The following is a 115,343-nucleotide window of genomic DNA, read 5'->3' on the forward strand; positions in this document are numbered from 1 at the left end:
TAATCCACTTAATCAATTGAGTTTTTGGTTTTTCTGCAAAGAAAAACTACCTTATTTAATCTTTGTTCTTTAATCTTTGTTCTTTTGATGAAGTCCTATTCACATCAACATTATTATTTAAAAGAGCCATAGGTGTCTATAGAAAGTAAATATCTAAACACCACAATACATTGCATGTAAATTAATTAGTGCGACAGCCCCTTTCATTCTTCAGACCATAAATGGTACAAAAATTAATTGAGTAAGCAGGGAATCAATTAGCAAAGCAGATGCAAAGTCTATCATTGGCATATTATCAACATTTTTTTTATATCTCATAATTCCAAAACAGCAGCACAGCACACTTATTGTCATGCATATTAATGCACCTAATGTGAAACTTGACAGCCCATTTGGTAGCCATGAAGCATATCTTACATAACTCACCTTATGAATCACATATAATTTTATTAAGGATGATGCAAAATATGATAATAAGAATAATTTAATTTTATCAGGGCCTTTAACTGCATAATTAAAAAAGCAGATAAATCCTATTATTGCTATACCCGGTAAAATCCATTGCAAACCTACTACAAAGGTATATGTTATACTATTTAACAGGTCACTCATAGTATCCTGAAAAGCCATGCTCTTTTCTGAATTTCTTATACCATTATTAGCATTTTTAAATGCTGGTTCACTTGATGCCAGATATACTCCTAACTCATTATCCTTATAAAAGTCTGTAAATACAATATAGTTTTCAAAAACGCTTTTAAAAGTTGGATTGTGTTCTGTTCTTGACACTAAAGTCCAATTGCTGTTTTTGCCATCTTTAATATTAAATGTTATTATATCAACTTTGGATTTCCTTTTAAACTGCCTTGGTGCCGTAGCAAATATTTTTATACCATCATGTGATGATTCAGATACAATATCTGATAAAGTTCCAACACCTTCCTCCCTTAAAGCAGTGATACTTGGCTTTTCCTTTCCATTTAGGGAAAAGGTAATTAATTTTGGAGGCAGGTACTCATCCTTTCCTTTGTTTTCAACAATGATGTATCCATTTTTATCATCTATAGAAAGTGAGCTGTTATAATAGGATACAGTTGTTGATTTATCCAATCTGCCTGCCATCAGTAATTCAGGTGATATTGTTTTATTAATTTTATTATCATAATTAAAGTAATAATAATTACCGTCCTTATCCATAAAAGCAAACATCTGTTTTCCACCCAGCTTAGCTGATGCACCAAGAACAGGGTTGTCTGCTTTTGCCTCTACAGCTATAAATCCTTCTTTTTCATTGCTATAATCAATGACCTGAATCTTATTTTCAAAAAGCAGAAACAGGGTATTATCGCCATTTTGCTTTATTTCCTTTACGCCATCTGTAAAGGTTTTGTCCACTTCTTTAAGATTGCTGTCAAGCTTTAAATTTACCATTTTACTCATACCATTTTTTGAAGTAGACCAGCATAGATGTATATAATCTTTATATAATACAATATTTATATTATTTACATTATATCCCTCAGAATTAAATACAGCTTCTCTGATTTTTTCCCCAGTTAAATCTATATAAACAATTTTTATTTTATTATTTGTATCATGGGCAGCTAAAATACCATTTTTATATTTTATTATCTTATTGTATGTATTTATATCACCTGATGAAATCATTACCTCTTTTGACCAATCCTTTGAAGGTACTTTATTTCTCAGATTAAAGTTTCTAAAATAGTGCCAGCCTGTAATGAATATAGCAATAACAAGAAATATACTCAAAAATATTTTTGTTTGGTAATCCTTCTTCTTTGGCCCATTTTTCATGTGATAAATCCTCCCATTTATATAATATACCTACTAATTATAACATCTGAGGTAAAAAAACACTATATACAATAATTACTTATTTTTATTTTCTTTATTTTCAGCATCTTCCATTTTCTTTACCCTGGGTATCAGAAACAAAATAATTACTACTACAGCTATTGTTGTAATTGCTACTATAGAGCTAAGTATTATTAAAATAATTACTAATTGATTTGTATTCATAATAAATTCCTTTTCATAAAATGTATTTTATAGATATTATACTCTAATCACCGAAATTTAAGACAAAATTAAAAGGAACTATCCCAAATTACTATCCAGGACAGTTCCGTAAATTTACTTTATTTTGCCTATATCATTTCTATAATATATATTACTGAAATTAATTTGTTTTAAAGCTTTGTATGCATTTTGTCCTGCTGATTCAGCATTGTCCCCAAAGGCTTGAGTGCACAATACTCTTCCCCCATTTGTAAGAAGTTTTCCCTTGTCAAGTTTAATGCCTGCACCAAACACAGTTATATCTTCAGTAATGCCAGTAACTTCAAATCCCTTTTCAAAGCTTCCTGGATATCCTTTTGATGCTGCTACTACACAGATGGAAGTTTTATTTTTCCACTTTATTTTATAGTCCTTTAAATTCTTATCCATTGCACAATTTATTAAATCTATAAAATCACTTTCCATCAAAGGTAATACAGCCTGAGTCTCTGGATCTCCCAGTCTTATATTGTACTCAAGAAGATATACTCCCTTTGTTGTTATCATTAATCCAAAAAATATTATTCCGCAGAAGCCTAATTTTTCGGCTTTTAGTCCCTTTAATGTGGGCTCAAGAATATTTTGCTTAAAATCTTCCATTACACTTTCATTACAATATGGATTTGGTGCCAGCGCTCCCATTCCACCAGTATTAGGGCCCTTATTTCCATGAAAAATCTGCTTATGATCCTTAGCAGATATAAATGGTATTATTGTATTTCCATCTGTAATGGATAAAATAGATGCTTCCACTCCCTGAAGGAATTCCTCTATAATAACTTTTTTACCACTGCCTTTAAAAATATCATTTATCATAAAATCCTTCAATGCAGATGATGCCTGGCCTTCATTTTCGCAGATTACCACACCTTTTCCAGCTGCAAGGCCATCTGCTTTTATCACTAAGGGATATCTGCAATGCTTAATATATTCCGTTGCCTTAGAGAAATCATTAAATTCTTCATATTCAGCTGTTCTTACATTATGCTTTTTCATAAAAGCTTTTGCAAATGATTTACTTCCCTCCAGCATAGCAGCTTTTTTATCAGGTCCAAATATTTTAAGCCCATTTTCATGGAATTTATCCACAATCCCATCCATGAGAGGAACCTCTGGTCCAACAATGGTTAAATCAATTTTCTCACTTTGTGCAAAATCTAGTAAATCATCATTTGAGCATAAATTTATATTTTCACATTTTGATTCTATGGCTGTTAACCCATTACCAGGAGCTATATAAATTTTTGAAACCTGTGGATTTTGTGCAGCCTTCCATGCCATGGCATGTTCTCTTCCGCCGGATCCTATAATTAATATTTTCATAAACTACCTCACTTTTAGTGTTTGAAATGTCTTATTCCAGTAAACACCATTGAAATATTATTTTCATTACATTTTTCTATGGATTCATTGTCTCTTATAGATCCTCCTGGCTGTATAATAGCTTTGATTCCATATTTGGCAGCTTCTTCAACTACATCTCCAAATGGGAAGAATGCATCTGATGCCATAACCACTCCGTCACCAGCTCTGTCTAAAGCCTGTGTTGCAGCCCAGATTCTATTAACCTGTCCTGCTCCTATTCCCTTAGCCATTCCATCTTTAACAACCACAATAGCATTTGATTTGGTATATTTAACTATTTTCATTCCAAATAACAAATCTTTTAACTGTGCTGCACTTGGCGATTTATCTGTAACAACATTCATGGCTTCAATTAGTTTATCATCAGAACTTTGCATAAGTATTCCTCCATGAACCTTTGCCAGTTCCATTGAACTTTTTGGTTTTACTGAACATTTTATAACTCTTAAATTTTTCTTTGTTTTTAAAACTTTCAATGCTTCTTCTGTAAAATCAGGAGCTATTACAATTTCTAAGAATATCTTAACCATTTCTTCTGCTGTTTTTTCATCTACTGTTTTATTAAAGGCAACTATTCCTCCAAATATTGAAACAGGGTCACAGCTGTAAGTCTTTGTATATGCTTCAAAAACTGTGTCTGCTGCAGCTGCACCGCAGGGTGAATTATGCTTAAGTGCACAGCATACTGTTTCTTCAAATTCCCATACTACCTTCCATGCTATGTCCATATCCTTTATATTATTATAGGACAGCTCTTTTCCATTTAACTGCTGAAAATCTTTCATAGCACCTTCTTCAGTAGTTGATACATAGTAAGCTGCACTTTGATGAGGATTTTCACCATATCTTAAATTCATGGATTTCTTATATGAAAGGGCAAGGTACTCAGGATATTTATCCTCTAACATAAAATTACTTATAGCAGCATCATAAGCTGCCATTAGATTAAATACCTTACCTGCCAGCTTTCTTTTTGTTGCATATTGAACCTCACCATGCTGTTCAATTTCATTCATTACAGGTGTATAATCATTTACATCAGTAAGCACAACTACATCCTGAAAATTCTTTGCAGCTGCCCTTATCATGGTTGGCCCGCCAATATCAATAAATTCTACCTTTTCTTTAAATGTTAAATTTTCTTGTACCTTATCAAAGAATGGATATAAGTTAACAACTACCATATCTATAGGCTTTATTCCCTTTTTATTTAAGGTTTCCATATGATCTTTATTATCCCTGACAGCTAAAATCCCCGCATGTATTATTGGATGAAGTGTTTTCACTCTGCCGTCAAGTATTTCATCAAAGCCAGTTACTTCTGAAACTTCAGTTACTTTAATACCATTTTCTTTTAAATATTTATATGTACCACCTGTGGATATAATCTCTACATCTCTTTTTTGCAAATAACCTGCCAGCTCCAATACGCCGGTTTTATTAAAAACACTTATTAAAGCTCTCTTTATCATTTTTATTCCTCCAAAACATTTATTCCATGGATATTATTACTTTTCTGCCTTCAACAGTAACTCTGTTTTCTGAAATTAATTTTATTGCCTCAGGCAGAGCATGATGTTCTTCTAAAAGCACTCTTTTCTGCAATATTTTAGCAGTGTCATAATTTAATACTGGCACCACTTTTTGCAGTATTATGGGTCCTCTGTCCGTTTCCTCATTAACAAAATGTACTGTACAGCCAGAAAACTTAACTCCATATTCTATAGCTTTTTCATGGACCTTTATGCCATACATGCCTTCTCCGCAAAAGCTTGGGATTAAAGAAGGATGTATATTTATAATCTTGTTTTTAAATTTTTCTATTAAACTACCCTTTAGTATGGATAACCATCCTGCAAGCACAATTAAATCCACTTTATTATCCAACAAATTGCATATTTCCTGGGAAATATTGTCCTGGTAAATTTTTTTATCAAAAATATACACTGGAATGTTATTTTTTTTAGCTCTGTCTATGGCACAAATTCCATCCTTGTCACTTATAACAGCTTCTATTTTACAGTTTAAATAACCACTGTTTATGCTGTCTATTATGGCTTGAAGATTTGTACCTCCACCTGAAACAAGTACAGCTATCTTAAACATAATTTTCTCCTTATAATTAGTCCACTAATTTTACTTCTTTACTGCCTTTTTCAACAAAACCTATTTTAAATGCTTTTTCTCCCATTTTTTTAAGCTCTTCCATTACAGCTTCACATATTTCTTTGTCTACACACAATACCATTCCTATTCCCATATTGTATGTATTAAACATATGCTCCTCATCTACACCCAGGCTTTGTAAATATTTAAATATTTCAGGAACTTCAAAGCTGTTTTTATTTATAACTGCTGTAAATTCATCTTTAAACATTCTTGGAATATTTTCGTAAAATCCTCCTCCGGTGATATGAGCCATTCCCTTAATTTTAAACTTTTCTATAAGGCTTAAAATTGTCTTAACATATATTCTTGTAGGTGTAAGCAAAACTTCTCCTATTTTATTTCCTTTAAAATCTATATTTATATCTGGTATCAGCTTTCTTATTAAAGAATAGCCATTACTATGAGGTCCGCTGGATGAAATTCCTATTAACACATCTCCATGATTTATTTCTGATCCATCTATAATTTTATCCTTTTCCACTACTCCAACAGCAAAACCTGCAATGTCATATTCTCCTTCTGGATAGAAGCCAGGCATTTCTGCAGTTTCTCCTCCAATAAGAGCACATTCTGCCTGCATGCATCCTTCTGATACTCCCTTAACTAAATCAGAAGCTACAGCTGAATCCAGCCTGCCGCAAGCTAAGTAGTCTAAAAAAAGCAGAGGCTTTGCACCATGACATAAAATATCATTAACACACATAGCAACGCAGTCTATGCCAACTGTATCATATTTTTTCATTTTAAAAGCTATGTCAAGCTTAGTTCCAACTCCGTCAGTTCCCGTTACCAGTACAGGATTATTGTATTTTCCAAGTTCAAACATTCCTGCAAAACTGCCTATACTGTTCAAAACACCTTTTATATAAGTCCTTTCAGTATACTTTTTTATGGATTTTACTGTTTTATATCCTTCTTCAATATTTACTCCACTATCCTTATAAGTAGGCATATGTCTCCAACCTTTCTATTCATATAGATTTTAAATATTATTCTAAATGATCCTTAGCAGTTTCCATGGGTGCAGAAACAGGATAAACTCCTGTAAAGCATCCTAAACAAAATCCTTTATCTTTTCCTAAGGCTTCTAAAAGTCCTTCTATACTTATGTACCCCAGGCTGTCTGCACCAATATAATCCCTTATTTCTTCTACAGAGCTTTTAGCTCCAACCAGCTCGCTTCTGTATGGAGTATCTATACCAAAATAGCATGGATATTTAACCACAGGAGAGCTTACTCTGAAATGCACCTCTGTAGCACCGGCTTTTTTTAATATTTCAACAAGTCTTTTGCTTGTAGTTCCTCTTACAATAGAATCATCAACAATAACAACTCTTTTTCCTTCCACATTTACCTTTAATGGGTTAAGTTTTACAGATACTGCCCTTTCTCTCATCTCCTGAGATGGAGCTATAAAGGTTCTTCCAACATATTTATTTTTTATAAATCCAATGCCATAAGGTATTCCTGATGCCTCAGCATATCCAACTGCAGCAGGTATTCCTGAATCAGGCACTCCTATTACTACATCTGCATCAACAGGACATTCTTCAAATAATTTTCTTCCTGTTTTAACTCTTGAATTATATACATTGATATTGTCAATAGTACTGTCAGGCCTTGCAAAATATATATATTCGAATGAACAAGTTTCACATTTAGTCTTTTCAGAGAAATTAACAGATTCAATACCATCTTTGTTAATTATGACTATTTCTCCCGGCTGTACATCCCTTACAAATTCAGCACTTACAGCATCCAAAGCACAGCTTTCAGATGCAAGTATATAGCTATCATTAATTTTGCCTATACAAAGAGGTCTTATTCCATTTGGATCACGCACACCAATTAAACTGTGTTCTGTTAAAATTACAATTGCATATGAACCTTTAACTGCCTGAATTGCATCAACTACAGCATTTTTAATACCTTTTTTTGCACCTCTTGCAATAAGGTTTAATAACACTTCCGAATCTATAGACGTTTGGAATATTACTCCGCCGTCTTCTAAAAGCCCCCTGATTACTTCTGCATTGACTAAATTTCCATTATGAGCAATTGCAATGCTGCCAAGCTTATATTTCCCCAATATAGGCTGAGCATTTATCTGATTACTGGAACCAGTTGTAGAATACCTGACATGACCAATGGCTGAGTATCCTTTCAGATTGTTTATTATTTCTTCATTAAATACTTCCGAAACCAATCCCATGCTCTTATGAATTTTCAATTGCTCTCCATCTGATACAACAATACCTGCACTTTCCTGTCCTCTGTGCTGAATAGCATATAATCCATAGTAGGTTAATGGTGCTGCTTCTATGGAGCCATTTGAAAACACTCCAAAAACTCCACACTCATCCTTAAATTTATCTTCTTCTAAATCAAAAATTAATGAATTACTGTTATTGCAGGGCTTCATGTGCTTATCCCTCCTAATTCCCATTATTATTTTTCACTGCTTATCCTTTTGAAAATCTCCATATAAGCCTCTTTAACATTTCCTAAATCCCTTCTGAATCTATCCTTGTCAAGCTTTTCATTTGTGTTTGAATCCCAGAACCTGCATGTATCTGGTGATATCTCATCTGCTAATATTATTTCCCCATTATATCTTCCAAATTCCAATTTAAAATCTATTAATTTAATGTTCTGCTTTAAAAAGAACTCTTTCAAAATATTATTGATTTTAGCAGCCATTTGATTTATTTCTTTTAATTCATCAAAGGTAGCAAGTCCCATGGCTACAGCATGATAATCATTGATGAGAGGATCCCCAAGTTCATCATTTTTATAGCTGAATTCAAACACTGTAGTTTTTAATTCAGTTCCTTCTTTTATTCCATATCTTTTAGCCATACTTCCGGCAGCTACATTTCTTACTATTACTTCAAGTGGGACAATTGAAACCTTTTTGCATAGCTGTTCTCTTTCACTTAGCTTCTTTTCAAAGTGAGTTTTAATTCCGTCTTTTTCTAAAAGCTGAAATATCATAGATGTTATTGAATTATTAAGTACTCCCTTATCCTCTATCTGTCCTTTCTTTTCTCCATTAAATGCAGTTGCATCATCTTTGTAATAAATTATTACTTTACCCTTATCATCAGTTGCATATACCTTCTTGGCTTTTCCTTCGTATAACATTTCTCTCTTTTCCATTTATAATTCCACTCCTTCTTGGTTTTCCCTAATAAATTTCTCTTTCATTTCCACTCTGAACTTTATGAGTTTTTCTCTAATATCCGGATATTTTAAAGCCAGTATTTCTACTGCCAGCATTCCTGCATTATAACTATTGTTTATACCAACAGTGGCAACTGGAATAGATTTTGGCATTTGAACTATTGATAGAAGTGCATCCATTCCCTCTAGTGCACCATTAATTGGTACTCCAATCACTGGAATAGTTGTCTGGGATGCTATTACCCCTGGCAGGTGAGCGGCAAGTCCAGCACCAGCTATTATGCATTGATAATCCTCTTTCTCAAGTTCATGAACAACCTGAGTTAATTTTTCAGGAACTCTGTGGGCTGAAAGGATTAATGCCTTGTACTCAATTCCAAATTCTTTTAATGCCGCAGCTGCCCCTCTCATTTTTTCAGTGTCTGATTTACTGCCAAAAATTATTGCAACCTTCATTTTTTACCTCCCAAAATAAAAAATCATCAAATCCCGCTTGGAATCTGATGACAAAAGTTACCCTAAATTTAGGCATAAATGAATGCTATGTAAGCATACATAGACTTACTAAGCTTCAATTAAAGTATTTCTATATACGCGCTCTCTTTGCAGCTTCGCAGCATTCCGCGCGAAAGATATACTAAATAATTGAAGCATAGTCTTATTCCATAGGCAGAAAATTTAAGGTTTTCTTGTAGAGACTCCCAAACCATATTATCAGGATTATATGAATCTTTTATTCAATTGTTATTGATATCTTGTCTTTATATTAACATAAGATATTTAAAAGTACAATACATTTACCCATTATTTAAATATATTGTTCGTATTTTATTAATCTATAATTAATATTATCTTTATAATTTTCGTACCATGACGAACTTTATTGCATTTGTTATATAAACTGGAACTTCATATTAACATAATGTATAATAAAACTACAGTACTAATGGGGAGGGTAATATGGAGATTGTAATTGTTTTTATAGTAATTTTTGCCTTTGCTATATTCTTTTCCAGAAATAACTTGAAAAAGAGAACTGAAGAAATTCATTCAAATTTAGAAAACTTCAATATTGAAATTAAAGATTTCTTCTATAAAATGTCTGATGATGCTCAGAAAGAATTTTTAGATAAATTAAATGAAGACTGGAAAGGCAATTTTGAAAGTATACTAAATGACAGCTTTAATTATGGTTCAAATGTGTGGTCACTGCAGTCACAAATTTCGGCCCAGCAGGAATTGTTTAAGGCTTTACATGATTTTAATGAAAAACATAAATAAATTAAGGAGCATTATTAAATAACGCTCCTTAATTAAAATTACATTTGTTAAATAACCTTTCTTAATTTTTCTGCCTCATATTCTTTTATATAAGTATCTTTATTTTCATCCTTAATTAATAGTTTTACATTCCCAGACTTAATTTTCAAAACTTTCCCCTTAAGTTTTGTTCCAATAACATTAACAGGTACTCCAACATTTAGTTCCTTAATAGAACTGCTATTACAATATTCACACTGATCTGAATCCTTTAATATTCTTTTACAATCAGTACAAAAATACAATTTATCCACTTTAACCCCTCCAAATATATTATAGTTATATCTATATATTCTATATATTCTGAACTTTTCCTCTTATTATTTTACAAGTGAATAAACTTTTACAATATAATATTTCATAAGTGCAGGTATTTCCCTTATAAATCCATAATATTCATGGTTTTTATATGGTGTAACAAATACTCCTGAATAGGATGCATTAATACCTAAGGACTTTGCTATAAGTGATGCCCTTTTTAAATGATATTTGTTTGAAACAATAACAGCTGTTTTCAAATTATATTGTTTCATAATTTTATTGGAATTAATCAAATTAGCTGCAGTAGATGCTGATTTATCTTCTATTATAATATCTGACTCATCCATACCTTTGCTTACGAGATATACCTTCATAGCCTGGGCTTCAGATATATTTTCTCCCTGCCCTTTTCCTCCTGAAACAATTATTTTACTGACAATACCATCTTTATAAAGTCTTAATCCCTCATCACACCTCCACTTCAAAAATGGACTTGGCTCACTTCCATATACCTGGCACCCTAATATTATAGCTGTATCTGATTTTACAGGTTTTGCATTCCATCCAAAATTATAAATACTTATTGAAGTAATAATAATTATAAATATTATTATTAAAATTATTCCCAAAGCAATTTTAAATAACTTTTTCATTGCTGCATTTCCTTTCACAAAATAATATATGGTATAAATATATTATATACGAAATAAGAATGAAATAGTTCATAAAAGATTACAAAAATACCCTGAAGAATTAATCCCCAGGGTATTTTAACTATCTTTGGTTTCAGTTATGGTAATATAGCAAATCTTAATATGAACAATGCCGCTAATACATATACTATTGGGTGAACTTCCTTTGATTTGCCTGTTACAATCTTCATTATTGGATAAAATATTATTCCAGCAGCTATTCCGTTTGCGATACTGTAGCTGAAAGGCATAATTGCTATTGTAAAGAATGCTGGTAAAGCTTCAGTAAAATCTTCAAAGTCAATTTTGGTTACTGCACCCATCATTAGTACGCCAACAATTATTAATGCTGGAGCTGTTGCTTCTGCAGGAACTATACCTACAAGTCCTACAAAGAATAGTGATAATATGAACATTATTCCTGTAGTTAATGATGTTAGTCCTGTTCTTCCACCTTGAGAAATACCTGATGTTGATTCAACATATGTTACAACTGTACTTGTTCCTAATAATGATCCTACTGTTGTTGCCAAAGCATCACTTAGTAATGCTTTATGCATATTTTTAACTCTTCCGTCTTTATCAACCATGTTTGCTTTTTGAGCTGTTCCAACCAATGTTCCAATGGTATCGAACAAATCAACTAAGCTGAATGTTATTATAACCATTATTATTGAGGTAAAAGCACCTAATGCTCCACCTTTTCCAGTTCCTAATAATCCTTTAAAGTCTAATGCCAAAATGTTGGTGCTAAAGAAGGAGGTGGACTTATTATTTTTACCCCAGCTAAATGAGTTAAGCCTAAAGGAATACCAATTATGGTGGTTGCAATAATTCCCAGTAAAATAGAAGCTTTCACTCCTCTTGCCATTAGCACTGCAGTGATTACAATACCTATTAATGTCAATATAGCATGAAGGTTTGTCAATTTTCCAAATGTAACTAATGTTTCTGAACTTGATACTATTATTCCGCCGCTCTTTAATCCTATTAAAGCTATAAACAAACCAATACCGCCTGAGATTGCTAATTTCAAATTATGCGGAAGTGCATCAACGATTTTTTCTCTAATTGATGTTACAGTAATTATTATAAATAATACACCTGATACGAATACTGCTGCTAAGGCCTGCTGCCAAGTGTATCCCAGTGTTAAACATACACTATAAGTGAAAAATGCATTTAATCCCATTCCAGGTGCCTGTGCAAATGGAAGGTTAGCATATAGTGCCATAACCAATGTTCCAATTGCTGCTGCTATACATGTTGCTGCAAATACAGATGCTACTACAGGATCGTTTATTGAAGACAGACCTGCTTTAACTGCAGCATCTCCCAATAAATGCTTTGAGTTCATACCAGCCTGCATTAGTATTGTAGGATTTACAAAAATTATATATGCCATAGTAATAAATGTAGTTATTCCTGCAAGTACTTCAGTCTTTACATTTGTATTATTTTCTGTGAGCTTAAAAAATGAGTCTAAAAATGATTCCTGATTTTGTTCTTCCATTTGTTACCCTCCTTGTATAAAAAAGCAAAAATTATTTTCTGGGATTATTATAAATCTTATGGAAATAAGTTCACTTATTACGTTAATTATGTTATCAAATATTGTGGAGTTAGTCAATAATAATTACAAATTTTTTTAAACTTTTAGTGCTTTATGTTCGTACCATTGCGAATATTATATCAGGAACCTACTTTTTAGTATAAGATTTATTCCGCATTAATGTGTTTTTAAATTTGACCCATTTTTTATTGAATTGTAACCGAATTTATCTCTGATGCCCTTTACACACTTATCAATCTGCCTTCTTTTTTTATCTGATTCGTCAAATAAACTTATTTGTTTAAATGTTCCTATTGGTTTAATGCCAGTAACCCTTACCCCCAAAAGTCTTATTGGAGTTTTTTCATCCCAATGACTTTTAAAAAGCTTTGAAGCCTGATCATAAATTTCTTCTGATTTATTAGTATAAAAATTCATTTTTTTCTGCCTTGATATACACCCAAAATCATTGAACTTTATGGAAATTTCAATTGTGTCTCCCTCACAGCTTTCCTCATGCAGCCTGTGGCTTACAGTTTCACTTAATTCCTTTATTATCAGGAGTCCCTGTTCTTTTGTTTTAATATCTTTGGAAAGAGTTACTGAATTTCCGATACCTTTAGAAATACTGTTTCTTATTTGAACTTTGGAATTATCAATGCCGTTTGCATACTGCCATAACTGTCTTCCCCACTTACCAAAAGCTGCCTCAATATATGATAAAGGAGCACATGCTAAATCACCTATAGTAAATATTCCAATGTTGTTCAATTTCTTTTCCATTTGTTTCCCTACGCCAAATAATTCTCTTATTTTCATAGGCCATATAATTGATTTAATATCATCTTCCATAATAATAGATGTAGCATTGGGCTTTTTTAAATCTGATGCCATCTTTGCCATAACCTTGCAGTAAGAAACTCCTACACTTGCTGTAATATTTAATGAATTTTCAATTGTACTTCTTATGCCGTCAGCAATTTTAACAGCATCTGAATTATTTTTAACATAGTTAGTTATATCCATCCATGCTTCATCTATACTAAATATTTCAATTTCAGGTGTTACTTTTCTTAATATCTTCATTACCTTATTTGAATATTCCTCATACTTGTTAAAATGGGGCTTAATAAAAATCAGATTTGGGCACAATCTTTCTGCTTCCATTACAGTCATAGTAGTCTTTACCCCAAATGCCCTTGCCTCATAAGATGCAGTAAGTACAATTCCTCTTCTGCTTTCCTTATCCCCTGCTACAGCAATAGGTTTTCCTTTAAGTTTTGTGTTTTCTGCGGCTTCAACAGATGCAAAGAAACAATTTAAATCCATATGCAATATGCTTCTCATAAAACCACCGTTTCTATTTATTTTTCAAAGTATATATTATAAATAAAATTATAATCAGAATCAGCATTGGTTTTGAAAATACAATTTTAAATACCAATCCCAATATTGATAGTATAAGTGCCAGTATTAATGCAACCCCGGCTAAAGGTAAAACTGCCAGGCCTATTATGGAAAACACAGCATATAATATAAGTCCAACTAGTAAAATTACAAATAAAGTAGCCAAAACTCTCCCCCTTTCTACAGTTGAAAGTTAACAGTTTTGAGTTTTAAGTCTTCTACAGTTGAAAGTTTAGAGTTTTGAGTTTTGAGTAATTGTTGATTTTTGCTTTGGCAAAAATCTTTAATTTAAGTTTTGCTGTAAGCAAAACATCCTTAACTTTTAACTCATAACTCATAACTCATAACTCTTAACTGTAGAAGCTTTTAACTCATAACTCATAACTCTTAACTGTATAAGCTTTTCTTAATTATATACTATGTTGATGATAATCTTCAATATGCTTTTATAACTCCACAGGCAAGTCTTCTCCCTGAATTTCCAGCAGGCTGGGTGGTATAGTCATCTGGGCTTTCGTGAATTATTACGGATTTTCCAATAACGTCAGAGCTTTTAAATTTATCTGTAAAAAAGCTCATCATTGCTATACCATTGTTTGAAAACAGCACAGGGAAATCTCCTGCATGATTGCCATGGGGCTGATTTGTGGGATTCCAGTGTGCGCCTGATGCTTTAAATGGTTCATTAGGATCTCCTACACTGCAGTTACCTGATTGATGAATATGAAAGCCAAATGGCCCCACCTGTTTATTGTTTCCCTCAGCTGCTTTAAATGGCGGAAGGCCTGTGACATTTACCGAAACCATTACTCCTCCAGGAACATCATTAAAATATACGGTTCCTTTTATATTAGGTGCTAAAGGTCCACCGTTTATGTCTGCATATGCAGAACTTGGCATAACTCTGGTCTGAAACATTTCACATCTATAACATGGGCAGTAATTAGAAAAATTAAAACTATACACTTTTTTCCTCTTTAAAAATTATTATAAAATATACTATGCTTATTAAAATAATTTTGTTATTCCATTATACTATTTCATGAAAAAGTCAATAAATGCATATATATAATAAAATTAATTTCTTTATTGAAAGGTAAATATGTGTTAAAATTATAAATAAAATTATGTTTGGGGGTGTGAGTTTATGGCTGATTTAAGTGTAAATTTGAAGGGTTTAAAATTAAAAAATCCAATAATGCCTGCCTCTGGTCCAATAGTAAGAAATGCTGACTGCATTTTGGAATGTGCTAGAAATGGTGTAGGTGCCTTAGTTACTAAAACAGTGTCTATTGATGCATCAAGTACTCCAAGACCTTATATTCAGGAAATAGAAGGAGGTCTTCTTAATACAGCTCTATGGTCAGAACATTCAGTACAATACTGGGTTGAAAGTGAATATTCACGCTGTAAAGCCTCTGGACTGCCACTGATAATAAGCATAGGCTACACAGTTGAAGAAATTGAAAAAATAGTACCTTTAATATCGCCTTTTGCTGATGCAGTGGAACTTGTTACAAATTATACAGGAGAAGATATAAATCATGTTCTTCAAGCTTTAAATGCTGCAAATAAAATCAATAAACCCGTATTTATGAAGCTTTCCCCGGGTATACCAAATACAGGCTGGTATGCAAAAAAACTTGTGGAGGAAGGTGCTGCCGGTTTTTCTGTAATTAACTCTCTGGGTCCCTGCCTCAATATAGATATTGAAACAGGTATGCCTTTCTTAGGAAACTCTTCCGGGTATACCTGGCTTACAGGAAAGGCAATTAAACCTCTTGCAATGAGATATGTGTATGAAATTGCAAATTCAGTTAAAGTTCCCATTATAGGTGCAGGAGGTATAAGCTGCGGTGCTGATGTTATAGAAATGTTCATGGCTGGTGCATCTGCTGTTCAAATATGTACTGCTGCTATGTCCAGAAGGTCCATCCATATTTCAGAGAATAATAAATGAGGTTAATGACTGGCTGGATGCCCACAACTATTCAAGCATTAACGATATTAAGGGGCTTGCAATAGATAAAATAAAGACCAGAAAATACATTAACTCTACTATAGTTCCAACTATTAATAAAGATTTATGTACATCATGTGAAATTTGCTCTAAAACATGTCCATATAAAGCAATTCATATGAAAGACAGTAAAGCCGAAATTTCAAGTGAAGACTGTTATGGCTGCGGGCTTTGCGTTACAAAGTGCCCAGTTAAAGCAATACACTTAAACCTGGGATAATCCAAAATAACAAAGAATAAAGATTAAAGATCAAATATTGTTGATTTTCTGCTAAGGCAGAAAATCAATTTTTTAGTTTTGCCCAAAGGCAAAACAACATTATTTATTCTTTGTTCTTTATTCTTTAATCTTTAGTTTCTATAGTTTCCTCTTCATTTAAATATTTATTTATAGCCCTTTTGAAAGATGAATAATTAAGCTTCTTTTTATCAGGTATAACTGATTTAAATATAAAATCATTTAATATATCTGCATTCTGCCTCTTATCCATTAAAAATACCCAGCTCCCATTATAAATTCTTCCATCACTTAGCTCAGTTAATGGAATTTGTAATTGTTTAACATCTAATGGCTTAAATTTGGATACTGTATACGCATAACTTAAAAAAAATGCAGGCTCAATATTAGTCTTAATACACGGCATCAGTTTGGACATTAATGCAGGATAATTAAACACACTGGTAGTTTTAAGCTTATCCAGGAGCTGTGTGGCAACTATTCTCTGTCTTTCATCCCTTTCGTAAACCCCATTTCCAACATGTCTTATTCTTGCATAGGATAATGATTGCTGTCCATCCAAATGCTGATATCCAGCCTTGGTAATCATAGGAGACTTAACAGCATCTGTTTCTCCAATATACTTATTCATTTCATTAACTTCGTAATCCTTTACATCTATATTCAAACCTCCAACAGCATCAACCACTCCTTCAAATCCGCCAAAGTTAATAATTACATACTTATCCAGATTTATATTAAATGTGTTTTTCAATGTATTCATCAGCAGTTCAGCACCGCCATAAGCAAAAGCAGCATTGATTTTCTGTTTTCCATGACCTTTAATATCTACATAGGTATCTCTCAATATGGATGTCAACTTTACTTGTTTTTTATTTGAATCAATGGTAGCTATCATTATAGAATCCGACCTTGCATTTTCATTAAGCTGCCTTGCATCTGTACCAATTAATAAAATGTTCGTTATGCCCTTTACCTCTTCGTATACTGGTTCCTTTTCAATTTCAGAATTTAAATTAGATTGATTGATTTCGGCATTAGGTTTTGTTTTAGCGGGCCTGTAAATATTTGACCTTAAATATAGATAAAGTCCGCCAGTACCTGCTATTATTATTAAAATTATCACTAATAGTATTTTTTTAATCTTCCCATTTGTATAATTTTTCAATGGCTCACCTTCTTTGGAAGAGTTTTAAAAACTTATTATTTAAATAATATTATTCTCCATTAAAAAAGCCTTATCAGCCAAAACCTTTGAATAAGCATCATCCCTTATAATTTTATGATCTTCGGAAAACACCACTGCCCTTTTAAACATTCCTTCCACATATTGAAAATCATGAGTTGAACATATAATAGTTTTCCCGCTTAAATTTAATTTTATTATTAACTCTTTCAAAAATTTTTTTCCTTTGGGATCAATGCCGTTCATTGGCTCATCTAAAACTAATACTTCCGGATTAAGTGCAAGTACTGAAGCTATGGCAGCCTTTCTTTTTTCTCCTCCGCTTAGATGATATGGCTCCCTGTGTTTTATATGTTCAATATTTAAGAGTTCTAAACAATCTTTCACTCTTTCATTTACTTCATTTTCACTCATACCCATCTGCCTTGGTCCAAAGGCAATTTCCTCATACACATTTGAACAAAATAACTGTGCATCTGAATTTTGAAAAACAAATCCTATTTTTTTATGAAAAAGTTTTGAATTTACACTATTTGAAAAATAATGTTCATTAATAAGTTCGCCTTGGAATAAGAATTCCCCCTTATCTGGAAATAAAATTCCATTAATCAGTTTTAATAAGGTAGACTTACCGCTTCCGTTTGGTCCAATTAAAGCTACAGACTCTCCTTCATTTATTGTAAGATTAATATCCTTTAGTGCTAAACAGCCCTTATAGCTAAATGTTGCATTCCTAATTTCTATCATAGTTATCACATCCTGCCAATTAAAAAATATAATAAAATCAATAAAACACTAACAACTGAATAAAGCAAATCATAAAATGAAAATTTAAATTTATTAATGGACTTATATTCTCCTGTAAATCCTCTGCATTCCATTGCTGAGTACATTTCTTCTCCCATATCCTTTGATTTAATAAATAGATTTCCCATAATTTTAGATATAGACATATATTTGTGATTATTTTTTCCTACAGATCTCAGCTTTAATGCATAAAACATGTCCAAGGATAGTTCACCTAATATGTATATATATTTAATAGTTATATCAAAGATCAATAAAAAAATATCAGGTATATAAAATAATTTAAGTGTTTTAGTTATCTGGCTCCACTTTGTTGTAATGGACAATATGTTTACAATGAGCAATGTGGTGAAAATTTTAATCACAATAAGTAAGCTGTTACTAAAATTTCCTGAAATAATTGATGGTATAAGCATTATTAATGTAAAGATTGGTATTATCACTGCCATTTTTAATATTTTTATAATATTATCTGTATCCATTGAACTGAGCAAAACAAGTGCAAAAGTCATTATAGAAATAGTATATAAATATCCTTTGCTTATGGATATGCAAATAATCATAAGCAGTGAAAAAATTACTTTTAACAATGGATTTAATTTATACACAAATCTTTTGCTGTAGTTAGATTCTCTTTTAATTTTCGACAAAATTTTAAGTATAGTATTTATGGTTTTGTCCATAAAATTATCACTATCTTTTTTTGGTTTATAATTATCTTTAGAAAACAACCATTCCCCCATATTTAATCACCTGCCAAAAAAATATAACTGACATATAAAAACTGACAGTTACATTTTATCATTTTTAAGTTTTATTTTCCGTTTCTTTTTTATGTTTTTGAATTAGTTTAAAAAATATAATTATGATAGCAGCACCAAGTGCAGCAGAAATTATATATGCTGCAAATTCATGGATTCCATTAATTGAGTAACCTTTAATAAGTGATTTAAAGTGTATTCCATTTTTCATACCCTTAGGTACAAATCCTATTAGATTACTGACTTCCTTAGTATCCCATTCACCCCAGGCAGTTCCTCCTGCAATGAGCCCTAATGGGCTTAAAATTACCAGGGAAGCAATCAAAATAGCCAAGGACTTATTATTAGTTTTCTCATTTTTGTATATGCTTCCTGGAGACATTTTTTTCACATAAGCATAAACTCCTGCAGTTATTAATCCTTCTAAAATCCCAACTAACAAATGCGGCACTACCATAGCTGGCATGGATACCGAAATGGGGTATGGGCAATACAATGGAGCACCTGAAGCATCTTTAAATAACAATGGCTGAATGCCTAACTCTATGGCTGCAAAAGCTGCTGAAGCAATAATGCCAATATAACCTCCAATAAAGGCAGCAATATATTCACCTTTTTCGGAACTAATTAATTTTTTTATATGAGTATACACAAAGTAGCCAGTATAAGGCATTATAAAAGCCATGTTAAATGCATTAGCTCCAAAAGCTAATATACCGCCATCTCCAAAAAATAGTGCCTGAACAAGAAGTGCTATGGTAATAGAAATTACTGCAGCATTGGGTCCCAGTAAAATTGCCAGCAGTACAGCTCCTACTGCATGAGCAGTTGTCCCTCCTGGCAAAGGCACATTAAACATCATTATTAAAAATGAGAATGCTGAACAAATTCCAAGTAAAGGCAACTTCTTTTTGCTTATTTCATTTTTTACCCTGGATGAGGCTCTTTTCCATACAGGAATCATTACCGCCCCTAAAACGGCACAGGTGGACGGACTTAAATAATTGTCTGGTATATGAATTTTAATCACTTCCATTTAAGGATTATTCTAAAAAACAAAAAAAGGCAGAACAATAAATATTCTACCTTCGTGGTATAAACAAAGAATTATATACTAAAAATACTAAAATAAAGTTTTCGTAACTCCATTATGTAAAAATAATATCATAATTACAAATAAATTTCAATAATTACAGAAATGATGTTTATATCAATACATAAATTATAGCATATTTTATAATTTAATCATCAAAATCTTCATGTGCTTTAGGCTCTCCAAATACAGCTCTGGAGCTCTCTGCGGCGGGATTATGCTTAATATTTTTCTTTCTAAACTTACCATCTTCCTTTTTATTGTTTTGTTTATTTTTAAGTTTATTCTGCATAATGTATCCTCCTTCTTTTTTTAAAAAGCTATATTTAATATTTTTACTAAAATTTATAACTTTATTCAGAAATCATATATATATAAGATATTTTCATATATTTGTTCCCTAGTTGCTGTTAATTACATAACATATTAACAAAAGTATTATAATTATGAAAGGAATGTTTACTTTGTATTATATGAATTTATCACCATATAGAAATTTAATTGTAGGTGTTGATGAAAAAGTTCCCATTTGCAATGGTAGTTATATTACATCAATAAATTTTGATAATGCTGCTACAACACCTCCTTTTATAACTGTAATGGATGAAATAAATAATTTCTCTCCATGGTATTCATCTATCCATAGAGGTACAGGCTATAAATCAGAGTTTTCATCTAACACTTATGAAAACTGCAGGAAAATAGTGCTGCAGTTCGTCAATGCAGATTTGGAAGAAGATACAGCAATATTTGTTAAAAACACTACGGAAGCTATTAATCTGCTTTGCTGTTCTCTTTGGGATAATGATAAAGATTTAACTATACTTACAACTAAAATGGAGCATCATTCTAATGATCTTCCCTGGAGAAACAGATTTAAAGTAATATATGCAGAAGTCGACAGATTTGGCAGATTAAAATTAGAAGATTTAGAGGATAAGCTTAAAAAAAATAAAAATATTAAGCTTGTATCAATTACTGGAGCATCCAATGTAACAGGCTGCATAAATCCGATTCACAAAATTGCTAAACTTGCACACAGTTATGGTGCAAAGATATTAGTGGATGGCGCACAATTAATACCTCATAAGCCATTTTCCATGAAAGGTGATAATGAAGATGAGAAAATTGATTTTTCAGCATTTTCTGCTCATAAAATGTATGCACCCTTTGGTACAGGAGTTCTTATAGGCCCTAAAGAAGTCTTTCAGTATAATGAACCTCATTACAGAGGAGGGGGAACTGTTAAAATAGTAACAGATGATTATGTTATGTGGGATAATGCACCAAATAGATTTGAAGCTGGGACACCAAATATTATAGGTGCTGTAGCTCTGGCTGCATCAATTAAAACATTAAATTCACTTGGAATGAACAATATAAGTAATTATGAAGACTATCTCTTAAATTATGCCAGTAATAAATTAAAATCAATAAATGGAATTGAACTTATAGATGTTTCACACAATAGTGACAAAGTTAGTATAATTCCTTTTAATGTTAAAGATATTCATCATTCTGTAATTGCTGGTATACTTTCAGATAAGGCTGGTATTGCTGTGCGAAGCGGATGCTTTTGTGCTCAGCCATATGTTCAGAGGCTGTTGACCATTCCAAAGGAAAAAATAGAACAGTACAAGAAAAATCCAGATGATAAAAAACCAGGCTTCGTCAGATTAAGCTTTGGTCTATATAATGATATAAATGAAATTGATAGACTGGTTAAAGTGCTGCAGTATATTATTTCCCATAAAAGGCTCTATGATGATATATAATAAAAATATAATTCTGTCTCAAAAGTATAAATTTAATTTTATGCAGAGACAGTTTTTTTATTATACAAAAAGTAAATATCTATATATCAGCATTGCCATATTTATATCTTAATATTATAATTATATTATCATATATGATAGTTTAGCTTTCATATATGGCAGTAAATTTATGGCGGTGATATTTTGAATAATGCTAATTCTCCTGCACCTGCTCTTTCAAGGGGCTTAGATATACTTGATATAATTTCAAAGAATGGATCAATTGGCTTTAATGATATAGTTGAAAAAGTAAATTTAAATTCCAGCAGTGTAAACAGGCTATTAAAAGTTTTGCTGCAATACGGCTATATAGCTAAAAACTCGGGAAATAAATACGAACCAGGCTTAAAAGCCTATGCTCTGGCACAAAAGGAATCCTCATGGAGAACATTAATTAACCAGTGTAATCCAATATTACGGGAATTAAATGAATCCTTTGGTGTTACTTCAATTCTTGTAGGCTATGGTGAAAAAGAAATGATTTGCCTGGATAAATCAGCAAATGTAGATAACATATCACTAATGGATCAGGGTAAAACTTTGCGGAACTACCTTTCAAGGCCATGGGGAATAATATTTCTTTCAGAGTTAAAAGAACCTGAGCTTTCAAAATTTATAGAATACAGCATACCATTTACAAAAGAAAAAACCATTGTTCCTGAAAGAAGCACCATTGATAGTTTCTTAGATTTCTTTAAAAAAAATGGATACGCCGATGATATGGGCATAATTACAAAAAAAACCAGGCGGATTTCTGTACCTGTTTATAATCATAATAATAAACTAATGGCATCAATTTCTATTGGAACCTTTAGTGATTATTTAACGGATAAACTCCGTTTAAATGTAATTAATTATCTAAAAGAAAGTTCCAAGAACATTTTACCTGCCCCATAATAATGTATATTTACTAAATATTACTTCTCACGTAAGGATGTGAAAAACATGAAGAATCCACCAGCATTTTTACTTAAACTAAAAAGTACATTCCCAGCTTTATGTCATAAGGATTTTAGATATTTTTTTATTGGTTCCTGTATTTCTTTAATTGGAACATGGATTCAAAATACTGGACAGTCTTGGCTTGTATTAACTTTAACTAATTCAGCTTTTAAATTAGGTCTTGTTACAGCATTACAGTTTACGCCCATCCTCCTCTTCTCTTTATTTGCTGGTGCAGCCGTAGATAGATATCCAAAGAAAACCATACTCATGATTACTCAGACTACCATGATGATTCTGGCATTAATACTGGCAATTTTAGTTTATACCAATAAAATTCAGTACTGGCACATTTTGATTTTAGCCACATGTCTGGGTATTGCCAACACTGTGGATATGCCTACAAGACAGTCATTTATTATAGAAATGGTAGGGAAAAGTGATTTAATGAATGCCATAGCATTAAACTCATCTATGTTTAATGGTGCCAGGCTTATAGGTCCAGGTGTTGCAGGCCTTATGATAAATTACTTAGGTTTCCCTTTGTGTTTTTTTATTAATGCTTTGAGTTTTTTACCATTATTATATGGAATAACTAAAATATCAGTAAATGGTTTATCAAAAAAGCCAGCTAAGAACAGAGCTATTCTTTCCGAAATAAAAGAAGGCTTAATTTATATTTCTAAAACCCCTGATATATATAAAACTGTAGTTTTAGTGGGAATAGTTGGAACCTTTGCAATGAATTACAGCGTTTTAATCCCTCTTCAGGCAAAGATGGTATTACATAAAGGTTCTCAGGGATTTGGGTATTTAATGTCATCCATGGGTGCAGGATCTTTAATTGCTGCACTTATAGTAGCTGCTAAAAGTAAAAAGCCTAAAAAAGCATTACTGTATACCAGTTCACTGTTAATTTCAATAATGCTTTTTTCAATAGGTGAAATAAAAATTTACTCTTTATGTATGCTGTTTCTATTTATTATAGGTGTATTTAATGTTTTATTTTCAACAACTGCTAATTCGAAGATCCAGCTTGCTGCTACTGATGAATACAGGGGCCGTGTAATGAGCGTCTATGCATTAGTATTTTCAGGCGTAACACCTATAGGAAGTTTATTTGCAGGAAGTTTAAGTACAAAATTTGGCGTATCAGCTACATTCATCATTTCTGCTTTAGTAACAGCGTCCCTTTCATTAATTGTAATGCTTGGAGACTTGAAGGATAAATAACAAAGATTAAAGATTAAAGAACAAATAATGTAGTTTTTCTTACAGAAAAACTTAAAATTCAATTGTCTGAGTGAATCATTAGGTATAAATAACCAAAGATGATTTCAATTATAGTTAATTGGATTGGGCTTAAAAGGATTTAGGAAATCCTAAGCCGGCAGGCTGCCCTTTGAAACAACAATATTTGTTATGTGTTCTTTAATCTTTCCTGCTTTAGTTATAAGGCTCTTTTATTCAATAGTGTTGATAAAGTAACAAATCCCCGTTAGGGACAGGTTAATTAAAACATATTTCAGCATTTCTCATATTTGTATATGTATTTCGAATATTGCCAGTAAGGGATTGTCCTATTCATATCAACATTATTATTTAAAAGAGCTATAGATTACTTGGTAACAAATTTGATGTGCAATGCAATTTTGAATATTTACTTTTGAAAGGCAATCTTCAATGCCTTTATTTCATCCATATATAAAAAGAACGTAAATAGATTTAATTTTACATGATCTATTTACGTTCTTTAATCTTTAATCTTTGTTTTAAATCTGAAGCAGCTTGTTAAATGGTCATTGACAATTCCTACAGCCTGCATATGTGAATATACTATATAGTTACACCTTAAAAATTATATTAATTTTAATAAACTTTCTGAAGCCTCTTTAATATTCTGCTTTCCCAAAATGGCAGATATCACTGCAACTCCGTCAATATCTGCATCTCTAAGTGACTGTACATTATTTTCACTTATGCCGCCAATGGCAACTACAGGAATTTTTATATTTTTCTTTATGCTTTTAAGCATTTCAACTGTAACAGCTCTGGCATCAAGCTTTGTGGATGTTGGAAACACAGCTCCTGCTCCAATGTAATCTGCTCCATTTTTTTCTGCTTCTATAGACTCCTCTACTGTAGCAGTGGAAACACCTAATATTTTATCGGGTCCTATTAATTTTCTTGCAATTGCTGCAGGAATATCGCTTTGTCCTACATGAACCCCTGCTGCATCCACTGCCAGTGCAATATCTAATCTGTCATTAATTATAAGTGGAATATTATATTTATCAGTAACTTTTTTTACTTTTAAGGCAGTATTATAAAATTCCAGTGAGCTTAATTCTTTTTCCCTAAGCTGAACCAGTGTTACTCCGCCCTGTATAGCTTGCTCTACTGCAGTACAGATATCAATATTTTTTAAAAGATCTCTGTCAGTGACTAAATATAATTTGTAATTTACTTTATTCTTCATATATCTTACCTCTTTTCAAAATGGTTTCTGATGATAGATTGTATATAGCATCAAGCATTTTTACTTTAAGAGAACCTGTACCCTCAATTTCTTTATTTAACTGTTCATTGGCCGTTTCTCCTGCAATTCCCATAGAAACAACCCCAGCCAGGGCAGCTGTTAAATAATCTTTGGAAGCTCCAAGGTAACTCCCTATGAGGGATGTGCACATACATCCTGTTCCAGTTACCTTTGACATGATTTTATGTCCATTTTCAACTGAATAAACAGTTTTTCCATCAGTGACGATATCAATAGCTCCAGTAATTGCAATAACAGTATTTAATTTAACTGCAAAATTCTTTGCCATTTCTTTTTCTTCGCTTAAGCCTTCTCTTTTTGATGAAGCATCTTCTAAGGAATCAACACCTTTAATTTTAACATTTAATCCATATAAGGTTTCAATTTCAGATAAGTTTCCTTTTATAACTGCTAATTTAATTTCACTGATAATTTTTCGTGCGACTTCTGTCCTGTATGGTGTAGCACCTGCACCTACTGGGTCAAAAACCACTGGAATATTAAGCTCATTTGCTCTTCTACCTGCAGCCAGCATTGATTCCACACTTCTGCTGTTTAAAGTTCCAATATTTATAACCAGTGAAGAAGCTATGGAAACCATATCCTTTACTTCACTAATGTCATCTGCCATTACCGGTGAAGCACCTATTGCTAAGGTTACATTTGCACAGTCATTTACCGTAACATAATTTGTTATATGATGCACTAATGGATTTTTTATCTTTAATCTGCTTAATAATTCTGAGATTTTTTTACAAGCTTCCATTTATTTATCCCCTTCCAGCATAAAGTGTAGATTAATCCTGTTATTATCATAACTGGCACTGTAGCTCCTAATACCAAATCAAATTTAATAAATACATAATATAAAATTACGCCTATGATCCATACTACTAAAGCGCCCCAGTTTAAAAGAACATTCTCCTGAAGTTTAGTGTTTTTCTTTATAACAAAATAATCTGTTATTAGTATTGCAAACAATGGTGCAAATACTGATCCTATGGCATATAAAAATCCTTCGTAGTTCTCAATTGGGAAAATAACAGCTAACACAGTACCTATAAAAGCCATTACAACTCCTATATTTCTTTCACTAAACTTTGGCACAATATTTAAAAATGACACTCCTGCAGAATATACATCCATAAATGTAGTTGTAATTGTTGACAGTACAACGATTCCCAGTGTAGCCACTCCTAAATTAGCTGCCAGCATCATGGCTGATGGGTCAGCATTGTTTGAAACAATGGCTGCTCCCAGTCCAATTATAAACATCCAGCTGCTGCCAAGCATATATCCTAAAAAGCTTCCAAAAGCACCTTGTTTTTCAGTTTTAGCAAACCTGGTGTAGTCAGCTATTAAAGGCAGCCATGATAAAGGCATAACTATGTTTAATTCCAGTGCACCTCCAATTGATATGGTGCCGCTGCCTTTCTTTGTAAAAAGAGATGCATCCTTAAATATTACAGCTCCCATTACCAATGTTAATATAAATAAAAGAATTACTGCTGTATTATTTAATTTTTTCATGCCTGATTTTCCAAACCATATCCAAATTGCTGTGAGTAAGCCGATAACTATGCAGCATATAATAAAATTATCAAAATTCCATAGTGATTTAGTTATAAGATTAACTGAATTTGCTGCTGACTTTATCATAACTGCTGTCCAGCCTATTAACTGAAGCACATTTAAAATAGAAAATAAATATGAACCGTACACTCCAAAGGAAATGCTGGTAGAAGTTATGGCAGGTATCTTTTCTCTTGTTCCAATTATACCTCCCATAACAAAAATACTTACACCAATTAAATGTCCAATTAAAATCACAACTAATCCAGCTTTAAAGCCTAAGGGTGCAATTAACCCTCCAGTAAGTATCTCTGCAATTGATACTGCTGCTCCAAACCATAAAAACAAAAATGTAAAAAAGCCTATTCTTTCTTCTGTATTACTCATTCAGCATACCTGCCCTTTTATATAGTGTATAAAAATGATTTGTTGGCCCAACACCGTGGCCAATGTCTAAAGAATGCTCAATAGCCACTGTTATATATTCCTTAGCTTTTTTTACAGCATCAATAATATTAAGACCCAGTGCCAATTGTGATGCTATGGCTGAAGATAAAGTGCAGCCAGTTCCATGGGTATTTTTTGTATTAATCCTATTTGACCTGAAATAGGTTATATTTTCACCGTCATAAAGCACATCGGTAGCATCATTTTCTAAATGTCCTCCCTTAAGCAGCACATTACTGCAGCCTAATTTATATATTTCCTTTGCTGCTAATTCCATTTGTTCTATTGTGTCTATATTTTTTATGTCCCATGAAATTTCCTTTAATATTTCCTCTGCTTCAGGAATATTGGGAGTTATGATAGTAGCCAAGGGAATTAAATCCTTTATCAAAGCTGTTTTAGATTCAGGCTTTAAAAGTGAAAAGCCGCTTTTAGAAATCATTACTGGATCCAAAACTACTGGACTGGGCTTGTACTGTTTTAATTTTTCACTTATAGCCTCAATAGTTGATATTTTAGAAACCATTCCTATCTTAACTGCACTTACCTTAATATCAGTAAAGATTGCATCTATTTGAGCTTTTATAATACTTTCATCCATATCCTGAACAGCAAATACTCCTTTTGTATTTTGTGCTGTAACTGCTGTAATAACACTCATGCCATATACTCCATTTGCGCTAAAAGTCTTTAGATCAGCCTGAATACCTGCGCCTCCGCAGCTATCAGAGCCAGCTATAGTTAATACATTTTTCATAATCTTATCCTCCCCTTTTTATTGGAAATACTAAAGGCGCAAATCTGCAGGATTTGCGCCTAATAATACAATACATTAGTTAACAACTTCCTACGCTGGTATTATCCAGATCAGGTATAGGGTCTAAGAAATTAGGTTCTCACTCTCAGCTGGCACCTCCAGCTCCCCTGTGCTTGACTTTATTCTTTTCATAATAATATCACAAACAACACTTACTTATCAAGATTTTAAACCAATTAATAAATAATCACAATAGTGATTAAAGCCTAATGCTTTATATGCGTTAACAGCAGGAGTGTTATTTTTTCTTACCATAAGGGTGGGTACTTTACCTCTGTTTAATATTCTTCTGCAAATCTCTGAAACTGCAGCTTTACAGTATCCATTTCCTCTATAATCCTTTGAAGTATAGACACCTCCAATCTGATTGATTTTATCAGTAAAAGTTTGTATATTAGCATGGGCAACAGCTTTACCATTTACTAAAACCACCACTGAATCCTCTTCTTCTGATCTTTCATTCATGGTTTTTATGATTTCATCTTTGCTGGTTATTCTATTAAAACCCTGCTCATTTACTTCCTTTAAAAATGCAACAGCAGTATCCAGTGGTAAGTCCTTATCATTAACAATATCTATATTCTGCATAACAAAAGGTTTGAAGTTGTCATTTACAAAATAACTGTCATCAGAATATTCCAGAATAGTTTTATAATCCTTTATTTTTTCATACAAAGGATTTATTAAATCAGCCATTCCTAGTAAAAATGAAAAATTTCTTTCCTTCATTTTTTCACTGAAATATTCAATAGCATCTTTATCATTATAATGAGGAATACAGCTTCCAAGATTATAAAATGGAAGTATTCCTTTAAGTTCTCCATTCTTAAAATATCCATAATAATCCGCTGATCTTCTTATGTCCTTATTATTCTCCAGCCCAAACTGAACCACATTTCCGTAAAGAAAGGTTGTTCCAATAGCATTCATTCTTAAATAATCCATAACCCGATTTTTATCATTATTTGTAAGCAGCCTGAATTCATCTTTCATAAGCATCCCCCTTAAAAATCTTAATGTTAAATTGCAAATTATAATATCATCTTTTAACATAAATGTAAATACTTATTTGAAATTACTTTTAAAATTTGTTAACAATTGTTTAATTTTTGTATAATAATTAAAATTAAACTTATAAAATTTAATAAATGTCTGCTTATTTATATCAAAAATGCTAAATTACTCAGTTTTATCAGCTTGCTTTGCTAAAAATTAAGAATAATGAATATGACATTTTAATTGCAATATGCAATAATTATAAAGAATACATTAACATTATTGTATGTATTCAAAAAGTAATTATATATTTTTTAAGGAGGTTTGTATATGATAGAAAAGAAAGGACTTTCTCACGCAGCTTACGGTGGTACTAAGGGAGAAGATTATGTACCATACGTGCCCGTAACTGAGGCCATGCCAGAGATGACAGCGGTATCAATATTTATGGGATGTTTATTTGCAGTTATTTTTGGTGCAGCCAATACCTATTTAGGTCTTAAAGTTGGTATGACCATAGCTGCTGGTATTCCTGCAGCAATTCTAGCAACTGGAATACTAAAAGGAATCTTTAAAAGAAATAACATTCTTGAATCAAATGTGATACAAGCAATGGCATCAATGGGTGAATCATTGGCAGGCGGTCTTATCTTTATAGTTCCTGCAGTTATTTTACTTGGAACTAAATTAACCATTACTACAATAATAATACTTTCAATATTAGGCGGCTTACTTGGTATATTATTCGTAGTACCATTAAGAAAATATTTAATTGTAGAAGAACACGGGAGACTAGTATACCCTGAAGGTATGGCAGCTTCTGAAGTACTGGTAAGCGGCAGCGCAGGCGGTCATGGATTAAAGACTATGCTTACAGGGCTTTCAGTTGGCGGAGGGTATAAATTACTTTCCGGAGGCTTTGCATTATGGACAGAAGAGCCATCCTGGACAATAAAACCATTCCAGGGAACAGTTTTTGGTGCCGATATTTTAGCATCATTAATTGGTGTTGGTTATATAGTTGGTATTGAAATAGGTATGTATATGTTTGCTGGAGCACTTGTTGCTTTCTTTGGACTTATACCATTAATTAAATATGTTGGTGCCGGACTTGCAGCTCCATTGTTCCCTTCAGCAAAATTAATTAAGGATATGGATGCTATGACAATATGGAGCACCTACATCAGATACGTTGGCGCTGGTGCTGTTGCAGCTGGTGGATTTATAAGCATAATTAAGACATTACCTACTATTGTTAAGTCATTTAAATCTGCTATGGGCGGATTTGGAGCTAAAATGAGCAGTCAAAAGAGAACTGATATTGATGTTCCAATGATTTGGGTTATAGGAGCAGCAATATTTGTATTTATTTTAACATGGCTGGTTCCATTTGTGCCAAATGTTAAAATTGGAGCTGTTGGTGCAATATTTGCAGTAATATTTGCATTTTTCTTTGCAGTTGTATCTGCAAGACTTGTTGGAATAATAGGTACATCAAATAACCCAATTTCTGGTATGACAATTGCTACATTGCTTTTCATAACTGCAATATTAAAAGCTACAGGAAAAGTAGGCAATGCAGGAATGATAGCTGCTATTTTAGCTGGTTCAATAGTTTGTGTTGCTACTGCAATTGCAGGTGGTGCTGCTCAAAGTTTAAAGACTACATTTATAATTGGTGGAACACCTAAACATCTTGAAGTTGCAATGCTTGCTGCAGTTGCTGTTTCTGCCGGAGCTGTTGGATATATCATAATCCTTTTAGACAAAGCTTATTCCATAGGATCAAAGGCTGTTCCTGCTCCTCAGGCAACATTAATGTCATTGGTTGTTAAAGGAATAATGAGTTCACAGCTTCCTTGGGCTTTAGTTATAATTGGTATTACTTTTGGAGTAATGTGTGAACTTATGAAAATTCCTGTACTGCCATTTGCACTTGGATTATATCTTCCAATTTACTTAAGTGCTGGAGTATTAATTGGTGGTATAGTAAGAGTATTAGTAGATAGAAAATTCAGAAATGACGATGCTCAGCTAAAGGAACAAACAGAAAAAGGCGTTCTGCTTGCATCTGGTCTTGTTGCAGGAGATGCACTGGTTGGTATTCTAATTGCTGTATTTGCTATTTTTGGAGTTGACAAGACAGTAGCATTTGGTCCAAGATTACTTGGAGATGCTGCATCAAATCCTTGGATTGCAGCAGTTATAGTTACCTTGCTATGTACTTGGATTTACAAATATACAGTTAAGATTGACAACAAAGTAAGCTAAAAAACTTAAATAAACTTAAAGGGAAAATGTACACGATGATACATTTTCCCTTTCTTATTTAACTTTATACCATAGTAATTTTATTTAAATACCCAAAGACTAGTTTTCACCCATAAACATTTTTACATCATCCTCAGCATTTGTTATTCCGGCAATTCCAAAGTTATCTATTAAAACTTTAGCCACATTAGGGGATAGGAATGCAGGAAGTGTTGGTCCCAAGTGTATATCTTTAACTCCTAATGAAAGCAGTGCAAGCAGTACTATAACGGCCTTTTGCTCATACCATGCAATGTTATATGATATTGGCAGCTCATTTACATCTTTAAGTCCAAATATTTCTTTAAGCTTTAAGGCTATAAGTACCAATGAATATGAATCGTTACACTGGCCAGCATCAAGTACTCTAGGAATTCCGTTAATATCTCCTAAGTTTAATTTATTATATCTGTATTTTGCACATCCTGCTGTCAATATAACTGCATCCTTTGGCAGCTTTTCAGCAAACTCAGTATAGTAATTTCTGCTCTTCATTCTGCCATCACATCCGGCCATAACAAAGAATCTCTTAATTGCTCCAGATTTTACAGCATCAACTATTTTATCTGCTAAAGCAAAAACCTGATTATGTGCAAATCCGCCAACGATTTCTCCTTTTTCAATTTCCTTAGGAGCAGCGCATTTTTTAGCATGTTCAATTATCTCTGAAAAGTCCTTTGGTTGTCCATCTTTTCTGTCAGGAATGTGTTTTAATCCATCAAATCCAGTTGAGCCAGTTGTGTATACTCTTGATTTATATGAATCCTTTGGAGGCACCAGGCAGTTTGTAGTCATTAAAATTGGACCATTAAAGCTTTCAAATTCTTCATTCTGTTTCCACCATGCATTTCCATAGTTACCTACAAAATTGCTGTACTTCTTAAATGCAGGGTAGTAATTAGCAGGCAGCATTTCACCATGTGTATATACATCTACTCCTGTGCCCTGTGTCTGCTTTAATAATTCTTCCATATCCTTTAAATCATGTCCGCTTATTAATATTCCTGGATTATTTCTTACACCAATATTAACCTTTGTTATTTCAGGATTGCCATAAGTTGTTGTATTTGCTTTGTCCAATAAGGCCATAGCATTAACACCATATTTACCACACTCTAATACAAGTGAAACCAGCTGGTCTACTCCTAAATCATCTCTAAGTGTATCTACAAGAGCTTTCTGAAGGAATCCATTAGTCTCATCATCAGCATAACCAAGATTATCTGCATGCTCTAAATATGCAGCCATTCCCTTTAGTCCATAGGTTAATAATTCTTTTAAAGATCTTATATCTTCATTTTCAGTTGAAAGAACACCTGTTTTATTTTCCTGGTCTGCAAGTTTGTCTAATTCTGAAACATCACAGCCCTTTGCTATTACTGCATCTCTAACTTCTTTTTTTAGTTGTTTGGATTTTTCTATTTTATCTAATATTTTATTATTATCAAAGTTTGCATTTGTTATTGTTATAAATAAACTTTCTATAATAAATCTATCTGCTTTTTTATCTAATACTCCCAGCTCTCTTGCCTTTACTGTATATACAGAAAGAGATTTGGTTGCAAAAATCAACTTATCCTGAAGATTTGCAGTTTCAGGTTTTTTACCACATACTCCTCCTAAAGTACATCCTTTTCCTCCTGATGTCTCTTGACATTGGTAACAAAACATCATGTGACGATTCCACCTTTCAATTTAAATTTATTTCTGTAATTTATTTTTTATTTACTATGCTTATATACTACTAGATAACTCTAATATAATCCGTAACGCTAGTTACAAATTATAAAAAAAAGCGGTTATTAAACCGCTTTTTTTTATATATTATTTACCAGTGAATCAGGAACATTTTCTTTTCCCTGTCCATAATAATCAAACACTCTCACTGCCTGCTCAATCTGAGTATCAGTCATCATTGCAACATCATTGCTCATAGATCTTGCTACACAGTAAGTTTTAGCAGCTTCTTCTAAATAAATGCAGGAATATAAAGCTTGTTTCAATGAGTCACCTACTGCAATTACACCATGATGCTTTAAAATTACAGCTAGTTTCCCTTTTAAATTTTCAACTGCTTCTATTCCCATCTGCTGGCTTGCAGCTGATGAGAAAGCACATACATTAACTGATCCTTTTGCTGCATTGGCAAGAGTAGTTAAATTACATTTAAACTCATCCTGAACTAAACCTATTGCAGTTGCATAAGGTTGATGTGTATGAATAACCGCATTAACCTGTGGCATATTATTATAGATATATAGAAGTGCCTTTGTATCCACTGATGCCTTTCTATTTCCCTCAATAACCTGTCCAGATAAGTCCATTAAAATTATGTCATCTGCCGCTAAGTCTTCATATATCATTCCTGAAGGAGTTACTAATATTCTGTTTTCATCAACCTTACAGCTTACATTTCCTCCTGAAAGTGCAATTAGTCCATATCTATCAAGCTTAATACCAGCCTTAATGACTTCCTCTTTTTCTTTACTATACATTTTTCCTTTTCCTTTCCTTATACATTGCATTGTTTCTTTTTATATTTGCCTTTAGAGAATCAGGATGTATAATTTCCTCAATTTCTAAAAGACATTTTTCTAAATCTTTGTTGTTATTGTATGCTTTTAAATCTATCCAGTACCTTCCCTTAAATAATGAAGGTTTATTTACTCTTATATACATTTTTTTTGCTAGCTGCTGTTCTTTAATTTTAAAACCAATTAATTCTTTTCTGGAGTAAACATGAGATTGGTTAAAAGCTGAAAAACTTATTGCATTATTGCCTATAACTATTTTTTCAGGATAGCTTATGGCTATAAAATTAGTAATTAATGTGTATATACATATAAAACATATGAACATCCAAAGATATTTCATAGTTGAGCCACCGATTATACTATAAATTCCAAATGTAAAAACAATGGCTGCTAAAATTCCTGCATAAATTACTCTGATTATAAACATTTTTTTATCAAATACATATTCCTTAATCATATTACTCCTTTATTTTTTATATATTAAAGTATTTCTATAGTTAGGCCTGCTTTAATTCTGCAGCTTCTTTTATTATTCTTTTTCTATTGAGTAATGCTAATCCTATAGCTACAACTGCCACTATACCCATACCAATCCATCCAAGATCATTTAAGCGAACAATTGCCCAAGTTAATGGATTTGCACCATCACATATACTTGAAATCTGTGTAGCACCTGAAGGCAATGCATATTTAGCGCTTCTGGCTGCTGTAGTTATTAATGGTGCCAGGTCAGTAGAAATCAATAAGCCCAATGCTAATATAACTATACCATTTATTAAAGCTCTGAATCCGTTACCATTAACTACAGGAGTAATTAAAACGAACATCCATGGAATAACTGCTAAATCTGCAAATGGAAGAACCTTGTTTCCAGGAAGGATAACAGCCATGAATACTGTTAGGGGTACTAGTATAAGTGATACAGAAAGTGTTAATGGATGCCCTACACCAACTGCTGAATCAAGACCTATATACATCTTTCCTCTGTTGGAAAATCTCTTACTAATAAATTCAGAAGCTGCATCAGAAATTGGAAGTAAACCTTCCATTAATAGAGAAGCCATCTTAGGAATAAGAACTAACACAGCTCCCATAGTGATTCCAAGTTGAAGCACTTTAGTGATGTCATAGCCTGCTATAGCACCAATTGCAAGTCCTAACACTGATCCAACCATTATTGGTTCTCCAAATACTCCAAATTTCTCCTGAACCTTATCCACATTAATATCTATATTCCTGACTCCAGGAATCAAATCGATAATTTTATTGATTACTACAGCTATTGGTGCATATGCTGCGGTAAATCCATGAGGAAGTGAAACACCTGGTAATCCCAAAGTTTTCTCAACTCCTGGAGCTGTATAATCTCCAATTACCATGATTATTATCATATTTAAAACAGCTGCTATTAAACCAATGGTCTGACTTCCAGTAACTACTGCAACCAGTGCTCCTGTAAATGCGAAGTGCCAGTAATCCCAAATATCAACGTCTATTGTCTGAGTTGTATTTGTTAATATCATTATAATATTTACAAGAAGGCACACTGGTATTATTATCATGCCCACTGTTGATGCAAAGGCAATAGCTGCTGCTGCTGGCCAGCCAATATCAATGACAGATAATGATAATCCAAAACGTTTAATCATCTGCTCTACTGCCGGTCCTAAATTAGTAGACAGTGCCCCAATTACCAAATTTAAGCCTATAAATCCTACACCTACTGTTAATCCAGCCCTTAATGCTTTACCTTTTTCTGTACCTAAAATTATTCCAAAAATGCATATTATAATTGGCATCATTACTGTTGGCCCTAAGCCTTGTATAAAGTTAAAGAACGACAATATATATGACATAACTTACACCCCTTTAATTATTTTGATTAATAAGATCTTATTTTTTCATGAGTTCTAATATTTCCTTAGTTGTCTTATCAACTCCAACTCCCGTTAAAAAGCATATACCGCTTACAAATGGGCACTTTACACCATTTGGTTTCATAGTTGTTGCAACAACAAAATCAAAATTGGCAGATTTTGATGGTACCTCAGCTATCTTACACTGATCTACCTTATACTGTCCTTTATAACCATTGCTATCCAATATCTTTTCAACCTTAACTCTTGCTGCTGTAGATGTGCAGACACCTGCACCGCATGCTAATAATATTCTTTTCATTTATTGTCACTTTCCCTTCTATTTTTAAAATTTTATATATTATTATAGAAATAAATTTGATTATACCGTTTACAATTAACAGTAATATATCTGTGCTTTATTATTCACCTAATACAATAACTCTGCATTTACGACTACGAGATCTTGTACGATCAAAATCTACAAAATAAATATAACCTGTTGTTCCAACTCCCAATTCTCCATTATCAACCTCAAATGTCTGGCTGGAGCCAAGTAGTGTTGCTTTTAAGTGTGCATCACAGTTTAAGAGAGCAGAACGATTACCATTTGGAAGATAAGCTTCTGCATCCGGCCATGATGCAACAGCTTCGTAATGTTTTTCGCCAGGATAGTTATATTGCCCCTCTGCAATATTGTCAGGAATAATTTTTTTAAGTACATTATTTAAATCAGCCTGAAGAAATTCATCACCATTTTCAGTATAATCATGAACAAATTCTTCAAAGAATACAGAACAGGTTGTATGTGGAGAAATTACAACACAGATGCCATTTTGCACTTTGCTATTTTTTATTATTTCTTTTACAGATGGAGTTATATCAAAAAAGCTTGGTGTTTCTCCATGAGAGGTTAAATTAATTTGTTCTTTATAAATATTCATGCTATGACCTCCAATCTTATTTATGTTATTTTTCATTTTTAGCTTTAATAATTGCCTGTATCATTTCTTCTATTCTTTTTACTCTGTCTGGAGCATTGAGTATCCCGCTTGTTGCACCAGTTCCATCAGCGCCATGAACTATGGTCTGATAAACATCTTCACCAGTAGTTATTCCTGATGCCTGCATAACCAAAATGTTTTCATCAATATCTTTTATGGTTTTTGTGGTTTTAACGATGTAATCAAAGCCGCTTGTCTTTCCAGTACCAATTAAATCGGTTGGTTCACATAATAATATATCAGGACCTAACTTAGCTATAGCCTTAGCTTCATCTAAGCAGTCTGCACAAACTATAGTTATAATTCCAAGTTCTTTTGCTCTTTTAATGGTCTTTACTAAAGCAGTTAATGTAAGAGAGTGCTCTGCATGATTTAAAAATACTGCTTCAGCACCAGCTGCCTTTAATGACTCAGGTAATACATGCCCCATTCCACGGCCTGGAACCAGTGGATCCATATGCTGAGCTGTTACTATAAGATTTTTTGTATGAGCCTTAATATTTGATAAATCTGCGAAAGGTGCAGTAAAGAATACTTCTACGCCGTATTTTTCAGCAAGCTTATCAGCAGCCATGGCAAGTTTTAAGCTTTCTTCCCCATATAAATATGATTTTGGATTTACTATTAAAAATGGTGTCCTTACTTTTCTCATTTTCTCACCTTCTTATTTAAATTTTTTTGTATGAAATACATGGTAATAGTGTTCTAAGCATTCTTTCATGCCTTGAGCTTGTGCATTTCGTAATTCATAATAATCATTAAATTTAGTTCCTTTTGCTTTAGTAAATGCAGCCGTAACTAAATCAGTATAGATATTTATCTTGCTTATTCCTTCGGCAGCACACCTTCCAAGATTATCATCTCCTGTTGATGAGCCTCCGTGAAGTACCAAAGGTGTATCTATGGCATTTCTAATTTCTTTTAATCTGTTAAAATCTATAACAGGCTTTCCTTTGTAAGCTCCATGGGCTGTTCCTATGGATATCGCCAGAGAATCAACCTCTGTAAGCTCTACAAATTTTTCTGCTTCTTCAACAGTGGTATAGATACCGCCGCTGTTATGGCTGCTATTATAGTCTTCTCCTCCACCAACATGTCCTATTTCTGCTTCTACAACTACTCCCCTAAGATGGGCATATTCAACAATTTCTCTTGTTCTCTTAACATTATCTTCAAAGGAATCCATAGAAGCATCTATCATTACTGATTTAAATCCTTCATCTATAGCTCTGATTATTAACTCCTTAGTTGTACCATGATCAAGATGTAAAACTGCTGGTACCCTTGCCTTTTCTGCATAATATTTACCTAAATACACTGCCTCATCAAAGGATAGGAATTCCTTATGTGCTTCTGCATAGGCTAAAATAACTGGTAAATCCAACTTTTCTGCAACTTCAATATAAGCTTTAATTGAGCCTTGATCTACAAAATTTGGTGCTGGTATGGCATAATTATCTTTTCTTGCTGCCTTAAATAATTCTTTGGATGAAACTAACAAAATACCATCTCCTTAAAAATTTATTATTAATCTATATTAGCTTTTTTTATTATGTCTCTGAACTCATGAATATTTTTACAAGCTATAATCTTTTTCAATAACACTTCATCTTGAAATAATGCAGTAAGTTTCTGAAGCATCTTAATCTGCTGCTCAGATTTTAACAGTCCCAGCATAAAAATTGCACTTACTTCTATTTCATGCTTATCATCTACCATGTCTTTAAAAATTACTGGTTCCTTTAATGACATGAATCCAATCTGAGGCTTTATTATATGAATGCCATCAGTATGAGGAATGGCCACACCTATCCCATTTATATTTAAACCGGTTGGATAGCTCTTTTCTCTATCCATAACAGCTTTGAAAAATGTGTCCTTAACAAGACCTTTTGATAAAAATTCATCTGCCAGCTTTTTCAAACAATCTTCCTTGCTATTGAAGGATTGATTAAAAAAAGCAATTTCTTCACTAAAATACATGTTTAAAAACCCCCATTTTTTTATTGTATTCTTCTTTCAAATAGTTCTATAACCTTTGCTATATCTTTACTTGTCTCTGCCTTATTTAAAGCTTCTTTAAATTCACTGATCTGAAGTAAATTAATAAGGTGGAATAAAGCATTTAAATGCTTTTCATTATCCACTGCATTTATAACACATAAGTATTTTATTGGATCAAGAATTCCAGCATTAAACACCACAGGATTTTTCAATCTAATTAAATTAAAACCTAGTCCCACGCTGCCCTCATCAATAGATGAATGAGGTATGGCAAACCCTTCTGAAATTACGATATAAGGACCATTTTCTTCAACATTTCTAATCATGGATTGTATATAGTTATTATTTATATATCCTTTATTTAGTAAATTCATTGAAGCCTTCTCTATTGCCTGCTGCCATGTATCTGCCTCTACATCAACCTGAATAAACTCTTCAGTTAATAAATTTGAAAGACTCAAAGGCACATTTTTTATTTTTGTAAAGTAATCATTCAGGCTTTCATTAATTACATTAAGTAATTCATCATTATTTATTATTGGCTTTATTTTATTGATAATATCTGAACTATCATTCTTGGCAAACTGCACAAGGTTAATGTGTCCATAGTCATCAATCATCCTTCTCATCCTAAGAAAATCACTATCAGTTAATTGAGGAGAAATCTTGATATAAGGAACATCAACGTTGTCTAATTCTACAGTAGAAATAACAAAGTCCACATCACAGCTTAAAGAATCTCTTAATCTATGCTTAGGAATAACATTTATTATGTTTAAGTCGAACCTTTCAAGCAGTTTTGACTTTAACAGCTGACTTGTTCCAATACCGCTATTGCATATTAAAATCACATTACAGCTGGTTGTCTGAGTCTTCATCTTTTCAATTGAAGCACATATATACACAACGATATATGAAATTTCTTCATTAGTAATAGTCCTGTTTATATATTGTTTTAAGATATCAATATTTTCAGTTACTATTTTTTTAATATCATCATATTTCTCTATAATAACGTTAATCTCGCCATTTTCAGTATAATTTTTAAAACCACTGGCAGATACCCTTTCTAAATGATTAGATAAGCTTTTAAAAAGTTCATAATCCCTATACAAAGGAAGATTTAAAGCCTGAGATACATTCATAATAAACAATCTGGTTATAGTTTGTATCTTTACTATCTCCCTGCTTTCATCAACACTGCTGCTTTTTTTCAAATATTTTAGATTTGAAGAAAAGTCTTTTAGATATGCCAGTTCATCTTCATTGTATTCAATGTTAAAATGCTGGCATATAAGTTTATATAACCTGTGAACTAATTTGTTGTTGGCATCTGTATTTTTTTGATCATAATCTTTAAGATGTTTACCAGATTTTATCCTAAAAATGGCCATGCTCAAATAATTTATCAACATATTAAAGGAATATTCCATTAGCTGTAGATCTGAATAACCTTCAGCTTCAGATGTTAAATTTTGAAGAATTATATTTTTTTCTGTGGCAATGACTTTTGCATCTCCACTTTTTATATTTTTTGTTCCTTCCTGACGAGAAAATAAGCTGTATAAATATTCATATTTCACCAGGATACTTATAAACAAACCTCTCACATCAATTTCAGACCCATTAAGACAAATACCCGTATTTGTCTGCGTATTTATTGAAAGATCATAACCATTTAAAAAATCATTCAGATATTTTAAATCACCTATTACTGTTGAACGAGACACATACATAAATTCAGCAATATTAAGCAAAATTATGTGCTTAGGTGTAAATATTAGTAAAAGAGCTTCTATTATCAAGCGTTCATCTCTTGATAGTCTATAGTCATAAAAGCTGATTGTATTAAGTGTCTCATATATGGATTTATTTGTTTTTGCTATAGAAAACCTGTTATCTGCCATTTCTAATGAAGCTAAATCTTTAGAATTAAAATATTCATTGATTTCCTGGATATCTGCCTGAACTGTCCTTATGCTTACACCTAAGGTTTGTGCTAGTCCCTTAATATCAAACTCATTGGGTCTCTCATATATGATTTTTATAATTTCACAAGTTCTTTTATACATTCCTAACACCCACCTTGTTATTTACTTTTGTTTCTTGAGAATAATTTATCATAGTTTGTCAAAATATAAAAGATGAAAACGCTTCCACTGATGAGAAGCAATTTATACTAATTATTATCTTAATTTTCTGCTATTTATAAACAGTATTTTTTAATAAATCTTAATAAAAATAAAAAAGTCGAGTAGGAGGTAGATAATTATTTTATCTACCGACCTCTCACACCACTTATTCCGACTTCAAGATTATCCTGACTTTTTATAAACTTTATGTTGGCTTATCAAACATCAATGGTCTTTAGTTTGTTTCTCAAAGAAAGTCGGAATAATTATTCCAGTAGTGATTTAAATTGTTCATTGTTCCCATAATAATAAATGTGGCATGTTGCCAAATATTTCATGGAGGTTATGACAATGAATGAAATCACAATTCAAGAACTAATCAATTGTGCAATCCAGCAATTACATGGATTCTATCTATGTGGCAGCACGATTGATTCCTATCAGAATCGTGCCTTTAAGCCTATTTCTGATTTTTATCAAAGGAAAGGTGAGCATTACTATCGTTCTAATTTAACGGAAGAACTGAAAAAACTGTATCAGGAACAATATACTTCAGGAGACATTTCACGCAAAACATTAAATTGGTGTATGCGTGGAATAGAAATACTTCAGGAAATCCACAGATGTGGCTACTTTGAATGGAAAGTATTCACTAAGAAAAAAGAAAATCTGCTTTCCTCTTATTATGATTGTATACTTTCTGATTTTATTGCCAGTATAGGGGACGTTAAGCGTATCAACATATACCGGTCGATTTCCCAAAGGTATTTCCTGTACCTATTCACACATGGACATGATAAATTCATCAACGTATCATGTATGGATATAAAGAACTTCATGGTTGAGATTTCCGAGTCGCGCCCTAAGAGCATGGATGATGTAGTAGTCGTGCTAAAGAGGCTTCATTACTATCTTCGAAACAAAGGATATACCTGCATCCATTTTGAAACAGTACTTTTTGCACCAAGAGTCCGAGATAAAAAAATCTTTCCATGTATTGCGGTTGGCGAAATCCAGCATATAGCTGAGCAGGTTAATCAGGAAACACCTTCCGGTAAACGGGACAGCGCTATTTTGCAACTCGGGATCCACACAGGACTACGTGCAGGGGATATAGCCAACCTACGATTGAATGATATAGACTGGAAAAACAGTGAGATACGCATTATACAGGGTAAAACACAAGAACAGCTTACGATTCCACTTGATGAGCGTGCATGTGCTGCACTGATAGAATATATTCTGAACGGAAGACCGAAATCAAATTCACCATATTTATTTCTTAGAAGCATTGCACCATACAACAAGTTTAAAGATGGGGTATCTATTGCATGCGTTTTTAGGAAGTATCTGAAAAAGGCGGGATTACCTCATTTTAAAGGAGATGGGCGGACATTCCACGGAATACGCAGAACTTTGGGCACTGAAATGGTACTCCAAGGCGTGCCGCTAACAACTGTTTCACAGGTACTTGGGCATCGTACCAGTAATGCGGCAAGACAGTATATTTCACTAAATATGGATAGTCTACGGCAGTGTGCGCTAGGGTTCGATTCCATTGGTGGAGGTGTAAGATGAAAAAGGATTGCACGAGTCTTTTTACAACCTATATCAATGAAATGCTAAATTTCAAGGTTCATCTCGGATACGAAAGAAAAACATACGAAGGGTTCTTGAATGATTTTAGCAGGTATTGTGTACAGCACTACCCGACGCAGGATCGACTAACAAAAGAACTTGTTCTTGGGTGGTGTGTGCAGCGCCAATCTGAAAGTCCGTCAGGATTCCGCAGGAGAATAATCGCAGTCAGGGAATTCGGAAAGTATATGGAAGCCATAGGTGAAAAGAGCTATATTCTCCCTTCATGTTTTGTAGGAGGACGATCGACCTTTACACCATACATCTTTTCAGATGAAGATTTGACAGAAATTTTTTTAGAAGCAGATAACATGGAACCCAGCCTAAATTCGCCAAACAGTCATATGATTGTGCCGGTACTGCTACGCATGATTTATTTCTGTGGACTTCGCCCTAACGAAGGGCGAGAATTACTCAAGAAGGACGTTGACCTAAATAAAGGAGTCCTTTTTATCCGAAAAAATAAATCTCACAGGGAGCGATACGTTCCAATGTCCAAAGATATGCATAACCTGTGCATTTCCTATAATGAAAAACTACGATTCTTCGCACCTGAGAGTGAGTTCTTCTTTCCCAATACAGAAGGCATAGCCTATTCGGCCAAATGGTTGACAAGACAGTTCCTTGGAATATGGAAAAAAGTCAGAGGCACTAAATGTACACTGAGGGTACGTGTTTATGACCTTCGCCATCGTTTTGCCACAACAGTCATGATGCAGTGGCTTGATAGTGGTGCGGATTTATATGCTAAGCTCCCTTATCTCAGTACATATATGGGGCATGCTCAGTTTTCTGACACTGCCTACTATATACATCTACTTCCTGAAAAACTTTTACGCTCTCACACCATGGATTGGGAGTCTTTTGCAGAATTGATACCGGAGGTGGAATCGTAGTGAAAAAGGAAAGCAGACATTTCTTCCAGCTAATAAAGGATTTTCTTACGGTTTACGTTCCAAGACAGAAGGCATGTAGCTACAATACGGTATACGCATACCGTGATGTCTTAAATCTTCTACTTGGGTATCTGAAGGAGACCAAAAATCTTCGGTTATCTGAAATCAGTTTTGACACAATAACGCGTCAGACAGTAGAAGGGTACCTTGATTGGTTGGAAGCTAAAAGGAACAATAGCGTAGCAACAAGAAATCATCGTCTTTCCTGTATCCGTGCATTTTATAAATATGCTGCTGGTATGGATATGACTGTAGCAGCATGTTCATTTGAGCTTGAAAAGATTCCTATCAAGAAAATGGCAAAAGGTCAGATAGTGAAATATTTTGAGGAGGAGGCACTAAAGACTATTCTCTGTCAGCCTAATACTGCAACAAAAAAAGGAATTAGGGACTTGTTCTACATGATATTATTGTATGATACGGCGGCAAGGAACCAGGAGATACTTGACTTAAAGGTAAGCGATATACATATATCGGCAAAAGAATCGCATGTAGTGATTACCGGAAAAGGCAGCAAAACAAGGATTGTACCTCTGATGGACAAAACGGTGAAACATTTTAACAATTATCTGCGAATTTTTCATGATAGTCAAATCAGTAATGATCTCCTGTTTTATATCATACAAAAAGGAGATCGACAGACAATGTCTCCTGATGCTGTTGCAAAATTTATGAAAAAATATGGGAAAGCAGCTAGGGAGCAAAACAGCAACGTGCCTAAAGATTTGCATCCTCATATGTTTAGACATTCGCGGGCCATGCATCTTTACCGCGGCGGGATGCCATTGCCGCTTCTTTCAGAATGGCTCGGTCATGCACAACTAGAGACTACGATGATTTACGCCTATGCAGACACAAGAATGAAACGAGAAGCAATTGAAAAGGCAACCAGTGCCATCAGCCCATTAAGACAAGTCCATGACATTAGGCCATGGCAAGATGATGATGAACTAATCAAGCGCCTTTATGGATTGCAGTAAGTAAAAAGATTATCCCGACTTTTTACACATAATAATTCATTTTAATTGTAGGTTTGTAAAGAAGTCGGGATAATAGTAAAGTCGGAATAAGTGGTGTTATTTCGACTTCGTAATAACACCACCGTGCGTACCGTTCGGTACACGGTGGTTCAATAAGAATTAATGTTTTGTTGAATATATTTCAGATATAGAAACTAAGCCTATACTTTTAAGATATTTATTAGTTAAGGTTTTAGATAGGATGGGACTATTGGATATTCTCCAATAGCTTTTCCTTGTATTTGCATATTCCCATGCCTTATAACTACTCATTCCTAACCTTATAAGGTTATCATGCTTTGTTTTAATCTTCTTCCATTGTTTCCAAAAACACATTCTAACCCTTCGCCTTAACCATTCATCAATGATTTTTATTATACTTTTCATGTCCGCAATAGCAAAATAATTTACCCACCCTACTATTGCCCGTTTGAGTTTTAGAAACCTATATTCCATATTCATTGCATTACTCCTTGAAGTCAATTCTTTTAGCTTTGCTTTGAATTTCTTTATAGGCTTTTCATGAACCCTTATTCTGTACTCACATTTGGCTTTATAAAACGAAAATCCTAAAAATTTAAGTTTCCAAGGTCTATCCACTGTACTTTTGTCTCTATTCACTTTAAGCTTTAACTTTTCCTCAATAAATCTCGTAATGCTCCCCATTACTCTATTTGCAGCCTTCTTACTTTTAACATATATATTACAATCATCTACATATCTACAAAAACAAAGCTTTCGCTTTGTTAGTTCCACATCAAGTTCATGTAACATTATATTACTGAGTAAAGGTGATAAAGGACCACCTTGCGGTGCACCTTCTTCTGTGTCAATAACTACACCGTTTACCATTACCCCACTTTGCAAATACTTTCGTATTAGAGAAATTACCCTACCATCTTTAATATCGTTAGATAGTATTCTTATTAATTTATCATGATTTATTGTGTCAAAGTATTTTGCAAGGTCTATATCTACAGTCCATGTATGCCCTGCATTAATGTATCGCCTGCATTTTTCTATAGCTTGTTTTGCACTTCGCAAAGGTCTAAATCCATAACTATTATCAGAAGATTTCTTTTCATATATAGGTATTAGAACTTGAGCGATAGCTTGCTGAACAACTCTATCTACTACAGTAGGTATTCCAAGTAATCTTTTTCCACCGTCAGGTTTTGGTATTTCTACCCTTCTAACGGGTTGAGGTCTATATCTGCCTTGCAGTAATGATTGCCTCAATTCCTGTCCATGTTGTTTTAGGTGTTGTAGAAGTTCATCTACTGTCATTCCATCAACGCCATGACTTCCCTTATTGGCTTTTACTCTTTTGTAAGCATTGTTCATATTATCTTTTGATAATATTTGCTCGAGTAAATCATTACTGTATTCATTAACATCGTTTCTTTCTTCTTTGGACATGGAAGAAATACTATGCACTTCTACACTACTTTCGAGTTCTACTCTATTCTCCTGTAGATAGCCTCCTTTATGAAGTTGTCTGCTTTTACCGTATTTCTTCGTATCTTTCAAAATTCTGAAACCTCCTATTGTTCAGTCCTTCCCACGCTAACGCGTTTCGCGTGGTAATATGACTTCTGCTGACTTCTGATAGTTCAACCATGCATCACTGCATGGATTGTTATTTCTAAATTCATATCCATAACCTATCTATCAGACCTCCCCAGGTAAGAACGACTGCTTTCACTCCATATATCTGCCACATTTACTCCTTAAACCTCGGATAGCATTGGGTTTCGTTTTGTTTAGCAAACTCACCCGATTTAAGTAAGCCTTATATGTGATTTCTGTTCGTCAGACCAGAGTTTTGCCGCAGGCTTCTTTCAGATTCCATCTCACGATGGACACCCATGGTTGGTGCTATCAACCCCCATAGTGGACTTTCACCACCAGGCTATCGCCCATGCTGGGCACACTAAAAAAAGTAATCTGTATTTTACATTACAGATTACTTTTATATATCTATACATGAGAAAATTTGATATAAGAAAATAACATTGATAAAAATTGTATAACAGAAAATCCATCAATTTATCAATACTTATTTGCATTAAAGTTTTCATTATTCTTTACTAAACCTGTTTTAAAACATATTGTGGAATTTATTACTGCTGCTGTCCAAAAGGGTTACAGCGGCACTGTCACAGATATTGTTCTCTTAAGTTTTGCAAACTGCCATAGAACTACCTTTGGTAAATTCTTAAGCCAAGGTGTTTGGAATATAGAATATGCATGGAAAGCCATAAGAAGAGAAGCTATCCGTATTATGTATAGGTACTCCATGTCTTCTGATTCTCCTATATTTGTGATTTTTGATGATACTATCGCTGAAAAGACTATGCCTTCGTCACAGGCAAAGAATCCAATTCAGGGAGCAGGTTTTCATCAATCACATTTGAAAGGGAAACAGGTCTGGGGATACCAGCTCCTTACTATTATGCTTTCCTGCGAAAATAAAGTAATCCCATATTATATTGAGCGTTATGTTAAGGGAGGAAAAAGTAAAATCCAAAGAATCTGTGAAATGGTAGATACTCTCCCGGCTCCTAAAGGATCAGCATATGGACTTTGTGACTCATGGTTTACCAATGAAAAAGTAATTAACGCTCATTTTCAAAAGGGCTACCATCTTATTGGTGCACTTAAAACCAACCGTATTATCTATCCAAAAGGCATCCATATCCAGGTTAAGGACTTCGCACAGTATATCGGAAAGGATGATGTTCACCCCGCTACAGTGAATGGCTCAAAATATTTAGTATACCGTTATGAAGGAGCCTTGAATGGCGTAGATAATGCAGTAGTTTTACAGACAGACAAAGAACAATCTTGGACTTAATACATATCAGGTTCGCTCAACTAAATCAATTAATAGGGTGCTGCTTCTAATAGCTCTGACATATTTGTACTGCACTACTGGAAATCTATTTCTTCTAATTTCTTTGGAGATAGTAGTTGGATCTTTCTTAACTCTTTCAGCAAGTTCTTTCAATGTATAATTTTGATCTAACCCATATTCAATTATAAGGCGATCTTCTATTATAATGTGTTTTCCTTTGCATAACTCTTTATTTGACATAATTAATCCTGCTAATATGCTTAGGGCAAATATCAAATTAATTATATCAAACACTTTGCAATACTAACTTCTGTTTAGAAATAAAAATGGAACTTAACTTTTCAATTTACGTTTGTTATATTACCAATTTCCATTTAATATATAAATCATGTAAAAAGTACTTTGTTTTCCAATAAAATACATGATATACTATAGCCAGATGAAAACATGTTTTTATTTGTTAATTATAATTTTGAAAAAGTAGGGGGAAATATTTATGTTTAATAAAAAATTAATTGCGTGTGTTTTAGGTATTTCGATTACAGTTACGCCTATGTTATCAATGAATCAACCAGTATTTGCTGCGGATTCAAGTCAATTAAATACAAACAATAGTTATGAGCTTAAACCATCGGAGAGTATTCCAACAGAAACAAAGGAATATATAGATAGTTTATCATCTATTGATCAATTAAATAACTACATTAACAATATAGCAAAAAATTATTCACTAGATAACGTTGATCTTAAAAATAATAAGACTACTTTAAATAATGGAAAAAATATTGCAGGAGCTGGGGACATTGCGCTTAAGGCGGCATGGTATGCAGCTGCAAAGGCAGCTAGGTTAGCGGGTTATAGTTGTTCTGCAACATTAGTTGAACATTACGTTCTAGGACAAGATTATAAAGAAAATTCAGGCCAATTTTCAACAAAAATACTGCAATCGTCAGAATTTAGGGGGTGGAATGGTAGAGTTCCTAGTATCGCTTTCACTTCTGGAGACTTATTCTATTCATTGCATCTTGTAGATATTTGTTATTCTGCGATGAGTAGCCAAGGAGCAATGGTTCATATACATGATAAGTTTGATTTTAAACTTGATATGCAGTATGCAAGTCCTTTTGCATCCATTGTGAATAACTGGGCTTGGCTATGTCAACATGCGGATGTTTTAGTTCCTATTGCTGTAGACATATATTTTGTTGCTCCTTAGATACAAGCATATATATTATAATATGTAGAAAAGTAATAGCGTGAAAATATGCTATTACCTTTCTACATTAAACTTGATAGTCTATGCTAATGAATGTGCAATGTGATAAAATATATAGAAAGAGAGAACACTATGGTGAAAAGTAAAATTAAATACATTGTCATTGGTTTGGTAATTGTTATTATTATTATTATAGCTACACAAACTAGGTCCATACTTCAAAAATATCAGGATGTGGCTAATGGCAACGAGTGTGGTATTTCTTTAACGAATAAAAATAGAATTTTTGAAGCTGAAACATCTAATAGATTTCATGGTGACGGAGTTAGATATAAAGTTTACCGCTTTGAAAAAGTAGATATAGAACTAATTATAAGTAAAATTAAAAAGAATAATAAATGGAAATCTTGTCCGTTTGATAATGCTTTTGCTGATATCGTTGAAAGATATATAAATAACAACCCAGAGTACACTAATTTACTGAAAAATTCTAAATATAAAGTTCCAATTCCAAATATACAAAATGGTTATTATTTATTTGTCAATGAGAATACTTCTAATGATGGTTATTATTCTAATTTTAGTTTATATATTTTAGACTTAGATACTGGTTTACTGTATTTTATAACTTACGATTCGTGATAGAGGTATGGCTCGCAATTTGTACAAAATTATCATTAAGAAAAATTGCCTAACATTTAAGTAAATATACTATACATGAGAAAATTTGATGTAAGAAAATAACATTGATAAAAATTATATAAAAATAGAGACAAACTTCACTTTCTGTGGTATGAATTAAGTTACCGCACAAAATCCAAAAACAGGAGTGAAGTAAATGTCTCATAAAAATAGCATAACAGAAAATCCATTAATTTATCAATACTTATTTGCATTAAAGTTTTCATTATTCTTTACTAAACCTGTTTTAAAACATATTGTGGAATTTATTACTGCTGCTGTCCAAAAGGGTTACAGCGGCACTGTCACAGATATTATTCTCTTAAGTTTTGCAAACTGCCATAGAACTACCTTTGGTAAATTCTTAAGCCAAGGTGTTTGGAATATAGAATATGCATGGAAAACCATAAAAAGAGAAGCTATCCGTATTATGTATAGGTACTCTATGACTTCTGATTCTCCTATATTTGTGATTTTTGATGATACTATCGCTGAAAAGACTATGCCTTCGTCACAGGCAAAGTAGTGCTAGACTAAAAATAGTACAAGAGAAATTGAGAAAGTTCCCAACAATGACTAAAATAAATATAAGAGTGGGGAAACTCAATCATGATGAAACAACATAACAAACAGTTTAAAGAAGATGCTGTAAAATATTATATAGATCATAAGGAGCTTTGGATAAGAGGTTGTGCCCAAAACCTTGATATAGGTACTAGCACCTTATCAAAGTGGATCAGGGAATCAAAAAGCGAAAATGGTCTTCAGGTTCGTGGTTCTGGGAATTATTCCAGTGATGAACAAAAGGAGATCTCGCGATTAAAGCGCGAGCTTCGTGATACAAAGGATCCTGACTTCAGCAGTAAACTCGAAAACATCTTGGATGAGCAATTTAATCCTGATACACCAAATGCAGTATGGTGTACAGATATTACGTATATATGGACTAATGCAGGTTTTGTATACCTTACAAGTGTTATGGATTTATTCTCTAGAAAAGTCATAGCCTGGACACTTTCAGAAACTTTGGAGGTTTCTTGTGTTATTAATACAATTAATAAAGCTAAAAGGAATAGAAAGCTTGTTAATCCAGTTATCATACATAGCGACAGAGGCAGCCAGTATGTATCAAAAGAATATAAGAAGGCTACTTCAAAGATGATACTTAGTTATTCAAAAAAAGCCTATCCATGGGATAATGCCTGCATTGAATCATTCCATGCAATTATTAAACGTGAATGGATAAATCGCTTTAGAATTAAGAATTATCGCCATGCGTATATTCTTGTGTTTGAATACATTGAAACATTTTATAATACCACAAGGATCCATAGCCATTGCAACTATATGTCACCAAATGAGTTTGAGAAAGCGTATGAAGAAGTCAAAAAATCAAATGTGACAATGGCAAGTTAAGATATGGAAGTTGCTTAGAATTTTCTCATTTTAATTTGTACTTTTTATTGACATAGTACCAGACAAAGAACAATCTTGGACTTAATACATATCAGGTTCGCTCAACTAAATCAATTAATAGGGTGCTGCTTCTAGTAACTCTGACATATTTGTACTGCACTACTGGAACAGGTTCATATTATCAATTTGGTAATGGATTAAAGTCTGCCCGTAAGGGAACTCAAAGAGAACACGTTCTATGGATTTATCAAAGTGCTCAGGATAATATGCCTATAGATATGATTTTTCAGCAAATGAATATCTCATAGGCAAAGTGTAACTTATCAAGTTGTTAATTTATGTTATCAAGTTTTCTCATTCATAGTTATATATAATATTTATATAACCTTTTATCATTTTTAAGGCTTATATGTAAACCATATTCTTTGGTCCATTGTGCAAGAAAAACATTTTTAATTTCATCTATTCCCCTTATTTTCAATTCATTATTAATCCATGACATGTCATAACCAATAATATTTAAATTCTCAAAGATAACCTCACCATCCATAATTAAGTTAACTGGTAAAGTGATTTTAATATTATGGCTGTCCTCTGTTTTCAGTATGCTTAAGGATCCATTAGTTTCAAGAATGGCAAACTTAACCTGATTAATTAAAAAAACATCCTTTTGTCTAAGCAATCCTTGCAATTCATCTAAATCCAGCTTACTTTTTTTCAGTTCTATAAAATCAATTTGCCCATTTACAATTATAACAGATGGCTTATCTTCAAAAAAAGCTCTAAGTTTTCTTTTTTTCTGAGTGGCTATTTCAATGAAATATACTAGAAATGTCCATAATCCCAGAGAGTATAGTATATAGAGCAGATTTACATCTAAAGAGTAAATAGCATTCCCAACTAGTTCTCCAAGTACTAATGCTGATATGAAATTAAAAGGGGTTATCTGACTTATTTGAGTTTTTCCCATGAATTTTGTCAATATCAACAGGGCAAAAAAACCTAGCAGAAGTTCAATAGTTAAACTGGCCATTAGTTTGTATTCCATATACTATCATTCCTTATGTTGTAAAATAATCTGATATATTATATTTTGCCCTAAGTTAATACTTTTATTTATTTTTACGCAGGTTATTTAATATTTATAAATTTACCCATTATGGAACTATTATTCTCTTTATCTCATCTAAGGTCATAATACATTTTCCATTAATTATTCCGCCATCCTCAACTATTAAATTTATTGTCTCTATATCTCCCATTACCTTACCAGCTGCTGTAATGTGCAGCAGTCCATTGCTTTTCACATTGCCCCTTTGCATTCCACCTACAGTAATGTTATCACAGATGATATTGCCTTTGATACTTCCTGTTTGAGAAATAATTATATCTCCTTTTGTTTCTATATCACCAGTAAATTCTCCTGCGATTTTTATTGAACCTGAAGATATAATATTGCCAGTTACATGTGTTGATTCACCAATTAAAGTTTCTATGTTTGAATTTTGATCTGAATTCTTTTTAAAATTTGAAAACATTATTTTTTCTCCTTCACTTAAATATTAACATTTTGCATTTGAGTTAAATCAATTTGTATATTTGAATTTATCCTAAGCCTTAACAATTTCATATCACTGGCTTTTTTATTTTTATATTCATTATTATTTAAAGAAACACTGCTGTAAAAATCAGCTTTTTCCAAATTACACTTTATTTCTGGATTATATTCACATACATGAGAACTTCTCTTTGAAGTTTCCGGTAATTTAAAATAATCTATATCAATAACTTTATTAAATGGAATATTTAAAGTTAAATATTTGCCGCTGCATAAATGTCCATTTTCATTTGAGCTGTTAACCATAACATATTCTATTTTTGTTTTAATTTCACCGCTTATAAATAAGGTCCCATGGTTTCCCATATTAATAAGTTTTTTATCAGTTAATAAAATATCATTTTTGACTTCTTTAACTTCAAGTTTCCCATGGCTGAAACCAATACATCTTTCAGCAGAAACATCAAACTGTTTTTTAGCAATTATAATAGGCATTAAAAAATTATTTTTTTTATGCTCATTAAGTATTATATTACTTTTATTATGGTGACTGTGTTTTTTATTGTTATTATTAATATTATCTTTACAATTTGCTTTAACTCTATTTAAATTTATATCCCTTTTCAGTAACAAAATCAAGAGTACGGCCATTAATAAAAATTGTAACTTTTTAATAGAGCTTAATTTACAATTTTCTTTTCTCATTTTTCCTCCATTTTAAGTCAAATATATATTATTAATATTCACCTGCTGCACCTGCAGAACTTTTATTCTTAGAAATAAAACTAATTTCTCAGCTATTCTTTTAAAAGTTATTACTCCATCAGATTTAATAGGTTTCTTGTTAAGATCAGACTCAAAAATTCTTGCCTGCTCAAGTTCACAGTAAGGCTTTTCTGTATAATAAACAAGTTCTTCAAAAGCTTGTTCGCAATCTGATTTACCCATTAAGTGCTCTTGGCATTTATTATTATTAATAGATGTATCATCAAAATACTCTATTTTTTTAACTCCACTTCTATATTTAATAATGGGCGGTGTTTGGTAAAACACCTCTGTTACACATTGAAATGGAATTTTCACAGTGGTATGCTTTATCCTGCCGCTGACAACATCCTTTTCAGTACATTTAGCCGCTGCATATTCAATATTTTCATGTATATATCCTTCTAGAAATAACTTGCCGGATACCATATTTCCGCACTTATCTCTTCTTCCTACAGTTGGCATTAATCTGCAGCTGGTTAAAAATACATCCTTTTTTACCCTTTTCATTTCATAAAAATCTGCTTTTAGCTTAATATCTGCTTCTAAATCTATTTGAATATGGGTTTCTGCAAGGACTACCGGTATCCTGGAAATAATTTGTGCCAATTTGTATCCCCCTCTTTCATATAGGGTACAAAGCAGATAATCTGCTCTATACCCATAAAAATACTACTGTGGTATAGAAATTTGCTTTCTATCTAATATTAACCTGCTGCAGCTGTAAAATCTTTATTCTTAAGAGAATAACCATCTTTTCCTCAATTTTTTCAAATTCCTGTGTTTCCTCATAGCATGAATGCTCTTTGTTAATATCAGCTTCAAATATTCTTGCACTTACCAGTTCACAGAATGGTTTTTCTGTATAGTTTATTTCATCTTCAAAATCCCTCTGACAAGGTGTTACTCCCATTATATCTTCTTCACATTTTCCCTTTTTTTCATAATTACCTAAAAACTCTATTTCTTTCTGTGTTGTTCTAAATCTTATTACTGGCTGTCTTTCAAATTCTACTTCTGTAACACAGTGGAATGGGACTTTAACTGTAGTGTGTTGTATATTTCCGCTTACAGCTTCATCTGAAACACATTTTGCTGTAGCATATTCAATATTCTTCTGTACATATCCGCTTATAAATAATTTTCCGGAAATTAATTCTCCAGTTGTTGGATTTCTTCTGCCTGCTGTAGGAATTAATTCACATTGAGTTAAAAAAACATCCTTTTTTATTCTCTTAACTTCAAAAAAGTCTTCCTTTAATTCAATTTTAGCATCTATATCTATTTGTATATCTCTTTCAGCTAATACTACTGGGATTTTAGCAACTAATGGTCCACATACACCATTTGGTGTTACTCTTGAGCTGTCACACATTGATAAAGTCTGTGATTTTACTTTTCCGCAATATACTTCTGGTTTTGAGCAGTTACTATCAGGTCTTCTCTCCAATTTTTATTCCCCCTTTTTATATAAGGTATAATTTAACTATTACACCTAATACATTGTATGATAGGCTTGTACAATTGACACAAAATTAAAAAAAAAAGAAGCATTATGCTCCTTCTTATTATTTACTTACAGCAGCTAGATTTTTATAACAGTAATTAATAATGTCACTTCTTTTTATTATGCCAATAAACACATTATTGTCATCTACAACTGGAACAAAGTTCTGGTTAATTGAAAGTGATATTAAGTCTTCTATATCAGCATTTATAAAAACCGCCTTATTATGCATCCGTCTTGGGATGTCATTTATAATAATTTTATTTGTGTTATTAAAGTTTAAATTTGGTGTATTTTTCAGTTTTCTTAATAAATCTCCTTCGGTTAAAGTGCCAACATATTTACCTTCATCATCGATTATTGGAATAGCCGTATATTTGTGAAAATCCATTTTCTCAAGAGCCTGCCGCATTGTTGAATTTACATTTTCAAAAGCAACGTCATTCTTTGGTGTAAGGAAAAATGCTATATTCATATTGTATCCCCTTAATAATGTTTTTTATTTTATTTCTCTAATTCAATTATAAATCCACCATATTTTATAGTCAAAGTTATAATAATTTATTTTCACAATGTTAATATTTTTATTTTAACTTTTCCCATTCCTCCCTTAAGATTCCATACAAATACATATCATATCTTCTGCCATCCCTATGAATAAATTCACGATATATTCCTTCCCTTTTATATCCAAGGCTTTCATATAAATTAACAGCACTTTCATTGTACTGAATTACAGTAAGCTGTATCCTGTGAAAGTTAAGTTCCTGAAAGCCAAATTCCATTGCTAAATTCAGTGCTTCTTTTCCATAACCTTTCCCTCTGGACTCACTGCTGCCTATTCCCACAAATATAGTGGCAGCACCATTATTCCATAGTATTTCCTCAAAGCCTGTTACACCAATTAATGTATTGTCCTCCAAAGTTCTTACAGCAAAAATATAACTATTACTTGAACTTCTTTTATTATTCAGCATTTGAAGTAACTGCATTTCTGATTTAGGAAATGCACTTATCACATCATATAATCTTAAAAAATTAACATCATTATACCAGTTTTCTAAAATTGCTAAGTCCTCCTCATTAAGAGAGGTTAGCTTTACTCTTTCGCCAACTAACAAATTATTTATAAACATTTTTTCTCCTAGGTTAAAAATTATTTTTTTAAATATAAATCTTATTAAATATAAACAAAGATGCATTTAAGCTGTTTATTAAACATTCCTCCTCATTGTTATAATCGCAGCCAAGCTCTTCAAAATAACTTTCTGAATTATGCTTTTCATATACAGCACCTAAATCAATTAAAGAATTGTTTCTTATTTCGTAAGCCATAGAATTATCAGGCTGGATTTTTATTGCTTTTTCACTAAATAAAACAGCATTTTCATAATCTTCTTTATCATACATTATCTTTGCCATAAGTATATATGCTCTGTAGTAATTGCTATTTATCTTCACACATTTTTTCAGCATATTTACAGCATATTCATTTTTGTTTGTTTTATATAATAAAAATGCAATATTATAATATGATCTATAATCATTGCTGTTAATCAATATTATTTTAACATAACAATTTAATGCATCATTGTATCTGTTAAGTTTAATAAGCTGTTCTCCTTTTAGTTTCAACAGCCTTATAGTATGAAAGTCGAACTGCATGGCTTTATCATAACAGTTTAATGCCTTTTCCCTATTTGCAAATAAATCTAATATTCTGCCTCCTGCCATATAAGCATAGGTATTAATTGCATTGTTTAAGCAGCCTAATCTTAGCACTTTCATACTTTCACCGCACTTTCCATAATATTATATTATATTTATTAAGTATTCTACAAATTTATTCTATAACCTTTTAATTATAAAATAAATTTGCCAATAAAAAAAACTGCCTTATATAAAAGCAGTTTTTTAAAATAATTATAAAATACTTCCATCAGTTCCTATAGTAACTTCCCTATATGGGACAATTGTTTTAGCCTCTAGCATGGCAGTTTTAACTGCATTCACAATGCCTCCGCAGCATGGTACTTCCATTCTCACTACTGTAATGCTCTTTAAATCATTATTCTCAATAATTTCCTTCAATTTTTCTTTATAATATTCAATATCATCCAGCTTAGGGCATCCAATAACAGTTATATGGTTCTTAATAAATTCATTGTGGAAATCTCCATAGGCATATGCAGTGCAGTCAGCAGCTACAAGCAGATCAGCATTTTTTAAATAAGAAGCCTTTGGATTTACCAGTGCCAATTGAACAGGCCACTGCTTAAGTTCAGATAGATTTTCACCTTCTGATTCACTTTTCTTTTCCATATTAATGTTTTTAACAGATTCAGCTTTTTTTAACGATGTCCTTACAATAGATCTTGCAGCAGTACCTGGACATCCACACGGCATTGCATGTTCAGTTTTAGCTTTTGATTCCTTTCTTTCCTTTACTGCCTTTTCATCATAATCCGTGGCATCCCTTTCTATGATTTCTATTGCTCCTTGAGGGCACCCTGGAAGACAATCCCCCAGTCCATCACAATATTCATCGCTGATAAGCTTTGCCTTACCATTAATGATTTCTATAGCACCTTCATGACAAGCTGTAGCACAAATACCGCAGCCATTGCATTTTTTTTCATCTATTGAAACTATTTTTCTATTCATAATGTACTCCTCCAAATCACTTATATTGACTTTATGTTTATAATATAGTATTATAATCAAAAATAATCTGTAACACAAGTTACGCAATATAATTTTTAGGAGGTGTGATTATGAATGATATATGGGATAGTTTAATAAACTGTTCTCTATTTAAAGGAGTATCTAAAGAACAAATTACCACACATATGGGCTCAATAGAATATCAGACAGTTATGTATAAGAAAAATGATGTCATTGCCATTGAAGGAGATGATGCTCCTTCACTTGGAATTATTATTAGCGGAAGCGTTGAAATACAAAAGTTGTATGCCAGCGGCAAAATAATAACAATCGAAAGGCTCGGCCAGGGTGATATATTCGGAGAAGTAATTATTTTTTCTCAAATGGGCAGATATCCTTCAACTATTGTTTCCAGTGGAAATTCGCAAATTTTATTTATTCCAAAATCTGAAATGTTAAAATTATGCAGCATTAATATTCATGTTTTAAATAACTTCATGGCATTATTGTCAGATAAAATTCTTATGCTTAATAAAAAGTTAAGGAATTTATCCTTCGAAACTATCAGGCAGAAGGTTTCAAGTTTTATTATTGATGAATATAAAAGGCAGAAAAGCAATCCAATAAAATTCAATATTTCAAGAAAAGAAATGGCAGACTATCTTGGGATTCAAAGGCCATCTCTTTCAAGAGAGTTAATACATATGAAAGAGGAAAACTTAATTGATTTTGATAAGCACTATATTAAGATTAAAGATATGGAAACTCTTGAGGGTTATTTATATTCTTAATGATAAATATAAAATAAAAAAACACCAAGTTCAAACCTAGTGTTTTCAATATGTGAGTAAGTCTGTAAGCCGAGTTCTGTTTTTGACAATCATCTATCTAGACCTACTGTTGCCAGTAAGTTCAAGCGATTCTACCCGGAAGCGGGGCGGGCAGCCCCTGGAAAACACATAAGTGATTTCCTACTTCCCTATTCGATCTTGCTCCAAGTGGGGTTTACATAGCCGCAAAGTCGCCAATGCGCTGGTGAGCTCTTACCTCGCCTTTCCATCCTTGCCGCATACAAATACTAGTAATTAAACTAATATTTAAATCTGCGGCGGTATATCTCTGTTGCACTTTCCTTCAAGTCACCCTGACTGGGAGTTACCCAGCACCCTGCCCTACGGAGCTCGGACTTTCCTCTCCTGTGTGAAACACAGCAGCGATTGTCTGGCTTACTCGCAAGTATTATAATATCACAGCATTAATTAAAAAGCAAATAGAATGTTTTTACATACAATTTTAATTTCAATAATCCTCTTAGATTGTTACTTATCAAAATTATAATATAATATTCTCCCGCAATTATCACATAATACCTTTTCTTTATTTTTACTAATCTGATCCATAGTCATAGCTGATACCTTCATTTTGCATCCAGAGCATATGCCGTTTTTAATTAAAGCTATTGCTGTGCCTTTAGAGTATTTTATTTGTGTATATTCTTTTAGTATTTTTTCAGGTATGGTTTTTTTTATATTTTCTATATTTGCATTATATTTTTTCAATTCATTATGGGCATTTAATATTTTTTTATTGCTGGCTTCCTTATAATCATAAAAATTATTTTTAAGTTCAACTAGTTTCTTTCTTAAAATTTCTTTTTCCTCTTCCAGTTTTTCTTCACTCTCAAGAAGAATTATATTTTTATCGTCCATTTCACTTAATCTTTTATTATTATCAGAAACTCTCTTCTGCAGTTTCTCTACTGTTTTACTGGTAATGTTACTGCTGTACATCATTTTCTCATCAGCTTCTATTTTTTCTTTTAAATCCCTGGTTTTACTGCTGGCAGACTTAAATCTGTCTTTTATTTTCTCAATTTCATTTCCCTTCAAAAGAAATTCTTCTTTACATTTTTCAAATTCAATTTTCATTTTCTTTAATAGATATACATATGAACCATCCTTTATTATTTTATTATTTTCTGCTGCCTTAATTTCATTTTCCTGAAGCTGAAATAACATATCCATATTATTCATGTGATGTCCTCCTTAAAATTTATTATGTTATACAAAAAGGGGCTGTCGCATTAGCATAAAAAAATATGCTAACGCGGCAGCATTTTTTTTGTGTTTTATAGAAAATTTAATGATATTTTAGTCCCCAATGAGCTTGATAATTAAAAAAAGACGCACTTTAATAAGCCTTTCATATTAAGGCTTTTTTTGATTTGCAGAGTTTTTAAAATTTTAAAGTTTGATAATTATGCACCTTTTTTAAGTGGAAAAAGATGCGTTTCAGTTCTATCTAACTGAATTTTATTATGTAGCTTATTTATATTATGTGCCATTGCTAACAAAATACTTTCTGCCAAAACATTCTTTTTACCTTTGCATAGATATCTACGAAATCCCATATCCTGTTTTATCTCTCCAAAAGAGCCTTCGGCTTGAATACTTCGATTCATTCTCAACTCGCAACCATCATCACTTATAATTCTTTCAAGATCCTCTTTGCGAAGCATGTTGAATAGTTTTGAAGTCTCAAGATTTTTAACCCTTTCTTCTAATGGCGTTTTACAGTTATGTCCTCTTATGCATTTACTCTTGTAAACACAGTTACTGCAGTCCTCACAAGTATAGATTGTTTTTTCACTTATATAGCCAGTCTTACTTTTCCTTTTTACTATTTTATTTACTGTTAGTTTCTTATTATTTTTGCAAGTATAATAATCGCCCAATTCAGTATAATCCATGTTTTCTATTCTGCTTATATCATGTTTATATTTTCTTGTTTTTGATATTTCATAATTTGCTGGTTTAATATATGATAGCTGTCCATTTTCTTTGATATAAAGATAATTTTCTTCACTCTCGTAACCTGAATCCGCATCAATTTTAAAATACTTAAAGTACAAGGAATTCTCCATGCTTTTTATAAATGGAATCAATGTTGTTGTGTCCCCAGGCTTATCGCAAACAGTAACCCATACTATATATTGGGAATCTACTCCATTCTGAACATTGTAACCTGGTTTTAACTGACCATTTTTCATAGCATCCTCTTTCATCCTCATAAAGGTTGCATCTTTATCTGTCTTGGAATAGCTATTACGTTTACCGCAGGTATGGATTTTCTGTGTATATTCTTTTAACTTTCTAAGGTATTCCTCAAGTTTTTCAATAGAACGTTGAATAGGAGTTTTCCTTTTACCACATCCATGTACAAATTCAATATTTTCTTCCTTTTTCAAGGCGTAAAGCTTTTTGCGTAGCTTTTTTACATGTTTCATTTTTACTTTGTTTTCGTATACAAGCTTTATTCCATACAATTCCTCACATTCGGCTACAAAATCAGCTAATTTAGAAAGTAATCTCTCCAGGTTTTTTGAAACTGCTTTTTTCCAGACGAAAGTATACTTGTTAGCACATGCCTCTATCTTTGTACCATCAATAAATATAGTATCTCCTGATATTTCTCCAATCTCATAAAGAAAATTTGACATTTCAGCCATTATTGTTTCTGAGCACGGGGCAAAATGAATACTACGAAATCTTGCAAAAGTAGAATGATCTGGTGCTGGTGAACCTTCTAAAAGGTACATGAAATTTACATCTCTTTTGCAGGATAGCTCCATTGCTCTTGATGAATAATTATGATTCATATAGGAGTAAAGTACAATCTTCAGCATCTGACGTGGCGTAGCCTGATTTTCCCTTATTCGGGAATAAGTCGAATATAAATCTGTTAAATCCATCTCCTCTACAAATTGACTTAGCAAACGCACTGAATCATTATTGGGAATCATGTACTCAATATTTAATGGAAGTTTTAATTGATAATTTCCACGATATAAAGTATAATTTTTGTGTGAATTAATGTATTTTCTCATATGTTAATTTTACTATAAATCTTTCACTCTTTCGAGTGGAAGATTTATTTTTATGTAAAAAAGCTGCCGCACCAATTATTTTAGTGCAACAGCCCCTTTATATTCGTATGGACTTTTATTAGATTCAGATAAAATTACTGAATTTGAATATCCATTGTTATTTAAAATTGTCTGCAGTCTTTTTCCAACGATTTTCATAGCGCACCATTCTAATTGGAAATGTCCTGCGTCAATAACTGAAACGCCTTGCTCAAGGCAGTCGCTTAAATGGTGGTGAGTGGTGTCTCCAGTTATAATGCAGTCTGCATGAAGATCAATGGCATTTTGAAAGAAATCCTCACCACTGCCATTAATAACTGCTATTCTATTTACATTGTTATCTAAATTTCCGGAATACTTTATTATTTCAATATCAAGTGCCTTTTTAACTCTATCACATAAGCTTCCTAGCGTAACAGGATTTTGTAATTCAGCAATTCTGCCTATACCGCCTTTTGCCTTATCTGAAGATGAAGGCTTAATTATAGTGTAATTGTCAAAGCCTAAAATCTCCATGGAAATGTCATTTAAGCCGCCATTAACACTGTCTAAGTTAGTGTGGCATGCAAATATATTTATGCAGTTACTTAATGCTTTCATTACTTTCTTACCAACCAGGCTGCTGTTTGTAATAGATTTTGGCTTATTAAACAATAGGGGATGATGGTTTATTATAAGATTACATTTTTTATTAACAGCCTCATCAATTACATCTAATGTGCAGTCCAATGACACTAAAATAGAAGTAACTTCACTGCTGCTGTCTCCAACCATTAATCCCACATTATCATAACTTTCCTTTAAAGCTTCAGGAGCAATAGATTCAAATAAATTTTCAATATCCTTAACTTTTAAAGACATACCTTCATCTCCTTTAGCCTTCTTATTTTGTCAGAAACCTGACTTTTCCTTTTTACAGCCCAGTCTGACTCCTCTTTTATATGATTAAATATCTGCTTATATTTATTTATTTTATAATCAATATACTGTGCCATTAAAGGATGCTTTTTATCAATTAAGGTTTTACTGATTTCATAATAAATAGGATCTATTTTTTCTTTTTTAAAAGTTTTATCCCACTTTATTTTTATTATCTCATAAAATATATTTTCGTCAATACATAATTCTTCATCTAATATGGTATATCCTTTTTTATATATAAATTCTCTAAGCACCTCAGGGTTTTGCACTGGCTGAAGTATTATAAAATCCGCAGCTGAAACTATATTTTCTCCTTCAGCTATTATGTCTCTGATTAAATTGCCTCCCATACCTGCAATTATAATGCCATCACATTCAAATGGTTTTATGGTTGAAAGTCCGCTTCCAAGTCTGCAGTCTATTATGTTATCCATTTTATTAATGCTTATATTAAGCCTGGCCTTATTAATTGGTCCCTTGTTTATATCTGATGCTATTGCTTTGTCACATACTTTATTTTTAACTAGATATATGGGTAGATAGCCATGATCAGTTCCTATATCAGCTATGCAGCAGCATTTTTCAGTCATTGAAGCAATTTTTTTTAGTCTGTTACTTATTTCCATGAAAATATTTCTCCTTAATTTTATCTTTATCTAAAAGCAGCCAATGTTTTAAATTGCATAAATAAAAATATTGAGGAAATAAAAAGAACTATATAAATAAATTTATATGATGATTTTTTATCATACTTTGCATAAAAATATGAAGCATAATACATAAAGAACAGCAAAGCCATATTTAATACTCCATACATCATCTGCTTAAATGCAAATTGTTTTCCATTTCCATTTTTTAAGGGCATAAAATTAGCATCAAAATTCAGCGGCATTATTGAGGGAAGTTTATTTGTTAAATATAATATGAATGGATTTATAGTTAGAACTACAATTACTATAGTAGCCAGAATAAATGGAATTATAAACTTTTTATCCTTATGCAGATTGTAATTTTTATTTCTTGAATATTTCCAGTTAGTAAATGATATATTTAAGCTACTTAATTTTCTTTCAAATTCATCATAATTTTCTGGAGAAATTCCATAGCTTATATCATCAGTTTTCAAATAAAATATATTTTTATTTGAAGTTGCATACATAGATGATAAGCCTATTTTATCAACAATTGATTTACACAATGCAAAGGTATTTTTTCCATATCCATATATTTTTACCCCTCTTATACTTCCGCTGCTTTTGTTGTATCCCTGTATGCTTTCAGTTGGAATTACTATTTTCTTTAAACCCCACACTGCAGTAATTTTGATATTTTTATCATCAATTGTGTAATTTAGTGTCTGAGATAAAAAAATATAATATAATTGATATATGTTAATTATTACAAATGCAGCTTTCAGAAATGTATCCAATTCATATGAATTTGTAATTTTAATAATTACTATAAAAAGAGCATTATATAGCAAAGTAACCATAATTAAATACAATAAACTATTTCCTTTTAATGCTTTATATCTTTCCACATCATCACCACCCTTTTTATAATATTATAACATATGAAAATGTATTAAAGCACCCATTTCTTGGGTGCTCATTTTTAATCCAGGTAATCCTTCAGCTTTTTGCTCCTAGATGGGTGTCTAAGCTTTCTCAGTGCTTTGGCCTCAATCTGTCTGATTCTTTCTCTTGTAACGTTAAATTCCTTACCTACTTCTTCAAGGGTTCTTGCCCTTCCATCATCCAATCCAAATCTTAATCTTAAAACTTTTTCTTCTCTTGGTGTCAATGTATCCAGTACATTTATAAGCTGTTCTTTCAGCATTGTAAATGCAGCTGCCTCTGCTGGTGCAGGTGCTTCATCATCTGGTATGAAATCTCCAAGATGGCTATCTTCTTCTTCACCAATAGGTGTTTCTAATGATACTGGCTCCTGAGCAATTTTAGTTATCTCTCTAACCTTATCCACCGGCATATCCATTTGCTTTGCTATTTCTTCAGGCAGAGGTTCTCTGCCAAGTTCCTGAAGAAGCTGCCTTGAAACTCTTATTAATTTGTTAATGGTTTCAACCATATGAACAGGTATCCTGATAGTTCTTGCCTGGTCTGCTATAGCTCTTGTAATTGCCTGCCTTATCCACCATGTTGCATAAGTGCTGAACTTAAAGCCTTTTCTATAGTCAAATTTTTCAACTGCTTTAATTAATCCAAGATTTCCTTCCTGTATTAAATCCAGGAACAGCATTCCTCTTCCAACATATCTTTTTGCTATACTCACAACTAATCTTAAGTTAGCCTCAGCAAGTTTTTTCTTTGCTGACTGATCTCCATTTTCTATCCTATGTGCTAAATCTATTTCCTCGTCAGGTGTAAGCAGAGGCACTTTACCAATTTCTTTCAGGTACATTCTTACGGGGTCATCTATTGAGATACCCTCAGGTACTGACAAATCCAGTTCTTCCTCATGTACTTCAATATCATGCATATCTCCTACAATTTCAATTCCCATGGATTCAAGAACTTCATAAATTTTTTCTATTTGTTCAGGGCTTAAATCTATTTCATCAAGTTCATCCATTATCTCTTTATATGTGAGGGAATTGTTTTTCTTTCCCTTTTCAATTAGTTTTTTAACTATCTGCATTTTTGCATTCTTATCCTTCATGTCTATGCCTCCTTTCATTTTATACGATCCCACCTAATTTCTTTTGTATTTCTTGAAGCTGTTCAGAAAATTTAATGCATTCTTCAAATCTTCCTTCATTTTCATATAACTTAATTTTGTTCATAATTTCTTTTTTCGACTCCTCTAACTTGAATTTTCTGATTTCTCTTATAAAGTCATCTGAAAGTCTTTGCCAGTCACTTTCATCATATATTAACTGAGTTTCACAAATTATAACCCATTCCTTTGAACTTTCAACATCATCACAATTTATTTCTATGAATTTAATTAATTCCTCATGTGATCTTTCAATATTATTTTTCATTAATATATAAATTTTTTTGTGACTTTCAATAATCAATTCACTTTCATCAAAATTATTTACTATATATTCAAATGCTTCTGCATTATTTAACATTATATTTAATAAACCTCTTTCAGCCTTTAAATATGGAGGCTCTAAATATAATTTTGAACCAAAATCATTTTCAATATTCAATTGTTCATCATTTTTAGGTTTTTTTTGCAATTTTTCATTCATAATGTCGTATAAAGCCTGAGTTTTAATGTTGGTTTCCTCTGACAGCTTCTTTATGTAAAAGTCTTTTTCTATGCTGTCTAATTCAGCAATGATTTCAACTGCATTTTCTGCATATTTTACGATCCCGTGTCCTTTCTCAATATTAATGCCCTGTTTAGCATTTTTTAATCTGTAATCTATTAAAGGAAGGGCTTCGTCTATTAATTTTAAAAATGCTTCTCTGCCATTGTTACGTATAAACTCATCTGGATCTTTTCCTTTTGGAACAGTTAATACAAATATCTCAAAACCAACCTTTTTTAATATATTAAGCCCTCTGAGAGTTGCACTTTGCCCTGCTGTATCAGCATCGTAAGAAATAATAACTTTATCTGCAAATCTCTTTAGTAATTTAGCCTGATTTAAGGTTAGTGCCGTACCCAAAGATGCCACTGTATTAGTAATTCCAAACTGATGAAGAGAAATACAGTCCATATAACCTTCCACCATGATAAAAGATCTGCTGTTATTGTTTTTTATTGCAAAATTTAAGCCATATAGATTAGTTCCTTTTATAAAAAGAGGAGTTTCTGGGGAATTTAAATATTTTGGCTTTGAGTCATCAAGTACTCTTCCACCAAAACCAATTACCTTCCCTCTATAATCAAATACTGGAAACATTACTCTGTTCCTAAATCTATCGTAATATCCTCCCCGCTGATTTTTAATAATCAAACCCGCATTTAGCAGATCAAGTTCAGAATATCCTTTTGTTTTCATATAATTTAATAGGGCATTCCATGAATCTAATGAATATCCAAGGCCAAAGCTCCTCATGGTTTTTAAGGTTATTCCTCTTTTGCTGAAGTAATCACTTGCCTTATTATTATTTTGTAGATTTTTCAGAAAATACCTGGCTGCCTCCACATTTATTGCATAAAGTTTTTCTTTAATGCCGGCTTTTTTGCTATTTTTGTTATTATCATTTTCTTCAAAATCAATGTTTGCTTTATCTGCTAGAGTTTTTACAGCCTCAGGAAAAGTAATGTTATTTATTTTCATAATAAAAGTTATTACATTTCCTGCTTCACCACATCCAAAGCATTTATATATCTGCTTATCCTGAGAAACACTAAAGGAAGGTGTTTTCTCGTGATGAAAAGGACATAGGCCCATATAATTCCTACCTGTCCTTTTTAATTTTACTTTTTCTGATATTATATCCACAATATCATTTTCTTCTTTTACTTTTTGAATAAATTCTTCTGACAGCAATAAAATACTACCACCCTGTATAAAAATTTTTATTATGATAAAAAACATTATTTAGTTTGTGACAAGTTATATAATATTCGACAAAAATATTTAAAATTCCTCTAAATTATTTATTTTTTTGTATTGTTTATACTTATAATATTATATTCTTTATTAATGTCAAATTTCCTGCAAAATATAAATATTTATTTATATAACCATGCAAAAGTTATTTTACCCAATTTATAACATTATTTATACTCATATTTAATAAATTACAAGCTTTGGAACATATATATCATTAAAAATCATTAAACAATAGTCATCACTCATGCCTGAAATGTAATCCGCAACCCCTTGATAGAGGCCTTCAGTTTCTGCTATTTTTATATAAGTCTCTGGCATACTTTTAGGATTTTTATAAAAATATTCAAACACTTTTTTTAGTACAAATTTGGCTTTATCCCTTTCAGCTTTTAAGAAATCTCCCCTATATATATTTTCAAACATAAATAATCTTAATTTTGAAAGTGCTGTTTCCTTTTCTTCAGTCATGGAAACTTTAATCACATTTTTGTTAATATTGGAAATAGTATTATATATGCATGACTTAACAAGAGTGTCAATTCTATCTCCATGATTATCTCCCAGTACTTTTATGATGTCTTTTGGAAGGTCATTTTGAGTAAGGATTCCGGCTCTTATGGAATCATCGATATCATGATTCACATATGCAATCTTATCACTATATCTTACCACCTGGCCTTCAAGTGTATAAGCCGATTTTGTGCTATTTGTAAAGCCGCTGTGATGTAATATTCCATCTAATACTTCATCACATAGATTTAATCCATTTCCCTGTTTCTCTATTCTCTTTAATACTCTCACACTATTTTCATTATGCCTGAATCCATTTGGCAGAAGTTCATTTAATACCTCTTCACCGCTGTGGGCAAATGCTACATGTCCAATATCATGCCCAAGGGCTATAGCTTCAATTAAATCCTCGTTAAGACCTATACCCTTTCCTATGGTTTTTGCTATTTGGGCCACCTCTAAAGTATGAGTTAATCTTGTTCTATAATGGTCTCCCCAGGTTTTAATAAATACCTGAGTTTTATGCTTTAGTCTTCTAAATGACTTGCTATGTATAATTCTATCCCTGTCAACCATATAGCATGTTCTAACTTCGTCTTTCTTTTCAGCTCTTTCTCTTCCTCTGGACTTACTGGAAAGTGATGCCTGATCAATAAGAATCATCTCTTCTGACTTTTCAATTTTTTCCCTTATATTCATAGAAATCATCCTTTTCCTATTAGGTTTCTCTCATACATTAAATAATTCTATATTGTTTTTTAAACTCCTTTTTTTTAAATAAAAATGTATAATATAAGAATATTTTTAATAATATTATAAAGAAGTAGCTTTATAAGGAGTGTTTTTATGCCATATGCAGCTAAGTCCTTTCCTGTTGAATTGTTGTCCGAAGAAAATGTAAAAAAAAATGTTCTCCCATATTACGGCCTTGAAAATGGGACCATAGAACAGGTAAAAATAAAGGATACAGACAAACAGAGGGCTGTATATAAAATTGTTTATTTTAATAAAAGTTATTGTTTAAAAAAAATATATTACCCCTTAGAAGAATTATTATTTGTATATTCTTCCATCGAATGGTATTATCGTAATGAAATACGGGTTCCAAGAATACTGCCAACTATTGACAGGAGCAGATTCGTAAATTATAACAATATGCTTTTTATATTAACCCCCTGGATTGAAGGTGAGAAGTGTAACTATGATAACATTGAGCATGTATTTAATGCCATTACTAATTTAGCCGTAATGCACAAGTGCTCACATAATTTCAAACCTATAAAAGGAAGTACAATTAGAGAAAACTATGATAACCCTCACATATCTGATTTTAAACATTTAAAACAGATTTTAGACTGTTCAAATCTGGCATTTAGATATAAAGACAAGTTTTCAAAGCTCTATCTGCAGAACTTTGATTGTAATCTGCTGCTTGCTAAAACATCCACAGCAATTTCAAGCAGTATAAATGTTGACAATTTAACAAAAGCACTATGTCACCTGGATTACGTTAATAAAAACATTATTTTCGATAATGATAAAAACATCTGGGTTATAGATTTTGATAAATGCAGAATGGATTTTTGTGCTCATGATATTTCCTATTTTTTAAGAAGGCTTTTGAAAAGGGATTCAACTTTATGGGATTTCGAGATTACAATAAATTGCTTTAATTTATATGAAGAAATTAACCCATTAACACTGGATGATTACAAATATATTTTATCTTATCTTGCTTTTCCACAAAAATACTGGAAAATTTCAAGAGATTACTATAATAATATAAAAAAGTGCAATCAAAACTCTTTTGTCATGCTTTTAAAAAAAGCCGTTGAACGGGATAATGAACAGCTGGAATTTATATTGAAGCTTGGCAGATATGTTGAAAAAAAATTTGGAATAAAAATATATTAAAAAACTGCTTACAGAATTTCTGTAAGCAGTTTAACTTTTTACATATAAAAATTACTTTCTAGGATTTTTCACCTGAGCCTGTGCAGCTGCAAGTCTTGCAAGTGGCACTCTAAATGGTGAGCATGAAACATAGTTTAATCCAACATTATGACAGAATTCAACTGATGAAGGATCACCGCCATGTTCTCCGCAGATTCCTAATTTAATGTCTGGTCTGGTTGATTTTCCTAATTTGGAAGCCATTTTAATAAGCTTTCCAACTCCATTTTGATCTAACTTTTGGAATGGATCAAATTCATATATTTTCTTATCATAATAATCATTTAAGAATTTACCTGCATCATCCCTTGAGAATCCAAATGTCATCTGAGTTAAATCATTTGTACCAAATGAGAAGAATTCAGCTTCTTTTGCAATTTCATCTGCAGTTATTGCAGCTCTTGGTATCTCAATCATTGTACCTATATGATATTTAAGATCAACACCTTCTCTTGCAATAATCTCATCAGCTACTTTTACAACAACATCCTTTACATATTTAAGTTCCTTTACTTCTCCTACAAGAGGAATCATGATTTCTGGAACTATATTGTAGCCTTTTCTCTTCTTTACATCAATTGCAGCCTCTATAATAGCAGTTGTCTGCATTTCAGCTATTTCAGGATATGAAACAGTTAAACGGCATCCTCTGTGTCCCATCATAGGATTAAATTCATGTAATGATTCAACTGTAAATTTAAGATGTTCAAATGTTATTCCCATTTCTTTTGCCAAATCTCTTATATCTTCATCCTCAGTAGGTAAGAATTCATGTAGTGGTGGATCTAAGAACCTTATTGTAACTGGTCTTTCCTTCATTTCTTCATATATTCCTATAAAGTCCTCTTTCTGCATTGGAAGAAGTTTATCCAGTGATTTTCTTCTTTGTGCTTCATTATCGGAAACTATCATTTCTCTAACTGCAGGAATTCTGTCCTCATCAAAGAACATATGCTCAGTTCTGCATAATCCAATACCTTCTGCACCGAATTTTACTGCTTGTGCAGCATCTCTTGGAGTATCAGCATTAGTTCTCACCTTTAATACTCTGATAGCATCTGCCCAGCCCATAAATGTTCCAAAGTAACCGCTTATTTCAGGCTCAACAGTTTTTATAGCCTTACCATACACATTACCTGTGCTGCCATTTAGGGAGATATAATCTCCTTCATGATAAACTGTACCATTAACTTCAAATATCTTCTGATCTTCATTTACTTTAATATCACCACAGCCAGCCACACAGCATGTTCCCATTCCTCTTGCAACAACTGCAGCATGAGATGTCATTCCACCTCTAACTGTCAATATACCCTCAGAAGCAATCATTCCTTCAATATCTTCTGGTGATGTTTCCAGTCTTACTAAGATTACCTGTTCTCCCATTTCATGATGAGCTTTTGCATCTTCAGCTGTAAAATAAACTTTACCGCAGGCAGCTCCTGGTGAAGCAGGAAGTCCTTTTGCAATAACTTTAGCGTTATTTAACTCATCGTTATCGAAGTTTGGGTGCAGAAGACTGTCTAACTGCTTTGGTTCAACCTTTAATATTGCCTCATCTTTTGTAAGTACTCCTTCACTAACTAAATCAACTGCTATCTTTAATGCAGCCTGAGCAGTTCTTTTACCATTTCTTGTTTGTAAGAAGTACAATTTACCCTGCTCAATTGTAAACTCCATATCCTGCATATCCTTATAGTGTGCTTCTAATTTATTTGCAATTTCCATAAACTGCTTATAGCATTGTGGTAAATCCTGTTCCAGCTTGCTTATTGGCTGAGGTGTTCTTATTCCTGCTACAACATCTTCGCCTTGAGCATTTATTAAATATTCACCAAATATTAATTTTTCTCCTGTTGCTGGGTTTCTGGTAAATGCAACACCAGTTCCTGAAGTTTCTCCCATGTTACCAAATACCATGCTTTGAACGTTTACAGCAGTTCCCCAGTTACCTGGAATATCATTCAATCTTCTGTAAACAATAGCTCTTGGATTGTCCCATGATCTAAATACTGCAGTTATAGCTTCTATTAACTGCTCCTTAGGATCTTGTGGAAATTCCCTTCCCATTTCTTTTGCATAAAGTACCTTAAACTGTTTAACAACATTTTTTAAATCTGATGCATCTAATTCTGTATCAAATTTAACTCCTTTTTCTTCTTTAACTTTGTCTAATATATTTTCGAATTTTCTTTTTTCTATTCCCATTACAACATCAGAAAACATTTGGACAAATCTTCTATATGAGTCATAAGCAAATCTTTCATTTTGTGTAAGCTTTGCTACTGTTTCAACAGTGGAATCGTTTAATCCCAAATTTAGAATAGTATCCATCATTCCTGGCATTGATACTCTGGCACCAGATCTAACTGATACTAATAATGGATTTTCTACGCTTCCAAATTTCTTTCCTGTGTTGTTTTCAATGATTTCCATGTCTGCGTAAATTTCATTTATAATGTCCTGATTTACCTTTTTTCCATCTTCATAATACTTTGTACAAGCTTCTGTTGTTACAGTAAATCCCTGTGGCACTGGGATGCCCAAGTTTGTCATTTCTGCTAAATTTGCACCTTTACCACCAAGTAAATTTCTCATACCTGCATTACCTTCACTAAAAAGGTAAACATATTTTTTCTTTTCCATAATAAACACAACCCCTTCGTGTAATTTTTATGAAGCTATATGTAAACGGAAAAAACTCCGTTATACCCTGATTATGAGTTTTCACCCATTCTGACTAAAAGCCTTGTTATATTAGTTTTAGAAACCTTCCCAATTATTTTAAAAACTTCCTTGCCATCTACCATAGATTTTTCAACTACTGGAAGGCTGTCAACCTCATGCTCTATAATCTTCTGAGCTGAATAATATGCACTGTCCTCTTTTTCAACATATATTATGTTTGGCATCCTGGTCATAATAATTCCTACAGGTACCTTATGAATATCTGTTCCACCCATGGCAATTTTAAGAAAATCCTTTCTTGAAACTGCTCCTATAAGAACACCATTATTTTCTATAAATAATGTACCTACATCATTAAGGAACAAATTTACAATTGCATCATAAACTGTAGTATTTTCATCAACAACAACAGGTTTTGACATTATATCCTTTACTTTTATATTTCTGATATAGTCATAAACTATACTGTAAGAGGGTTTTTGAGAGTACACATAGCCTACCTTTGGTTTTGCATCTAATATTCCAGTCATAGTAAGTATGGCTAAATCCGGTCTTAATGCTGCTCTAGTGACTCCTAATTCAGTTGCTAGATTCTGGCTGGTTATTGGCTGTCTTTCTTTAACTAATCTTATTATCTCTTCCTGCCTTAATGTTAGTTTAATAACCGTCACCCTCTTTCTATATTTTACAATGGTAATTATATCACTTTTTAAATATAAATAGTATAGCAGACTTATTTATGTTACTTAAAAATCCCTAAATATTACGTTATTATTATAGTATACTTCAAATTACGCTAATTTTCTTAAAACTCTGCTTTTTGTAATATTGCACAATTTAATAAAATAATTTTAAATGTTTACATAATCTATAAAAATTTATATATAAAATTGTACACTTTTGTATTATTATTTACCTATGATGAAAATATTAACAACAAGATTATACCACAAAAACAGCAGTTTTAAACTGCTGTTTTAAAATTATTTTTTATCTTCATCATCCATTTCATCAAACTTAACTGTGTATTTATATGCTGTATCCTCGTCTTCATTTCCCTGTTTTTTAAATTTATCTTTTACTGTTGAAGCTGCATCATATACCTTATCTTTTACATCATCTACAGTTGTCTTTATTATTTTGTTTACTACTTCAACAGAGCCATCTGTTTTGCTTATTTCTACAGTTACTTTTGTAAAAACAGCAGTTAATAATCCTATTGCTATAAGAGGCGGCCATATAAGCGCAGTTAAAGTTGCAGCAATACCGGCATTAACAGGTATATCAACAATTACTTTATCGTCTTTTTTTATTCTTATTCTGTTTACATTCCCTTTTTTCACCAAATCCTTTAGCCAGGTATTGAATTCTTCTTTAGTCGTATAAAGATTATCCATAGTAGACTTTTTGTTATTTTCAATGTATATCAAAGCATCTACTACGTTCCCTTCTGACATTTCTAATGCTTCCTTGGCTTCTGAATATGATACTTTTGTCCTTTCACGTATAATGTCAATTTTCTCTAAGGTAATTTCACTCATTACATTCACTCCCTTTTAAAAATTTTAAGGCTTCCAGACTTTTAGGCTTTCTATAATAATTTTGAGAAATAATAATTGTTATTAAATCAAAAATTTCTTTTTTAATCTTTTTATCAAGGCTTATCCTTGCCAGCTTCTCTAATGGAAACTTATTTAAAATCTTAATTGAGTTATAGGAAGCTCTGCTAATAGCCATACCATTAATTTTCTCGCAGTTTTCGCATACTCCTCCTAAATATTGAAGATTTACATAATCTGATGATGATATTTTTGCTTTACAAATACAGCATTCTTCTAAATCTAATCCATATCCTGTAGCCCTTAACACATTAAGTTCCAAAGCTCTGGTTAAAACTTCAATATCAACAGCTTTACTTTTAAGGAGATAGAAAGCGGATATTACTTCCCTAAACAGATCCCTGTTGCTTTCTTCATCCATAAGACATATATCAAGTAGTTCACAAAAATAAGATGCATAAGTTATGGTTTCCAAATCCATTAATAAACCCTGAAATGAATCTATTACTTCTATCTCACTGATATTGTAAAAGCTTTTACCTTTAAATAGAACAAAATCTCCAAAACAAAACGGCAGCGTAGTTGATAAAAACTTGCTTTTGCCTCTTTTAGCTCCCCTTGCAATACAAGAAACCTTCCCTAATTTTTCTGTAAAGATCCATACAATTTTATCAGCTTCCTTATAATCCTGGGTTTTAATAATAATTCCCCTAGTCTTAAATAACGCCAGAAAACCATCTCCTACTTTTTATTATATCCAAGTTCTCTTAATATATTTGAACTATCTCTCCAATCCTTCTTAACTTTTACCCATATCTTAAGGGAAACTTTACTATTAAACATCTTCTCCATATCCTGCCTGGCATAAGTAGATATTTTCTTAAGCATACTCCCATTTTTTCCAATGATAATTGCCTTATGAGAATCCTTTTCACATAATAAATCAGCATCTATATTATATTTTCCGTTTTCGTCCTTTTTAAAGTTCAAAATATCTACTGCAATACCGTGTGGTACTTCCTCACTAAGGAGTCTTAGTGCCTTTTCTCTTATAACTTCTGAAACTATAAATCTTTCCTGTACATCAGTTATCATATCATCAGGGTAATATTTAGGACCCTCTTTTAAATATTTTACCATTAATTCAATTAAAATGTCTACATTTTTACCTTTTAGTGCAGAAATAGGTATAATCTCCTTAAAATCAAATTCTTTCCCAAAATTCTGCAATGATTTTGCAACTCTTTCTGCAGTATTTTCATCTATCTTATTTAGTACCAGAAATACAGGCACTCCTGAACCTCTAAGCTGATCTAATATAAGTCTGTCTCCCTTTCCAAGTTCTTCATCAGGAGTAGTTAAAAAAAGCACAAGATCTACTTCTTTAATTGAGTCTTCTGCAATCTTAACCATATATTCGCCTAATTTATGCCTTGGCTTATGAATACCAGGAGTATCTACAAATACAATTTGATAATCCTTTCCAGTTAAAATTGTTTGTATGTTATTTCTTGTAGTTTGAGGTTTACTTGAGACAATTGAAAGTTTTTCTCCCATTATACTGTTTATTAAAGTGGATTTTCCAACGTTTGGTCTTCCTATAATAGTTACAAAACCAGATTTAAACATAAATTTTCTCCTTACAGTTATACACTTTGAATTCTATATATTAGTTTTTTATAAAGTATATATTCATTATTTAATCAAATTTTTCTGAGTAAAAGTTCCAGGTAAAATTTCATCCATTTTTTTTACAACATAATCATTTTCATTAACTGCTAATATTATGTCAATTCCATCTACTGCAAATTCACTTAAAACCTGTCTGCAAATACCGCAGGGATATGTCTTTTCAGATTTACTTCCTACTATTGCTATAGCTTTAATAGCTCTGTGTCCTTCAGAAACAGCTTTAAAAATAGCTGTCCTTTCTGCGCAGTTTGTTGCTCCAAATGAAGCATTTTCTATATTGCAACCCGTATATACTTTATTTTCCTCAGTTAAAACAGCTGCACCTACCTTAAATTTAGAATAAGGTACATAGGCATATTTTCTTGCTTCCATAGCCTTTAATATTAGCTCTTTATAATTCATAGAATATGGTACCTCCAATTTTAATTTATATACAAAAGTAAAGTTGTATATAAATTATATCACTATAAGCAGTTATTTCAACATAATAAGCTAGCTGAATAACCTAAATAAGAGTATAGTTAAAAGACTTCCAAGTACTCCACCCACAAAAACTTCCAGTACAGAGTGGACCTCAGAATCAACCCTGCTTTGAGCTACAATAAATGCAAGAAGATAACTCAGTATTATTGTTAAGGGCTCTTCTGTTATCAGGGCAATTGTTGTGGCAATTGAAAATGCTATTGCACTGTGTCCGCTTGGCATTCCACCTTTTAATGGAGTACCTTCTCCAAAAATAGCTTTTATAATTAAAGTGATTATGGATACTAAGGCAAGAATGATAAAAATCATATATGGATTTGATCCCTTGATTTTTTTCATTACAATAAAGTTTATATCTTTTAATTTATCCCAAAATATAATATATCCAACTATTACAGCATTAATAGCTGTAACGAGCACAGCACCTGCAGCTGTATTTTTCGCAAGTTTTGCAAGTGGATGGTAGTAATTTGTAGTAGCATCTATTGCAAGTTCCACTGCTGTATTAATAAGCTCAGCAGCAATCACCATGGTTATTGTTATTGTTATAATTAGAATTTCCATTTTATTTAAATCATAAAAGAAACAAGCAGTCAACACTAGTATTGCTGCTATCATGTGTATTCTCATATTTCTTTGTGTTCTTACAGCATAAACTATACCCTCAATTGCATAATTAAAACTATCTAATAATTTGTGAACTTTCATTTTTACCTGCTCCTAAGAGTTATAGATAAAGTTTATCTTTATCTGTTTATATTAAACTTGTTTAAAATATACTCTTCATTTTTCCTCATTACCACTTTATCCTCTTCATCAATATGATCATAACCCAATAGATGAAGCACTGAATGAATCAGAAGGTAACATACCTCTCTTTGAAAGCTGTGGCCAAATTCTTTACTTTGTTCATCTGCTTTTTCCAGTGATAAGGCAATATCACCTAACACAAGCTTTCCATCATCAAAATCATAATCACTGAAATCATAATCTGTATATAATTGTTTATATACCTTTCCTTTTTCATATTCAAGCATTGGAAATGATAAAACATCCGTTTCCCTGTCAATGCCCCTGAACTCATTGTTAAGTTTTTTTATCTGATTATTGTCTACGAATATTACACTTACTTCATAATCTATTATTAATTTTTCCTCTTTTAGAGTAAAATCAATCATTTTTTTAATATTATTTTCAAGTTCCTCTGATATTTCTATTTTATCTTGTCTATTATCAAGTAAAATCATGTACTTCACTCCTATTTTTGTTTAGCCCATTTATCCTCAGGATACTCTATTCTTTTATGATAAATTCCTGTAAATACCTTTAAAAAAGACTTTTTAATTTTATTTATATCCATTAAGGTTAAATCACTATTATCTAATTGTCCCTCATCTAACCTGCTTTTAACTATATTATTTACCATCTTCTGTATCTTATCCTGATTTGGTTCATTTATTGATCTTACTGCAGCTTCTACACTATCAGCAAGCATAATTATTGCTGCTTCCTTAGATGTAGGTATTGGTCCAGGATATTTAAAATCCTCTTCGTTTATTTCATCCGGATTTTCAGAGGAATTTTTTAATGTTAAATAAAAATACTTAACCAGGGTGGTTCCATGGTGCTGCTCAATCACATCTGTTATAACCTTTGGCAGCTTGTATTGTTTTGCTAATTCAACCCCATCTTTTACATGAGAGGTTATTATTAAAGTACTTAAATTAGGTGTTATCTTATTATGAGGATTATCATTTCCCAGTTGATTTTCTTTAAAAAAATATGGTCTTTTAATTTTACCAATATCATGATACTGGGATGCAACTCTTGCTAAAATAGGATTAGCACCAACTTCTTCAGCAGCTACTTCAGCTAAATTTCCCACTAAAATGCTGTGATGATAAGTTCCAGGAGCTTCAAGAAGCAGCTTTTTTAAAAGAGGCTGATTAGGATTAGAAAGCTCCAATAACTTTATAGTTGTAATAATGCCAAAACTGCTTTCAAAGAAAGGAAGAAGCCCAATGGTCAATACACCTGAGATAATACCTGATGCAAATGAAAATGAACTTCTTAATATAATGTCTTTAACATTATTGCTTAACATAAATCCCGCTGAAAATGTTAAAAAGAAATTTATAATGGAAATATATATTGAAGAATACAATATATCATTTCTTTGCTGCATCTTTTTTAATATTGTGGCACCTATAACAGCATTAAGTATAGCTAAAATAATTATTTCAGGGTTAAACCCTACGGCTCCGCTGATTAAAATACAATTTAATGTATTAATGCTCAAAGATACTTTATAGTTTGTTAATAATGTCATTAACATGGGAACACAAGCTAAAGGAATTAGGAAAGGCGACATAACACTTAATCCCCTGGCTAGGAGTAAACTTATACAGGTTAGTATATTGATTAAAGTTATTTTACTTAAATCATAGTATATATCCTTATAATAACGGTGTAAATATATCCATTCAATGCCTAAAATAAGCAGTATTAATAAAGCTAAGCTTGCATATGCATACCATTGGAAATAAGTATTATTGTTTATCAGCCCTAAACTTTTTAAAATTTCAATCTGATATGCTCCAACAGGTTCTCCTTCTTTTACAATTATCTGATCCTTTTTAACCATTACAGGAGGAACCTTTTTCATTTCTTCCTTCTTTAATTCGTCAGTTGCTTCCTTGTCAAAGAAGAAATTAGGTTTAACCTCTAAATATCCAATAGTTAATGCTAATTCCTTTGAAGTCTTGGATAAGTTAGAACTATTTACCTTAAGCGATATACTTTCCTGAGCCTTTTTTATGTCATCTGAATTATCCTTTTGTCCATTGGCATTTATCTGCATATTATCATATAAATCTGACATGGTTTTTACTAAAAAATCCTGCAGTGATTTTTGTTCATCCTTAGATAAACTCAGCAGTGCAGTAAAGTTTTCATCTGCCATATTTAAATCCGTAGAATCCTTTATTCTCTGAAGCTTGGTTTTATCATCCACAGCAGAATCCTTTATGGTGGCTAATTTACTAAATAAAGATGTAATTTCACTTATAGTTTGAGTTTTTACCTCAGGTTTTTTATAATACTGCTGTTTAACTTCATTTACAGCTTGTTGTATTCTTGCATCTGTAGTAATTTCATCTTTTACTTCCTTTGGTGCTTTAATATCTACTTTAGCAATATCTCCCTCTTTTAAATTATACTTTTTTGTTATTAATGAGGTTACCAGCACAGAAAAAATAAATACAAAAGTTAAAATAAATATTCCTGCTCTATTTAATCTATCATTTTTGAAGTATTTCATTATGTAGGCTGATTTCATTTGTAATAACCCCCCATTTGTTAACCACTGATCTTTTAGTTATTATTAACTTCCTGTGGAACTGCAATATTTTCTTCTCCAATTAATATCAGTCTTATTACAAGATTATTGTTTTCCACACTGGAATTTACTATTTTATCAACTACTTTTGTAGATTTATCCAAAGTTAATGTGATTTTATCTTCTAATTCTTTCTTAGCATTTTCAATTGTATCCTGCTTATTTAACTCAAAAGGGACTTCCTTTGTTTCATAAATATTTTCAAAGCAGATTAAACCTTTTTTATCTATAATTGTATCATACTTATTAAATTTATTTACACTCTTTTTTAAATATAAACGGTTATTTTTTATATTTATATAAATATTACTGGTCATTTTACCTGTTCTTAATGTTTTGATCCCTTTAAACTCTACAGTTTTATCCTGTTCATAAAAAGTCCTTGCTATAACACTTCCATCTGCATGAACTTCATAAGGATTATTTTTATCTCCCTGCATGCCCTTAACCAATAGCTGCCCCTTTTTCACTATGTCATCTTTTTTTACTACAGCAGTGCCGGCTTTTGTATAAACTCTAATGATTTGTCCATCTTTTTTAGCAACCAAATCACAAATAGAATCATCTGTAATAACACTTGGTGGTGATTGTCTTTCAGTGGCAGTAACTTCTAATTTCGGGCCTGCTATTCTTACTTTTGTCCACATAATATTGGGGTTCAATTCATAAAGCTTTTCTTCTATTTTATTAACATTGATATTTTTTTTAGATATACCTGGTTTTATTCCCATGGTTGAAAGCTGCTGCCTTATTTCAAATGGAGCTAGTGCTCTTTCACCTGTTATGTCAATACTCCATATGAAGGTAGACAAATAATAAATTATTCCAGCAAAAATAAATACCCCTATAAACAGCGCAGTTCTTTTTTTTGCCTTTATTATTAAAAAAGCTGTCCCTTTTCTATTAATTATCTTAATTTTAGTCTTTGTTTTTTTACTAATGCTGCTTATTTTGTGATAATCCTTAAGCCTTATATCCATTATTAAGGTAGTGATATTTATTCTTTTTATATTCATAATGTCAATATTATTTTTCCATAACAAATTTATAAATTTTTCTATATTCAGGGATTGTGCTTCTATGGTAATAATTCCACTTTTAAATTTTGAAAGATCAATACTTGCCATTGTCTTCATACTCTATAGATCTGAATTTCCCGCTTATATTTACCGTACTGCCTGTCATAAACAATATCTCAAATTTCTTACCATAAATACACATAATTCCTGAATTTGTATTCACTTTAATCATATCATCATTAAAAGCCACCACGCCCTTATGATTTTCAATTACTATTTCATTATCCCCAGTTACTGTTATTTTAGGTAAATCCAAAACAATATCTCTTGGTAAATCAAGCTTTTCAGCCAAGTCATTTTTGGTTTTATTAACTCTTTTCTCCAATTTTTCACCTCAAAAATATTCTATATATTAATTTATGTTTTTGAAATGAAATTAATAACAAAAATAAAAAGGCTGAGTTTTGCTCAACCTTTTACTATTTATTTAAATGTTGTTTTACAATTTGACTAACAAGCTTTCCGTCTGCTCTACCCTTAGTTTTCTGGGATAAAACAGCCATAACTTTTCCCATGTCCTTCATGCTATTTGCACCCACTTCATCAATTGTCTGACGAACAATTTCGGAAATTTCACTTTCACTTAACTGCTGAGGAAGGTATTGTAACAAAATTTCAATTTCTGCATTTGTTTCATCAATTAAATCCTGCCTGTTCCCTTTTTGGAAATCTATTAAGGCTTCTCGTCTTGATTTGACTTCCTTAGCAAGTACCTCTATGACTTCTTCATCATCAAGCTTAGTCCCATTAGTCTTTTCAACCAATAGTACAGCTGCTCTTGCCATACTAATTGTATTAGCTTTAAACTTATCCTTAGCTTTAAGAGCCTGCTTCCAGTCTTCTTGTAGTCTTTCTTTAAGAGACATTCAATAGTACCTTCTTTCAAAGAAACCTTATTTAAACTTCCTCTTTCTTGCAGCTTCAGATTTTTTCTTTCTTTTAACACTTGGTTTATCATAATGCTCTCTCTTTCTAACTTCTGAAAGAACACCAGCTCTTGCGCATTTTCTCTTAAATCTTCTTAATGCACTTTCCAATGTTTCGTTTTCTCCAACTTTTATTTCTGACATATTTTATCCCTCCCTCCGCTAGCTCAATCTAATTTCAAAAATTAAACATAGCCAATGTGGGTTATAATTAGCACATTGTTTATTATACAACACCAAATCCTTCACTGTCAACTGTTTCATTAAGCAGATAGGAAATATTTAGAGACTTTTATTAACCTGGAGGCCAATTAAGGCTTCTTCCCCCAAGCAGATGAAAATGCATATGAGGAACAGACTGACCTCCATGCTCCCCGCAATTATTTACTATTCTGTATCCATTTTCATCAATTTTAAAATCTTTAACAAGTTTTTGTATAACCATGAAAATATGGGATATAATCTCACTATCTTCAGGCTTAAGTTCATTTAAACTAGTTATATGTTTTTTAGGAATAATAATTAAATGAACAGGGGCCTCTGGATTTATGTCTTTAAAAGCAAGAACTTCTTTGTCTTCATAAACCTTAGTGCTTGGTATTTCACCCTTGACAATTTTACAAAATAAACAGTCTTCCATGTTTTCACCTCCTTAAACCACAAACTCTTAACTCTTAACTTTTAACTCAAAACTGTAAAAGCTTTTCCTTTCATATGCTCTTCTTCTACAGATATTAATTTTGTTTCTAATATACTACCGCGAATGTCCTTATCACTCTTAACAATTACCTTTATATAATTAGGAGTATATCCTTCATAATAGTCATGATCTCCCTGAACATTCTGCTCAAACAAAACCTTCTGAGTTGTATTTATAAACTTATTCATAAATTCTTTTTCTAGTGAAATATTTAATTTCATTAGTGCACTGCTTCTATATTCTTTAATATTACCATCTATCTGATTTTCCATTGAAGCAGCCTTTGTTCCCTTTCTGGGACTAAATTTAAATATATGCATCTTACTTAGTTTTATGCTTTTAAGGAATTCATAAGTTTCATTAAATTCCTCTTCCGTTTCCCCAGGGAAACCCACTATTATATCAGTTGTGATGGACACTCCTGGTATGTGAGTTCTTAAATCATCCAGTATTTTTTTATACTGCTCTGTGGTATATCTTCTATTCATTCTTTTTAAAGTTTCATTGCATCCGCTTTGCAGTGATAAATGAAAATGAGGACAGAGTTTATTAAGTTTACCCAATCTCTCAGCTATTCCTTTTGTAAAATATGCAGGATCCATTGATCCTATTCTTATTCTGTCAATGCCATCAATTTCTTCAATTGCCTCTAACAATTTAGCCAAATCCCAATTTTCATTTAAGTCGCTTCCATAGGATGCCATGTCGATACCTGATAAAATTACTTCTTTAAAATTATGTTTTGCAAGTTCTCTTACTTCACTTATAACTACTGATGGATCCTTTGAGCACACAGCTCCCCTTGCAAAAGGAATGAGGCAATAGGAGCAGAATCTGTTACATCCATCCTGGATTTTTAAAAAAGCTCTTGTTTTATCCTGATATTCCTCAATTACTAAATTCTCAAACACCTTATTTTTAAGTACATCATTGACCTGCATAATTTTTTTATTTTCTTCTCTGGCTCTGTTGACCCAGTACACAATGTCTCCTTTATTTCTAGTTCCAAGCACCACATCTACCCCAGAAATCTTAGATACTTCATTTGGAGCAATTTGTGAGTAGCACCCAACAACTGCAATAATAGCATTTTCGTTCTGTCTTCTGGCCCTGCCTATCATTTGTCTGGATTTTTTATCACCCATGTTAGTAACTGTGCAGGTATTTATAACATAAACATCTGAAAAGCTATCAAATGGTACAATTTCATAGCCCTGTTTGATAAACTTTTCACACATTGCTTCTGTTTCATATATATTAACTCTACAGCCTAATGTAGAAAAAGCAACCTTCATTAAATTTCCTCCCTTTTTATATGCTGCCCCCTAAATCACCTAATTCATATCCAAGTAATGAAATGCAGACAAATCCAGCTGTTTCAGTCCTTAATATTCTCGGCCCTAAGGTAACTATGTAAGCTCCTGCATCCTTTAGCTGTTTTATCTCTTCTTCTTCAAAGCCTCCCTCAGGTCCTATAATTACAGCAGCTTTTTTTATCTTTTCAATTTCACTTTTACTAAAAGATTGAATTAATTTCTTTATACCATATCCATTTTCATTTTCATATGGGACTACAATAATATCAAAATCATTTTTTTTACTTATAAAAGTACTGAACTCAATGGGAGTATTTGTTACAGGTATTAAAGATCTTTTACATTGCTTGCAGGCCTCTAATGCAATTTTATTCCATCTGTCAGCTTTTTTAAATTCTGATGTTCCGCCTTTAACCACAACTCTTTCAGTTAATAGTGGCGTTATTTCTTTAACACCTAGTTCCGTAGCTTTTTGAACAATTAAATCCATTTTGCCTGACTTTGGCATACCCTGATATAGATAAAATTCCACAGGGCTTTCATTATATGTATTTATGGTTTCCTTTATTTTAACAATGACTTGTTTTTTGTTTATTTCAGATATTTCACCAATAAATTCTTTTCCCTCACAATTGTTTAAGAATATTTCATCACCTTCATGGAGCCTTAAAACCTTATAAATATGTTTTACATCCTCTCCATCAATTGTAGCCATATCTCCATGAAAATTAATTTTAGGAACAAAAAACTTATTCATAGTCTCTCCTCTATTTACAATTTAGCTGTAATACAAACCCATTCGCCTTCTTCGTTTACTTCCTCTATTTGAAGGTCGGCACTATTGAACTTATCAATTACGTCCTGTTTTCTTGAATTTATTATGCCGGATGCAATAAATCTTCCTCCTGGAAGTATGAAATCTTTAACGCAGTCTGTTAAGAATATAATAACATCTGCAATTATATTTGCAACTACAATATTGGCTTTTCCCTGCACAACATCCATAAGATTTCCATGAATTATTTCAATATTGTTTAATTTATTGTATTTTACATTTTCTGATGCAGATTTAACTGCCACAGGATCTAAATCTACCCCAATTACCCTTTTTGCATTAAGTTTTGCCGCAGATATAGCAAGTATTCCAGATCCGGTTCCAATGTCAAACACAACAGAATCACTGTGTACATGCTTCTCCAGAGCCTTTATGCACATTCTTGTAGTTTCATGGGTTCCAGTGCCAAATGCCATTCCAGGGTCTAATTCTACCACAATTTCATCATCCTTAGCAGCATAGTTCTCCCAAATTGGCTTTACCACAATTTTTTCTCCTACCTTGGCAGGTTTGTAATATTTTTTCCAGTTATTTTCCCAATCTTCTTCATTAACTTTTGTAACTGTTACAAGTCCTTTACCTTTATCTATACCAAATTCCTTTAAATTCTCAATACTGCTTTTTATGTAATTTAAATGATTTTCAAAATCTTCATCTTCTTTATAGTATCCTTTAATTACTGCTCCTTCTTTTACTTTCAGAAGAGATTCATCAAAATAATCCCAGTCACCAGGATGTTTCTTCTTAAACTCTATGTCCTCTGGATCTTCTATAGAAATTCCGTTAACTGGTGTATTATATAATATTCCAGTTACTGCTTCTACTGCCTGGCTGCTGGTTATTATTGAAACCTCTAACCAATCCTTATCCATTTTTCTTCCTCCTAAAAACTATAATTAGATTTAAATGCAAGAAACTTCGTTTGTCAACATGGCAAACGAAGTTTTAATTTATTTAAAACTATCTTTAAATTTGTCCATAAAAGATTTTTTTTGTTCCCCTTCTGGCATGTCTCCACTTGCTACCATATACATCATTAAAGCTTCCTTCTGTTTTTGAGTAAGACTCTTAGGAATATCTACTACAATAGATACATATTCGTCTCCTCTGCCTTTGCTGTTAACCTTTGGAACACCTTTGTTTCTCAATCTGAAAATTGTTCCAGGCTGAGTGCCGGAAGGTACTGTATATTTCACATCACCATCTACGGTAGGTACACTGAGTTCCATACCTAGTGCAGCCTGTGCAAAACCAATATGTCTGTCAATATAAATATCAGATCCTTTTCTCTTAAATTCAGCATGAGGCAAAACTCTGATATTTATATATAAATCTCCTGCAGGTCCTCCATTATTTCCATGTTCTCCCTGACCTCTTAAAGGCATAACATTACCTGTATCTACACCTGCTGGTATATTAACTTTTATTTTTCTTTGTCTTCTTACTTTACCTGTTCCACCACAGCTATGACAAGGTTCTGATATTATTGTACCTTTTCCTCCGCATTTATCACAGGTTGTCATATTAACAAAGTTTCCAAATGGTGTACTTCTTTGAGTTCTTACCTGACCTGTTCCTCCGCATTTATCGCAGGTCTTTGGATGTGTTCCATTTTTAGCTCCTGTTCCATGACACTTTTCACAAGTTTCACTTCTATTAATTGATATTTCCTTTTCGGTGCCAAAAACAGCTTCTTCAAACTTTAAAGTTATAGTATATTCAAGATCTGCGCCTCTTTCAGGGCCATTCTTTCTTCTTCGTCCGCCGCCTGAGAAACCGCCTCCAAAAAAGCTGTCAAATATATCACCAAATCCACCAAAATCTGAAAAATCAAAGCTGGAGGCATCGAATCCACCACCGCCGGAAAAATCTGCTGTTCCAAACTGATCATATTGTGCCTTTTTTTGAGGATCAGATAAAACCTGATAAGCCTCATTTATCTCTTTGAATTTTTCTTCAGCCTCTTTATTTCCTCGATTTTTGTCTGGATGGTATTTTAATGCTAATTTTCTAAATGCTTTTTTAATTTCATCATCACTGGCACCCTTTTGAAGTCCCAATACTTCATAATAGTCCTTGTTTGCCACCCTTTATTCACCACCCTTTAATTCAGTTAAGAGTTAACAGTTAAGAGTTAACAGTTAACAGTTTTTACTTCTTAGTTCTTAGTTCTTACTTCCTAGTTATAGTGCTGTTATCTACTCAAATTAAGGGAGGAGTAGATATACCCTTCCCTTAATCTCATAATATATATTATATACTAAACATTGAATTTGTCATTATTATTTATTGTCTTTTTTGTCATCATCTACTTTAAAGTCGGCATCCACTACATTACCATCTTTTTTATCATTGTTTGCTCCTGCATTTGTTCCACCCATGTTATTTGGATCGAAACCTGCACCAGCTCCAGCACCTGCACCTGCTCCAGCACCATTTGCGCCATTTGCTCCGGCAGCCTGGTACATCTTTGATGATACTGCATAAAATGCCTGTGTTAATTCTTCAGTAGCCTTCTTTATTGCTTCAAGATCCTGTCCGTCTTTTACAGCATTAACGGCTTTAATCTTATCTTCAATATTTGTTTTATCCTGTGGAGAAACTTTATCTCCTAAATCCTTTAATGTTTTTTCACACTGATAAACCATTTGATCAGCATTATTTTTAACTTCTATACCTTCTTTTCTCTTTTTATCTTCTTCTGCAAATTTTTCAGCTTCTTTAACAGCCTTATCTATTTCATCATCACTTAAATTAGTTGATGCTGTAATAGTAATATTAGCTTCTTTTCCTGTTCCCTTATCTTTAGCAGAAACATTTACTATACCATTTGCATCTATATCGAATGTAACTTCAATCTGTGGAATTCCTCTTGGTGCAGGAGCTATTCCTGAAAGAGTAAATCTTCCTAATGTCTTGTTATCTGCAGCCATTTGTCTTTCACCCTGAACTACATGTATTTCAACGGAAGTCTGACCATCTGCAGCTGTTGAGAATACCTGGCTCTTTCTTGTTGGTATAGTTGTATTTCTTTCTATTAATGGAGTAGCTATTCCACCATAAGTTTCAATTCCCAGTGTTAAAGGTGTTACATCAAGAAGTAAAACATCTTTTACATCACCAGTTAATACACCAGCCTGTATTGCAGCACCTACAGCAACACATTCATCAGGGTTAACACCCTTTGATGGCTCTTTACCTGTAAAGCTCTTTACAGCATCCTGTACAGCAGGAATTCTTGTAGAACCTCCAACTAAAATTACCTTATCTACTTCATTCATTGATAATCCGGCATCCGAAAGTGCCTTTCTCATTGGTTCAGTAGTTGCATCAACCAGATCATGTGTTAATTCATTAAATTTAGCCCTGGTTAAATTCATATCAATGTGTTTTGGACCAGTTGCATCTGCAGTAATAAATGGTAAGTTAATATTTGTCTGCATTGATGAAGAAAGCTCTATTTTAGCTTTTTCTGCAGCTTCTTTTAATCTTTGAAGAGCCATTTTATCATTTCTTAAATCAATTCCATTTTCAGATTTAAATGTTTCAGCTATATAATCCATTACTTTCTGATCAAAATCGTCTCCGCCTAATTTTGTATTACCATTTGTTGATTTAACCTCAAATACACCATCACCTAATTCAAGTATAGAAACATCAAATGTACCACCGCCTAAATCATAAACTAAAATCCTCTGGCTTTTATTCATTTTATCCAGTCCATAAGCAAGTGATGCTGCTGTTGGTTCATTTATAATTCTCAGCACTTCAAGTCCGGCTATTTTACCGGCATCCTTTGTTGCCTGTCTTTGACTGTCATTAAAATATGCAGGTACTGTAATTACTGCCTGAGTTACTTTTTCTCCTAAATAAGCCTCAGCATCTGTTTTAAGTTTTTGTAATACCATTGCTGATATTTCCTGAGGTGTGTATTTTTTATTATCAATTGTTACATTGTAATCTGTTCCCATATGTCTCTTTATAGACATTATTGTCTTGTCAGGATTTGTTATTGACTGTCTTTTTGCAACCTGACCTACTAATCTTTCCCCATTTGCCTGAAATGATACAACTGATGGGGTTGTTCTGGCTCCTTCAGAGTTAGGGATTACAACTGGATCCCCGCCTTCCATTACTGCTACACATGAATTTGTTGTTCCTAAATCGATACCTATTACCTTTGACATTTTATTATTTCCCTCCTAATATTAAAGAAATATTTCGTTATTATTCAAATTTATAAAATATAAAATTATATATTAATTTGCAACCTTAACCATACTAAATCTTAATACCTTATCTCCTCTTTTATATCCCTTTTGAAATACTTCAACTATTTTATTTTTACCCTGATTCTCATCTTCAACATGCATTACTGCATTGTGAAAATTTGGATCAAATTCGCCTTCTGAAGGTATTTCAACTACATCTAATTTATCAAGTGCTGAATTAAATTGTTTCAAAGTCATATCAACACCCTTTTTCAATGATTCTAAATCTCCCTCTGCAGAAACGGCTCTTTCCAAATTATCAAGCACTGGTAAAAATGATTTAAGTATATCTTCGCAGGCATCCGTATAGATTCCTTCTTTTTCCTTAGCTGTTCTTTTTCTATAGTTTTCGTATTCTGCTGAATTTCTTACCAGTCTTTCCTTTAAAGCTTCTAATTCATTATTAATTTTCTCATTATCATCTTTAAGCTTTAAATTCTCTTTTGTAAGGTCAGTTATAATATTATCCCTGTGTTTTAATTCCTCTTCATTTTCTGAGTCTTTATCTTCTAATACTTCATTTGTTTTCTGATGATTATCTGTATCATTTACCTCATGTTCTGCTTCATTATTTTCTGGCATATCTTCTTCATCCTTTGGTATATCTGTTTCTTCATCCTTTGGAATATTTGCTTCTTCGTCCTTTGGGACATTTACTTTTTTTTTGTTTTCCATTCAACCTTCCTCCATTCAAGCTATGCGCATTTTAAATTTTGTGTTTTACAAAGTCATCTATCATCAAAGTAAACATTTGATAATCCATCGTTAATTTCTTTAACTATTTTAGCTATTATAGTTATTATCTTAGAATAGGGTATCCTGGTTGGTCCAATAACGCCAATTGAGCCTAATGGTCTATCCCCTAAACTGTATATTGCAGATATTACACTGCATTCCTTTGCATCCTCTACAGGATTTTCCTCTCCAATCTTAACTGAAATTTTAGAGTTTGAACTAAGCAAACCGCTTACCTTTACTTTATCTTCAAGCATGGAAAGAAAATCCTTAGCTTTTGTAATATTATTATACTCCGGGTAATTGAATATATTTGTTGTTCCCTCCATATATATATTGGAATTATCCGAAATGTTTAGACTTTCATATAATGCAGGTATTATAGAATTAAAAATATCCTCATACCCAGCAAAATCATTTTTTAGATTGTTAATTACCTCTAAGTTTATCTCTTCAATTGATAATCCTTTTAATCTGTCATTCAAAATGTTATTGAATTTAAGCAGCTTATCTGCATTTGTTTTCTTTGAAATCTTTATTATATTGTTTTTTATAATACCGCTGTCTGTAACTATTAACAGCAGCATATTATAGTTGTCCAAACTTACCAGCTGCATAGACTTTATACAGCTTTTTCCTACAGAAGGAGCTTTAACTATACAGGTTAGTTTTGTTAATTCAGATAATAACAACGTAGCCTGTTTTATCATTTTATCGGCTTCATAAAGTGCAGCATCTAAAACATGGCTCTTTATTAAAAGCTCTTCCTGAGGTGACAATTCCTGAATGCGCATCAATTTGTCAACATAAAGTCTATACCCCTTATCTGAAGGCTTTCTTCCAGAAGAGCTGTGCAGCTGTTCCAAATATCCCATATCCTCCAAATCTGCCATTTCATTTCTTATAGTTGCAGAACTGATTCCCAAGTTATACTTTTTTGCTATGGTTCTGGATCCAACTGGTTCGGCTGTCTTGATGTAATCATTAATAATTGCCTCAAGTATTCTAATTTTTCTTTCATCCATTTCCATACCATCACCTCTTTATTAGCACTCATCGTTGTTGAGTGCTAACTACTATGATTAAAAAATATCACTACCCTTTTTATTTGTCAATACCCTTTGCATTTAATTTATTACATTTTTATTTATTTACAGTAATTAATATTTGTTTATATCTTATTAAGCAACTATTCTTCCTTATTTCTTCATAGTGCAGGTACTATAAAATAAATTCGCACATAACACTATTTGATACTTCTATACCTTCTGGTGATAAAAATATCCTTCCATTCTTCATTATTAATAAGGAGTTATTTATAAATTTATTAATAATATGTCCATATATTGAAAAGATATCTATATTAAATCTTTTATGAAACTCTTCAATTGATATTCCATCAGTCATTCTTAATCCCATAAACATAAATTCTTCCATATTGTCTTTCTCTAAATTTTTATATATTTCATCCACTGCATTATTATTTTCTCTCATAGAATTAATATAATCCTCAATTTTGACTTTATTGCTAAACCTTTCTCCATTATAAAAAGAATGTGCTCCGCTTCCACAGCCCATATATTCTTTTGCTTCCCAGTAAATTATATTATGTCTGCATTCCATATTTTCTTTTGCAAAATTTGAAATCTCATATTGATTATAACCATTTTCTCTTAAAAAATTTACTGCATAATGGTACATTTCTCTCTCTGTTTCTTCAGATGGTAAATTTAACTTCCCGGACTGCTGCATATTATAAAATGGAGTCCCCTCTTCTACAATTAAACTATAGCACGATATATGCTTTGGCGCTAATTTCACTATACTGTTTAAAGTCATCTTCCATTGCTTCATGGTCTGATTGGGCAGTCCAAACATTAAATCTACATTAATATTATTAAATCCCATCTTTTCTGCCATTTCGTATGCTGTTATGAAATCACTGTAATTATGGATCCTTCCAATTGTTTTTAAAATATTATTATCACAGGACTGCAATCCAATACTGAGCCTGTTTACTCCCATGTCTTTAAATAGTAAAAGTATATCTTTATTCAGAGTTCCTGGATTAGCTTCTATTGTAAATTCCAGATCATCTGTTTTATGTAATTTATCTATACTGCTTTTAATGATTTCCCATGAATTTAAAGATAAATAGGTGGGTGTTCCCCCACCTATAAAAATGCTTTTATATAATAAAGAAGAGTTTTTATCTATTTCCCTGCTTAAAGCTATTGAATATTCCTTCATAAGATCATCCTTACCGCTAAAGGATGGAAAATCACAATATAAACATTTTTGTTTACAAAATGGTATATGAATATATAAACCTATTGCTTTATTCATAAAAACTCCCTTCTTTTAGTTGTCGTCAGTTTTAAGAACTGCCATAAATGCTTCCTGAGGTACTTCAACATTTCCTACCTGCCGCATTCTCTTTTTGCCTTCTTTTTGCTTCTCAAGAAGCTTTTTCTTTCTGGAAATATCTCCTCCGTAACACTTTGCTAAAACATCTTTTCTCATAGCCTTAACAGTTTCTCTGGCAATTATTTTTCCTCCTATTGATGCCTGTATTGGGACTTCAAATAACTGTCTTGGAATTATTTCTTTCAGCTTTTCAGCTATCTTTCTTCCCTTAGCATATGCCCTCTCTTCAGGAACAATCATGGAAAGTGCATCTACCATTTCACTATTTAACAGGATATCCAGTTTAACCAGCTTAGCCTCTTTATATCCTTTAAGTTCATAATCTAATGATGCATAACCCTTGGTCCTCGATTTCAAAGCATCAAAGAAGTCATAAATAATTTCATTGAGAGGTATTTCATAATTTAATACAACTCTTGTGGTTTCAATATACTGCATATCCATAAATGTACCACGTCTGCTTTGTGATAGCTCCATTACTGCTCCTACATATTCAGATGGAGTAATTATTGAAGCTTTAACAATAGGCTCTTCCATATATTTTATCTCAGAAATATCAGGCAGATTTGTTGGATTTGTAAGCTCAATTATAGTATTATCAGACTTACAGATTTTATATATTACTGATGGTGCAGTTGTAATGATCTCTAAATTAAATTCCCTTTCAATTCTTTCCTGAATAACATCCATATGAAGAAGTCCAAGAAAGCCGCATCTAAATCCAAATCCCAATGCAATTGATGTTTCCGGCTCAAAAGAGAGAGCTGCATCATTTACCTGTAATTTTTCAAGTGCATCTTTTAATTCATTATATTTTGCACCATCTACAGGATATATTCCACTGAATACCATAGGAACTGCTGGCCTGTATCCAACTAGCGGCTCCTTGGCTGGTCTTTTACTTTCCGTAACAGTATCACCAACTCTGGCATCCCTGACATTTTTAATTGAAGCAGTAAAATATCCAACATCACCGGCTTGCAGCTGTTCTACAGGCAAATAGTTTGGTACAAAAACTCCCACTTCTGTAACTTCATATACCTTTCCTGTAGCCATAAGCTTAATGGAAACTCCAGGCTTAATAGTACCTTCCTTTATTCTAATATGTGAAACTACACCCCTGTAGCTGTCATAGTAGGAATCAAATATTAATGCTCTTAAAGGTGCCTGCTCATCCCCTTCAGGTGCAGGTACATTTTCAACTATTGCCTCCAGAACATCCTCAATATTCAGTCCTGTCTTAGCAGATATCAGTGGTGCATTCTGTGCCTCTATTCCTATAACATCTTCAATTTCCTGCTTAACCTCATCAGGTCTTGCACTTGGCAGATCTATCTTATTTATTACAGGTACAATTTCAAGGTTATGATCTAATGCCAAATAACAATTGGCCAAAGTCTGAGCCTGAATTCCCTGGGTAGCATCTACTACTAAAACAGCTCCCTCACAGGCAGCCAGGCTTCTGGAAACCTCGTAATTAAAATCCACATGTCCTGGAGTATCTATAAGATTCAATGTATATTCCTCACCATTAGGTCTCTTATAGACTAACCTTGCTGCCTGAGATTTAATAGTGATTCCTCTTTCTCTCTCCAATTCCATATTGTCCAGAACCTGTTCTTCCATTTCTCTTTTTGTTAATGTTCCTGTAAGTTCAATTAATCTATCAGCTAAAGTTGACTTACCATGATCTATATGTGCAACAATTGAAAAATTTCTAATGTGTTTTTGTCTTTCGCTTTGCATGCTTATACCTCCATTGTTATATTATTAATGCAGTTTATGCAATGTACTCCAACATAATCAATGTCAATTATAGCATAACTCATTATTTGTGGAAAGATGTCAGAACTTAATTTTAACTACTTTACACTTCCGTTAAATGTGTCATATATAACTTCTGAAATTTTATTAACTTCCTTTGCTGCACCATTAAATATACTGTTTTTAGAAGTATTAAGTTTATTTATATTTTCTCTTAATTGTTCCCATTTAATATTGACAAATTCATCAAATGACTTTCTACTTATATCCATAATATATTTATTTGTATCAATTTCAAGCTCAAGAGGTGAAATTTTATATGTTACGGAAAAGCTGGATTTATCTTTGATAAATTGATCCATCCTGCTGCTTATTATTAAAAATCCCTGCAGTACAATAAAAAAGGAAATTATAGTAATAAGTATAATTCTTTTTCTCATAAAAAAAGTACTCCTTTCACTAAATAAAGTATAATAAACACATACTTTCTCTAATAATAAGGATGTACCATTTCCACATTTTTATTCAATTACTACCACTTATATACTCAGCAATTATTCTTGCCAAATATTTAGCACATGCCTGGGCTTCTGATAATTGGTTTGTATCTGATCCAACTTCTATAAGCATGGCATTATTGCTCTTATCCTGATTAAAGTATCTTGTTCCATAATTATATTCACCATATAATCCTTTGCAAAGGCCTGGAAATAATTTATTTGATATACTCATTAACTTATTAACATCACTTATATTCTTATCATAATGTGGATTTTTCTTTGCCATAACAAACATAAACTTAGCTACATTTTCTCCATTGAGCTTTATTGTAGCAGCTTCTTTTGGAACTGAATCTCTATGCATATCAATAACTAATTTGAAATCCTTATATTGTTTTAAATATTTGTCCACAGTCACTGCTGATTTATTATATGACTGATAATAGTCCTCAACATTATGAATGGTGGTGTCATGAATAACAGCAATTCCATAGTTTTCTTCCAATTCCTTCTTTACTAATTCTCCTACAGAGCAGATATTTTGTGCTGGATCAAGCTTATCATAATCTCCTGGCAGAAAGCTTTCAGTGGTATGAGTATGATAAATAAATACCTCTGGTTTGGCTGCATTTAGTGTCTTCTTTAATTTTGGGTTATAAACATTTACAGCAGCATTATTCTGATTCGATTCTCCTGCGCTGTTTTTTGATATTTCACTTTCATTTAATTTAAATGGATTGAATAACACCTTACTAAAATTATTATCCTGAGATAATTTTATACTTCCATTCCCAATGCCCAAAAAAGCCATTTCTCTTTCAATAATAGAGCCTGGATCAGCAATATTTAGTCCAATAATGTCCAGAACCTTTTCCTTAAAAGAAAAATTATTTTCTACCATAACCTCATCATTAAATGATGTTACCTTAAGCAGCGGCATTGTATAATTGACAACTTGTACATATAACATATTTCCCCTTTTCACTGCATCTTTACTTTCAGCAAAAGCACTTCCGGAAATAAGTATTATAAATACTGCTGATGCCATTATAATTATAATAAACATGTTCTTTCCCATTTTTGCTCTTAAGTTCATTCCCCCACCGCCCCACAAGTAAAATAATAAATATCCTATAAGAAAATTATATTTATATATATTTAAAAATATAACTATTTTTAAATATATATAAATAAAGAACAAAGATTAAAGAACAGAGAACAAAGAAGGTTGATTTTCTGCAAAGCAGAAAATCATTAATTTAAGTTTTGCCCAAAGGCAAAACTATCCTTATTTGATCTTTAATCTTTAATCTTTAATCTTTGCATTTAGTTGATGTATTTATTAATATCATCTAAATCTAAGGCAGGCTGAAGTGATATATTTATTCCATTTGCTATAACTTTTGATACAGAATCAATTACCGTGTCTACTTCCTTTGGTGTAACCATTAAATCTCCCAGATATGGCTGTAAAATTTCTGAAATCATCTTTTGTTTTTCATCTTTATCAATGGATTTCAAAAGAGAATAAAAGCTGCTGTCTTTTTTTGATTGGGATATCATTGTATCCAGTACCATATCTATAGTATCATTTGCCATGGTGGCAGCATCTACAACGGTGGGAATACCGATAGAAATAACTGGAACTCCCATAGTAGCTGGACTTATCTCCATCCTTCTGTTACCTACTCCAGATCCTGGTGAAATTCCAGTATCTCCTATTTGTATTGTTCTGTTTACTCTGTCCATTCTTCTTGATGCAAGTGCATCTATACATATAATCAGATTAGGCTTAATTCTATCGGCTACTGCCTTTATTACTTCACCCGTTTCAATACCTGTAAGCCCCAGAACACCTGGTGATAAAGCGCAGACTGGTCTGATTCCTTCGTCAATACTATCTGGCATTAACTGTTTTAAATGTCTTGTTATCATAAGTCTTGATATAACCTTTGGTCCAAGAGCATCTGGAGTTACATTCCAGTTTCCAAGGCCAACTACCATTGTTGTCATGCTTTCTTCAATTTTCACCATACTGCTTAATGTTTTTGCAAGTATCCTGCTTACTTCGTCCATCATGTCACTATCATATTGAGTTAACTTGGGCATATCAATGGTAATATATGTTCCCATAGGTTTTCCTAATTTTTTTTCACCTTGTTCATCAAGAATTTTAACATTAGTTATTTTAATTTCTCCTTCAGTGTGTTCATCTACGCTTACACCCTGTATCTTCTTTTTACTCTGCTTTTCATATATTTCCTTTGCCTCAACGGCTAAATCTGTTCTCACGCTATTCATTCTACCACTCCCATGTTTATTTATAATAATATTTTTACCCTAAAGCAATACTATAATACATAAATATTAATATAAGGATTTTTACAATATTTCTCTTGAAGTGTTTTCTTAATAATGTTATAATAGCATTTGTTAAATAAACTAGAAACGTACGCAGATTTTCCCCAAAACTGCAGGGACCCTATAAAAATACAAGGGGGTGAAAGAATGGCAAACATTAAATCAGCTAAAAAGAGAATAAAAACTACAGAAAAAAGAACTCATGAAAACAGAATGATAAAATCAGCATTAAAAACTACAATTAAAAAGTTTGAAACTGCTTTAATCAGTGGCAATACTGAAGAAGCTAAGGCTGAATATGTTAAAACTGCAAAGGCATTAGATATGGCAGCAACAAAATCTGTAATTCATAATAACAAAGCTGCTAGAACAAAATCAAGATTGGCTGCAAAGTTAAACAAAGCTCTTGCATAATAAATAAACCGGTTTTATACCGGTTATTTATTTTTTTGTTTTTATGCAGCCACTATATTTATTATTAACATTTCCATTAATATTTTACTATCGATTGTGGAGCTCTTTAATTTTATTTCACAGTCCAGACAATAATCCACTGCATTTTCTATCTGTTTTATAGTGAACCTTTTGCTCTGGGCTATTAATTTTTCACAAATATATGGATTTAACCTAAGTTCTTTAGTAAGTATATCTTTATTTTTCTTTGCTTCCAATCCAAGGATTATGTTTAAAAGCAGTTTAAACTGTCTTTCAACCATATAAAGTATATAAGGAATCTTTTCCCCCTTATAAATAAGTTCATTCATTATATTTATTGCCTTATCAGCTTTTTTTTGTCCCAGGAAATCTACCATATCAAAGATATCCTCATCACTTTTCTTTGGAAACATGTCCTCTATGTCCTGTTTTGTAATTTCTCTTCCCATTGTGTAACAACAAAGCTTTTCAACTTCATTTTCAATTATTCCCATGTTATTGTCCAGCTTATTGCAGAATAATCTTAATTCTACCTTTCCAATTTCCTTATTATTACCATGCATAAGATTCCTTACCTTTTGTTCCAGGTTTGCACCCCTTATTTTATCTGCCTTTACAACATATGATTTTTTATCAAGTTTAAATAATTTTTTAGAGGGCTTTTCCCTTTTATTATCAAAAACATAGTACATTATTAAAATTGTATAAGGAGAAATTTTGTCTATATAGGAATTTATATCTTCAAAAAGTTTATTGTTTTTACTATCTGCATTGTCACATAAAAAATTAGCTCTGTATAACACCACTATTTTTTTATCACTCATAAATGGAAGTGTTTCACATGCATTTATAATGCTGCTGAATTCAAAATTTGTACCATCAATTTTAATATAATTCAACTGTTTAAAATCATCCGAAACAGTCTTCTTTACAATTTCATTTATATAATCTTTAATTAATGTTTCATCCTGACCGCAAAACACAATACAATTTTTATTCAATCCATTTTTTAATTCTGATTCAAACTGCAATAAGTTCAGCATATTACCACATCCTATTAATAAATTCTGTATGCTTTAGTAAATAATAATTTATAGTGTTTAGATTTGCTTTTTACACTATTGTCATATACTAGAGGCAATTTTATTATATCATAATGTCTGTTATTTTTAATCATTACATAGGTATCAGATATAACAACCTGCAGCATAGGATTTAAATATAAACTCCTTTTCCCCCTGGGATTAGTAATAATTTTATTAGGTTTTATATCATCTTTTATCTTAATCATCTCTTTGCCTAATGTTTCATCATAATTGCAAATCAAAATTCTTTCTTTTCTATATATAATTGAAACCAGGCTGTAACCATTTCCAGAGTAAAAATCTATAGATGGTATTATGGGGAATTTATAAATACTTACGGTAAATAATATTATTAGCGGTAAGTATTTTATTTTATGATAATTATGTTTATAAAGCAGATAAGATAGATAAATACCAATAAGTCCTATACCATCAATAAAATCCAAATTAATTAATGGCGCTCCTGTTTTCATTAAGAAATACATTGCTCCATCAATAGATATAAATGTAAGTTTTATAGCAAATACTAAAAGATTAAACATAAAGTTTATATTATAAAATAATAGGCTTATATTTCCTAGTATAACTACCGCAGAATATAAAGGCAGTAAAAAGATATTGCCTAATATAAATATTATACCAAAGTTTTTTATGGTAAAAGATATGCATGGATATGAAAATAATTGGGCACTAAGTGTTAAACTCAAAGATTCAGCCAGCTTTTCCGGCAGTAAATACAAAAGTCTTTTTATCTTTTTATAGTAAAGTAAAATTCCTAGTGTTGATAAATAAGATAGTATAAATCCAATATCAAAAATATAGTACGGCTTTATAAGTAAAATAAGCACGGCAGACATGCTTAAAGAAGATAGTGAATCGTAATTTTTATAAACCTTTTTTGAAAATTTTAAAATTAATATCATAATAAAAGATCTAATGGCTGAAGCTTTACAGCCTGTAAATACAACATATACTAAAGATAATAAAGTGGAAATATAAATTCCGCTGACTTTTTCAAGAGCTAAATATATTAATGATAAGTGCATTCCAGAGACACTTACTGCATGTATAACTCCAAGCCGCTTAAAGTCCTGCTTTTCACTTTGTGATAAATACTTAGTCTCACCAAAACATAGTGACATTGTAAGTGATGCATATTTTTCTCCAATAAGGTTATTATAATGACTGTATAATTTTTCTTTAAATTTATCTATGGAAAACAAATATGTATTTTTTGTGATTTTATAATCATGGATATTGTATTCACCAATTTCTCCATAGGAGTAATTGTTTTTATGATTAAATTCTCCATTTAATATAGCTTTGTTACCAATAGAAAGTTCCTTTGTATTTCCTGTTAAAATTATTTTTCTTCCACGAAATTCGCCTATTGTTTTTCCATAGGATTTATCTATAACAGTTATTTCTGCACTACTACCAATATTAATATTAAAATAGTTGTAAAAGCTTATAAAACCTATAATAAAGAAAATAAATATAAAAATAAAATCTTTTCTTTCTTCGCAGAAAAAAATAACGGCTAAAAAAGATGCAGCTAATGCTGCACCCAAAAAAACGTTATTTATAAAAATTGAGGAGGACAGGCACCCTAACAAGATTGCAATACAATAATAAATAAGCGGTCTTTTCACTGTCTTAATTTACTCTCCATTTTATCCTGCTGCTGAACTTTAACATTAATCTTTATATTATGAATTGATTCATCATAATCAATGTCTTCAACAGAAGGTATTACATTTCTTCCCTTAGAATAAAAGTAATTATTTGCAATCTCCAAAGCTGCAGTATTATTAATTTCGTCATAGTTAATAAAGTATTCATCCTCAGGTATGTTCAAATACACTGTGTTACTGCCCTTAATAACTGTTTCAAACACATCCTCAAACATTATTTTACCCACCTCCATAATTATAGTTTATCCATAATATATTGCTTTAATCACTGGTTTTTATGGAGATTTCTATATAAACATTATTTTATTCTTACATACTTCAAAAACATTATACAACATAATAAGTTTATCCCAATGAAATCATAGTAGTTCAATATATTTGAGCTTATTCCAAAGAAATGTATAATTACATAAATGGCTAAAAATATTGCCATACATATTATGGATGATGCTATGCCTGTAAAAAATGATTTCCAAAAACCTTCTTTTAAAAAACTTTTATTAAATTCCTGCTGAAAATAATAGTTATCCACCTTTTCAAAATTGAAAATGATTAAAAATGAAAAAATAGAAACTGTAACTAAATTTACAAATAATGCTTCATAAAAGTTTAAATAAATATCAAAATTGAATAGTTTCTTAATTACAAAATAACTTGTCTGAAAAACAACACAGCTAAATAGGTAAGTTAAAATATTTTTTATATTGATAATTATCTTTTTTGAACTTTCTATTATTGATATTATTTTCCCTAAGCTGGTTTCCTCTAAATATACATCAGAATAATTTTTAACAATACTGCTTTTACCATAGCCTATTCCAACATCTGCCATCATCAGTGAAGTAAAATCAATAAGCTTTCCTATTGCCATGGCGAACACTCTTCCTTGGTTTCTGTAAAATTCACAAAGTTTTTCCTTATTAAAAGGACTGATTCTGGAGAAAATGTTAATCTTATCAGCTACCCTGTTAAATTCTTCTTCTGAAGTGTTATCAATTTCAATTCCAGATAGAATTTGATTAGGAGATTTTATTAAATTAAGCTTCTTACATGAATAAAATGCAGTAACTCTATTTTCTTCTGTAATAATTACTGGTTTTATATTATTCATTTTAAGTAATTTAATATTTTCTTCTGTATCATCGCAAATTGGATTGCTAAAGGCTATAAGTCCTGAAAACACCAGATTGCTTTCTATATTTTCCTTTTCGCTGGGTTCATAACTAAAATTCCTGTAAGCCAGTGCAATAACATTTAAGCTTTTCCCCGAAAAAGTTATATCCGTATCCTTAATCAGCTTTTTATCTTCTTCCGTAATTTCTCTTTCTATTCCATTTTTATTGATTTGAGTACATTTATCTATTAAAAAATCAACAGCTCCTTTAACATTTGCCCTATAATTATTTTCAAATTTATTCACCGTTGTCATTATCCTTCTGTGAGAATCAAAAGGGATCTGAAAAATTCTCCTCTGTTCCCTTTCCAGCTGTTTCTTTCTAATATTTATCTTATCTCCATATTTAACTAATGAAATTTCTATTGGGTCATCTTTATAATTTGTAATTCCATTAGAAGTGAAAACGGAATCATTACATAATACTCCTATGCTGATCAGCCTGTTTATGGCCACTACGTCAACCTCATTTAAGTCCATATTATAAGGTTCCACTATTTCATTTGGTATATACATTTTTTCAATGAGCATTTCATTATCGGAAAAGAAACCATATTTATCTATACACAGCAAATCAATTTTAGATAGATTTTCTACTGTGGAAAGATTTTTTAATATTACTCCCTTTTTTTTAAGTTTTGACAATACATATGCTGATACCACATTAAGCATAAAACTGCTTGAGAAAGGTGTGCATAAAATAATAATCAGTGTTAAAGTTTTTAATGATGATTCTAAATTATTTGCATGTATCAAGGAAGGAATTATAAAAATCAGCGCCAAAATTGTTATTATTAATGTAAATTGATTAACCGTTTTTTTAAAATATTTATTTATAAAATTAGGGCTTTTATTTTCTTTATATATATATGATATTATTCTTGCAATCTGAGTTTCCATTCCAGCAGCTATGACTACACCTGTAGCATCTCCTTCTATAATGGCAGATGCTCTGAATAAAATATTTTTCATTTCAGAAATTGGAATTTCCTCTTCTTCAATTCTTGCAGAAAATTTATCAACTATTGCCTTTTCACCAGTTATGGAAGACTCTTTTACTTTTAAATTATTACATTCAAGAATTCTTATATCTGCAGGTACCATTTCGTTACTTTGCAGCAGAACAATATCACCCTTCACCAATTCTTCGCAGGGAATTCTTGTTATATGTCCATCCCTTACAACAGCTGTTGTTATCTTATTTAAATTATTCAGTTCCTGTAATTTTTTATTTTCCCTGGCTGCATTAGATAATGTTACAGCTATGTGAAAAATATAATAAAAAATTAAGATCACTGCAGGTATAAATGTTTTTATAACAAAAAGCAGTGCAATTGTAATAAGAATTAAAATGCTCCAAACCTGTTTAACCTCATCTAAAATAACCCACATGAGCTTTTCTGCCTTAGGGCTGTTCAAGCTGTTATTTCCATGCTTTTTTCTGCACTCTTCTACTTGTGCTGTACTTAATCCTTTATTTATGTCAGTATTTAATTCCTTTAGTACCTCAACCCATGTAATATTATGCCATGCTGTCATTTTACTACCTCCGTGCAGCTATATATAAACCATTAGATAATTAACTTTGTCTATGTTATTCATTTTAATATTCGTATAAAAAAAATTCTTCTTTAATGTCAAGCATTTTTGAAAATGTCCCAAAATATTTAAAACATTAGCACCAGTTTTCTGGTGCTTTTTAGTTAGGTTTTACTTCTAAAATAAATAATGAGGCTTTCCTGGATTTTGGGTATGCTTAATAAGCCTTCTGAGTTTTATACTTAAAAGGAGGAATAGTAATATTATGGCATTTACTTTTATGCTATATTTTCCTGCCTATGTTTCTGCTTTTTAAGATAACGTTCAAAAGAAGCTTGTTTCCAAGGATGACTCATTGGAGGAATATAACGTTTTTTTGGTTGCCCCGCAGGAGCTGCAAGGTCAAAGCTTTTTGATGTAAGTTCATGTTCTGGTAATAGATCTAGAGCATATACCTTTTCATCAACACAAAAGAACATTCCACCATCAAAGGCTTGAATTACCATACCTGAAGTACCTTTTCGGTAATGTACAGCATATCCATTACAATCCATAGGGAGGTAATAACTTTTCTTGAATTTGATGCAGCTTCCGTTATCAACCTTCCTACTGGTTAATACGGCAAGTGTTAAATTTATTTTTTCAATATCTAGTTGTTTTTCAAAGACAGATTTGATATTATCAACTGGTAAAGCAAACTGGGCATTGAATTCTTTTATGTATGAGTTTAAGAATTCATTTGCTTGCTCAATTGTGCTGATACAAGCTAGCCTCATTTCTAAAGGGAGGCGTGATTGTAACGTCTGAAACATTCTTTCTACGCGCCCTTTAGCTTGGGCAACACTGCTTGTCTTAATTCCTATGCCTAACTGTTTACAGGCATAGCTAAACTGAGTGAAAGTATCCTCTTCAACTGAAGGGGACTTTTTCTTTTTGTATTCAAATACAGTACGTCTATCTGTAAATAACATATAAGGGATACCGTGTTCCGTGAGTACCTGGTGTAACACATGGTAATACCCGTTTAGGGTCTCTTGTGAGTCAAAATAAGCTCCCATAATAGCACCTGTAGCATCATCTACAGCAATGTGTAATTGGGTTTTATTCTTACCGAACCAAAGATGCTGTGAAGCATCCATCTGGAGCATCTCACCTATGTAAGCACATCTAGGGCGCCTCGGGTGTGCATCTTCAGCTGCAATAATTGCATTCTGAATGTTAGAAACCTCTTTTGGAGATTTGGCTACATTCTTCAATTCCTCTAATTGAGCTTTAACCTTTTTCCTTGTAGCACGCTTAGCCTTAGGAGACAGGATGAATTCCTGCATAAGGATTGAACGGATGGTGCTAATGGATACTTTGATATGCTCATGCTTCTCTAATAACTCAGAATAGTGGGTGAGATTAGCATCAGAGTATTTGGTACGATAAAGGTCAATAATTAATTGTCTTGTCTCATCATCAAGTGTATGGACTGGTTTTCTCCCATGATTACCATGAATAAAATAAGCCTTTCCCTGTTCCTGATATCCTTTGATCATTCTATTAATATGTCTAATAGAGCAGCTTAGATAAAGGGATGCCCTCTTCTTGTTTCCATTTGTTTCGACCAATTTCTTTATAGTTGTATATTTATCATTTTCTTTCATAGTTAAATTTACCTTTCTCATTATGTCCACCTCAATTCTCTTGAGGTATCATTATACTATATTTTTTGCATTTGGGACATAATCATATGTGGTATATTAAGACATTATCATAAATCAATCATAATTCGTATAAAAAAAATTCTTCTTTAATTGACATCTTTATAACTAAACATTATTTTAAAAAAATAAAAGGGGCTGTCGCACTAATGAATTTACATGCAATATATTGTGGTGTTTAGATATTTACTTTCTATAGACACCTATGGCTCTTTTAAATAATAATGTTGATGTGAATAGGACTTCATCAAAAGAACAAAGATTAAAGAACAAAGATTAAATAAGGTAGTTTTTCTTTGCAGAAAAACCAAAAACTCAATTGATTAAGTGAATCATAGGTTTTAATAACTAAAAATAGTTAAACAAAATAAAATGCAGGGAAAGTTTGAACTTTATAATTTCATTTAGTAAATCGTTATTTAAGCGAGCAAAAATACTGATGCTTCTACAGTTTTTTGAGAAGCTTAAATAGCTGATTTACTTTGAAATCTATTATTGAAAATTTTTTCTTAAAATTCTCCCGGAAGGGACAGAAAGGCATTGAACATGATGAAAAGAGAGTTCATGATCAAAGCGTAAGTTACATTAATATCAGCAATAATAAAGTCTGCGTTATTACAGCACTGGATTCACATAAAAATATTTATTCCAGAGCAGTGGGAATGGGACGTATGAATGCAATGGATATGGAAAATTATATTGGAAAAATATTAAATAAAAATAAGCAGGCAGTCTCAAGGCCGAAAAGCTTTTTTGCCATGTTCTTTAAAAGAAAGAAAATAAGGGAGATTAATAAATTCCTTGATAATAGCTCTGAAGCAGTAAAATATAGATGTGACTGCATGGAATGGATATACCGTTTTAGAGGAGTAGCAACGAAATATTTAAATAATTATTTAAGCTTATTCAAATTCTTAAAGAACGTTAATTTTAATAATATTTTATCTGCGATAAATAAATTTATAGAAGAAATAAGTAAAATTAATATTCAAAATACATATATAAATATGAGGAATGCTGAAGTCAGTTTTAATTGACTTGTCCCTAACGGGAACTTGTTACTTTATCAACACTATTTAATAAAAGAGCCATATATCTAAAGCAGGAAAGATTAAAGAACAGACTTTAATCTTTGGGTTTTAAGGGGCAGCCTATCGGCTCTGGATTTTTCAAATCCTTTTTTAATTTTTAGTTTCAGCCTTCAATAAAAAATGAGCCTTGCATCAGCAGTTTTAACTGCTAATGCGACAGCCCCCTTTAATATATATTATTATTTACTAGTATAAATGCTGTAAGCCTCCAGCGCCACTGTAATTAAAAATATAATTACAGATAGGATAATAAGTCTTTTCCTTGGAGACATTTCTTTAATTCTATCTGATACGCTGGCTTTCTTTAAATTATTATCTGCCATTATTTTTACCCCCATTAAATCCTTTATTAGCAGTATTCTACACATCATAATTTATTCCTTTAAATATTATAATATTTTTTTGTAAAATTATATTTTAAAATAGCAGTAAAAAAGAGCCTAAGCAAAACACCATAAATTTGCTTAAACTCTTTTATATCAACGCCTTTTAAAATTCAAACTGGCGGGAGTATGTGGGAATCGAACCCACCCAACCTGGTCTTAGCAAGTCAGCACAGTTTTGAAGACTGGCAGGCACACCAGCACCTATCTACCCCCATACTACCTTTACGTTTAATAATTTTACAGTATATATTATAAAAAGTCAAATAATTTGATCTTTGCATTAATCTTGGAGCACTCTTTTGTCATCAATTCTCTTTGTTAATTTGATGCTGTCAAAATTCTCTAACAGCGCTACTGCATACTTTCTTGAAGTATTTAATAAATCTCTCCACTGTGCAGCAGTTATGCTTCCATTTTTTTTAATATAATCATATATTAATTTCTTTGCTTCCTCATAACAGTTTTTCTCAAGTATGCGGGTTTTCAACACTTACTCCAATACATAATGAACTTATATGGTCAGAAAATGCTTTAAATACAAGGCTTTCCTGATTTTTTTCTTGTCAAATTTTGCGTTTTATATGTTGTATGGTGTTGTATTATATGTTATAATAGAAGTGAGGTGTGATATTATATGAAATTGAATTACGATAAAAAATCTAAAGATCCTACTTACTTCATTCAGATGGGAATCAGAAATGGTAAGAAGACCACTACAAAAAATGTAAAACGAATTGGAAAATATTCTGAGCTGCTAGCAATTACCACTGATCCTCTTGAATATGCAAAAAAGCAGGTTGAGGAATTCAATAAAGAATATAAGGAAGGGAAAATCGACATAAACTTAAAGGTTGACTTTAGCGAAAAGCTTTCACCTACAAAAAATATCGCATCCAAATCCGCGCTACTTAATGTCGGTTATTTTATTCTGCAACATATATATCACGACCTCAAACTTTCAGATTTTTTTCATGATATCAACAGTAATTCAAAGATTACCTTTGATTGTAATACAATCAACCGTTTCCTTACCTTTGCAAGGATTTTAGAACCAACATCAAAACTAGGGACATTTGACAAACTTGATTCCTATTACGAAAAACCATACTTTGAATACCAGCATATTTTACGCTTCATGGATTTGTTAGAGGATAACTACGACGAATATTTGGAACATTTATTCATTAATAGTAATAACATCATAAAAAGAAACACTTCCATATGTTATTTCGACTGTACAAATTATTATTTTGAATCAGAAGATGAGGACGATGAATACGTAGATGAAGCCACTGGCGAGATTCTCAAAGGTCTTCGCAGATACGGCCTTTCAAAAGAACACCGTCCCAATCCAATTGTGCAGATGGGCCTATTTATGGACGGAGATGGAATCCCTATATCAATGTGCATTAACTCTGGTTCTGACAATGAGCAGAAATGTGCAGTTCCACTGGAACAGAAAATCACAAAAATGTTTAAAAATAAACAATTCATTTACTGTGCTGATGCAGGACTTGGCTCATTTAATATAAGAAAATTTAACTCCATGGGTGGAAGAGCCTTTATTGTAACCCAGTCTGTAAAAAAACTTTCAGACAAACTAAAGGAAGCTGTTTTTAATGATTTTGATTATCGTCGGATTTCTGATGATTCTCCTATTACTATCAGTTTTATGAAGGGATTCGATAGATTTGATAAAAAGAATTTACCCATTTATAACGATACTGTTTACAAAATCATAGATGCAGACAGCGCCATGGATGTTGGCCTATATGAAAAGAGAACATATAAAAACGGTAAGTCCAGAATTGTAAAATCAAAAGCATTTCTAAAGCAAAAAATCATAATTACATTTTCAAGAAAAATGATGGAATATCAAAGGCATATCAGAAATGCGCAGATTGAACGGGCTAAGAACTTACTCAACAATCAAAATATAGATAATATAAAAAAGGGACCTCATGATGTTACACGTTTCATCAAAAGGACATCAAAAGGTAATAATGGTGAAAAAGCCTCTGATCACTATGAAATTGATCAATCTATCATTGATAGAGAAGAAAAATATGATGGGTATTACGCAGTTGCCACAAATTTGGATGATGATGCTAAATCAATACTTACTATAAATTCAAACCGTTATAAAATCGAGGATTGTTTTCGGATACTAAAAAGCAATTTTAATGCAAGACCAGTTTATCACAGAAATCGCAACAGGATTATTGCACACTTCATGATTTGTTATACGTCTTTACTAATTTATCGTTTGCTTGAAAACAAGCTAGACCTGCAAGGAACACATTTTACAGCAGATGATATTCTTGAAACGCTACGTAATATGAATGTCATGAATACACAGGATGCTTTTTATACAGCAACATATACAGGAAGCCAAGTATGTACAGCGTTAAATGGCCTATTTAATTTAGGCTTAGATAAAAAATATTATCTTCCTAAAGAACTGAATAAGAAAATAAAAAAATTTCTAAGTTGATGTTTTCATACAACATTTTTAAAATAAGAAAAGAGAAGGAAAGCCTCTATTTACTGGGGTTCCTTCTCTAAATTTTTATTTAAGTGTTGAAAATGAGATTATACCTTATTTCATGAATAATTCAATAATTTAATTAAAAAAGCAGAGATTTCGCATCTAAATTCCAGTAAAAGATTTACTTTTACTGGAATTGTATTTTATTGTACTTTCTTACATGGCTGGTAAATCAACAGACCGATATGTCGAAAAAATAGTTATAATTACCCTTACCCTAAGAAATTTTAATAATCGATTTCCAATTTTATTTTTATATTAAGTCTTTTTAAATATTGGATTATTCCAGTTGTCATCTATAGTAAATCTTTCATCTTTTATATCTTCAATAATATCTATTTGAAGCATCCGTTTCTTTCTAAAACCTCTGATACATCTAAAAAAATATAACTGCATCAGATTAAACGCTATAATTATAAACATCAGTACTGTCTCTACGCCCGTAGGGCTATGAAGAAAGCAATGATCTAAATGCCATTCTGTTTTAAGCTGATGAAAGGCATTATTTTCTATATCCCACCTCTTGTGCATTATCTTCCACAAGGTTTCTACTGAGGCAAATTTGTCTGTTGTTATAATCCAGCCTTCTTTAATTTCTACCTTATCTCCAGTATGAATTTCTTCTATAAACCTTATAAATCTAACTTTGATAGTCGGATCTGATATTTCAAAATTATCTTCATCCCAAGCTTTAATTTTGGTATAGTCTTTACTTCCCTGCTTTACAATCCATTTCTTATCAGCCTCACGGCGCTTAAATAGAGCTAATGCATCCTTTACAATGAGAAGACGCTCATCTTTAACTCTTACTACTGCATTCATTCCTATTGAAAGGACTTCTTTTATCCAAGTAGATTTACAATATAAAGCATCAGCTACTATAATATCGGCAAAATGGTGATATTTACGATATAATTTTTTTATTAATCTTATACCTCCGGTGATTTCACCTTCATCTTTATTCGAACTATCTTTCTTAGGTTCAAGCATTTCTTGTCCTAAAATAACATGGGGATCCGAACCTACGGTAATACAAACTACAGATCTGTGGAAATGACGAGTAGTGCCATCCTTATTCTTTCGTGAAAGACATTTGTCACAAAATTTTTTAGCACTTTCAAATAATTCTACACCATCTACAGCAACTACCTTTAAGCCATCTATGGTACCATTTCTAAATATCTTATTTTTTATCGTAGTTCTAATTATACTATCATGAATATTTTTCAAACCATTCAAATCAAAATCACTTAAGCAGCGCCTAACGGCATCAATGTGAATCATTTTAGTGTTTTTAGGTAATACTTTTTTAAATTTACCTTTTTTAAGCCAATGCTCTAACCTGTTGAAACTTCTTATTTGAAGCATAAATCCAAACAAAACTACAAAGGTGATTGTTGAAATTTTTACTAGAGATTTTATCTTTTTATCCTCTAAGGTATTGATTTTTTCACCTATATCGTATACTTTATTAATATAGGTGAGCATTTGTTTTAAATAACTTTTATTCATCTTAAGGCATCCTTTCTATTGTGTTGTGCAAAACTATTATAAAAAGGATGCTTTTATTATGCAAATTTTTTTTATAATTTCCAGTAGAAATCGGATTTTACAATGTTTTTATTAAATACTAGCAAATCAATATAAATCAGCGGGCTGCGCCCTAAAACTTTTTTAGGTGCTAAACTTCTGTTAAAAAAGGGATCAGCTTATTAAACCGTCCCTCATTATATTTTATTCAAATTTAAAGTTTTTAAATTTATCCTTAAACACATCTCCCAAAGTTACAGATGAATTATCACTTTTCTGAAATTTTGAATAGTCTTCCACAGGCTTATCTGCAGCATCCTTTATACTAAGACTGATTCTCTTTTCTTTTTCATTTATATCTAGTATTTTAACCTTCACTGTATCTCCAATTGTAAGCTTATCAGCTGGGTTTGTTACCCTTTCTTCACTTATTTCTGAAATATGTACCAGTCCATCAAGACCAGGCTCTAATTCTACAAAAGCACCTACCTTTATGAATTTTGTTACTTTACCCTGAACAATTGAATTAACTTGATATTTTGAAAAAATGTCATTCCATGGATCATCCTTAACATCCTTTAGTGCCAGAGAAATTCTGCCTTTTTCCTTATCCACATCCAAAACATAAACAGAAACCTTGTCACCTACAGATACTACTTCAGAAGGCTTATTTACTCTCTTCCAGGATAATTCTGAAATATGAATTAAACCTTCTGCCCCGCCTAAATCAACAAAGGCTCCAAATTTAACAAGTTTTGTTACAGTTCCTTCTCTTTTTTCTCCTTTTGTTATGCTTTTTAGGAGCTGTTCACGTTTCTCTGCTGCCTCTGCCTTTTCAATTTCCTTTGCAGAAACAACTACGTTTTCATTATTTTTATCAAATTCTATAATTTTAACTGATAATTCCTTATCCTTAAATTCATTTGCATCTTCCACTCTTCTTAGAGAAAGCTGTGATATTGGAATGAATATTCTAACTCCATTATAATATGCCACAGCACCGCCTTTAACAGCTTCCTTCACTGTAACCTTTACTGTATCTCCATTTTTAAATGCACTTTCTAAATCGTCCCAAACCTTTATTTTGTCTGCTTCTTTTTTTGAAAGCAGTACATTTCCTTCTCCATTGTTTATTTCAAGCACACAGAGTTTTATTTCTTCATCCGGCTTAAATATTTCTCTTAAATTAATGTTCTCATCATTTGTAATTTCACTTCTTGGTACAACTCCATCAGCCATATAGCCTATGTTTACCAGCAGCTCGCTTTCAGATACTGATATTATTTTACCATTAACTAAATCTCCTGTGCTTATTCTATGCATTGAAGCATCAATAGCATCCATGATTTCATTCATTGACATGTCCTGATTATTATCTGGCATTTAATACATCCTCCTCACGTTTTTATCCATACACTTATAAATTATATATATTTAGAAATAATAGCCAACATTATTTTATAACAAAGCTTAAAATTACACAATAAAAACATGCATTAAAAAAATAAGAAAGTGCAAATACAACTTTCTTATTTTGAATATTGCATTTTAATAGCCAGGTTCTCCTGCATATCCTATGCCTAATGCTTCTGCCAGCTGCTTATCTACTGCTACCAGGTCCTGAAGCTTCAAATCAGTAATACTTTGTTTTCCCATAGCTGTAAGTGCCAGCTTCATTTCTTCATTACATGAATTTAAAAAATTAGTAAGAGTAGCTGTTCCCTTTTCAACATTAAAGTCATCAGCATGATCTGCACCATATAAAAACAATTGTGAAGTCGTTTCAAATGGTGTTACCTTTGTTGTCTGACTCTGCAGAGCTGCAATAACTGCAATAGAGCCTATATACACAGCATTTGCGCCAAGTGCCATTGCCTTTAAAAAGTCACCAGGTGTTTTAAGTCCTCCAGCAGCTATAATATCGTATTTTTCTCTAACATTATGACTTGTTAAATATTTATCAGCCCTGGATATGGAATAAAGAGTTGGAAGTCCTAAGTCATCCTCCAGTGTAGGAGGCGCTCCTGCAGTTCCTCCTTCTGCTCCATCAATTGTTATAAAGTCTGCATTAGTTTTAATTACCACATCCAGTTCCTTTTCTATAAAATGTGTACCTGCAATCTTTATGCCTACTGGAATGTCATATTTATTTTTTAAATCGTTAACCAGATTAACAATATCTGATGAATTATTTATGTTGTTAAATCTTGATTCCCTTTTTGGTACTTCTCCTTCATCCAGATTCCAGATGCTTCTCATCTGTTCATCAGTGTTTATATTGGTATTTTGCGTAGGTACTGCTCCTCCCCAGGCTCCTTGTCCAAGCTGTATTTCTATAGCATCTAATTTACTTAATTCCTCAGGATTCATTAATTTATGATACCTGTTGTACTGACCTATAAGCCTTGCTGCAGCTTTTCTTTCTATGTCATTTAATGGTGCCTCACCTGTATTTGTTGCAGTGCCTGCATTGGTTGCAGCAGCAGCTAAAGCTTCTTTAATCTTCATGCTTAAAGATCCCCCATAAGACATACCTGTTATAATTACAGGCATTTTTAAATTAAGTGGTCTGCCGCAGTTTTTTCCAATAACTACATCTGTTTTAATTGTGTTTGTATCCTTTGTGGGGAGTTTAAAAAGCTGAGTTGGATTTAAGAATATTTTCTTCCAGGGTGATTGTACATTAGGACTGCCATAGGTTCTTGACAATGGTTTCCCTGTTTCCCCTCGAATTGATGCTTCAATTATAGCTCTAAGTGTAAATTTTTGAGCTGCTGTAACTAAAACAAATAAATTTTTATCATAGTTTTCTGTCAATATCTTTTCCAGCATCTTATCAGAATTCTCATCTGTAATGGACTTTATCAGGTTTTCAAACATATTTTTCCTCCTAATATTCACTTATGATTTACAATGCAATTAATGTGTGCATTATATTACCCTTATTATTAGCAAACATAAGTAAATTATTTATAGAGGATATACTTTATTATAGGAACGCCCTTTCATTTTTTTGCTTGTACATATTGCTGTCAGCCTTTTTTATTAACTCTTCTATAGAATTAGCATCGCTGCTGCTGAATTCACAGAAGCCGCTGCTTATCTGCAGCTTGAATTTAAACTTATTGCTATTGTTAACTTCTTCAATATTATCCCATATTCTCTTCTCAATTTTCTTAGCCTGTTTTAATGAAGTATGAGGGAAAATAATAATAAATTCGTCCCCTCCCAGCCTGAAAACAATGTCATCTTTTCTCACACTCTTTTTAAGAACATCACTGATTACAATAAGCAGTTTGTCACCCTCATCATGTCCATAGTTATCGTTTACCCTTTTAAGCTTGTCCACATCAATAAAGCTTACAGTAGTATGAATTTTTTCCTCATGCCTGGATGTTTCAATAAAATTGTGTAGCAATTTCAAGCCATATCTCCTGTTGTATACTCCTGTCATGCAATCAAAATCAGCAAAATATGTGAGTTCATCTATTTTATTCTTTAGCTCACTAATAATATTATCTTTAGTTTTTAATAAATTAATTAAAGTCTCTTTATCATTTTCATCGTAACCCATAATACCACCCATAATATTCAATAATATATATTACCATTTTATCACAAATCATAAAGACATAAACATAAATTTTAAAATTAGTGTATCACCCTTTTATTTTTTTAAGCCACTGCTTTATTTTAGCCTCATAGCCATTGTCACTTGGCCTATAATAAGTTTTCTCCTTTAATGTATCAGGAAGATACTGCTGCTTTACATAGTGATTTTTATAATCATGAGGATAAATATATCCATCTCCATGCTGCAGATTCTGTGCACCACTATAATGCTTATCCCTTAAATGCATTGGCACAGTTCCTATATCAGCGTTATCAATATCATTAAGGGCCTCATCTATACCAATATAAGAAGCATTACTTTTTGGTGCACAAGCCACATAAACTGCAGCCTGAGCCAAAATAATCCTAGCCTCTGGCATTCCAATAAATTGAACAGCCTGTGCTGCACTGTTTGCAACTACAATTGCCATTGGGTCTGCATTGCCAACGTCTTCTGAAGCTGCAATAACTATTCTTCTTGCTATAAACACAGGGTCCTCCCCGCCATGAATCATTCTGGCAAGATAATGCAGTGCTGCATCTGCATCAGATCCTCTCATGCTTTTTATAAAGGCAGAAGCAGTATCATAATGGTTATCCCCGTCCTTATCATAGTTCACAGCCTTTTTTTGAACACATTCCTCTAAAACCTGAAGTGTAATTTCTATTTTACCAGTACTTTCATTTCTATCTGTGGTGAGTACTGCCAGCTCCAAAGCGTTCAAAGCCTTTCTTGCATCTCCATTTGCCATACTGCATAAAAAATCTTTTCCATCCTGGTGCAATTGTATATTCAGATTTCCAAGGCCCTGCTCCTTATCACTTACAGCTCTGTCTATTATTCTGCCTATATGCTCAGGTGTAAGCGGATTAAGCTCAAAAACCATGGATCTTGAAATAAGCGCCCTGTTCACTTCAAAATATGGATTTTCCGTAGTTGCGCCTATTAATACAATGGTTCCGTTTTCAACATATGGAAGAAGCCCATCCTGCTGGGCTTTGTTAAATCTGTGAATCTCATCTAAAAAAAGAATTGTCTTTTTATTATACATTCCCAGGTTATTCTTAGCTTCCAAAACCACTTCTCTAATTTCTTTGACTCCGCAGGTCACTGCATTTAACTGTACAAAATTAGATTTAGTGGTATTGGCAATTATTTTAGCCAGACTGGTTTTCCCCGTTCCAGGAGGTCCATATAAAATCAAAGATGTAATTCTGTCTGCTTTTATTGCCCTAAACAGTAATTTACCAGGTCCCAGTATATGCTCCTGCCCAACAAACTCCTCCATTTTCCTTGGTTTAAGTCTTTCAGCTAATGGAGCATTTTGTTTTAAGGATTTTTGTCTTTGTATATCAAATAAGTCCACAAAAATCACCTGTCTTTTATTAAAAATTGGCTATGAAATCACAAAATTCATATTGCATTTCCTCACTGTATTCCTTGCATCCCATCAATCTGAATATAACATCTTTGGATTTATAGCCTTCTTTATATAATTTGAAATTCTTTAGTAGTTTTTTCATCATGCCCTTATTAATCTTTAAAATCTGTACTAATTCATCAATAGAATAATATTCATTATTTAGAAGCTGCTTAAGCTTTGACTGCAATTCTAATTTATATTGTAAATCCAGGTTTCTGTCTTTGTGAGGCCCGTTTTTTCCTCTGTGATGCTCTGAGCATAAATATTTAAAATTCAGCTCATAGTCAACTCCACCCTGACTTCTATAAACTATATGATGCTTATCTGCTGCCTTTCCACAAACTTCACACTTTAGCAATAAGGTTACCTCCCAAATTTATAAATTCATATTTTATTTTTATTATAGCACAATTTATTTTAACTCTCACTGGCATATTAAGTATAGACATTTATATAAAACTATTATAATATCAGATAATATAAGGAGTGATTAGATGGACAGCTTTATAAATATAGATAATTCCGCCTATGAGGAGCTTATGAAATTACTAAGTTCTCATACTGAATATAACTGTGTTGCATTAAAATTATCAAAAATATGCTGCAGCAGATCCAAAGTTGATGTTTTCCTTGATGAAATTGGAGAGCATGAACCCTTAGTAAAATTCAAAGATCTGCAGATTAAATATGATGACAGTGTATCCAAGGCCTTTAGCAGCATCTGGCTTAAATATGAGAACAATACATTTATGATAAAATGCACCCCAATAGGTAACAGCAGCTGCCAAAGTAACTGCAGCAATCACTGCTGCAGTTACAAATAACAAAGATTAAAGGCCAAAGATTAAATAATGTAGATTTTCAGCCAAGGCTGAAAATCTTTAAATTTAAGTTTTGCCCAAAGGCAAAACAACATTATTTGTTCTTTATTCTTTAATCTTTAATCTTTATTTTAAGTCTTTATTTTAAAGGTTTTCTATTATTGTCTCTCTGATTTTATCTGTTAATTCTCTCTGCTGTTTTCTATCCAAAGTAGTTGGATCAATTGCTTTTCCATAAGTTAACTTAACTTTTCCCCTTTTAAACTTCCAGCCCGAATTTGCTTCCCTCAAAAGATATGATCCTGAAATTGTAACTGGGACTATTGGTTTTCCTG

Annotated in this window: 114 protein-coding genes, 1 tRNA gene, 1 other RNA gene, 1 pseudogene and 2 riboswitches (1 of these 119 only partly in view); of the genes and pseudogenes, 21 read left to right on the forward strand and 96 right to left on the reverse strand. The window is 32.1% G+C overall.

What is annotated here, in order from left to right:
- Window positions 1-210 precede the first annotated feature (210 nt).
- The 9 genes from EQM05_RS10715 to purE all read right to left on the reverse strand — a co-directional run bounded on the left by EQM05_RS10715 (window position 211) and on the right by purE (window position 9,256).
- Entirely contained in the window at window positions 211-1,818 is a 1,608-nt protein-coding gene (locus EQM05_RS10715; RefSeq protein ID WP_128750032.1) for a hypothetical protein, read from the reverse strand.
- A 75-nt stretch (window positions 1,819-1,893) separates the two neighbouring features.
- Window positions 1,894-2,043, reverse strand: a complete 150-nt coding sequence (locus EQM05_RS15795; RefSeq protein WP_164917266.1) for a hypothetical protein — start codon at window positions 2,041-2,043, stop codon at window positions 1,894-1,896.
- Window positions 2,044-2,157: 114 nt separating this feature from the next.
- Entirely contained in the window at window positions 2,158-3,405 is a 1,248-nt protein-coding gene (purD, locus tag EQM05_RS10720) for a phosphoribosylamine--glycine ligase (RefSeq protein ID WP_128750033.1), read from the reverse strand.
- 14 nt (window positions 3,406-3,419) lie between these two features.
- On the reverse strand, window positions 3,420-4,919 hold the full coding sequence (purH, locus tag EQM05_RS10725; RefSeq protein WP_128750034.1) for a bifunctional phosphoribosylaminoimidazolecarboxamide formyltransferase/IMP cyclohydrolase: 1,500 nt from the start codon (window positions 4,917-4,919) through the stop codon (window positions 3,420-3,422).
- A 19-nt stretch (window positions 4,920-4,938) separates the two neighbouring features.
- The gene (purN, locus tag EQM05_RS10730) at window positions 4,939-5,553 is read right to left on the reverse strand and encodes a phosphoribosylglycinamide formyltransferase (protein ID WP_128750035.1); all 615 of its coding nucleotides are present in this window, start codon (window positions 5,551-5,553) and stop codon (window positions 4,939-4,941) included.
- Between the two features lie 16 nt (window positions 5,554-5,569).
- Window positions 5,570-6,568 carry a phosphoribosylformylglycinamidine cyclo-ligase gene (gene purM / locus EQM05_RS10735; protein WP_128750036.1) on the reverse strand — a complete coding sequence of 333 codons (999 nt, stop codon included), beginning with the start codon at window positions 6,566-6,568 and terminating at the stop codon, window positions 5,570-5,572.
- A gap of 37 nt (window positions 6,569-6,605) precedes the next feature.
- Window positions 6,606-8,039 carry an amidophosphoribosyltransferase gene (purF, locus tag EQM05_RS10740; RefSeq protein ID WP_128750037.1) on the reverse strand — a complete coding sequence of 478 codons (1,434 nt, stop codon included), beginning with the start codon at window positions 8,037-8,039 and terminating at the stop codon, window positions 6,606-6,608.
- Between the two features lie 26 nt (window positions 8,040-8,065).
- Window positions 8,066-8,776 carry a phosphoribosylaminoimidazolesuccinocarboxamide synthase gene (gene purC / locus EQM05_RS10745; RefSeq protein ID WP_128750038.1) on the reverse strand — a complete coding sequence of 237 codons (711 nt, stop codon included), beginning with the start codon at window positions 8,774-8,776 and terminating at the stop codon, window positions 8,066-8,068.
- Window positions 8,777-9,256 (reverse strand): 5-(carboxyamino)imidazole ribonucleotide mutase, encoded by a 480-nt coding sequence (gene purE / locus EQM05_RS10750; RefSeq protein WP_128750039.1) that lies wholly within the window; start codon window positions 9,254-9,256, stop codon window positions 8,777-8,779.
- A 190-nt stretch (window positions 9,257-9,446) separates the two neighbouring features.
- Window positions 9,447-9,548, reverse strand: a riboswitch (purine riboswitch).
- Between the two features lie 212 nt (window positions 9,549-9,760).
- Here purE and EQM05_RS10755 point away from each other — a divergent pair.
- Entirely contained in the window at window positions 9,761-10,081 is a 321-nt protein-coding gene (locus tag EQM05_RS10755; protein ID WP_128750040.1) for a hypothetical protein, read from the forward strand.
- Between the two features lie 47 nt (window positions 10,082-10,128).
- Here EQM05_RS10755 and EQM05_RS10760 read toward each other — a convergent pair whose 3' ends face one another.
- The 6 genes and pseudogenes from EQM05_RS10760 to EQM05_RS10785 all read right to left on the reverse strand — a co-directional run bounded on the left by EQM05_RS10760 (window position 10,129) and on the right by EQM05_RS10785 (window position 14,950).
- The gene (locus EQM05_RS10760; protein WP_128750041.1) at window positions 10,129-10,374 is read right to left on the reverse strand and encodes a hypothetical protein; all 246 of its coding nucleotides are present in this window, start codon (window positions 10,372-10,374) and stop codon (window positions 10,129-10,131) included.
- 66 nt (window positions 10,375-10,440) lie between these two features.
- The gene (locus EQM05_RS10765; RefSeq protein WP_128750042.1) at window positions 10,441-11,034 is read right to left on the reverse strand and encodes a YdcF family protein; all 594 of its coding nucleotides are present in this window, start codon (window positions 11,032-11,034) and stop codon (window positions 10,441-10,443) included.
- A gap of 137 nt (window positions 11,035-11,171) precedes the next feature.
- A pseudogene (locus EQM05_RS10770) lies at window positions 11,172-12,586 on the reverse strand (NCS2 family permease).
- A gap of 216 nt (window positions 12,587-12,802) precedes the next feature.
- Window positions 12,803-13,972 carry a DNA polymerase IV gene (gene dinB / locus EQM05_RS10775; protein WP_128750043.1) on the reverse strand — a complete coding sequence of 390 codons (1,170 nt, stop codon included), beginning with the start codon at window positions 13,970-13,972 and terminating at the stop codon, window positions 12,803-12,805.
- 13 nt (window positions 13,973-13,985) lie between these two features.
- Entirely contained in the window at window positions 13,986-14,198 is a 213-nt protein-coding gene (locus EQM05_RS10780) for a hypothetical protein (RefSeq protein WP_128750044.1), read from the reverse strand.
- Between the two features lie 269 nt (window positions 14,199-14,467).
- Window positions 14,468-14,950, reverse strand: coding sequence for a superoxide dismutase family protein (locus EQM05_RS10785; protein WP_128751100.1), 483 nt, complete (start codon window positions 14,948-14,950; stop codon window positions 14,468-14,470).
- Between the two features lie 229 nt (window positions 14,951-15,179).
- Between EQM05_RS10785 and EQM05_RS10790 the strand changes: the two genes are divergently transcribed.
- Both EQM05_RS10790 and EQM05_RS16225 read left to right on the forward strand, forming a co-directional pair.
- A complete protein-coding gene (locus EQM05_RS10790; protein ID WP_243108050.1) occupies window positions 15,180-15,992 on the forward strand; it encodes a nitronate monooxygenase in 813 nt (270 codons plus the stop codon).
- A complete protein-coding gene (locus EQM05_RS16225) occupies window positions 15,919-16,272 on the forward strand; it encodes a 4Fe-4S dicluster-binding protein (protein WP_243108051.1) in 354 nt (117 codons plus the stop codon). The genes EQM05_RS10790 and EQM05_RS16225 overlap by 74 nt, the downstream gene beginning before the upstream one ends.
- A gap of 124 nt (window positions 16,273-16,396) precedes the next feature.
- Here the strand turns inward: EQM05_RS16225 and EQM05_RS10795 are convergent, their stop codons facing one another.
- From EQM05_RS10795 to EQM05_RS15800, 5 genes are all read right to left on the reverse strand, one after another.
- Window positions 16,397-17,458 carry an LCP family protein gene (locus EQM05_RS10795; protein ID WP_128750045.1) on the reverse strand — a complete coding sequence of 354 codons (1,062 nt, stop codon included), beginning with the start codon at window positions 17,456-17,458 and terminating at the stop codon, window positions 16,397-16,399.
- Window positions 17,459-17,497: 39 nt separating this feature from the next.
- The gene (locus tag EQM05_RS10800; RefSeq protein WP_128750046.1) at window positions 17,498-18,223 is read right to left on the reverse strand and encodes an ABC transporter ATP-binding protein; all 726 of its coding nucleotides are present in this window, start codon (window positions 18,221-18,223) and stop codon (window positions 17,498-17,500) included.
- Between the two features lie 5 nt (window positions 18,224-18,228).
- Window positions 18,229-19,026 (reverse strand): energy-coupling factor transporter transmembrane component T, encoded by a 798-nt coding sequence (locus tag EQM05_RS10805; protein WP_128750047.1) that lies wholly within the window; start codon window positions 19,024-19,026, stop codon window positions 18,229-18,231.
- A gap of 64 nt (window positions 19,027-19,090) precedes the next feature.
- On the reverse strand, window positions 19,091-20,065 hold the full coding sequence (gene cbiM, locus EQM05_RS10810) for a cobalt transporter CbiM (RefSeq protein WP_128751101.1): 975 nt from the start codon (window positions 20,063-20,065) through the stop codon (window positions 19,091-19,093).
- A 220-nt stretch (window positions 20,066-20,285) separates the two neighbouring features.
- A complete protein-coding gene (locus tag EQM05_RS15800) occupies window positions 20,286-20,429 on the reverse strand; it encodes a CPC_1213 family protein (RefSeq protein ID WP_164917267.1) in 144 nt (47 codons plus the stop codon).
- Between the two features lie 163 nt (window positions 20,430-20,592).
- Here EQM05_RS15800 and EQM05_RS10815 point away from each other — a divergent pair, with 163 nt between their 5' ends.
- From EQM05_RS10815 to EQM05_RS10825, 3 genes are all read left to right on the forward strand, one after another.
- Window positions 20,593-21,912, forward strand: coding sequence for an aminotransferase class V-fold PLP-dependent enzyme (locus EQM05_RS10815; RefSeq protein ID WP_243108173.1), 1,320 nt, complete (start codon window positions 20,593-20,595; stop codon window positions 21,910-21,912).
- 183 nt (window positions 21,913-22,095) lie between these two features.
- Window positions 22,096-22,848, forward strand: a complete 753-nt coding sequence (locus EQM05_RS10820; protein ID WP_128750048.1) for a winged helix-turn-helix transcriptional regulator — start codon at window positions 22,096-22,098, stop codon at window positions 22,846-22,848.
- Window positions 22,849-22,896: 48 nt separating this feature from the next.
- Entirely contained in the window at window positions 22,897-24,126 is a 1,230-nt protein-coding gene (locus tag EQM05_RS10825) for an MFS transporter (RefSeq protein WP_128750049.1), read from the forward strand.
- A 625-nt stretch (window positions 24,127-24,751) separates the two neighbouring features.
- On the opposite strand, the gene thiE is transcribed toward EQM05_RS10825, so the two are convergent.
- The 5 genes from thiE to EQM05_RS10855 form a co-directional block, all read right to left on the reverse strand.
- Window positions 24,752-25,372, reverse strand: a complete 621-nt coding sequence (thiE, locus tag EQM05_RS10835; protein WP_128750050.1) for a thiamine phosphate synthase — start codon at window positions 25,370-25,372, stop codon at window positions 24,752-24,754.
- On the reverse strand, window positions 25,362-26,198 hold the full coding sequence (gene thiM / locus EQM05_RS10840) for a hydroxyethylthiazole kinase (protein ID WP_128750051.1): 837 nt from the start codon (window positions 26,196-26,198) through the stop codon (window positions 25,362-25,364). The genes thiE and thiM overlap by 11 nt, the downstream gene beginning before the upstream one ends.
- Window positions 26,165-27,391 (reverse strand): putative hydroxymethylpyrimidine transporter CytX, encoded by a 1,227-nt coding sequence (gene cytX / locus EQM05_RS10845; RefSeq protein WP_128750052.1) that lies wholly within the window; start codon window positions 27,389-27,391, stop codon window positions 26,165-26,167. Before cytX ends, thiM begins: the two co-directional genes overlap by 34 nt.
- Window positions 27,384-28,208, reverse strand: coding sequence for a bifunctional hydroxymethylpyrimidine kinase/phosphomethylpyrimidine kinase (gene thiD / locus EQM05_RS10850; protein WP_128750053.1), 825 nt, complete (start codon window positions 28,206-28,208; stop codon window positions 27,384-27,386). Before thiD ends, cytX begins: the two co-directional genes overlap by 8 nt.
- 69 nt (window positions 28,209-28,277) lie before the next feature.
- Window positions 28,278-28,387, reverse strand: a riboswitch (TPP riboswitch).
- Window positions 28,388-28,427: 40 nt separating this feature from the next.
- Window positions 28,428-29,261 carry a GNAT family N-acetyltransferase gene (locus EQM05_RS10855; RefSeq protein ID WP_164917268.1) on the reverse strand — a complete coding sequence of 278 codons (834 nt, stop codon included), beginning with the start codon at window positions 29,259-29,261 and terminating at the stop codon, window positions 28,428-28,430.
- A gap of 333 nt (window positions 29,262-29,594) precedes the next feature.
- On the opposite strand from EQM05_RS10855, the gene EQM05_RS10860 reads away from it, so the two are divergent.
- Entirely contained in the window at window positions 29,595-31,535 is a 1,941-nt protein-coding gene (locus EQM05_RS10860; protein WP_128750055.1) for an oligopeptide transporter, OPT family, read from the forward strand.
- A 99-nt stretch (window positions 31,536-31,634) separates the two neighbouring features.
- On the opposite strand, the gene hcp is transcribed toward EQM05_RS10860, so the two are convergent.
- The 10 genes from hcp to EQM05_RS10910 all read right to left on the reverse strand — a co-directional run bounded on the left by hcp (window position 31,635) and on the right by EQM05_RS10910 (window position 41,044).
- Entirely contained in the window at window positions 31,635-33,245 is a 1,611-nt protein-coding gene (gene hcp, locus EQM05_RS10865; protein WP_128751104.1) for a hydroxylamine reductase, read from the reverse strand.
- A gap of 146 nt (window positions 33,246-33,391) precedes the next feature.
- A complete protein-coding gene (locus tag EQM05_RS10870; protein ID WP_128750056.1) occupies window positions 33,392-34,069 on the reverse strand; it encodes a class II aldolase/adducin family protein in 678 nt (225 codons plus the stop codon).
- On the reverse strand, window positions 34,062-34,565 hold the full coding sequence (locus EQM05_RS10875; protein ID WP_128750057.1) for a hypothetical protein: 504 nt from the start codon (window positions 34,563-34,565) through the stop codon (window positions 34,062-34,064). Before EQM05_RS10875 ends, EQM05_RS10870 begins: the two co-directional genes overlap by 8 nt.
- Before the next feature lie 40 nt (window positions 34,566-34,605).
- Window positions 34,606-35,964 carry a PTS transporter subunit IIC gene (locus EQM05_RS10880; RefSeq protein WP_128750058.1) on the reverse strand — a complete coding sequence of 453 codons (1,359 nt, stop codon included), beginning with the start codon at window positions 35,962-35,964 and terminating at the stop codon, window positions 34,606-34,608.
- A 37-nt stretch (window positions 35,965-36,001) separates the two neighbouring features.
- On the reverse strand, window positions 36,002-36,286 hold the full coding sequence (locus tag EQM05_RS10885) for a PTS sugar transporter subunit IIB (RefSeq protein ID WP_128750059.1): 285 nt from the start codon (window positions 36,284-36,286) through the stop codon (window positions 36,002-36,004).
- 100 nt (window positions 36,287-36,386) lie between these two features.
- On the reverse strand, window positions 36,387-36,908 hold the full coding sequence (locus EQM05_RS10890; protein ID WP_128750060.1) for a secondary thiamine-phosphate synthase enzyme YjbQ: 522 nt from the start codon (window positions 36,906-36,908) through the stop codon (window positions 36,387-36,389).
- A 25-nt stretch (window positions 36,909-36,933) separates the two neighbouring features.
- Window positions 36,934-37,620: a triose-phosphate isomerase gene (locus EQM05_RS10895; RefSeq protein ID WP_128750061.1), complete on the reverse strand. Its 687-nt coding sequence runs from the start codon at window positions 37,618-37,620 to the stop codon at window positions 36,934-36,936.
- Between the two features lie 12 nt (window positions 37,621-37,632).
- A complete protein-coding gene (locus EQM05_RS10900) occupies window positions 37,633-38,469 on the reverse strand; it encodes a class II fructose-bisphosphate aldolase (protein ID WP_128750062.1) in 837 nt (278 codons plus the stop codon).
- A 26-nt stretch (window positions 38,470-38,495) separates the two neighbouring features.
- Window positions 38,496-38,951, reverse strand: coding sequence for a PTS sugar transporter subunit IIA (locus EQM05_RS10905; protein ID WP_128750063.1), 456 nt, complete (start codon window positions 38,949-38,951; stop codon window positions 38,496-38,498).
- Window positions 38,952-38,971: 20 nt separating this feature from the next.
- A complete protein-coding gene (locus EQM05_RS10910; RefSeq protein ID WP_128750064.1) occupies window positions 38,972-41,044 on the reverse strand; it encodes a PTS sugar transporter subunit IIA in 2,073 nt (690 codons plus the stop codon).
- A 411-nt stretch (window positions 41,045-41,455) separates the two neighbouring features.
- Between EQM05_RS10910 and EQM05_RS10915 the strand changes: the two genes are divergently transcribed.
- The 3 genes from EQM05_RS10915 to EQM05_RS10925 are packed head-to-tail and all read left to right on the forward strand — an operon-like array spanning window position 41,456 to window position 44,678.
- Window positions 41,456-42,682, forward strand: a complete 1,227-nt coding sequence (locus EQM05_RS10915) for a site-specific integrase (RefSeq protein WP_164917258.1) — start codon at window positions 41,456-41,458, stop codon at window positions 42,680-42,682.
- Window positions 42,679-43,638 carry a tyrosine-type recombinase/integrase gene (locus EQM05_RS10920; protein WP_128750065.1) on the forward strand — a complete coding sequence of 320 codons (960 nt, stop codon included), beginning with the start codon at window positions 42,679-42,681 and terminating at the stop codon, window positions 43,636-43,638. The genes EQM05_RS10915 and EQM05_RS10920 overlap by 4 nt, the downstream gene beginning before the upstream one ends.
- A complete protein-coding gene (locus EQM05_RS10925) occupies window positions 43,638-44,678 on the forward strand; it encodes a site-specific integrase (protein WP_164917257.1) in 1,041 nt (346 codons plus the stop codon). Before EQM05_RS10920 ends, EQM05_RS10925 begins: the two co-directional genes overlap by 1 nt.
- A gap of 159 nt (window positions 44,679-44,837) precedes the next feature.
- Here EQM05_RS10925 and ltrA read toward each other — a convergent pair whose 3' ends face one another.
- Entirely contained in the window at window positions 44,838-46,247 is a 1,410-nt protein-coding gene (gene ltrA, locus EQM05_RS10930; protein ID WP_128750066.1) for a group II intron reverse transcriptase/maturase, read from the reverse strand.
- A 583-nt stretch (window positions 46,248-46,830) separates the two neighbouring features.
- On the opposite strand from ltrA, the gene EQM05_RS10935 reads away from it, so the two are divergent.
- Window positions 46,831-47,574 (forward strand): hypothetical protein, encoded by a 744-nt coding sequence (locus tag EQM05_RS10935; RefSeq protein ID WP_205694133.1) that lies wholly within the window; start codon window positions 46,831-46,833, stop codon window positions 47,572-47,574.
- A gap of 6 nt (window positions 47,575-47,580) precedes the next feature.
- Here EQM05_RS10935 and EQM05_RS10940 read toward each other — a convergent pair whose 3' ends face one another.
- Window positions 47,581-47,814: a helix-turn-helix domain-containing protein gene (locus EQM05_RS10940; RefSeq protein ID WP_128750067.1), complete on the reverse strand. Its 234-nt coding sequence runs from the start codon at window positions 47,812-47,814 to the stop codon at window positions 47,581-47,583.
- A 256-nt stretch (window positions 47,815-48,070) separates the two neighbouring features.
- On the opposite strand from EQM05_RS10940, the gene EQM05_RS10945 reads away from it, so the two are divergent.
- The 4 genes from EQM05_RS10945 to EQM05_RS10960 all read left to right on the forward strand — a co-directional run bounded on the left by EQM05_RS10945 (window position 48,071) and on the right by EQM05_RS10960 (window position 50,887).
- Window positions 48,071-48,790 carry a hypothetical protein gene (locus tag EQM05_RS10945; RefSeq protein ID WP_128750068.1) on the forward strand — a complete coding sequence of 240 codons (720 nt, stop codon included), beginning with the start codon at window positions 48,071-48,073 and terminating at the stop codon, window positions 48,788-48,790.
- Window positions 48,791-48,922: 132 nt separating this feature from the next.
- Window positions 48,923-49,432 (forward strand): hypothetical protein, encoded by a 510-nt coding sequence (locus EQM05_RS10950; RefSeq protein ID WP_128750069.1) that lies wholly within the window; start codon window positions 48,923-48,925, stop codon window positions 49,430-49,432.
- A gap of 196 nt (window positions 49,433-49,628) precedes the next feature.
- Window positions 49,629-49,997: a hypothetical protein gene (locus EQM05_RS10955; protein WP_205694134.1), complete on the forward strand. Its 369-nt coding sequence runs from the start codon at window positions 49,629-49,631 to the stop codon at window positions 49,995-49,997.
- 83 nt (window positions 49,998-50,080) lie between these two features.
- On the forward strand, window positions 50,081-50,887 hold the full coding sequence (locus EQM05_RS10960) for an IS3 family transposase (RefSeq protein WP_243108052.1): 807 nt from the start codon (window positions 50,081-50,083) through the stop codon (window positions 50,885-50,887).
- Window positions 50,888-51,251: 364 nt separating this feature from the next.
- On the opposite strand, the gene EQM05_RS10970 is transcribed toward EQM05_RS10960, so the two are convergent.
- From EQM05_RS10970 to EQM05_RS11010, 9 genes are all read right to left on the reverse strand, one after another.
- Complete coding sequence (locus EQM05_RS10970; protein WP_205694135.1) at window positions 51,252-51,935, reverse strand: DUF421 domain-containing protein; 684 nt, start codon at window positions 51,933-51,935, stop codon at window positions 51,252-51,254.
- Between the two features lie 109 nt (window positions 51,936-52,044).
- Entirely contained in the window at window positions 52,045-52,425 is a 381-nt protein-coding gene (locus tag EQM05_RS10975) for a polymer-forming cytoskeletal protein (RefSeq protein WP_128750071.1), read from the reverse strand.
- 17 nt (window positions 52,426-52,442) lie between these two features.
- Window positions 52,443-53,150, reverse strand: coding sequence for a hypothetical protein (locus EQM05_RS10980; RefSeq protein ID WP_128750072.1), 708 nt, complete (start codon window positions 53,148-53,150; stop codon window positions 52,443-52,445).
- Between the two features lie 12 nt (window positions 53,151-53,162).
- A complete protein-coding gene (locus EQM05_RS10985; protein ID WP_128750073.1) occupies window positions 53,163-53,819 on the reverse strand; it encodes a CsxC family protein in 657 nt (218 codons plus the stop codon).
- Window positions 53,820-53,907: 88 nt separating this feature from the next.
- The gene (locus EQM05_RS10990; RefSeq protein ID WP_128750074.1) at window positions 53,908-54,660 is read right to left on the reverse strand and encodes a CsxC family protein; all 753 of its coding nucleotides are present in this window, start codon (window positions 54,658-54,660) and stop codon (window positions 53,908-53,910) included.
- Window positions 54,661-54,778: 118 nt separating this feature from the next.
- Entirely contained in the window at window positions 54,779-55,192 is a 414-nt protein-coding gene (locus EQM05_RS10995) for a CBS domain-containing protein (protein WP_128750075.1), read from the reverse strand.
- 109 nt (window positions 55,193-55,301) lie between these two features.
- Entirely contained in the window at window positions 55,302-55,853 is a 552-nt protein-coding gene (locus EQM05_RS11000) for a GNAT family protein (RefSeq protein ID WP_128750076.1), read from the reverse strand.
- A 28-nt stretch (window positions 55,854-55,881) separates the two neighbouring features.
- Window positions 55,882-56,505 (reverse strand): hypothetical protein, encoded by a 624-nt coding sequence (locus EQM05_RS11005; RefSeq protein ID WP_128750077.1) that lies wholly within the window; start codon window positions 56,503-56,505, stop codon window positions 55,882-55,884.
- Between the two features lie 135 nt (window positions 56,506-56,640).
- The gene (locus EQM05_RS11010; protein WP_128750078.1) at window positions 56,641-57,381 is read right to left on the reverse strand and encodes a 4Fe-4S binding protein; all 741 of its coding nucleotides are present in this window, start codon (window positions 57,379-57,381) and stop codon (window positions 56,641-56,643) included.
- A 110-nt stretch (window positions 57,382-57,491) separates the two neighbouring features.
- On the opposite strand from EQM05_RS11010, the gene EQM05_RS11015 reads away from it, so the two are divergent.
- Window positions 57,492-58,172, forward strand: coding sequence for a Crp/Fnr family transcriptional regulator (locus EQM05_RS11015; protein WP_128750079.1), 681 nt, complete (start codon window positions 57,492-57,494; stop codon window positions 58,170-58,172).
- A 49-nt stretch (window positions 58,173-58,221) separates the two neighbouring features.
- On the opposite strand, the gene rnpB is transcribed toward EQM05_RS11015, so the two are convergent.
- From rnpB to EQM05_RS11060, 9 genes are all read right to left on the reverse strand, one after another.
- Window positions 58,222-58,614: RNase P RNA component class A (gene rnpB / locus EQM05_RS11020), an RNA gene on the reverse strand.
- Window positions 58,615-58,700: 86 nt separating this feature from the next.
- On the reverse strand, window positions 58,701-59,414 hold the full coding sequence (locus tag EQM05_RS11025) for a C4-type zinc ribbon domain-containing protein (protein WP_128750080.1): 714 nt from the start codon (window positions 59,412-59,414) through the stop codon (window positions 58,701-58,703).
- A 224-nt stretch (window positions 59,415-59,638) separates the two neighbouring features.
- Window positions 59,639-61,267, reverse strand: coding sequence for an IS1182 family transposase (locus tag EQM05_RS11030; RefSeq protein ID WP_128748411.1), 1,629 nt, complete (start codon window positions 61,265-61,267; stop codon window positions 59,639-59,641).
- A gap of 75 nt (window positions 61,268-61,342) precedes the next feature.
- Entirely contained in the window at window positions 61,343-62,167 is an 825-nt protein-coding gene (locus EQM05_RS11035) for a Nif3-like dinuclear metal center hexameric protein (RefSeq protein WP_128750081.1), read from the reverse strand.
- On the reverse strand, window positions 62,158-62,853 hold the full coding sequence (locus EQM05_RS11040; protein WP_128750082.1) for a class I SAM-dependent methyltransferase: 696 nt from the start codon (window positions 62,851-62,853) through the stop codon (window positions 62,158-62,160). The genes EQM05_RS11035 and EQM05_RS11040 overlap by 10 nt, the downstream gene beginning before the upstream one ends.
- Window positions 62,854-62,879: 26 nt before the next feature.
- Window positions 62,880-63,767, reverse strand: coding sequence for a PH domain-containing protein (locus EQM05_RS11045; RefSeq protein ID WP_128750083.1), 888 nt, complete (start codon window positions 63,765-63,767; stop codon window positions 62,880-62,882).
- Between the two features lie 74 nt (window positions 63,768-63,841).
- On the reverse strand, window positions 63,842-64,906 hold the full coding sequence (rpoD, locus tag EQM05_RS11050; RefSeq protein ID WP_164917269.1) for an RNA polymerase sigma factor RpoD: 1,065 nt from the start codon (window positions 64,904-64,906) through the stop codon (window positions 63,842-63,844).
- A 19-nt stretch (window positions 64,907-64,925) separates the two neighbouring features.
- Entirely contained in the window at window positions 64,926-66,749 is a 1,824-nt protein-coding gene (gene dnaG / locus EQM05_RS11055) for a DNA primase (RefSeq protein ID WP_205694136.1), read from the reverse strand.
- 198 nt (window positions 66,750-66,947) lie between these two features.
- On the reverse strand, window positions 66,948-67,976 hold the full coding sequence (locus EQM05_RS11060; RefSeq protein ID WP_128750086.1) for a deoxyguanosinetriphosphate triphosphohydrolase: 1,029 nt from the start codon (window positions 67,974-67,976) through the stop codon (window positions 66,948-66,950).
- 147 nt (window positions 67,977-68,123) lie between these two features.
- Between EQM05_RS11060 and EQM05_RS11065 the strand changes: the two genes are divergently transcribed.
- Window positions 68,124-69,191 carry a CotS family spore coat protein gene (locus tag EQM05_RS11065; RefSeq protein ID WP_128750087.1) on the forward strand — a complete coding sequence of 356 codons (1,068 nt, stop codon included), beginning with the start codon at window positions 68,124-68,126 and terminating at the stop codon, window positions 69,189-69,191.
- A 51-nt stretch (window positions 69,192-69,242) separates the two neighbouring features.
- Here EQM05_RS11065 and ppdK read toward each other — a convergent pair whose 3' ends face one another.
- From ppdK to gpr, 26 genes are all read right to left on the reverse strand, one after another.
- The gene (gene ppdK, locus EQM05_RS11070) at window positions 69,243-71,876 is read right to left on the reverse strand and encodes a pyruvate, phosphate dikinase (protein WP_128750088.1); all 2,634 of its coding nucleotides are present in this window, start codon (window positions 71,874-71,876) and stop codon (window positions 69,243-69,245) included.
- A gap of 71 nt (window positions 71,877-71,947) precedes the next feature.
- Complete coding sequence (locus tag EQM05_RS11075) at window positions 71,948-72,589, reverse strand: helix-turn-helix transcriptional regulator (RefSeq protein ID WP_128750089.1); 642 nt, start codon at window positions 72,587-72,589, stop codon at window positions 71,948-71,950.
- Between the two features lie 312 nt (window positions 72,590-72,901).
- Complete coding sequence (locus EQM05_RS11080; protein ID WP_128750090.1) at window positions 72,902-73,459, reverse strand: DUF4342 domain-containing protein; 558 nt, start codon at window positions 73,457-73,459, stop codon at window positions 72,902-72,904.
- Window positions 73,452-74,207 carry a DNA repair protein RecO gene (recO, locus tag EQM05_RS11085; RefSeq protein ID WP_128750091.1) on the reverse strand — a complete coding sequence of 252 codons (756 nt, stop codon included), beginning with the start codon at window positions 74,205-74,207 and terminating at the stop codon, window positions 73,452-73,454. Before recO ends, EQM05_RS11080 begins: the two co-directional genes overlap by 8 nt.
- An 11-nt stretch (window positions 74,208-74,218) precedes the next feature.
- The gene (gene era, locus EQM05_RS11090) at window positions 74,219-75,106 is read right to left on the reverse strand and encodes a GTPase Era (protein WP_128750092.1); all 888 of its coding nucleotides are present in this window, start codon (window positions 75,104-75,106) and stop codon (window positions 74,219-74,221) included.
- A gap of 66 nt (window positions 75,107-75,172) precedes the next feature.
- Window positions 75,173-75,571: a cytidine deaminase gene (locus tag EQM05_RS11095; RefSeq protein WP_128750093.1), complete on the reverse strand. Its 399-nt coding sequence runs from the start codon at window positions 75,569-75,571 to the stop codon at window positions 75,173-75,175.
- Between the two features lie 90 nt (window positions 75,572-75,661).
- Window positions 75,662-76,360: a diacylglycerol kinase gene (locus EQM05_RS11100; protein ID WP_128750094.1), complete on the reverse strand. Its 699-nt coding sequence runs from the start codon at window positions 76,358-76,360 to the stop codon at window positions 75,662-75,664.
- Window positions 76,361-76,398: 38 nt separating this feature from the next.
- A complete protein-coding gene (ybeY, locus tag EQM05_RS11105; RefSeq protein WP_128750095.1) occupies window positions 76,399-76,899 on the reverse strand; it encodes an rRNA maturation RNase YbeY in 501 nt (166 codons plus the stop codon).
- 11 nt (window positions 76,900-76,910) lie between these two features.
- Window positions 76,911-78,989 carry an HD family phosphohydrolase gene (locus tag EQM05_RS11110; protein ID WP_128750096.1) on the reverse strand — a complete coding sequence of 693 codons (2,079 nt, stop codon included), beginning with the start codon at window positions 78,987-78,989 and terminating at the stop codon, window positions 76,911-76,913.
- Window positions 78,990-79,024: 35 nt separating this feature from the next.
- Complete coding sequence (gene yqfD / locus EQM05_RS11115) at window positions 79,025-80,185, reverse strand: sporulation protein YqfD (RefSeq protein ID WP_243108053.1); 1,161 nt, start codon at window positions 80,183-80,185, stop codon at window positions 79,025-79,027.
- Complete coding sequence (gene yqfC / locus EQM05_RS11120) at window positions 80,163-80,453, reverse strand: sporulation protein YqfC (RefSeq protein WP_128750098.1); 291 nt, start codon at window positions 80,451-80,453, stop codon at window positions 80,163-80,165. The genes yqfD and yqfC overlap by 23 nt, the downstream gene beginning before the upstream one ends.
- 94 nt (window positions 80,454-80,547) lie before the next feature.
- On the reverse strand, window positions 80,548-80,994 hold the full coding sequence (locus EQM05_RS11125) for a GatB/YqeY domain-containing protein (RefSeq protein ID WP_128750099.1): 447 nt from the start codon (window positions 80,992-80,994) through the stop codon (window positions 80,548-80,550).
- A gap of 27 nt (window positions 80,995-81,021) precedes the next feature.
- The gene (gene rpsU / locus EQM05_RS11130) at window positions 81,022-81,198 is read right to left on the reverse strand and encodes a 30S ribosomal protein S21 (protein ID WP_128750100.1); all 177 of its coding nucleotides are present in this window, start codon (window positions 81,196-81,198) and stop codon (window positions 81,022-81,024) included.
- Window positions 81,199-81,349: 151 nt separating this feature from the next.
- Complete coding sequence (locus tag EQM05_RS11135; RefSeq protein ID WP_128750101.1) at window positions 81,350-81,694, reverse strand: histidine triad nucleotide-binding protein; 345 nt, start codon at window positions 81,692-81,694, stop codon at window positions 81,350-81,352.
- Between the two features lie 41 nt (window positions 81,695-81,735).
- The gene (gene mtaB / locus EQM05_RS11140; protein WP_128750102.1) at window positions 81,736-83,049 is read right to left on the reverse strand and encodes a tRNA (N(6)-L-threonylcarbamoyladenosine(37)-C(2))-methylthiotransferase MtaB; all 1,314 of its coding nucleotides are present in this window, start codon (window positions 83,047-83,049) and stop codon (window positions 81,736-81,738) included.
- A 16-nt stretch (window positions 83,050-83,065) separates the two neighbouring features.
- Window positions 83,066-83,827 carry a 16S rRNA (uracil(1498)-N(3))-methyltransferase gene (locus EQM05_RS11145; protein WP_128750103.1) on the reverse strand — a complete coding sequence of 254 codons (762 nt, stop codon included), beginning with the start codon at window positions 83,825-83,827 and terminating at the stop codon, window positions 83,066-83,068.
- Between the two features lie 14 nt (window positions 83,828-83,841).
- The gene (gene prmA / locus EQM05_RS11150) at window positions 83,842-84,777 is read right to left on the reverse strand and encodes a 50S ribosomal protein L11 methyltransferase (RefSeq protein WP_128750104.1); all 936 of its coding nucleotides are present in this window, start codon (window positions 84,775-84,777) and stop codon (window positions 83,842-83,844) included.
- A 78-nt stretch (window positions 84,778-84,855) separates the two neighbouring features.
- Window positions 84,856-85,992, reverse strand: a complete 1,137-nt coding sequence (gene dnaJ, locus EQM05_RS11155; protein ID WP_128750105.1) for a molecular chaperone DnaJ — start codon at window positions 85,990-85,992, stop codon at window positions 84,856-84,858.
- A gap of 195 nt (window positions 85,993-86,187) precedes the next feature.
- The gene (dnaK, locus tag EQM05_RS11160; protein ID WP_128750106.1) at window positions 86,188-88,092 is read right to left on the reverse strand and encodes a molecular chaperone DnaK; all 1,905 of its coding nucleotides are present in this window, start codon (window positions 88,090-88,092) and stop codon (window positions 86,188-86,190) included.
- Between the two features lie 72 nt (window positions 88,093-88,164).
- Complete coding sequence (gene grpE, locus EQM05_RS11165; protein ID WP_347560225.1) at window positions 88,165-88,851, reverse strand: nucleotide exchange factor GrpE; 687 nt, start codon at window positions 88,849-88,851, stop codon at window positions 88,165-88,167.
- Between the two features lie 53 nt (window positions 88,852-88,904).
- A complete protein-coding gene (hrcA, locus tag EQM05_RS11170; protein WP_205694207.1) occupies window positions 88,905-89,936 on the reverse strand; it encodes a heat-inducible transcriptional repressor HrcA in 1,032 nt (343 codons plus the stop codon).
- A gap of 196 nt (window positions 89,937-90,132) precedes the next feature.
- Window positions 90,133-91,257, reverse strand: a complete 1,125-nt coding sequence (gene hemW, locus EQM05_RS11175) for a radical SAM family heme chaperone HemW (RefSeq protein ID WP_128750108.1) — start codon at window positions 91,255-91,257, stop codon at window positions 90,133-90,135.
- Window positions 91,258-91,272: 15 nt separating this feature from the next.
- On the reverse strand, window positions 91,273-93,084 hold the full coding sequence (lepA, locus tag EQM05_RS11180; protein ID WP_128750109.1) for a translation elongation factor 4: 1,812 nt from the start codon (window positions 93,082-93,084) through the stop codon (window positions 91,273-91,275).
- A 116-nt stretch (window positions 93,085-93,200) separates the two neighbouring features.
- On the reverse strand, window positions 93,201-93,542 hold the full coding sequence (locus tag EQM05_RS11185; RefSeq protein WP_128750110.1) for a hypothetical protein: 342 nt from the start codon (window positions 93,540-93,542) through the stop codon (window positions 93,201-93,203).
- 85 nt (window positions 93,543-93,627) lie between these two features.
- On the reverse strand, window positions 93,628-94,698 hold the full coding sequence (locus EQM05_RS11190; protein ID WP_243108054.1) for a stage II sporulation protein P: 1,071 nt from the start codon (window positions 94,696-94,698) through the stop codon (window positions 93,628-93,630).
- Between the two features lie 230 nt (window positions 94,699-94,928).
- Window positions 94,929-95,903 (reverse strand): GPR endopeptidase, encoded by a 975-nt coding sequence (gene gpr, locus EQM05_RS11195; protein ID WP_128750111.1) that lies wholly within the window; start codon window positions 95,901-95,903, stop codon window positions 94,929-94,931.
- Window positions 95,904-96,110: 207 nt separating this feature from the next.
- On the opposite strand from gpr, the gene rpsT reads away from it, so the two are divergent.
- Window positions 96,111-96,377, forward strand: a complete 267-nt coding sequence (gene rpsT, locus EQM05_RS11200) for a 30S ribosomal protein S20 (RefSeq protein WP_128750112.1) — start codon at window positions 96,111-96,113, stop codon at window positions 96,375-96,377.
- Window positions 96,378-96,418: 41 nt separating this feature from the next.
- On the opposite strand, the gene holA is transcribed toward rpsT, so the two are convergent.
- From holA to EQM05_RS11225, 5 genes are all read right to left on the reverse strand, one after another.
- Window positions 96,419-97,441, reverse strand: coding sequence for a DNA polymerase III subunit delta (gene holA / locus EQM05_RS11205; RefSeq protein ID WP_128750113.1), 1,023 nt, complete (start codon window positions 97,439-97,441; stop codon window positions 96,419-96,421).
- A gap of 14 nt (window positions 97,442-97,455) precedes the next feature.
- Window positions 97,456-99,054, reverse strand: coding sequence for a ComEC/Rec2 family competence protein (locus EQM05_RS11210; RefSeq protein ID WP_128750114.1), 1,599 nt, complete (start codon window positions 99,052-99,054; stop codon window positions 97,456-97,458).
- A gap of 77 nt (window positions 99,055-99,131) precedes the next feature.
- The gene (locus EQM05_RS11215) at window positions 99,132-99,392 is read right to left on the reverse strand and encodes a hypothetical protein (protein ID WP_128750115.1); all 261 of its coding nucleotides are present in this window, start codon (window positions 99,390-99,392) and stop codon (window positions 99,132-99,134) included.
- A gap of 83 nt (window positions 99,393-99,475) precedes the next feature.
- A complete protein-coding gene (locus EQM05_RS11220; protein WP_128750116.1) occupies window positions 99,476-101,890 on the reverse strand; it encodes a cation-transporting P-type ATPase in 2,415 nt (804 codons plus the stop codon).
- Window positions 101,891-102,168: 278 nt separating this feature from the next.
- A complete protein-coding gene (locus EQM05_RS11225; protein WP_243108031.1) occupies window positions 102,169-103,560 on the reverse strand; it encodes an ISNCY family transposase in 1,392 nt (463 codons plus the stop codon).
- 518 nt (window positions 103,561-104,078) lie between these two features.
- Here EQM05_RS11225 and EQM05_RS11230 point away from each other — a divergent pair.
- Window positions 104,079-104,633 (forward strand): hypothetical protein, encoded by a 555-nt coding sequence (locus tag EQM05_RS11230; RefSeq protein ID WP_128750117.1) that lies wholly within the window; start codon window positions 104,079-104,081, stop codon window positions 104,631-104,633.
- A gap of 233 nt (window positions 104,634-104,866) precedes the next feature.
- On the opposite strand, the gene EQM05_RS15805 is transcribed toward EQM05_RS11230, so the two are convergent.
- From EQM05_RS15805 to EQM05_RS11235, 3 genes are all read right to left on the reverse strand, one after another.
- Complete coding sequence (locus EQM05_RS15805; RefSeq protein ID WP_164917270.1) at window positions 104,867-105,010, reverse strand: hypothetical protein; 144 nt, start codon at window positions 105,008-105,010, stop codon at window positions 104,867-104,869.
- 179 nt (window positions 105,011-105,189) lie between these two features.
- A tRNA-Sec gene (locus EQM05_RS15810) sits at window positions 105,190-105,286 on the reverse strand.
- A gap of 67 nt (window positions 105,287-105,353) precedes the next feature.
- Window positions 105,354-105,560 (reverse strand): SelB C-terminal domain-containing protein, encoded by a 207-nt coding sequence (locus tag EQM05_RS11235; RefSeq protein ID WP_243108055.1) that lies wholly within the window; start codon window positions 105,558-105,560, stop codon window positions 105,354-105,356.
- A 147-nt stretch (window positions 105,561-105,707) separates the two neighbouring features.
- On the opposite strand from EQM05_RS11235, the gene EQM05_RS11240 reads away from it, so the two are divergent.
- Window positions 105,708-107,567, forward strand: a complete 1,860-nt coding sequence (locus tag EQM05_RS11240) for an IS1634 family transposase (protein WP_128748972.1) — start codon at window positions 105,708-105,710, stop codon at window positions 107,565-107,567.
- Between the two features lie 312 nt (window positions 107,568-107,879).
- Here EQM05_RS11240 and EQM05_RS16230 read toward each other — a convergent pair whose 3' ends face one another.
- The 6 genes from EQM05_RS16230 to EQM05_RS11270 form a co-directional block, all read right to left on the reverse strand.
- Entirely contained in the window at window positions 107,880-109,133 is a 1,254-nt protein-coding gene (locus EQM05_RS16230; protein WP_128749244.1) for a transposase, read from the reverse strand.
- A gap of 222 nt (window positions 109,134-109,355) precedes the next feature.
- On the reverse strand, window positions 109,356-110,534 hold the full coding sequence (rpsA, locus tag EQM05_RS11250) for a 30S ribosomal protein S1 (RefSeq protein ID WP_128750119.1): 1,179 nt from the start codon (window positions 110,532-110,534) through the stop codon (window positions 109,356-109,358).
- Between the two features lie 165 nt (window positions 110,535-110,699).
- Window positions 110,700-112,031 carry an FMN-binding glutamate synthase family protein gene (locus tag EQM05_RS11255; protein WP_128750120.1) on the reverse strand — a complete coding sequence of 444 codons (1,332 nt, stop codon included), beginning with the start codon at window positions 112,029-112,031 and terminating at the stop codon, window positions 110,700-110,702.
- Between the two features lie 109 nt (window positions 112,032-112,140).
- A complete protein-coding gene (locus EQM05_RS11260; RefSeq protein WP_128750121.1) occupies window positions 112,141-112,737 on the reverse strand; it encodes a GGDEF domain-containing protein in 597 nt (198 codons plus the stop codon).
- 73 nt (window positions 112,738-112,810) lie between these two features.
- Complete coding sequence (locus tag EQM05_RS11265; protein WP_128750122.1) at window positions 112,811-114,130, reverse strand: replication-associated recombination protein A; 1,320 nt, start codon at window positions 114,128-114,130, stop codon at window positions 112,811-112,813.
- Window positions 114,131-114,149: 19 nt separating this feature from the next.
- Window positions 114,150-114,545 (reverse strand): HNH endonuclease signature motif containing protein, encoded by a 396-nt coding sequence (locus EQM05_RS11270; RefSeq protein WP_128750123.1) that lies wholly within the window; start codon window positions 114,543-114,545, stop codon window positions 114,150-114,152.
- Window positions 114,546-114,681: 136 nt separating this feature from the next.
- On the opposite strand from EQM05_RS11270, the gene EQM05_RS11275 reads away from it, so the two are divergent.
- Complete coding sequence (locus tag EQM05_RS11275; RefSeq protein WP_128750124.1) at window positions 114,682-115,011, forward strand: hypothetical protein; 330 nt, start codon at window positions 114,682-114,684, stop codon at window positions 115,009-115,011.
- A gap of 141 nt (window positions 115,012-115,152) precedes the next feature.
- On the opposite strand, the gene EQM05_RS11280 is transcribed toward EQM05_RS11275, so the two are convergent.
- A protein-coding gene (locus EQM05_RS11280; RefSeq protein WP_128750125.1) for a lysophospholipid acyltransferase family protein crosses the window boundary here: on the reverse strand, window positions 115,153-115,343 show its final stretch. 520 nt of this gene lie beyond the right edge of the window; only the last 191 of its 711 coding nucleotides appear in the window; the start codon falls outside the window, past its right edge; the stop codon is at window positions 115,153-115,155.

Source organism: Clostridium sp. JN-9 (assembly GCF_004103695.1).
Classification (GTDB): domain Bacteria; phylum Bacillota; class Clostridia; order Clostridiales; family Clostridiaceae; genus JN-9.

Coding starts and splice junctions, on each gene's coding strand:
- EQM05_RS11190 (WP_243108054.1), bottom strand. CDS start 94,698: ATGAACTTAAGAGCAAAAATGGGAAAGAACATGTTTATTATAATTATA.
- EQM05_RS10875 (WP_128750057.1), bottom strand. CDS start 34,565: ATGATTAAGGAATATGTATTTGATAAAAAAATGTTTATAATCAGAGTA.
- EQM05_RS10765 (WP_128750042.1), bottom strand. CDS start 11,034: ATGAAAAAGTTATTTAAAATTGCTTTGGGAATAATTTTAATAATAATA.
- EQM05_RS10915 (WP_164917258.1), top strand. CDS start 41,456: ATGAATGAAATCACAATTCAAGAACTAATCAATTGTGCAATCCAGCAA.
- purF (WP_128750037.1), bottom strand. CDS start 8,039: ATGAAGCCCTGCAATAACAGTAATTCATTAATTTTTGATTTAGAAGAA.
- lepA (WP_128750109.1), bottom strand. CDS start 93,084: ATGCAAAGCGAAAGACAAAAACACATTAGAAATTTTTCAATTGTTGCA.
- EQM05_RS10870 (WP_128750056.1), bottom strand. CDS start 34,069: ATGTATAGTAAAGAAAAAGAGGAAGTCATTAAGGCTGGTATTAAGCTT.
- EQM05_RS11225 (WP_243108031.1), bottom strand. CDS start 103,560: ATGAGAAAGGTAAATTTAACTATGAAAGAAAATGATAAATATACAACT.
- purC (WP_128750038.1), bottom strand. CDS start 8,776: ATGGAAAAGAGAGAAATGTTATACGAAGGAAAAGCCAAGAAGGTATAT.
- EQM05_RS10805 (WP_128750047.1), bottom strand. CDS start 19,026: ATGGGGGAATGGTTGTTTTCTAAAGATAATTATAAACCAAAAAAAGAT.
- EQM05_RS11060 (WP_128750086.1), bottom strand. CDS start 67,976: ATGAATATAAGGGAAAAAATTGAAAAGTCAGAAGAGATGATTCTTATT.
- EQM05_RS10970 (WP_205694135.1), bottom strand. CDS start 51,935: ATGGAATACAAACTAATGGCCAGTTTAACTATTGAACTTCTGCTAGGT.
- purE (WP_128750039.1), bottom strand. CDS start 9,256: ATGAAGGTTGCAATAATTTTTGGCAGTAAATCAGACACTGAAAAAATG.
- thiE (WP_128750050.1), bottom strand. CDS start 25,372: ATGAAGAATAAAGTAAATTACAAATTATATTTAGTCACTGACAGAGAT.
- EQM05_RS11035 (WP_128750081.1), bottom strand. CDS start 62,167: ATGTCTTTAAAAGTTAAGGATATTGAAAATTTATTTGAATCTATTGCT.
- EQM05_RS11135 (WP_128750101.1), bottom strand. CDS start 81,694: ATGGAAGACTGTTTATTTTGTAAAATTGTCAAGGGTGAAATACCAAGC.
- EQM05_RS10980 (WP_128750072.1), bottom strand. CDS start 53,150: ATGAGAAAAGAAAATTGTAAATTAAGCTCTATTAAAAAGTTACAATTT.
- EQM05_RS11095 (WP_128750093.1), bottom strand. CDS start 75,571: ATGAATTATAAAGAGCTAATATTAAAGGCTATGGAAGCAAGAAAATAT.
- dnaK (WP_128750106.1), bottom strand. CDS start 88,092: ATGTCAAAGGTAATAGGTATCGATTTAGGAACAACAAATTCATGTGTA.
- EQM05_RS11010 (WP_128750078.1), bottom strand. CDS start 57,381: ATGAATAGAAAAATAGTTTCAATAGATGAAAAAAAATGCAATGGCTGC.
- EQM05_RS11255 (WP_128750120.1), bottom strand. CDS start 112,031: ATGTTTGAAAACCTGATAAAGTCCATTACAGATGAGAATTCTGATAAG.
- gpr (WP_128750111.1), bottom strand. CDS start 95,903: ATGAATAGCGTGAGAACAGATTTAGCCGTTGAGGCAAAGGAAATATAT.
- EQM05_RS11125 (WP_128750099.1), bottom strand. CDS start 80,994: ATGTCTCTTAAAGAAAGACTACAAGAAGACTGGAAGCAGGCTCTTAAA.
- rpoD (WP_164917269.1), bottom strand. CDS start 64,906: ATGAAGGATAAGAATGCAAAAATGCAGATAGTTAAAAAACTAATTGAA.
- dinB (WP_128750043.1), bottom strand. CDS start 13,972: ATGAGAAGCATATTGCATATGGATTTAAATTGTTTCTTTGCATCTGTT.
- EQM05_RS10815 (WP_243108173.1), top strand. CDS start 20,593: ATGTTTACTTTGTATTATATGAATTTATCACCATATAGAAATTTAATT.
- EQM05_RS10910 (WP_128750064.1), bottom strand. CDS start 41,044: ATGTATAAAAGAACTTGTGAAATTATAAAAATCATATATGAGAGACCC.
- grpE (WP_347560225.1), bottom strand. CDS start 88,851: ATGGAAAACAAAAAAAAAGTAAATGTCCCAAAGGACGAAGAAGCAAAT.
- EQM05_RS11030 (WP_128748411.1), bottom strand. CDS start 61,267: ATGAGAAAATACATTAATTCACACAAAAATTATACTTTATATCGTGGA.
- EQM05_RS10860 (WP_128750055.1), top strand. CDS start 29,595: ATGATAGAAAAGAAAGGACTTTCTCACGCAGCTTACGGTGGTACTAAG.
- EQM05_RS11015 (WP_128750079.1), top strand. CDS start 57,492: ATGAATGATATATGGGATAGTTTAATAAACTGTTCTCTATTTAAAGGA.
- EQM05_RS11240 (WP_128748972.1), top strand. CDS start 105,708: ATGAAATTGAATTACGATAAAAAATCTAAAGATCCTACTTACTTCATT.
- mtaB (WP_128750102.1), bottom strand. CDS start 83,049: ATGAAGGTTGCTTTTTCTACATTAGGCTGTAGAGTTAATATATATGAA.
- purD (WP_128750033.1), bottom strand. CDS start 3,405: ATGAAAATATTAATTATAGGATCCGGCGGAAGAGAACATGCCATGGCA.
- dnaG (WP_205694136.1), bottom strand. CDS start 66,749: ATGTTTTTTATCATAATAAAAATTTTTATACAGGGTGGTAGTATTTTA.
- EQM05_RS10790 (WP_243108050.1), top strand. CDS start 15,180: ATGGCTGATTTAAGTGTAAATTTGAAGGGTTTAAAATTAAAAAATCCA.
- EQM05_RS16230 (WP_128749244.1), bottom strand. CDS start 109,133: ATGAATAAAAGTTATTTAAAACAAATGCTCACCTATATTAATAAAGTA.
- EQM05_RS10855 (WP_164917268.1), bottom strand. CDS start 29,261: ATGAAAGATGAATTCAGGCTGCTTACAAATAATGATAAAAATCGGGTT.
- EQM05_RS10800 (WP_128750046.1), bottom strand. CDS start 18,223: ATGATAGAAATTAGGAATGCAACATTTAGCTATAAGGGCTGTTTAGCA.
- rpsU (WP_128750100.1), bottom strand. CDS start 81,198: ATGTCAGAAATAAAAGTTGGAGAAAACGAAACATTGGAAAGTGCATTA.
- era (WP_128750092.1), bottom strand. CDS start 75,106: ATGTTTAAATCTGGTTTTGTAACTATTATAGGAAGACCAAACGTTGGA.
- EQM05_RS10975 (WP_128750071.1), bottom strand. CDS start 52,425: ATGTTTTCAAATTTTAAAAAGAATTCAGATCAAAATTCAAACATAGAA.
- EQM05_RS10945 (WP_128750068.1), top strand. CDS start 48,071: ATGTTTAATAAAAAATTAATTGCGTGTGTTTTAGGTATTTCGATTACA.
- purN (WP_128750035.1), bottom strand. CDS start 5,553: ATGTTTAAGATAGCTGTACTTGTTTCAGGTGGAGGTACAAATCTTCAA.
- EQM05_RS15800 (WP_164917267.1), bottom strand. CDS start 20,429: ATGCAGAATAAACTTAAAAATAAACAAAACAATAAAAAGGAAGATGGT.
- purH (WP_128750034.1), bottom strand. CDS start 4,919: ATGATAAAGAGAGCTTTAATAAGTGTTTTTAATAAAACCGGCGTATTG.
- EQM05_RS11260 (WP_128750121.1), bottom strand. CDS start 112,737: ATGGGTGGTATTATGGGTTACGATGAAAATGATAAAGAGACTTTAATT.
- rpsA (WP_128750119.1), bottom strand. CDS start 110,534: ATGCCAGATAATAATCAGGACATGTCAATGAATGAAATCATGGATGCT.
- ppdK (WP_128750088.1), bottom strand. CDS start 71,876: ATGGAAAAGAAAAAATATGTTTACCTTTTTAGTGAAGGTAATGCAGGT.
- EQM05_RS10950 (WP_128750069.1), top strand. CDS start 48,923: ATGGTGAAAAGTAAAATTAAATACATTGTCATTGGTTTGGTAATTGTT.
- cytX (WP_128750052.1), bottom strand. CDS start 27,391: ATGAGTAATACAGAAGAAAGAATAGGCTTTTTTACATTTTTGTTTTTA.
- EQM05_RS11100 (WP_128750094.1), bottom strand. CDS start 76,360: ATGAAAGTTCACAAATTATTAGATAGTTTTAATTATGCAATTGAGGGT.
- EQM05_RS10755 (WP_128750040.1), top strand. CDS start 9,761: ATGGAGATTGTAATTGTTTTTATAGTAATTTTTGCCTTTGCTATATTC.
- EQM05_RS10880 (WP_128750058.1), bottom strand. CDS start 35,964: ATGTCATATATATTGTCGTTCTTTAACTTTATACAAGGCTTAGGGCCA.
- thiD (WP_128750053.1), bottom strand. CDS start 28,208: ATGAAAAATGTATTAACTATAGCTGGCTCTGATAGCTGCGGAGGCGCA.
- EQM05_RS11110 (WP_128750096.1), bottom strand. CDS start 78,989: ATGAAATCAGCCTACATAATGAAATACTTCAAAAATGATAGATTAAAT.
- EQM05_RS11000 (WP_128750076.1), bottom strand. CDS start 55,853: ATGTTTATAAATAATTTGTTAGTTGGCGAAAGAGTAAAGCTAACCTCT.
- EQM05_RS10940 (WP_128750067.1), bottom strand. CDS start 47,814: ATGTCAAATAAAGAGTTATGCAAAGGAAAACACATTATAATAGAAGAT.
- EQM05_RS10995 (WP_128750075.1), bottom strand. CDS start 55,192: ATGAATATAGCATTTTTCCTTACACCAAAGAATGACGTTGCTTTTGAA.
- EQM05_RS10905 (WP_128750063.1), bottom strand. CDS start 38,951: ATGTATTTTAGTGAAGAAATTGCTTTTTTTAATCAATCCTTCAATAGC.
- EQM05_RS11185 (WP_128750110.1), bottom strand. CDS start 93,542: ATGAGAAAAAGAATTATACTTATTACTATAATTTCCTTTTTTATTGTA.
- rpsT (WP_128750112.1), top strand. CDS start 96,111: ATGGCAAACATTAAATCAGCTAAAAAGAGAATAAAAACTACAGAAAAA.
- prmA (WP_128750104.1), bottom strand. CDS start 84,777: ATGGATAAGGATTGGTTAGAGGTTTCAATAATAACCAGCAGCCAGGCA.
- EQM05_RS10955 (WP_205694134.1), top strand. CDS start 49,629: ATGTCTCATAAAAATAGCATAACAGAAAATCCATTAATTTATCAATAC.
- EQM05_RS11275 (WP_128750124.1), top strand. CDS start 114,682: ATGGACAGCTTTATAAATATAGATAATTCCGCCTATGAGGAGCTTATG.
- EQM05_RS11080 (WP_128750090.1), bottom strand. CDS start 73,459: ATGAGTGAAATTACCTTAGAGAAAATTGACATTATACGTGAAAGGACA.
- EQM05_RS11040 (WP_128750082.1), bottom strand. CDS start 62,853: ATGGAAATAAGTAACAGACTAAAAAAAATTGCTTCAATGACTGAAAAA.
- EQM05_RS10920 (WP_128750065.1), top strand. CDS start 42,679: ATGAAAAAGGATTGCACGAGTCTTTTTACAACCTATATCAATGAAATG.
- hrcA (WP_205694207.1), bottom strand. CDS start 89,936: ATGGATGAAAGAAAAATTAGAATACTTGAGGCAATTATTAATGATTAC.
- EQM05_RS10825 (WP_128750049.1), top strand. CDS start 22,897: ATGAAGAATCCACCAGCATTTTTACTTAAACTAAAAAGTACATTCCCA.
- EQM05_RS15795 (WP_164917266.1), bottom strand. CDS start 2,043: ATGAATACAAATCAATTAGTAATTATTTTAATAATACTTAGCTCTATA.
- EQM05_RS10895 (WP_128750061.1), bottom strand. CDS start 37,620: ATGAGAAAAGTAAGGACACCATTTTTAATAGTAAATCCAAAATCATAT.
- EQM05_RS10785 (WP_128751100.1), bottom strand. CDS start 14,950: ATGTTTCAGACCAGAGTTATGCCAAGTTCTGCATATGCAGACATAAAC.
- EQM05_RS10885 (WP_128750059.1), bottom strand. CDS start 36,286: ATGAAAAGAATATTATTAGCATGCGGTGCAGGTGTCTGCACATCTACA.
- ybeY (WP_128750095.1), bottom strand. CDS start 76,899: ATGATTTTACTTGATAATAGACAAGATAAAATAGAAATATCAGAGGAA.
- EQM05_RS10890 (WP_128750060.1), bottom strand. CDS start 36,908: ATGAATATTTATAAAGAACAAATTAATTTAACCTCTCATGGAGAAACA.
- hcp (WP_128751104.1), bottom strand. CDS start 33,245: ATGTTTTGTTACCAATGTCAAGAGACATCAGGAGGAAAAGGATGTACT.
- EQM05_RS11220 (WP_128750116.1), bottom strand. CDS start 101,890: ATGACAGCATGGCATAATATTACATGGGTTGAGGTACTAAAGGAATTA.
- EQM05_RS11065 (WP_128750087.1), top strand. CDS start 68,124: ATGCCATATGCAGCTAAGTCCTTTCCTGTTGAATTGTTGTCCGAAGAA.
- EQM05_RS11215 (WP_128750115.1), bottom strand. CDS start 99,392: ATGTTTGAGGATGTGTTTGAAACAGTTATTAAGGGCAGTAACACAGTG.
- thiM (WP_128750051.1), bottom strand. CDS start 26,198: ATGGAAGCTTGTAAAAAAATCTCAGAATTATTAAGCAGATTAAAGATA.
- EQM05_RS11025 (WP_128750080.1), bottom strand. CDS start 59,414: ATGAATAATATGGATATGTTATTTCAGCTTCAGGAAAATGAAATTAAG.
- hemW (WP_128750108.1), bottom strand. CDS start 91,257: ATGAATAAAGCAATAGGTTTATATATTCATATACCATTTTGTAAACAA.
- holA (WP_128750113.1), bottom strand. CDS start 97,441: ATGCTGAACTTATTGCAGTTTGAATCAGAATTAAAAAATGGATTGAAT.
- yqfD (WP_243108053.1), bottom strand. CDS start 80,185: ATGAAGACAATGGCAAGTATTGATCTTTCAAAATTTAAAAGTGGAATT.
- EQM05_RS10960 (WP_243108052.1), top strand. CDS start 50,081: ATGATGAAACAACATAACAAACAGTTTAAAGAAGATGCTGTAAAATAT.
- EQM05_RS10715 (WP_128750032.1), bottom strand. CDS start 1,818: ATGAAAAATGGGCCAAAGAAGAAGGATTACCAAACAAAAATATTTTTG.
- EQM05_RS15805 (WP_164917270.1), bottom strand. CDS start 105,010: ATGGCAGATAATAATTTAAAGAAAGCCAGCGTATCAGATAGAATTAAA.
- EQM05_RS11005 (WP_128750077.1), bottom strand. CDS start 56,505: ATGAAAGTGCTAAGATTAGGCTGCTTAAACAATGCAATTAATACCTAT.
- EQM05_RS11145 (WP_128750103.1), bottom strand. CDS start 83,827: ATGAATAAGTTTTTTGTTCCTAAAATTAATTTTCATGGAGATATGGCT.
- purM (WP_128750036.1), bottom strand. CDS start 6,568: ATGCCTACTTATAAGGATAGTGGAGTAAATATTGAAGAAGGATATAAA.